Origin of the sequence: Rhizobium sp. BK008 (genome assembly GCF_014197345.1) — a bacterium.
Taxonomy (GTDB): Bacteria; Pseudomonadota; Alphaproteobacteria; order Rhizobiales; family Rhizobiaceae; genus Rhizobium; species Rhizobium anhuiense.
In genome coordinates this window covers 112,959-195,858 of the sequence record NZ_JACIFK010000011.1, presented here as the reverse complement: position 1 = coordinate 195,858, position 82,900 = coordinate 112,959, and the positions used below count along the sequence as shown (strand labels likewise).

At 60.6% G+C, this 82,900-nt stretch carries 90 protein-coding genes, 1 tRNA gene and 2 pseudogenes (1 of these 93 running past the window's edge); 39 read left to right on the top strand and 54 right to left on the bottom strand.

Annotation, left to right across the window (positions count from 1 at the left end):
- The 9 genes and pseudogenes from purU to FHT69_RS31395 all read left to right on the top strand — a co-directional run.
- Positions 1-123: pseudogene (gene purU, locus FHT69_RS31435) on the top strand (formyltetrahydrofolate deformylase); the annotation flags it as partial.
- Positions 124-239: 116 nt separating this feature from the next.
- Positions 240-3,167, top strand: a complete 2,928-nt coding sequence (locus FHT69_RS31430; protein WP_183906439.1) for an aminotransferase — start codon at positions 240-242, stop codon at positions 3,165-3,167.
- 522 nt (positions 3,168-3,689) lie between these two features.
- Positions 3,690-3,884, top strand: coding sequence for a hypothetical protein (locus FHT69_RS31425; RefSeq protein ID WP_003544544.1), 195 nt, complete (start codon positions 3,690-3,692; stop codon positions 3,882-3,884).
- 129 nt (positions 3,885-4,013) lie between these two features.
- Positions 4,014-5,009: a P1 family peptidase gene (locus FHT69_RS31420; RefSeq protein ID WP_183906437.1), complete on the top strand. Its 996-nt coding sequence runs from the start codon at positions 4,014-4,016 to the stop codon at positions 5,007-5,009.
- A 54-nt stretch (positions 5,010-5,063) separates the two neighbouring features.
- Positions 5,064-5,984, top strand: coding sequence for a LysR substrate-binding domain-containing protein (locus FHT69_RS31415; protein ID WP_183906435.1), 921 nt, complete (start codon positions 5,064-5,066; stop codon positions 5,982-5,984).
- Positions 5,985-6,132: 148 nt separating this feature from the next.
- A complete protein-coding gene (locus tag FHT69_RS31410; protein ID WP_183906434.1) occupies positions 6,133-7,659 on the top strand; it encodes an ABC transporter substrate-binding protein in 1,527 nt (508 codons plus the stop codon).
- Positions 7,660-8,052: 393 nt separating this feature from the next.
- Complete coding sequence (locus tag FHT69_RS31405; RefSeq protein WP_183906432.1) at positions 8,053-9,000, top strand: ABC transporter permease; 948 nt, start codon at positions 8,053-8,055, stop codon at positions 8,998-9,000.
- A 2-nt stretch (positions 9,001-9,002) separates the two neighbouring features.
- Positions 9,003-9,863: an ABC transporter permease gene (locus FHT69_RS31400; protein ID WP_183906431.1), complete on the top strand. Its 861-nt coding sequence runs from the start codon at positions 9,003-9,005 to the stop codon at positions 9,861-9,863.
- A 36-nt stretch (positions 9,864-9,899) separates the two neighbouring features.
- Complete coding sequence (locus FHT69_RS31395; protein WP_047617489.1) at positions 9,900-11,291, top strand: amidase; 1,392 nt, start codon at positions 9,900-9,902, stop codon at positions 11,289-11,291.
- Here the strand turns inward: FHT69_RS31395 and FHT69_RS31390 are convergent, their stop codons facing one another.
- The 3 genes from FHT69_RS31390 to FHT69_RS31380 all read right to left on the bottom strand — a co-directional run bounded on the left by FHT69_RS31390 (position 11,292) and on the right by FHT69_RS31380 (position 14,070).
- Entirely contained in the window at positions 11,292-12,149 is an 858-nt protein-coding gene (locus FHT69_RS31390; RefSeq protein ID WP_168332498.1) for an NlpC/P60 family protein, read from the bottom strand.
- A gap of 11 nt (positions 12,150-12,160) precedes the next feature.
- Positions 12,161-12,511 (bottom strand): MarR family transcriptional regulator, encoded by a 351-nt coding sequence (locus FHT69_RS31385; protein ID WP_047617485.1) that lies wholly within the window; start codon positions 12,509-12,511, stop codon positions 12,161-12,163.
- 167 nt (positions 12,512-12,678) lie between these two features.
- Positions 12,679-14,070, bottom strand: coding sequence for a leucyl aminopeptidase family protein (locus FHT69_RS31380; protein WP_063473509.1), 1,392 nt, complete (start codon positions 14,068-14,070; stop codon positions 12,679-12,681).
- 141 nt (positions 14,071-14,211) lie between these two features.
- Between FHT69_RS31380 and FHT69_RS31375 the strand changes: the two genes are divergently transcribed.
- Complete coding sequence (locus FHT69_RS31375; protein ID WP_047617481.1) at positions 14,212-15,039, top strand: tetratricopeptide repeat protein; 828 nt, start codon at positions 14,212-14,214, stop codon at positions 15,037-15,039.
- A 49-nt stretch (positions 15,040-15,088) separates the two neighbouring features.
- Here FHT69_RS31375 and FHT69_RS31370 read toward each other — a convergent pair whose 3' ends face one another.
- The 10 genes from FHT69_RS31370 to FHT69_RS31325 form a co-directional block, all read right to left on the bottom strand.
- The gene (locus tag FHT69_RS31370; protein WP_047617479.1) at positions 15,089-15,721 is read right to left on the bottom strand and encodes a LysE family translocator; all 633 of its coding nucleotides are present in this window, start codon (positions 15,719-15,721) and stop codon (positions 15,089-15,091) included.
- 192 nt (positions 15,722-15,913) lie between these two features.
- Positions 15,914-16,900, bottom strand: a complete 987-nt coding sequence (locus FHT69_RS31365; RefSeq protein WP_047617477.1) for a type II secretion system F family protein — start codon at positions 16,898-16,900, stop codon at positions 15,914-15,916.
- A 15-nt stretch (positions 16,901-16,915) separates the two neighbouring features.
- Positions 16,916-17,923 (bottom strand): type II secretion system F family protein, encoded by a 1,008-nt coding sequence (locus FHT69_RS31360; RefSeq protein ID WP_047617475.1) that lies wholly within the window; start codon positions 17,921-17,923, stop codon positions 16,916-16,918.
- Between the two features lie 7 nt (positions 17,924-17,930).
- Positions 17,931-19,406 carry a CpaF family protein gene (locus tag FHT69_RS31355; protein WP_028756124.1) on the bottom strand — a complete coding sequence of 492 codons (1,476 nt, stop codon included), beginning with the start codon at positions 19,404-19,406 and terminating at the stop codon, positions 17,931-17,933.
- An 82-nt stretch (positions 19,407-19,488) separates the two neighbouring features.
- Positions 19,489-20,766 carry a CpaE family protein gene (locus FHT69_RS31350; protein WP_097544457.1) on the bottom strand — a complete coding sequence of 426 codons (1,278 nt, stop codon included), beginning with the start codon at positions 20,764-20,766 and terminating at the stop codon, positions 19,489-19,491.
- A 14-nt stretch (positions 20,767-20,780) separates the two neighbouring features.
- Positions 20,781-21,539: a CpaD family pilus assembly protein gene (locus tag FHT69_RS31345; protein WP_028757052.1), complete on the bottom strand. Its 759-nt coding sequence runs from the start codon at positions 21,537-21,539 to the stop codon at positions 20,781-20,783.
- Positions 21,536-23,035 (bottom strand): type II and III secretion system protein family protein, encoded by a 1,500-nt coding sequence (locus tag FHT69_RS31340; protein ID WP_028757051.1) that lies wholly within the window; start codon positions 23,033-23,035, stop codon positions 21,536-21,538. Before FHT69_RS31340 ends, FHT69_RS31345 begins: the two co-directional genes overlap by 4 nt.
- A 12-nt stretch (positions 23,036-23,047) precedes the next feature.
- Positions 23,048-23,863 (bottom strand): Flp pilus assembly protein CpaB, encoded by an 816-nt coding sequence (gene cpaB / locus FHT69_RS31335; protein WP_047617469.1) that lies wholly within the window; start codon positions 23,861-23,863, stop codon positions 23,048-23,050.
- A 110-nt stretch (positions 23,864-23,973) separates the two neighbouring features.
- Complete coding sequence (locus tag FHT69_RS31330; RefSeq protein ID WP_183906429.1) at positions 23,974-24,486, bottom strand: prepilin peptidase; 513 nt, start codon at positions 24,484-24,486, stop codon at positions 23,974-23,976.
- A gap of 123 nt (positions 24,487-24,609) precedes the next feature.
- Positions 24,610-24,795, bottom strand: a complete 186-nt coding sequence (locus tag FHT69_RS31325; RefSeq protein WP_047617466.1) for a Flp family type IVb pilin — start codon at positions 24,793-24,795, stop codon at positions 24,610-24,612.
- A 379-nt stretch (positions 24,796-25,174) separates the two neighbouring features.
- Between FHT69_RS31325 and FHT69_RS31320 the strand changes: the two genes are divergently transcribed.
- The 7 genes from FHT69_RS31320 (at position 25,175) to FHT69_RS31290 (ending at position 30,676) form a co-directional block, all read left to right on the top strand.
- Positions 25,175-25,585: a pilus assembly protein N-terminal domain-containing protein gene (locus FHT69_RS31320; protein ID WP_028756117.1), complete on the top strand. Its 411-nt coding sequence runs from the start codon at positions 25,175-25,177 to the stop codon at positions 25,583-25,585.
- Between the two features lie 114 nt (positions 25,586-25,699).
- A complete protein-coding gene (locus tag FHT69_RS31315) occupies positions 25,700-26,335 on the top strand; it encodes a TadE/TadG family type IV pilus assembly protein (protein ID WP_028757047.1) in 636 nt (211 codons plus the stop codon).
- Positions 26,335-26,916, top strand: coding sequence for a TadE/TadG family type IV pilus assembly protein (locus tag FHT69_RS31310; RefSeq protein ID WP_028756115.1), 582 nt, complete (start codon positions 26,335-26,337; stop codon positions 26,914-26,916). Before FHT69_RS31315 ends, FHT69_RS31310 begins: the two co-directional genes overlap by 1 nt.
- Positions 26,917-27,070: 154 nt before the next feature.
- Positions 27,071-28,291 carry a phosphopentomutase gene (locus FHT69_RS31305; protein ID WP_028757045.1) on the top strand — a complete coding sequence of 407 codons (1,221 nt, stop codon included), beginning with the start codon at positions 27,071-27,073 and terminating at the stop codon, positions 28,289-28,291.
- Positions 28,288-29,256 carry an adenosine deaminase gene (locus FHT69_RS31300; RefSeq protein ID WP_183906427.1) on the top strand — a complete coding sequence of 323 codons (969 nt, stop codon included), beginning with the start codon at positions 28,288-28,290 and terminating at the stop codon, positions 29,254-29,256. Before FHT69_RS31305 ends, FHT69_RS31300 begins: the two co-directional genes overlap by 4 nt.
- Before the next feature lie 93 nt (positions 29,257-29,349).
- Positions 29,350-29,979, top strand: a complete 630-nt coding sequence (gene upp / locus FHT69_RS31295) for a uracil phosphoribosyltransferase (protein ID WP_012759721.1) — start codon at positions 29,350-29,352, stop codon at positions 29,977-29,979.
- Between the two features lie 127 nt (positions 29,980-30,106).
- On the top strand, positions 30,107-30,676 hold the full coding sequence (locus FHT69_RS31290; RefSeq protein WP_028756112.1) for a TIGR02281 family clan AA aspartic protease: 570 nt from the start codon (positions 30,107-30,109) through the stop codon (positions 30,674-30,676).
- A 6-nt stretch (positions 30,677-30,682) separates the two neighbouring features.
- Here FHT69_RS31290 and deoA read toward each other — a convergent pair whose 3' ends face one another.
- From deoA to FHT69_RS31245, 9 genes are all read right to left on the bottom strand, one after another.
- On the bottom strand, positions 30,683-31,990 hold the full coding sequence (gene deoA, locus FHT69_RS31285) for a thymidine phosphorylase (protein ID WP_183906426.1): 1,308 nt from the start codon (positions 31,988-31,990) through the stop codon (positions 30,683-30,685).
- A gap of 1 nt (position 31,991) precedes the next feature.
- Positions 31,992-32,768 (bottom strand): deoxyribose-phosphate aldolase, encoded by a 777-nt coding sequence (deoC, locus tag FHT69_RS31280; RefSeq protein WP_127431392.1) that lies wholly within the window; start codon positions 32,766-32,768, stop codon positions 31,992-31,994.
- 114 nt (positions 32,769-32,882) lie between these two features.
- Positions 32,883-33,683, bottom strand: coding sequence for a purine-nucleoside phosphorylase (locus FHT69_RS31275; RefSeq protein WP_097544461.1), 801 nt, complete (start codon positions 33,681-33,683; stop codon positions 32,883-32,885).
- On the bottom strand, positions 33,680-34,069 hold the full coding sequence (locus FHT69_RS31270; protein ID WP_028757711.1) for a cytidine deaminase: 390 nt from the start codon (positions 34,067-34,069) through the stop codon (positions 33,680-33,682). The genes FHT69_RS31275 and FHT69_RS31270 overlap by 4 nt, the downstream gene beginning before the upstream one ends.
- A 1-nt stretch (position 34,070) precedes the next feature.
- Positions 34,071-35,042, bottom strand: a complete 972-nt coding sequence (locus FHT69_RS31265; RefSeq protein ID WP_048338271.1) for an ABC transporter permease — start codon at positions 35,040-35,042, stop codon at positions 34,071-34,073.
- 10 nt (positions 35,043-35,052) lie between these two features.
- Entirely contained in the window at positions 35,053-36,156 is a 1,104-nt protein-coding gene (locus FHT69_RS31260; RefSeq protein ID WP_047617449.1) for an ABC transporter permease, read from the bottom strand.
- Between the two features lie 7 nt (positions 36,157-36,163).
- Positions 36,164-37,675, bottom strand: coding sequence for an ABC transporter ATP-binding protein (locus FHT69_RS31255; protein ID WP_183906425.1), 1,512 nt, complete (start codon positions 37,673-37,675; stop codon positions 36,164-36,166).
- An 88-nt stretch (positions 37,676-37,763) separates the two neighbouring features.
- Positions 37,764-38,756 (bottom strand): BMP family protein, encoded by a 993-nt coding sequence (locus tag FHT69_RS31250; RefSeq protein ID WP_003544460.1) that lies wholly within the window; start codon positions 38,754-38,756, stop codon positions 37,764-37,766.
- A 317-nt stretch (positions 38,757-39,073) separates the two neighbouring features.
- A complete protein-coding gene (locus FHT69_RS31245) occupies positions 39,074-39,391 on the bottom strand; it encodes a hypothetical protein (RefSeq protein ID WP_028759164.1) in 318 nt (105 codons plus the stop codon).
- Positions 39,392-39,619: 228 nt separating this feature from the next.
- On the opposite strand from FHT69_RS31245, the gene FHT69_RS31240 reads away from it, so the two are divergent.
- The 4 genes from FHT69_RS31240 to FHT69_RS31225 all read left to right on the top strand — a co-directional run bounded on the left by FHT69_RS31240 (position 39,620) and on the right by FHT69_RS31225 (position 41,938).
- Positions 39,620-39,709: transfer RNA gene (locus FHT69_RS31240), tRNA-Ser, on the top strand.
- 214 nt (positions 39,710-39,923) lie between these two features.
- The gene (locus tag FHT69_RS34840; protein WP_409527537.1) at positions 39,924-40,745 is read left to right on the top strand and encodes an SH3 domain-containing protein; all 822 of its coding nucleotides are present in this window, start codon (positions 39,924-39,926) and stop codon (positions 40,743-40,745) included.
- Positions 40,746-40,920: 175 nt separating this feature from the next.
- A complete protein-coding gene (locus FHT69_RS31230; protein WP_183906422.1) occupies positions 40,921-41,367 on the top strand; it encodes a helix-turn-helix domain-containing protein in 447 nt (148 codons plus the stop codon).
- A complete protein-coding gene (locus FHT69_RS31225) occupies positions 41,279-41,938 on the top strand; it encodes a PIN domain-containing protein (protein ID WP_183906421.1) in 660 nt (219 codons plus the stop codon). Before FHT69_RS31230 ends, FHT69_RS31225 begins: the two co-directional genes overlap by 89 nt.
- Before the next feature lie 295 nt (positions 41,939-42,233).
- Here FHT69_RS31225 and FHT69_RS31220 read toward each other — a convergent pair whose 3' ends face one another.
- The 3 genes from FHT69_RS31220 to FHT69_RS31210 are packed head-to-tail and all read right to left on the bottom strand — an operon-like array spanning position 42,234 to position 43,857.
- Positions 42,234-42,602 carry a hypothetical protein gene (locus FHT69_RS31220; protein ID WP_183906448.1) on the bottom strand — a complete coding sequence of 123 codons (369 nt, stop codon included), beginning with the start codon at positions 42,600-42,602 and terminating at the stop codon, positions 42,234-42,236.
- Positions 42,599-43,468 (bottom strand): hypothetical protein, encoded by an 870-nt coding sequence (locus FHT69_RS31215; RefSeq protein WP_183906446.1) that lies wholly within the window; start codon positions 43,466-43,468, stop codon positions 42,599-42,601. The genes FHT69_RS31220 and FHT69_RS31215 overlap by 4 nt, the downstream gene beginning before the upstream one ends.
- A gap of 35 nt (positions 43,469-43,503) precedes the next feature.
- Complete coding sequence (locus FHT69_RS31210) at positions 43,504-43,857, bottom strand: hypothetical protein (RefSeq protein ID WP_183906420.1); 354 nt, start codon at positions 43,855-43,857, stop codon at positions 43,504-43,506.
- Between FHT69_RS31210 and FHT69_RS31205 the strand changes: the two genes are divergently transcribed.
- Complete coding sequence (locus FHT69_RS31205; protein ID WP_312865648.1) at positions 43,847-44,206, top strand: helix-turn-helix transcriptional regulator; 360 nt, start codon at positions 43,847-43,849, stop codon at positions 44,204-44,206. The two genes, FHT69_RS31210 and FHT69_RS31205, sit on opposite strands and share 11 nt — an antisense overlap.
- A 127-nt stretch (positions 44,207-44,333) precedes the next feature.
- Positions 44,334-44,888, top strand: coding sequence for a Panacea domain-containing protein (locus tag FHT69_RS31200; RefSeq protein WP_163926170.1), 555 nt, complete (start codon positions 44,334-44,336; stop codon positions 44,886-44,888).
- Between the two features lie 451 nt (positions 44,889-45,339).
- Here FHT69_RS31200 and FHT69_RS31195 read toward each other — a convergent pair whose 3' ends face one another.
- Positions 45,340-46,251 (bottom strand): hypothetical protein, encoded by a 912-nt coding sequence (locus FHT69_RS31195; RefSeq protein WP_183906419.1) that lies wholly within the window; start codon positions 46,249-46,251, stop codon positions 45,340-45,342.
- A gap of 292 nt (positions 46,252-46,543) precedes the next feature.
- Between FHT69_RS31195 and FHT69_RS31190 the strand changes: the two genes are divergently transcribed.
- Together FHT69_RS31190 and FHT69_RS31185 are read left to right on the top strand one after the other, a co-directional pair.
- Entirely contained in the window at positions 46,544-46,966 is a 423-nt protein-coding gene (locus FHT69_RS31190) for a hypothetical protein (RefSeq protein WP_183906442.1), read from the top strand.
- Positions 46,967-48,167: 1,201 nt separating this feature from the next.
- Entirely contained in the window at positions 48,168-48,716 is a 549-nt protein-coding gene (locus FHT69_RS31185) for a hypothetical protein (protein ID WP_183906418.1), read from the top strand.
- A 278-nt stretch (positions 48,717-48,994) separates the two neighbouring features.
- Here the strand turns inward: FHT69_RS31185 and FHT69_RS31180 are convergent, their stop codons facing one another.
- The 20 genes and pseudogenes from FHT69_RS31180 to FHT69_RS31085 all read right to left on the bottom strand — a co-directional run bounded on the left by FHT69_RS31180 (position 48,995) and on the right by FHT69_RS31085 (position 61,861).
- Entirely contained in the window at positions 48,995-49,423 is a 429-nt protein-coding gene (locus tag FHT69_RS31180; protein WP_183906417.1) for a hypothetical protein, read from the bottom strand.
- Positions 49,424-49,476: 53 nt separating this feature from the next.
- The gene (locus FHT69_RS31175) at positions 49,477-49,773 is read right to left on the bottom strand and encodes a hypothetical protein (protein ID WP_183906416.1); all 297 of its coding nucleotides are present in this window, start codon (positions 49,771-49,773) and stop codon (positions 49,477-49,479) included.
- A complete protein-coding gene (locus tag FHT69_RS31170; RefSeq protein ID WP_183906415.1) occupies positions 49,763-50,044 on the bottom strand; it encodes a hypothetical protein in 282 nt (93 codons plus the stop codon). The genes FHT69_RS31175 and FHT69_RS31170 overlap by 11 nt, the downstream gene beginning before the upstream one ends.
- Positions 50,044-50,559: a hypothetical protein gene (locus FHT69_RS31165; protein ID WP_183906414.1), complete on the bottom strand. Its 516-nt coding sequence runs from the start codon at positions 50,557-50,559 to the stop codon at positions 50,044-50,046. Before FHT69_RS31165 ends, FHT69_RS31170 begins: the two co-directional genes overlap by 1 nt.
- Positions 50,556-50,876 (bottom strand): hypothetical protein, encoded by a 321-nt coding sequence (locus tag FHT69_RS31160; RefSeq protein ID WP_183906412.1) that lies wholly within the window; start codon positions 50,874-50,876, stop codon positions 50,556-50,558. The genes FHT69_RS31165 and FHT69_RS31160 overlap by 4 nt, the downstream gene beginning before the upstream one ends.
- Positions 50,873-51,802, bottom strand: a complete 930-nt coding sequence (locus tag FHT69_RS31155; RefSeq protein ID WP_183906411.1) for a hypothetical protein — start codon at positions 51,800-51,802, stop codon at positions 50,873-50,875. The genes FHT69_RS31160 and FHT69_RS31155 overlap by 4 nt, the downstream gene beginning before the upstream one ends.
- Positions 51,803-52,048: 246 nt before the next feature.
- The gene (locus FHT69_RS31150; protein ID WP_183906410.1) at positions 52,049-54,283 is read right to left on the bottom strand and encodes a hypothetical protein; all 2,235 of its coding nucleotides are present in this window, start codon (positions 54,281-54,283) and stop codon (positions 52,049-52,051) included.
- A 1-nt stretch (position 54,284) separates the two neighbouring features.
- Positions 54,285-54,521, bottom strand: coding sequence for a hypothetical protein (locus FHT69_RS31145; RefSeq protein ID WP_183906408.1), 237 nt, complete (start codon positions 54,519-54,521; stop codon positions 54,285-54,287).
- A 524-nt stretch (positions 54,522-55,045) separates the two neighbouring features.
- Complete coding sequence (locus FHT69_RS31140; RefSeq protein WP_183906407.1) at positions 55,046-56,077, bottom strand: IS110 family transposase; 1,032 nt, start codon at positions 56,075-56,077, stop codon at positions 55,046-55,048.
- A 323-nt stretch (positions 56,078-56,400) separates the two neighbouring features.
- On the bottom strand, positions 56,401-56,595 hold the full coding sequence (locus FHT69_RS31135) for a hypothetical protein (protein ID WP_183905179.1): 195 nt from the start codon (positions 56,593-56,595) through the stop codon (positions 56,401-56,403).
- Between the two features lie 53 nt (positions 56,596-56,648).
- Positions 56,649-56,819, bottom strand: a pseudogene (locus FHT69_RS31130) (CopG family transcriptional regulator); the annotation flags it as partial.
- Between the two features lie 89 nt (positions 56,820-56,908).
- Positions 56,909-57,232, bottom strand: coding sequence for a hypothetical protein (locus FHT69_RS31125; protein WP_246780777.1), 324 nt, complete (start codon positions 57,230-57,232; stop codon positions 56,909-56,911).
- Positions 57,229-57,507, bottom strand: a complete 279-nt coding sequence (locus FHT69_RS31120) for a hypothetical protein (RefSeq protein WP_183906405.1) — start codon at positions 57,505-57,507, stop codon at positions 57,229-57,231. Before FHT69_RS31120 ends, FHT69_RS31125 begins: the two co-directional genes overlap by 4 nt.
- Positions 57,504-58,340 carry a hypothetical protein gene (locus FHT69_RS31115; protein WP_183906404.1) on the bottom strand — a complete coding sequence of 279 codons (837 nt, stop codon included), beginning with the start codon at positions 58,338-58,340 and terminating at the stop codon, positions 57,504-57,506. Before FHT69_RS31115 ends, FHT69_RS31120 begins: the two co-directional genes overlap by 4 nt.
- Before the next feature lie 181 nt (positions 58,341-58,521).
- Complete coding sequence (locus FHT69_RS31110) at positions 58,522-58,815, bottom strand: hypothetical protein (protein WP_183906403.1); 294 nt, start codon at positions 58,813-58,815, stop codon at positions 58,522-58,524.
- Positions 58,812-59,018 carry a hypothetical protein gene (locus tag FHT69_RS31105; RefSeq protein ID WP_183906402.1) on the bottom strand — a complete coding sequence of 69 codons (207 nt, stop codon included), beginning with the start codon at positions 59,016-59,018 and terminating at the stop codon, positions 58,812-58,814. Before FHT69_RS31105 ends, FHT69_RS31110 begins: the two co-directional genes overlap by 4 nt.
- Positions 59,019-59,029: 11 nt before the next feature.
- Positions 59,030-59,206 carry a helix-turn-helix domain-containing protein gene (locus tag FHT69_RS31100; RefSeq protein WP_246780776.1) on the bottom strand — a complete coding sequence of 59 codons (177 nt, stop codon included), beginning with the start codon at positions 59,204-59,206 and terminating at the stop codon, positions 59,030-59,032.
- A 93-nt stretch (positions 59,207-59,299) separates the two neighbouring features.
- Entirely contained in the window at positions 59,300-59,926 is a 627-nt protein-coding gene (locus FHT69_RS31095) for a hypothetical protein (protein WP_183906400.1), read from the bottom strand.
- The gene (locus FHT69_RS31090; RefSeq protein ID WP_183906399.1) at positions 59,923-61,134 is read right to left on the bottom strand and encodes a tyrosine-type recombinase/integrase; all 1,212 of its coding nucleotides are present in this window, start codon (positions 61,132-61,134) and stop codon (positions 59,923-59,925) included. Before FHT69_RS31090 ends, FHT69_RS31095 begins: the two co-directional genes overlap by 4 nt.
- 250 nt (positions 61,135-61,384) lie before the next feature.
- Positions 61,385-61,861, bottom strand: coding sequence for an Lrp/AsnC family transcriptional regulator (locus tag FHT69_RS31085; protein WP_028758183.1), 477 nt, complete (start codon positions 61,859-61,861; stop codon positions 61,385-61,387).
- Positions 61,862-61,902: 41 nt separating this feature from the next.
- On the opposite strand from FHT69_RS31085, the gene FHT69_RS31080 reads away from it, so the two are divergent.
- From FHT69_RS31080 to FHT69_RS31070, 3 genes are all read left to right on the top strand, one after another.
- Positions 61,903-62,523: an RBBP9/YdeN family alpha/beta hydrolase gene (locus tag FHT69_RS31080; RefSeq protein ID WP_028758182.1), complete on the top strand. Its 621-nt coding sequence runs from the start codon at positions 61,903-61,905 to the stop codon at positions 62,521-62,523.
- A gap of 246 nt (positions 62,524-62,769) precedes the next feature.
- Positions 62,770-62,979, top strand: a complete 210-nt coding sequence (locus tag FHT69_RS31075; protein ID WP_028758181.1) for a KTSC domain-containing protein — start codon at positions 62,770-62,772, stop codon at positions 62,977-62,979.
- Between the two features lie 393 nt (positions 62,980-63,372).
- A complete protein-coding gene (locus FHT69_RS31070; protein ID WP_028758180.1) occupies positions 63,373-63,612 on the top strand; it encodes a CrpP-related protein in 240 nt (79 codons plus the stop codon).
- On the opposite strand, the gene pncB is transcribed toward FHT69_RS31070, so the two are convergent.
- From pncB to FHT69_RS31035, 7 genes are all read right to left on the bottom strand, one after another.
- Positions 63,594-64,898 carry a nicotinate phosphoribosyltransferase gene (gene pncB, locus FHT69_RS31065; protein WP_028758179.1) on the bottom strand — a complete coding sequence of 435 codons (1,305 nt, stop codon included), beginning with the start codon at positions 64,896-64,898 and terminating at the stop codon, positions 63,594-63,596. The two genes, FHT69_RS31070 and pncB, sit on opposite strands and share 19 nt — an antisense overlap.
- 186 nt (positions 64,899-65,084) lie before the next feature.
- A complete protein-coding gene (locus tag FHT69_RS31060; protein ID WP_183906398.1) occupies positions 65,085-65,447 on the bottom strand; it encodes a hypothetical protein in 363 nt (120 codons plus the stop codon).
- Positions 65,448-65,539: 92 nt separating this feature from the next.
- Positions 65,540-66,499, bottom strand: a complete 960-nt coding sequence (locus FHT69_RS31055; RefSeq protein ID WP_183906397.1) for a glyoxylate/hydroxypyruvate reductase A — start codon at positions 66,497-66,499, stop codon at positions 65,540-65,542.
- An 8-nt stretch (positions 66,500-66,507) separates the two neighbouring features.
- Entirely contained in the window at positions 66,508-68,145 is a 1,638-nt protein-coding gene (locus tag FHT69_RS31050; protein ID WP_028758176.1) for an ABC transporter ATP-binding protein, read from the bottom strand.
- A complete protein-coding gene (locus FHT69_RS31045) occupies positions 68,142-69,290 on the bottom strand; it encodes an ABC transporter permease (protein WP_028758175.1) in 1,149 nt (382 codons plus the stop codon). Before FHT69_RS31045 ends, FHT69_RS31050 begins: the two co-directional genes overlap by 4 nt.
- Positions 69,290-70,378: a microcin C ABC transporter permease YejB gene (locus tag FHT69_RS31040; protein WP_047617429.1), complete on the bottom strand. Its 1,089-nt coding sequence runs from the start codon at positions 70,376-70,378 to the stop codon at positions 69,290-69,292. The genes FHT69_RS31045 and FHT69_RS31040 overlap by 1 nt, the downstream gene beginning before the upstream one ends.
- A gap of 150 nt (positions 70,379-70,528) precedes the next feature.
- Complete coding sequence (locus tag FHT69_RS31035) at positions 70,529-72,358, bottom strand: extracellular solute-binding protein (protein WP_132573881.1); 1,830 nt, start codon at positions 72,356-72,358, stop codon at positions 70,529-70,531.
- Between the two features lie 261 nt (positions 72,359-72,619).
- Here FHT69_RS31035 and mepA point away from each other — a divergent pair, with 261 nt between their 5' ends.
- The 6 genes from mepA to FHT69_RS31005 all read left to right on the top strand — a co-directional run bounded on the left by mepA (position 72,620) and on the right by FHT69_RS31005 (position 78,623).
- The gene (gene mepA / locus FHT69_RS31030; RefSeq protein ID WP_183906396.1) at positions 72,620-73,696 is read left to right on the top strand and encodes a penicillin-insensitive murein endopeptidase; all 1,077 of its coding nucleotides are present in this window, start codon (positions 72,620-72,622) and stop codon (positions 73,694-73,696) included.
- A gap of 88 nt (positions 73,697-73,784) precedes the next feature.
- Positions 73,785-74,165, top strand: coding sequence for a methylglyoxal synthase (locus FHT69_RS31025; RefSeq protein WP_028756082.1), 381 nt, complete (start codon positions 73,785-73,787; stop codon positions 74,163-74,165).
- Between the two features lie 17 nt (positions 74,166-74,182).
- Positions 74,183-75,208, top strand: coding sequence for a glucokinase (locus tag FHT69_RS31020; protein WP_028756083.1), 1,026 nt, complete (start codon positions 74,183-74,185; stop codon positions 75,206-75,208).
- A 130-nt stretch (positions 75,209-75,338) separates the two neighbouring features.
- The gene (locus tag FHT69_RS31015; protein WP_047617422.1) at positions 75,339-77,126 is read left to right on the top strand and encodes an ABC transporter ATP-binding protein; all 1,788 of its coding nucleotides are present in this window, start codon (positions 75,339-75,341) and stop codon (positions 77,124-77,126) included.
- A 15-nt stretch (positions 77,127-77,141) separates the two neighbouring features.
- Complete coding sequence (gene dapB / locus FHT69_RS31010; protein WP_097544468.1) at positions 77,142-77,966, top strand: 4-hydroxy-tetrahydrodipicolinate reductase; 825 nt, start codon at positions 77,142-77,144, stop codon at positions 77,964-77,966.
- Between the two features lie 21 nt (positions 77,967-77,987).
- A complete protein-coding gene (locus FHT69_RS31005; RefSeq protein ID WP_063473516.1) occupies positions 77,988-78,623 on the top strand; it encodes a 2,3-bisphosphoglycerate-dependent phosphoglycerate mutase in 636 nt (211 codons plus the stop codon).
- A gap of 56 nt (positions 78,624-78,679) precedes the next feature.
- Here the strand turns inward: FHT69_RS31005 and phnF are convergent, their stop codons facing one another.
- Positions 78,680-79,417, bottom strand: a complete 738-nt coding sequence (gene phnF / locus FHT69_RS31000) for a phosphonate metabolism transcriptional regulator PhnF (RefSeq protein WP_097544469.1) — start codon at positions 79,415-79,417, stop codon at positions 78,680-78,682.
- A gap of 112 nt (positions 79,418-79,529) precedes the next feature.
- Between phnF and phnG the strand changes: the two genes are divergently transcribed.
- The 5 genes in view from phnG to phnK are tightly spaced (at most 4 nt apart) and all read left to right on the top strand, a layout consistent with a single transcriptional unit that may run on beyond the window.
- On the top strand, positions 79,530-80,006 hold the full coding sequence (phnG, locus tag FHT69_RS30995; RefSeq protein ID WP_097544470.1) for a phosphonate C-P lyase system protein PhnG: 477 nt from the start codon (positions 79,530-79,532) through the stop codon (positions 80,004-80,006).
- Positions 80,006-80,614 carry a phosphonate C-P lyase system protein PhnH gene (phnH, locus tag FHT69_RS30990; RefSeq protein WP_047617419.1) on the top strand — a complete coding sequence of 203 codons (609 nt, stop codon included), beginning with the start codon at positions 80,006-80,008 and terminating at the stop codon, positions 80,612-80,614. The genes phnG and phnH overlap by 1 nt, the downstream gene beginning before the upstream one ends.
- A gap of 4 nt (positions 80,615-80,618) precedes the next feature.
- Positions 80,619-81,725: a carbon-phosphorus lyase complex subunit PhnI gene (locus FHT69_RS30985; protein WP_063473518.1), complete on the top strand. Its 1,107-nt coding sequence runs from the start codon at positions 80,619-80,621 to the stop codon at positions 81,723-81,725.
- Positions 81,722-82,597, top strand: a complete 876-nt coding sequence (locus FHT69_RS30980) for an alpha-D-ribose 1-methylphosphonate 5-phosphate C-P-lyase PhnJ (RefSeq protein WP_028758164.1) — start codon at positions 81,722-81,724, stop codon at positions 82,595-82,597. Before FHT69_RS30985 ends, FHT69_RS30980 begins: the two co-directional genes overlap by 4 nt.
- Positions 82,594-82,900 carry the start of a phosphonate C-P lyase system protein PhnK gene (phnK, locus tag FHT69_RS30975; protein WP_028756929.1) on the top strand. Its footprint extends 470 nt past the window's final position, so only the first 307 of its 777 coding nucleotides appear in the window; the start codon lies at positions 82,594-82,596; its stop codon lies off the right edge, out of view. The genes FHT69_RS30980 and phnK overlap by 4 nt, the downstream gene beginning before the upstream one ends.

Below are 82,900 nucleotides of genomic sequence, written 5' to 3'. Positions count from 1 at the left end.
GAAAGCCAGGTGCTGGCGCGCGCCATCCACGCCCATATCCATCACCGCACCTTCATCAACGGCAACCGCACCGTGGTCTTCCCGGCAAGCCCCGGCAGCTACGCCTCCGAACGCATGGGTTGAGCGCAGGCAAAGAGCTACATCTCTTCTGCTGGCAAACGACAATCTCCCGTTGCCTGCCAGCAGCAAGTATTTGATTATCGCGTGAGGTAATCGAATCATGCTGCGGGAGGGGTGTCATGACCGACGAGGTGCTGGTTGACCGCATGGCGCTGCCGCGTCCCGACGTTACCGTTGCGGATGCGGAAGAGATCCTTCTTGCCCATTACAGCCTGTCCGGCACGCTGACCGAACTCGGCAGCCAGCAGGATCGGAATTACCGCGTCGATAGCGATCGCGGTCGCTACGTCCTGAAGATCTGCCATGCTGCCTACGAGACCCGCGAGCTCGAAGCGCAGAACGCGGCGATCCATCATCTCAAAAGCAGGCAAGATGCGCCGCGCGTTCCGAACGTGATCTCCACGAATGACGGGCGGGAGATCGTCGTCCTGACCGTGCGCGGGCAGGGCTACCAGGTGCGGCTGCTCGAATATCTGGAAGGCCAGGGGCTGACGGAGCTGACCTATCTGGCGCCGGCTTCGGTCGCAGCACTTGGTGCGCTCTGCGCGAGGCTGGCCCAGGCGCTTGCCGATTTCAACCACCCTGGTCTTGATCGCAGCCTGCAATGGGATCTCCGGCGCGCCGGACCGGTCGCGGTGCAACTGCTGTCCGCGATCACCGACAGTGCGGCGCGCGACCGGATCGCCAAGACCATGGTGATGGCCATTCGTCGCATCCAGCCGTTGGCGCCATCGCTCCGGCTGCAGGCCGTGCATCACGACGTCACCGGCGACAATGTCGTCGGTCACCGCAATGCCCGTGGTCACATAGTCCCTGACGGGGTGATCGATTTCGGCGACATCATCCGCGGCTGGCTGGTCGGCGACCTCGCCGTCACCTGCGCTTCGCTGCTGCATCAGACGGATGGCGACCCTTTTCATGTCCTGCCCGCCGTCACCGCCTATCAGGCGATCTATCCGTTGACCGAGGAGGAGCTGAAGGCGCTCTGGCCATTAGTCGTCGCACGCGCCGTCATTCTCGTCGCCAGTGGCGAGCAGCAGATTTCGGTCGATCCCGATAATGACTATGTCCGCGGCAATCTCGCGCACGAGTGGGCGATCTTCGATGCGGCGATGTCCGTTCCCTTCGAACTCATGGAAGCGGCGATCCTCAAAGCGGCCGGCGTCGACACCGCCGCCCCGGAAGCATCGGGATGGCTGCCGTTGCTGCCCGACATCGATCCCGCCGAGATCGCCTATGTCGATCTTGGGGTGCGCAGCCCGCATTTTTCCGCCGGCAACTGGTTGAATGCCGACATGGACTGGCGGCTGCTTGCCCGCGCCGCGACCGAAAACGGCACGGCGGCAACGCGCTACGGCGAATATCGGCTTTCCCGCGCGAGCCTGGGAAATGCGAAGGAACAAGCGACCTGCGCGCTGCATATCGATATCTGCCTTGCTGCAGGCAGCGCGGTTGCGGCCCCCTTTGCCGGCCGGATCGGCTGGAAGGACCAGCATCTGACGCTCGCCGGCGACAGCATCACCTTGCATCTCGATGGGCTTGACCTCTCGGTCGAGGATGGCGCCGAGGTTGCCGGCGGTGATCCGCTCGGCACGGTTTTCGGAGAGGCTTCGTCGCTCGGCGGGCTGCGTGTCCAGTTTTGCAGTGTCGCCGGTCTCGAACCGCCGCTCTTTGCCACACCGCGCGAGGCGACGGCTTGGTCGGTGCTCTGCCCTTCGCCGTCACTCCTTCTCAGCCCCGGAGCGGATGCGCCGAAACCTGATACTGCAGGACTGCGCGCCAGGCGGCAGGCGCATCTCGCAAGGCCGCAGAAGAATTATTACGCGGCACCGCCGCAGATCGAGCGCGGCTGGCGGGAACACCTGTTCGATGTCGAGGGCCGCGCCTATCTCGACATGGTCAACAACGTCACCATTCTCGGCCATGGCCATCCCAAGTTCGCGGCGGCGATCAGCGCGCAATGGCTGCGGCTCAACACCAATTCCCGCTTTCACTATGCCGCGATCACGGAATTTTCCGAACGCCTCGCCGCCCTTTCGCCGGATGGACTCGACGCGGTCTTCCTGGTCAACAGCGGTTCGGAGGCGAACGATCTGGCGCTTCGGCTGGCGCAAGCCCATAGCGGCGCGCGCAATATGCTGTGCCTGCTCGAAGCCTATCATGGCTGGTCGGCAGCGAGCGATGCCGTCTCCACCTCGATCGCCGACAACCCGCAGGCTCTCACCACTCGGCCGGACTGGGTGCATGCCGTGGTGTCGCCGAATATCTATCGCGGCGCATTCCGCGGTGCCGATACGGCAGCGCACTATCTCAGCGCCGTAACCCCGGTGCTGGAGGCGATCGACGCCAGCGGCGACGGGCTTGCGGGCTTCATCTGCGAATCGGTCTACGGCAATGCCGGCGGTATTCCGCTGCCGGACGGTTATCTCAGGGACATCTATGCGCAGGTACGCGCCCGCGGCGGCGTCTGCATCGCCGACGAGGTGCAGGTCGGTTATTCCAGGCTGGGGCATTATTTCTGGGGCTTCGAGCAGCAAGGGGTCGTGCCCGACATCATCACCATCGCCAAGGGCATGGGCAACGGCCATCCGCTCGGCGCCGTCATTACCACGCGGGAGATCGCCCAATCGCTGGAGAAAGAAGGCGCGTTCTTTTCCTCCACCGGCGGCAGCCCCGTCAGCTGCGTCGCCGGCATGACGGTGCTCGACATCATGGCCGAGGAAAAACTGCAGGAAAACGCCAGGACGGTCGGCGATCATCTGAAGGCGCGGCTCGCCGCGCTGATCGACCGCCATCCGATCGCGGGCGCCGTGCACGGCATGGGGCTCTATCTCGGCCTCGAATTCGTCCGCGACAGAACGACGCTGGAGCCGGCGATGGAAGAGACCGCTGCCATCTGCGACCGGCTTCTCGAACTCGGCGTCATCATGCAGCCGACCGGCGATCACCAGAATGTGCTGAAGATCAAACCGCCGCTCTGCCTCGCCATCGAAAGCGCGGATTTCTTCGCCGACATGCTGGAGAAGGTGCTCGCCGAAGGCTGGTGACACAGCGCTTCCGGCGTTAACCAAATCGGTCATTTCGAGGCGTTTCGATTTTTGATGAAATGGGCCATTGCCTGATACGGCAAGGCTTCCTATGTCTGCCGCGGTGATCGATCAAACTCTGATTCTGTCATGCGAATTTTACGAAGAGCTGATATGTTTCTTTCTGTAAGTTCGGGTTACGACGGAATGAATTTTTTCGGATCGTCGATATTTTGACACGTTTCGGAATATGTTTCTGACAGGCTATCGGGTAATCTCTACCAAGTTAGTGGATTATTGAAGACAGCCATCACCGGCCCCGGGCTCTTCCGGGACCACTCAAGTGCAACGCCAACGCAAGGAACGAGACATGATAGACATCGATATTCTCGCCGATCTGCCTGGGCGATTTGTGCTTGGCAATGACCGTCCGGGCGCCCTCTCCCGCCCGAGCTGTCGAATGTGACGTTCGTCCTCCTTTCAACGGTACCAGACAAGTCAATTCGCCATGGCTGCGCATGTCGCGCGGCAGGAGTTCTATCTATGAAGAAGCAAGTTATCGAATATGCAGGCGTTCCCGTCGGGATCGTCATTCCCGATGAAGACCGGCTGAAGTTCATCGCCGTGAAATTTCATGTCCACGACCTCGACGAGCAGCGTTTCGGCTCGCCCGACGAGGTGCGGCTGGCCATTCATGACCTGATGACCCGCCGTCATCCGAAGCCGCTTCATGCCTGAGGGCATGAGGCCACGATTGACATTCACGGCTTTTCCCGATGTCCGACCGGTCCCGCCAAATGGGGCCGGTCTTGTTTTTTGAGGGCAATTGCAGTCCTATCGGCGGCCTTTCTGCATAAGGATCCGCCCTTGCCCGATCTTCTCAACCTCATCACCGACATCGAAGGCGTTTCCGTCGGCCACGCGACCGACCTTGCGCTCGGTTCCGGCGTCACCGTCATCGTCTTCGACGAACCGGCCGTCGCCTCCGGTACCGTGCTCGGCGGGGCGCCTGGCGGGCGCGACACCGGCCTGCTCGATCCGTCGATGACCGTCAATGCCGTGGATGCCTTCGTGCTCTCCGGCGGTTCCGCCTTCGGGCTGGATGCGGCCGGCGGCGTGCAGGCGGGCCTGCGCGAACTCGGCCGCGGATTTGCCGTCGGGTCGGTGCGCATACCGATCGTGCCGCAGGCAATCCTGATGGATCTGCTGAACGGCGGCGACAAGGATTGGGGGCTCCACTCGCCCTATCGCGACATGGGCTATGCGGCATTGAAGGCAGCGGCCAAAGGCGCCTTCGCGCTCGGCACGACAGGGGCCGGCACAGGGGCGACGACCGCCACCTTCAAAGGTGGGCTCGGCTCGGCCAGCGCCGTCAGCAGCGCCGGACACCGCGTTGCAGCTGTTGTCGCGGTCAACGCGCTCGGCTCGGCAACGATCGGCGACGGGCCACATTTCTGGGCCGCACCTTTCGAAAAGGACGGCGAATTCGGCGGACTCGGCATGCCTGCGGTGGCCGACCACCGGATGCGGCTCAAGGGCATGAACACGACCGCGACGACGATCGGCGCTGTCGTGACCGACGCGCAGCTGACCAAGGCCGAGGCGCATCGGCTTTCGCTTGCCGGCCATGACGGGTTTGCCCGGGCACTGCTGCCGGTGCACCTGCCGCTCGACGGCGACACCGTCTTTGCCGCATCGACGGCCAGGCATCGAAGAGACGACATGGCGAGCCTGATGGAGCTTTGCCATCTCGCCACCATCGTCATGGCGCGGGCGATCGCCCGTGGCGTCTACGCGGCGACCGCACTGCCGGTCGAAGGCGCGCAAAAGGCTTGGTGCGACCGCTATCCGAATGGTCATTGATTGAATAGGGTCCGAACCGGCAGACCGAATATGCCGAATGGCGGAGAGACGTGAATGCAGATCCGGGCGCTGATGTATTTCGACGAGCTGGTCAGGACCAATTCCATGCGCCAGGCGGCCGAGAACCTCAATGTCGCGCCGACGGCGATCAGCCGGCAGATCGAGAACCTCGAATATCACTTCGGCGCGCCGCTCGTCGAGCGCAGCGCCCGCGGCGTCAAGCTGACGGCAGCCGGCGAGCTGCTTGCCGCCCGCGCCGGCCGGACGCTGCGCGAACTCGATCACGTGCAGCAGCTGATCGAAGACCTGAAGGGCCTGCAGCGCGGCCGTGTCAGCATCTATGCCAATGGCGCCACCGTCGCCAATCTGCTAGCGCCGGCGCTTGCCGAATTCAGCCTGAAATATCCGAAGCTGCGTTTTACCGTGACGATCACCAGTGCGCGGCAGGCCGTCGATGCCGTCAACAGCGCCGAGGCGGATATTGCGGTGACGTTGTTTGCACCTCCCATGTCCGGCGCCAAGGTGCGGCTGCGCTCCGAGATCGCCTATGATCTCATCGTCACGCCGCAGCATCCGGCCGCCGCGCATACCGAGATCGCGGTGCGGGAGCTCGCCGATCATGCGCTGGCGTTGCCCGACCAATCTTTTGGTTTCCGCCAGGCCTTCGATACTTTGTTCGAGAAGGAGGGGTTGAGCCTCGATCCCGTCTTCGTCACCAGCTCGCTCGAAATGCTGAAGGAACTCGTGCTCAGCGGGGCTGCGGCGACGCTGCTGCCGGCGCTCACCGTCCGTCGCGAGATCGAAGCGGGTCAGCTTCTCGCCATTCCGCTTGCCGGCAAAACCGGCATCCGCACCCATGTCGATCTCTGTGTCGCGCCGGACCGGCAGCTGTCCTTTGCCGCGACGAAACTGCTCGACTTCATCGAAAGGTTCATGCGGGAGCGCACGAACCGCCGAGGCGAGACGAAAGACTGACGCTCCAAGCTTGCATTGCCCGCGAATTTCAGGTGTAGCTTTTTCGGCTACACTGAGCACACAAAATCGTCATTGTGTGTGCACTGGCATAATGCCACTTTATTCGCAAAAGGCCTTCGCCACCGAGCATGGCCAGACAGGGGACATGATGATCAAGCTTTCGTTTGCGCCTTCGCGTTTCATCAGGCGGCTTTCCCTCGGTGCTGCGCTTTCGGCCGGCCTCGTGATGACGGCGATGACGCCAGCGGAAGCGGCGAAGACCACCCTCAATCTCGGCATGAGCGTCGAGCCGACCGGCCTCGATCCGACGATCGCGGCACCCGTCGCAATCGGTCAGGTAACCTGGCAGAACGTATTCGAGGGGCTGGTGACGATCGACCAAGCCGGCAAGGTCCAGCCGCAGCTGGCGAAAAGCTGGGAGATTTCTGCCGATGGCCTGACCTATACGTTCAAGCTGCAGACCGGCGTCAAATTCCATGACGGCGAGGCCTTCGATGCCGCGAGCGCCAAGTTTTCGCTCGACCGCGCCCGCGGCGCGGATTCGGTCAATCCGCAAAAGCGCTTCTTCGCTTCGATCGCCTCGATCGATACGCCCGATGCCGAAACGCTGGTGCTGCATCTCTCGGCGCCGACCGGCAGCCTGATCTACTGGCTCGGCTGGCCGGCCTCGGTAATGGTCGCCCCGAAGACGGCGGCCGACGACAAGACGACGCCGATCGGCACCGGTCCCTTCAAATTCGCAAGCTGGGCGAAGGGCGACAAGGTCGAACTCGCCAGGAATACCGATTACTGGAACAAGGATGCGACCGCCAAGCTCGACAAGGTGACCTTCCGCTTCATCGCCGATCCGCAGGCGCAGGCGGCTGCGCTGAAATCCGGCGATCTCGACGCCTTTCCGGAATTTGCCGCGCCCGAGCTGATGAGCTCCTTCGACGGCGATGCGAGGCTCGTTACCAGGATCGGCAATACTGAGCTGAAGGTCGTTGCCGGCATGAACAATGCCAAGAAGCCGTTCGACGACAAACGCGTGCGCCAGGCGCTGATGATGGCGATCGACCGCAAGACGGTGATCGACGGCGCATGGTCCGGCCTCGGCACGCCGATCGGCAGCCACTACACGCCGAACGATCCGGGCTATCAGGACATGACCAATGTGCTGCCCTATGACGTCGAGAAAGCGAAGGCGCTGCTCGCCGAAGCCGGCTATCCCAACGGTTTCACCTTCACGATCAAATCGCCGCAGATGGTCTATGCGCCGCGCAGCGCCCAGGTGATGCAGGCGATGTTTGCCGAGATCGGCGTGACGATGAATATCGAACCGACGGAATTTCCGGCGAAATGGGTCCAGGACATCATGAAGGACCGCAACTTCGACATGACGATCGTCGCCCATGCCGAACCGCTCGACATCGACATCTATGCCCGCGATCCCTATTATTTCAATTATAAGAACCCTGCCTTCAACGCGCTGATGAAGAAGGTGCAGGAGACGACCGATCCCGCCGCGCAGAATGCGATCTACGGCGAGGCGCAGAAGATCCTCGCCGAGGACGTGCCGGCGCTCTATCTCTTCGTCATGCCGAAACTCGGCGTCTGGGACAAAAAGCTGAAAGGGCTGTGGGAGAACGAGCCGATCCCCTCCAACGTACTCTCGGGCGTGTCCTGGGACGAGTGAGAGCGGTAGGTTAGGGGCGGGATGTGATGAGGTGAAGGCCTTGGAGAGATCCGACATACATTTGGTCGATATGGCGCGCAGCTCTCTCCCTCCCTCGCCAAGTGAGGTCAATCTGGGCCGGGATTGTCTGGTTTCGCTGGTGGATGGCATTTCTGACACGGGGATCTGCGCCCTGATTGGCTCCTCCCGCCAACTCCAAACTCCGTCTTGCTCGGGCTTGACCCGAGCATCCACACCACATCCATCAACAGCAGTGGCATGGATCCCAGGCTCAAGGCCTGGGATGACGAGTGGAGTTGGCGTTCTCGCCAAACTCGCCGCCGGCGCGTCGGGGGCTCCGCGTGAGGGCGGAGGGGGCGTGCCGCGTTCGATTGCCGCGGTGCTCGATCCGATATGATCACCCTCCTCGCCCGCCGCTTCGCCGGTCTCCTCGTCACGCTCGTCGTCGTCTCGCTGCTGATCTTCGCCGTCATGGACCTTCTGCCCGGCGATCCCGCCTCGATTATGCTTGGCACCTCGGCAACGCCTGAAACGCTTGCGGCACTGCGCCACGATCTCGGGCTCGACCAACCGCTGCTGCTGCGTTACGGGCAGTGGCTGACCGGCGTGATCTCCGGCAATCTCGGCAATTCCCTAACCTATGGCGTGCCGGTCGCGGGTTTGATTCTCGAGCGGCTAACGGTGACGCTGCCGCTGGCGCTGATGGCGATCGCGCTTTCGGTGGCGATTGCCTTGCCGCTCGGCGTGCTGGCCGCTTCGCGCCGCGGCGGTCTCTTCGATATCATCGCAACATTGTTTTCGCAGATCAGCATCGCCGTGCCCGCCTTCTGGGTGGCGCTGCTCCTGATCATCCTGTTTTCGACGATGCTCGGGCTGATGCCGGCCGGCGGCTTCCCCGGCTGGAGCGCCGGTATCCTACAGGCATTGCAGGCGCTCGTTATGCCCGCCGTCGCGCTGGCGATGCCACAGGCGGGCGTGCTGACGCGGGTGGCGCGCTCAGCTGTGCTCGACACCATGCATGAGGATTTTGCCCGCACCGCCGTCGCGAAAGGGCTCTCTCGTCATGCGGTGCTGTGGCGTCATATCGTGCCGAACGCGCTGATCCCGATCCTCACCATGATCGGGCTGCAATTCACCTTTCTCGTTGCCGGCGCGGTGCTGGTGGAAAACGTCTTCAACCTGCCCGGCCTCGGTCGGCTCGCCCTGCAGGCGCTTTCCCAGCGCGACATCATCGTCATGCAGGATGTCGTGCTGTTCTTCGCAGGCCTCGTCATCGTGATGAATTTCGTCGTCGATCTCTCCTATCTGGCGATTGATCCCAGGATGAGAAAGGCGGCCTGACGATGGCGATCGTATCCACCGCCATCACCAGCCGCGGCCGGACCTTTAGACTTAGCCGGCGAATGAACCTGATTTCAGGGGCTGTCATCATCGGCCTGCTGGTTGCCGTGGCGCTGTTGTCGCTTGTGTGGACGCCGCTGCCGCCGGCGAAAATGCAGATCATCCACAAACTGCAGCCGCCGCTTGCCTTCGGCCTGCTCGGCACCGACCAGTTCGGCCGCGACGTGCTGTCGATGCTGATGGCAGGCTGCTGGAATTCACTGTCGATCGCCATTACCGCGGTTATGATCGGCGGGACGCTGGGTTCGATCGCCGGCGTTTCGGCGGCGGCGATCCGCGGTCCGTTCGAAGCGCTGCTGATGCGGATCTGCGACGTCATCTTTGCCCTGCCGCCGATCCTGTCGGCCATGGTGCTCGGCGCCTTTCTCGGGCCGGGACGGTTCACCGCAATCACCGCGATCGCCGTCTTCATGATCCCGGTCTTTGCCCGGGTGACGCTTGCGACCTCGCTACAGGCCTGGAGCCGCGACTATGTGACGGCGGCGCGCGCGATCGGCAATACGCGCCTGACCATTTCGCTGCGCCATGTGCTGCCGAATATCATGAGCCAGATCATCGTCCATGGCGCCATCCAGCTGGGGCTGGCGATCCTGACCGAAGCGGGTCTCAGCTTCCTCGGTCTCGGCATGGCGCCGCCGGCGCCGACCTGGGGCCGTATGCTTGCCGATGCACAAACCTATCTGGCGCTCGCCCCCTGGCTGGCGATCCTGCCCGGTCTTGCCATCGCGCTCACCGTCTTCGGCTTCAACATGCTCGGCGACGGTTTGCGTGATTTGCTCGACCCGCGCGAGGCGAGCCGCTGATGTCCTCCCAAGACGAAAAGCCCGAAAGACCATGCCATGACCGAAACCGACCTTACCATCCGCGAACTCAGGCAGCGCTTCGCCGATAAGAGCCTCTCTCCCCTCGATTATTGGCTCGCCCTGGAAGACCATATCGCCGCTTGGGAGCCTTCGATTTCGGCACTCTACCTCTACGATCCGGAATCGGCGCGCGCGCAGGCGAAAGCTTCGACCGAGCGCTGGTCGAAGGGCGAAATGCTTGGCGCCCTCGACGGCATCCCGGTGACGCTGAAAGAGCTGATCGCCACCAAGGGCCAACCGGTGCCGCTCGGAACGAAGGCGATGGAACTGATCCCGGCTGACGCCGATGCGCCGGCCGCCGCCCGGCTGCGGGAAGATGGCGCAGTGATCTTCGCCAAGACCACCTGCCCGGATTACGGCATGCTGTCCTCCGGGCTTTCGAGCTTTCATCCTCTCAGCCGCAATCCCTGGGACACTACACAGAATCCCGGCGGATCGAGCGCCGGGGCCGCAGCGGCCGCAGCGGCCGGCTACGGGCCGCTGCATATCGGCACCGATATCGGCGGCTCAGTGCGCCTTCCCGCCGGCTGGACCGGCATCTTCGGCTTCAAGCCGAGCCATGGGCGCATTCCGGCCGATCCCTATTATGTCGGGCGCTGCGTCGGGCCGATGGCGCGCACGGTCGAGGATGCGGCCTTTTCGATGGCAACGCTGTCGCGGCCGGACTGGCGCGACGGCACCAGCCTGCCGCCGAACGATTTCAACTGGATGGATCTCGACATCGACATGTCGGGCATGACGATCGGGTTGATGCTCGATGCCGGCTGCGGGCTTGCGGTGGAGGACGAGATCAGGGTCTCGGTCGAAGCGGCGGCGAGATGCTTCGAGAAGGCCGGCGCGACCATTGTATCAGTCCAGCCGGTGCTGACACGCACGATGCTGGATGGGCTCGACAATTTCTGGCGGTCCCGGCTTTGGGGCGATATCGCCGATCTCGACGAAGAACGCCGCGACAGCATCCTGCCCTATATCAGGGATTGGGCGAAGGGCGGCGCCGACATCCGCGGCGTCGATGCGGTCAAGGGTTTCAACCAGACGATCGAAATGCGCAAGAGCTGCGGACGGCTGTTCACCGAGATCGACGCCCTGCTTTCGCCGACCAATCCGATTATCTCCTATCCGGCCGAATGGGCATCGCCGACCAATGATCCGGCCCTGCCCTTCGAGCATATTGCTTTCACAGTGCCGTGGAACATGTCGGAGCAGCCGGCCGCCTCGATCAATTGTGGTTTCTCTCGCTCGGGCATGCCGATCGGCCTGCAGATCGTCGGGCCGCGCTTCGACGACATGCTGGTGCTGAGACTGTCGAAAGCCTTCGAGGATTGGACGGGCGGGGTGAGATCCTGGCCGCAGCCGCCGGATATCTGATCAGCTGATCGGCCGGCGATAGCCGGTCGGCTGTTCGTAGAGCCAGCCGATGCGTTCGACGGCAGCCTCGAAATTCTCGCGCGCCACCGTCATGCTATGGCCGTTGGCGTGGAGGATGGTTTCCGGATCCTCGAAGACGGCGACATGGCCCTTCCAGAATACCAGGTCGCCGCGGCGGATGTCGGAGCGGTCGATCGGCTCGCCGAGGCCCGCCGCCTGCATGTCGGTATCGCGCGGTGCGGCTCTGCCTGTCATCAGCATCGCCAGCTGGACGAGACCGGAGCAATCGATGCCGAGGCCGGACCGTCCGCCCCAGAGATAGGGCGTTTCCAGGAAACGGGCTGCGATGCCGACATAATCGGCGCCGTCGAGCGCGCCGATCGGCTGGACATGCTTGGCGAAGATCGCCGTCCCGTTCTCGAGCACGACATAGCGATTGCCGCGCGCTTCCGCCTCGCCGGCAACATGGACGCGGCTTCCCATCGACAGGATGGCCTGGTGGGGCTTGCGCAGTTCCGGTTCCGGATAGAGGAAGCTGCGCTGCACGGTGACGATATGGGTCGGCGCCGGCCTGCCTTCCACGAGCGCGTCTGCCTCGATATAACCGACATAGCCGTCCGAGGCGGCTTTGACCCAGCACCAGCCGTCGGCGCGATCGAAAACCGTCACCTCTTCGCCGAGGAGCAGCTCGGTATCGATGCCGCGCGTAAGATCCGGTGCGGGCCGCAATGCCGCCACCGGAACGGCGACGCGCGCCGCCGCACCTTCCACGAAGCGCAAAGCCTCTACCTTGCCTTCGAGCCCCGCTTCCGCGAGATCCGGCCGGTAGGCATGCAGGCGGCGGTCGAGCATCGTCATTGGCATTCCTTTCAGAGCGGCAGTCGGCGGCCCTGATCCCGCACGAGATCGCCGAGCTTTTCCAAATAAAGCGCGCCGCCGACGGTGCGCTTGATGATCACGTTGCGCCGGTCGGCATCGTCGCGCACGCGATCGACCAGACCCATCTCGCCCATCGTATCCAAGGCGCGGGTGATAACCGGCTTGGTGACCTCAAGCGTGGCGGCAAGCCCACGCACCGTGTGCGGCGGCGGCACCAGATAAATATGCAGCAGGATCGCCATTTGGCGCAACGTCAAATCGCGGTCGTCGTGGCGGACCTGATCGAGCGCCACGCCATGCCAGAGCCCCAGCGCCTGCGAGGCGGTCAGTTCGATCGGCACGGCCCCTCCGGAAGATCGTTACGCTAACGTTCCATTTTCCGGCAGTTGCCATACACATGCAAGGGCGGCCGGGAACTGCCGCATGGCAAGGTGAATAAAATTTTAATGATCGGCGGCGAGGCGCAGCGCGTGAACACGCGACGCCTCAGCGCCTTTTGCGTATGGCCTCAGCGCAGGCTCTGACGAATATGGTGAAAGAGTGCGCGGATCGCCTGTGCCTCGCCACCGCCCGGCGAATGCGGCCGTTCGGACTGGGCCCAGCCGTAAATGTCGAAATGCGCCCAGCTCTTCGTCTTGCTGACGAAACGCTTGAGGAAAAGGGCCGCGGTAATTGCCCCCGCCATGCCACCGGCCGGGGCATTGGTGAGGTCGGCGAACTTGGCGCGGATATCCTTTTCGTAGCCGGAATAGAGCGGCAGTCGCCAGATCGGATCATCGGTTTCCAGGCTCGCTTCGGTCAGGTCATGCGCCAGATTGGCGTCATCGGTGAAGAACGGCGGGAGATCCGGGCCCAACGCAACGCGGGCTGCACCTGTCAGCGTCGCCATGTCGATCAGCAGTTCGGGCTCTTCCTCATCGGCATAGGCCAGCGCATCGGCAAGGATCAGACGGCCTTCGGCGTCGGTATTGTCGATCTGGACGGTCAGACCCTTGCGGCTCCGGTAGATGTCGCCGGGGCGGAAGGCATTGGACGAGATGGCATTTTCGACGACGGGCACGATGACGCGCAGGTCGACCTTCAGCTTGGCGTCCATGATCATCAGGGCAAGCCCCATGACATTCGCCGCGCCGCCCATATCCTTCTTCATCAAGAGCATGGAGGCCGCAGGCTTGATGTCGAGACCGCCGGTATCGAAGCAGACGCCTTTGCCGACCAGCGTCACCTTGCGATGACCCTTCTTGCCCCAGCGCAGCTCGAGAAGGCGCGGCGCGTCGGCACTGGCGCGGCCGACAGTATGGACCAGCGGAAAGTTCTGCGTGAGCAGGTCGTCGCCCGATATGACCGATACCTCCGCCTTGTAATGTGCGGCCAGGCCACGGAAAACGGCCTCGAGCTGGTTCGGCCCCATGTCGTTCGTCGGCGTATTGATGAGGTCGCGGGCGAGAAAGACGCCGGCAAGCTGGCGCTTGATGTCGGCGCCATCGGCATCGCGGGGGATCATCAGCGTCGCCGCTGGTGATTTTTCGGATTTGTAACGATCGAAACGGTAGCTGCCGAGCCCGAAGCCGAGAGCGAGGCGATTGGCCGTCAGCGGCGCGGTTTCGATGTGCCAGTCGCCGGCCGGCAGCGTGCGGGCGAGCCTGCCGGTGATGTAAGGCTGCTCGGAGGGATTGGTGCCGAGACCGTAAAGCGCGCCGCCGAGATGGCCTTCGGCCGTCGGGATCAACAGCAGCGACCCGCTTTCGGCCTTATAGCCCGCCCTGCGCGCCCAATCGAGCGCGATCGGATCGATCGTGCCGGTTTCGATATGGGCAGGCGTGACGGCAAAGATCGGCAGCGTCGAACCGCCCTTCGTGTTGAATGGGGTCGGTCTTTCGATGAACTGATAGGGGGCCATGATTGTCCTTCGGCGGTCGTAAGGAATCGTTCCTTAACGGTCTGTTAGGGTTAACAGACTATTGCTGGAGCGAAGATTGCGTCAAACCTTTCCCTGTTCCGCTTCGAGGTCAGGCGCCGATTTCGGAATCAGGAACGCGTCATGCCTGCCTCACTCGCCACCACATTCACGAATCGTATCCTGCAGGGTGCGGCGGCATCGCTGCTCGTCCTGGCCCTTGCCGGCTGTTCGACGACCAAGGACCGGATGACCACAGGCTCGGTGCCGAAGCTCACCAAGCCGGTTGAAGAGATGGACGCGACAGAACTGCGCTCGGCGACGGACCGGCTCGGCCAGGCCTATGAAAAAAATCCGCGCGATCCCATCACCGGCGTCAGCTATGCCAATCTGCTGCGGATGAACGGCCGCGACACGCAGGCGCTCGCCGTCATGCAGCAGGTGGCGATCGCCAACCCGGGCGACCGTACCGTGCTGGCCGCCTATGGCAAGGCACAGGCAGCGGCCGGTCAGTTCCAGCAGGCACTCGACACGATCGGCCGCGCCCAGACGCCGGACCGTCCGGACTGGAGACTGATCTCGGCCGAAGGCGCGATCCTCGATCAGATGGGCCGGGCAAGCGATGCCCGGCAGCGCTACCGCGACGCGCTCGACATCCAGCCGAACGAGCCTTCCATTCTGTCCAACCTCGGCATGTCTTACGTGCTGACCGGCGATCTGCGCACGGCCGAAACCTACCTGCGCTCCGCCGCCGGCCAACCCACGGCCGACAGCCGCGTCCGGCAGAACCTTGCCCTCGTCGTCGGCCTGCAGGGACGCTTCCCGGAAGCCGAGCAGATCGCGCGGCGCGAACTTTCGCCGCAGCAGGCCGATGCCAACGTCGCCTATCTCAGAGGGATGCTGTCGCAGCAGAATTCCTGGCAGAAGCTCGCCGCCAAGGACAAGACGCCGGGCGACAGCAATACGAACTGACCGGATCTCCTCCAAGCTTGAGAGCACCCGAAGTCAATCGCGCGACATCCTACCGATCACTCACGCCCGCAAGAATGAGCCGTAGGCCGAGGCCGGCCATGACGGCACCTGCCGTGCGGTCGATCCAGTGCTTGGCGGCAAGATAGAGCCGCCGCGGGTGGCGTGCCGAAAAGGCAAGGGCGACGATCGAATACCAGCCCGCCTCCACGGCGAAGACACCGAGTGGCAGCGCCACAATGAGACTGAACGGAACCGTCCTCGGCAGAAGTGCGGCAAAGATGCTGGCATAGACGATAATGGTCTTCGGGTTGCTGATCTGGGTCAGCAGCGCGGTCACGAAGCTGCGCATGGGCGCGCGATTGCCGTTGGCGGCATCGGAGATCTCGAGCGGCTGACCGGCACTCCTCCAGATATTGACGGCGATATAGACGAGATAGGCGCCGCCAGCGACCTTCAGCAGGACATAGAGCCATTCGAATTGCGACAGCAGCGCCGTCAGGCCGGCAAGCGCCAGGACCGCAAAAACGACGCCGCCGGCGCCCATGCCGAGTGCCGCCGCGAGACCATCCAGCCGTGAGCGCGAGATGGCAATCCTGGAAACGACGACGAAGCTCGGGCCGGGGCTCATCGCACCGACCACCAAGGCTGCCATGATGCTGATGAAAATGCCTGCAGAAGACATCGGAGAACCTCCCTTTGGATTGAATGAGCGCCAGGGGGCCTGCGGTTGCATCCGCGCCTGCGATAGTCTCTCATCCCGTTTACCAGCTATGCCGGCGCCGGTCACGCGCGTTGGCTGACTGCGGATCAGACCAATAGTCCTTGATGCACATCGCCTTCTGCCGAAAGCGGTAGCCTGTTTCCAGCTCAACCGTCAGAACTTGTCTGCCACCTGGATGCCAGCCGGACCGAGAATGACGGCGATCAGCACCGGCAGGAAGAACAGGATCATTGGCACCGTCAGTTTCGGCGGCAGGGCGGCCGCCTTCTTTTCCGCTTCGTTCATGCGCTCATCGCGTCCTTCCTGGGCGAGAACGCGCAGCGCCTGCGCGACCGGCGTGCCGTAGCGATCGGCCTGGATCAGCGCCTGAGTTACCGAGCGTACCAGCTCGATCTGGGTGCGGGTGGCAAGATTTTCGAGCGCCACGCGGCGATCCGGCAGGAAGGAGAGCTCGGCCGTGGTCAGCACCATCTCCTCGGCGAGCGCCGGCGACTGCTCGCCGAGTTCTTCCGACACGCGCCGCATCGCGGCCTCGATCGAGATGCCGGATTCGACGCAGATCAGCATCAGGTCCAGCGCATCCGGCCAAGCGCGCTTGATCGAGTGCTGGCGCTTGCCCATGCGGTTCGAGATATAGATGTTGGGCGCGTAGAAACCGAGATAACCGATGCCGATGACGGCAAAGAGGCGGATGGGCATGCCCCGTCCGGCGAGATTGCCGAGGCCGAAGACCCAGACGGCGGCAAGCGTCGAGAAGAGGAAGGGCAGCAGGAAACGCGCCACGAGGAAGGTATTCAGCGCATTCTCCGAACGGAGACCGGCGGCGCGCAGCTTGTTGACCGTATTCTCGTCGACGAGCGCCTTACGCAGATTGAAACGCTCGACGATCTGGCGGACCGAGCGGTTGTTCTGGCTCCTGAGTGAGGCTTTGCCAGCGCCGGTTTCCATGTTCATGCGGGCGCGTTCGCGGGCGCGGATCTGCTCGCGCTCGGTCGAAACGGCCTTCATGCGCTTGTTGAGATCGCCGCGCTCGAAAAATGGAATGGCGATCGTGTAAAAGGTGGCGAAGACGGCGATCGCGACGAAGAGCGCAATCAGCATGCTCGGATTGGTCAGCGTTGCGGCAAGATCCTGCGACATGGTGCTTCCTTCCGGCTAGATGTCAAAATTGACCATGTTACGCATGACGAAGATACCGATCGACATCCAGATCGCAGAGACGCCCATGATGAAATGGCCACGCGGATCGGTGAAAAGGATCATCATGTAGTTCGGCGAGGTGAGGTAGACGAGAGTCGCGACGATGAAGGGCAGAGCGCCGATGATGACGGCAGACGCCTTGGCTTCCATCGAGAGCGCCGAGACCTTGGCTTTCATCTTCCTGCGCTCACGCAGCACCTTGGAGAGGTTGCCGATCGCTTCCGACAGATTGCCGCCAGCCTGCGACTGGATGGCGATGACGATGGCGAAGAAGTTGACTTCCTGGAGCGGCATGTGGGTCGTCATACGGGCGCAGGCGTCGGGGATGCTGAGTCCCACCTGCTGCGCCTCGATCACCCGCAGGAACTCGCTCTTGACCGGTTCTGTGCCTTCGGTTGCGATGAGACGGATCGCATCGTTGAGCGGCAGCCCCGATTTGATCGAGCGGGTGATGACGTCAAGCGCATTGGGGAGCTCGTTGAGAAACTTGTTCTGGCGGCGCTTGATCAGGAAACCGAGGATCCAGCGCGGCAGGCCGAGACCGGCGACAACGGCGATACCGACCATGACCATCAAGGAAGCACCGACGACCAGAGCCACGAGCAGCAACACGCAGGCGAAGATGGCGCTGAAGAGATAGAATTTCGCCACCGAGATCGACAGGCCGGCCTGCACCAGCCGGGATTTCAGCGACAGGGTTTTCTTGGTCTTTTCGTGCTGGCGCTTTTCCAGATCCTTCAGATTGTCCTGCACCGATTTGCGGCGCTTCGACAGCTCCTGTACCCGATCGCGGGCAGCCTTGACCTTGACCCGGTCGCTTTCGGCCGATTTGACGCGGTTGATACGGCTTGCCGATTTCTTGTCGGCCTCGATCCGGGAAAACATCAGGGTATAGGCGACCGCCGCCGCGGAGACGGCGGCGAGGACGACGATTGCCAGCACTATCGGATCGAACCCGAACATATCTCGCCTATTCCTTCGTTTTCGCTTCCATCGCGTCGAGGGCGGCGGCAAGGCGCTTTTCCTCGTTGAAGTAGCGGGCGCGATCCCAGAAATGCGGCTTACCGACGCCGGTCGACATGTGCCGGCCGATCAGGCGGCCGCCCGCATCCTCGCCTTCGATCTCGTAGCGCATAAGGTCCTGAGTGATGATGACGTCGCCTTCCATGCCGATCACCTCGGTGATCTGGGTGATGCGGCGCGAACCGTCGCGGAGGCGCGCCGCCTGGATGACGACGTCGACCGAGGTGGAGATGATCTCGCGCACCGTCTTTGCCGGCAGGGTGAAGCCGCCCATGGCGATCATCGATTCGATACGGCTCAGGCATTCGCGTGGCGTATTGGCGTGGATGGTGCCCATCGAGCCGTCGTGACCGGTGTTCATCGCCTGCAAGAGGTCGAAAACTTCAGGTCCACGCACTTCGCCGACGATGATACGCTCGGGACGCATGCGCAGGCAGTTCTTGACGAGATCGCGCATGGTGATCTCGCCCTCGCCTTCGATATTTGGCGGGCGCGTTTCGAGACGGACGACATGCGGCTGCTGCAGCTGCAGTTCAGCCGTATCCTCGCATGTGATGACGCGCTCGTCCCTGTCGATATAATTGGTGAGGCAGTTCAGAAGCGTCGTCTTGCCCGAGCCGGTGCCGCCCGAAATGACGACGTTGCAGCGCACGCGCCCGATGATCTGCAACACGGTCGCGCCTTCCGGCGTGATCGCGCCGAAACGGACGAGCTGATCGAGCGTCAGCTTGTCCTTCTTGAACTTGCGGATGGTGAGCGCCGGTCCGTCGATCGACAGCGGCGGCGCGATGACGTTGACGCGCGAACCGTCAGGCAGGCGTGCGTCGCAGATCGGGCTCGATTCGTCGACGCGCCGGCCGACCTGGCTGACAATGCGCTGGCAGATGGAGAGAAGCTGCGCATTGTCGCGGAAGCGGATTTCCGATTCGATCGTCTTGCCGCCGACTTCGATGAAGGTCTGGCCGGCGCCGTTGACCATGATATCGGCGATATCGTCGCGCGCCAGCAACGGCTCCAGCGGGCCGTAGCCGAGCACGTCGTTGCAGATATCCTCGAGCAGCTCTTCCTGCTCGGAGATCGACATCGCGAAATTCTTGATGGTGATGATGTCGTTGACGATGTCGCGGATTTCCTCGCGCGCGCTTTCGCCGTCGAGCTTGGAAAGCTGCGAGAGATCGATCGTATCGATCAGCGCGGAAAAGACCTGCGCCTTGGTGTCGTAATATTCATCGGTGCGGACGGGGCGCTTGCGCTGCGGCGTCTGCATCGGCGGCGGCGTCACCTGCTGGCGAGCGGGCTCGCGCGACGGTTCGACCAAAACGGAGGGTGAAGAGGCCGCGGGGACGGCGGCCGGAGCCGGCGGCGGGGGAGCAATCGCCCCTCCGGCCTTTCCGAAACCTTCGTTTCCGCGTTTTCCAAACATACCGCTCGATCCAATCTGCTCTATCTTTTTGTCTTCACGCAATTCCGGACGCAAAACCGCTGTTGCTGGAATTGCTCTTTGTCTACTTGCGTTTCAGGAGGCCCAGCAGGCCGCCCTTCTTCGCCTTCTTGATCGCGACACGGCCGGTGACGATGTGCGATATCTGCGAAAAGGTTTCCGCCGTCGGCGATTTCGGGTCGACTTCCGAGATCATCCGGCCGCTATTGGCGGCATTGCCGAAAAGATTGATGTCGAAGGGGATGATCGCGATCGGATCGATCTCCAGCGGTTCACAGAAATCCGACGGCGAAATCTCCGGACGTTTCGGCATGCCGACCTGATTGAGGATGAGATGCGGCGGCTTGTCGTTCGGCCGCATCTTGCGCAGCGCATCCAGCATGTTCTTGGCGTTGCGCAGGTTGGCGAGATCGGGAACCGCTGTGATGACCACCTCGTCGACGCTCGACAGTACCGACCGCGTCCATTCCGACCACGCATGCGGCACATCGAGCACGGTAACGGGCGCACTGCGCTGCAGGACATCGAGCACCGGCTGGAAGGCCTGGCCGTCAAAATCGTAGGCGCGGTCGAGCAGCGAGGGTGCAGCAAGCAGGGAAAGATGCTGGGAACACTTCGTCAGCAGGCGATCGAGGAAGACCTCGTCGAGACGATCAGGCGCGAAGACCGCTTCCGCGATGCCCTGCGCCGGATCCTGGTCGAAGTCGATGTTGGCCGTGCCATAGGGCAGATCGAGATCAGCGAGGATCGTCTCGGTGGAGAAGAGATTGGAAATGCCGAAAGCGCAATTATGCGCGATGGTCGAAGCGCCGGTGCCACCCTTCGAACCAATGAAGGCGATGCTGCGGCCGAGAGGCTCGGCTTCCGGATCGACGAAGATCGAGGCCATCGCCGCCAGGATATCAGGCATGGCGACGGGCTGGACCATGTATTCGGAAATGCCGTTGCGGATCAGCTCGCGATAAAGCCCGATATCGTTGTAATAACCGATAATGACGACTTTGGTCGTCGGATCGCAGACGGCAGCGAGCGGCGCGAGTTCGCCGAGCAGGTTTGCGGCATTGGCCTTGCTCTCGAGGATGATGAGGTTCGGGGTCGGGGCGCCGGAAAACATATTGGCGGCAGCGGCAATACCGCCGCTGGTGATGCGCATGCTGACCTTCGCCACGCGCCGATCATTGGCGCAGCGTTCCATGACCTGCTGCAGGGCCTCGCTCTCACAGAAGGCGTGGACGGAGATACGCGGCAGCGGCCGCATATTTTCCAGATCCGCCATGCGCACCGCCTCATCGGCGATGCGAAGCTCGCTGGGATTCCTGATTTCGTATTCGATCGCGCTCATCGTCCCGTTCCGCCTCAGAAGCCGCTGTTGCTGTCGGCGATATCTTCGATCGTCGACGTCGTCGTCCGGTATTCCTGGATGGCATTGTTGCGCCGCTGCGCATCGATCGGGGTCATGCCGCGGGGCGCCACCAGATCCTCCGGATTGGCGATCTGGGCGGCAAGGTTGTTCTGCGAGGCGCAGCCGAAATTATAGTAATTCTGGTTGGTCAGATCGCTCGAGATGTCCTTCGGCCACTGGCCGCATTGCGTGGTGACCGCCGTGGTGCCGGTAAAACTCAGCCGGATCGGCGCCGCATCGCCTGAACCGGCAGCGGCATAGGAGGTGTTGACGATTTTCGAGCTTGCGATCCCCCTCGAGGCCAGTTCGGCGCGGACCTGGTTGCGCAGCTGGTAGGCCGCCGCCGAATTGGGCGAACCTTGCGGCGACAGCACGTAAACCGGGCCTGAGGCGCGCATGCGGTAGTTTGCTGCAAAACCGCGGATGAGGTCGCGCTGCGCGATGGTCAGGCGGCGATCGGTCGAGGCGACGGGTATATCCACCGTCTGCTCCGCTTCCGTCACGATGATCGGGTGACGGGCGCGGTAATCGTCGGGGATGCCGCCTGTTGTCAGCTGGTCATGGGGGCCGGCGCATCCGGAAAGGATCGCCACCGAAACGCCGGCTGCCGCCAGAAGTGCCTTCGAGAGTCCGAGGCGGGGTGTCGTCGAATTCATATGGGCCATCGCCTGATCTCTGTTTTGTGCCATTGCTGCCGATCGTGCCCCGCTCATTTGTAGATGAACCCGATCGAGCCGTGGAACTGCGCGTCGGCGACGGGCGCCTCGCGGCGGCCATAGACCTTGTTGACACGGTTGAGGAAGAAGGTCGCACCGTCATTCTCAGGGCTGAAATTGTCGTCCGGCCGGTTGAGCTGATTGCGTGCCACCGGACGCACCAGATAGGGCGTTGCGATGATGACGAGTTCGGTTTCCTGACGCTCGAAACCCTTCTGGCGGAAGAGCGTCCCGAGCAGCGGGATCTTCGAGACGCCGGGCGTGCCGCCCATCGTCTGAGAAACATTGTCGCGGATCAGGCCGGCCAGCGCGATCGAACCGCCCGACGGCAGTTCCACCGAAGTCTCCGCCGAACGGCGCTGGTAAGTGGCGTTGCCGCTGCCGGCCACCGGTTCGGAGACATTGGTCTTAATCTGCAGGCTGATTCGTCCCGAGGACAGCACGACCGGCTTGAAGGCCAGGTTGATACCGTAGTTGAACGGCGTGACGGTGACATTGCCGTCGCTGTCGGTCGTCGAATAAAGCTGCTGGCCACCGGAATTGAAGGTCGCGGCCTGGCCCGATATCGCCGTCAGCGTCGGCTCGGCGAGCGTCTTGACGACTTTGGCCTGCTCCAGCGCGTTGAGGTAGGTCGAAATGTCGTATTTGCCGATAGAGCTCTTGAAGAGCGCCGCCAGGCCGCCTCCAACCGTCGATGTCGCGACGTCGGCGCTCGGACTGCCGAGTTGGGCGACGGTCATTCCAGAAGAACTGGAAACCAGATTGTCGAAGCCGAGTTGCTTCAGCACCTCGCGGCGAACCTCGGCGATCGTCACCTTGAGGGTGACCTGATCCTCACCCTCGATCTGCAAGAGATTGACGACCTGCGAGGTCTGACGGCCTTCGGCAAAGAGCGCCACCGAGCTGTCGCCGCCGGTGCCGGATGCCGTCTCGGTTCTGGTCGTCGCCTCGCCGCCTTTCAGGAAGACCTGCGCCAGATCGGCTGCCTGCGTGGCATCCTGCGGCGTGCGCACGGTGCCGGTCAGCACGATATTGTCGGAGACGATTTCGACGTTGATGCGGGAGTCGGGAATGAAGCGGCGGAGATTGACTTCGAGACCGGAGACGTCGCGCTCGATCTCGATGTCGAGATTGACGATCTCCTGCCCGCCGGCGCCGAAGACAAAGATATTGGTTTGGCCGACCTTCTTGCCGAACAAGTAGATTCGCCGCGAGGTGCGGGTCACGGCATCGGCCATGGTCGGATCGGATACGAGGATATCGTGCGCATCCTCCGGCAGATCGACGACGACGGCCTTGTTCAGCCCGAGCTTCAGCCGACGATGGGCATCAGGGCCGGTCTGCGAGATGCGGATCAGACTTTCGGAATCGGCACGCGCCTCGCCTGCCCCGAGAACTGGAACGAACGAGGCCGGCACTATACCGGAGACGCCGATTACCAGCGAGAGGCAACCTGTCAGGAGAAGTCCGCCGCGCCGCGTTGAATTGCCCATTTGCACGTCCTTTTACTCCGCCTTCGGTGCTGCGCTGGCATCCGTGACGATGGCGCCTGATTTGATGACCTGAATGATCGCACTGCCGTTGTCGCCGCTCAGGAGATAGTCGGCTGCACTGGTATCCTGCTCCTGCGCATCGGCGACCGAGCGCAGCGCCAGCGACAGCCGGTCCGCCATCTGCTGGGCGACGGCGAGAACCTTCGTCTGGTCGGGCGTGAGCTCGAGTGTCGCGGTCGTGCCGACCACCGATTTCGAGCCGTCGTCCTTTTCCTGGATCTGCTGGTCGATGGCGAGAACGCGGACATTGCTCAGCACGGTTTCGGTGATGAGCTTGTCGGCCTCAGCGCCCTTGCGGACCATGATGACGTCGACACGGTCGTTCGGCAGGATGAAACCGCCGGCGCCTGTTGCCACCGATATCTCGGTCGCGACGGCGCGCTTGCCGGCCGGCAACAGTGAGGAGAGGATGCGGCTGTTGGAATCGGCAACCTTTTCCGGCCGGATCGGTTCGCCTTCGAAGATCGGAAGACGCACGACGGCGCCCTGCAGATCCTTGATCGCATCCGGCTTGTCGGCTTCGGTGATGAGGCCCGGGACGACACCGCCTTGCGGCCAGGCCATCCAGTGTATCGACTTTTCATCCAGCCTTGCGCCGACCGGCAGATTGGCGCTCGAGACGAGGATGTTGACGGTCGGTTCCTTCTCGATGACCGACTGGACCTGGGTGACGACACCACCACGGCCTGCCATCTGCATCGCCAAGAGGCCGGCAAGGCCGGCCGCCACCACGGCGACAGCTAGGATTATAAGGCGGGCCGGTTTCATCGATCATTCCTCAGGGCACGATATGTTCGCCCTGCAGAATGCTCAGCAATTGGTATAATTATGGTTAATGGAACGCTTACATTTTAAGTTAACGAGCATTTAAAATGCCGTTATTTCAGGCTTTCCAACGCGGCGAGGAACAGCGGCGACGAAGGAAAGGCCATGAAGCCGCCGATCGCGATCGCGATGCCGTAGGGGATCTTCTTGGCGAGAAGGACCGAATTCGGAACCGGCAGGCCGATGGCCAGGATGGTGTTCGATTGCGCTCTCACCAGCAAGATCAGCAAGGTGATCAGGCCGCCGATGGCGGCGACATCAAGCATCAGGAAGGCGAGGGATTGGTTCAGGCCGAACCAGAGAGCGGTGGCGCTCAACAGTTTGGCGTCGCCGCCGCCCATCACATTGAATGCAAAAAGAGCGAAGCAGGCGCAAAACACGATGGCAGCGGCCGCAAGATGCATGCCGATCGCACCCAAGGCCAGGCCAGAGAGCGGTGCAAGGAGGAAGAAGGAAACAATGAGGATCAGAGATACGCGGTTCGGGATCGTCATGGTGAACAGATCCGAGAACGCGGCCATAGCGAGGCAGAATGGCAGTATCACGAAGACTGCAGTTGCGATCATGCGTATACCCCGATCGTGACTTGATGCGAAAAGGCTCACGGCCGTTCAGCCTGTGAGCCCACTCGATAGATCGGTCAGAGCGAATCCGGCCGTATTATTGGTCGCCGCCCGACGGCCTTTGTCTTAGTTCGACGCGGTAACGCCGGTATTCATCTTGGTGCTGAGATTGTTGAACGTGGTGCTGATGCTGTTGCCCAGGCTCGTTGCGCCGGTGATGAGCGCTACGGAAATGAGAGCGGCGATCAGGCCGTATTCGATTGCGGTCGCGCCGGATTCGTCCTTCAGAAAACGGCTAAAAAGCTTGGTCATGGTAACTCCTAACTCCAGTTGATGTTCAGCACGTCCGCCAACTGTTGCCGTTGATCGGATGACTGCAACCTAGCGAATGGCCGTTTCCATCGGCTTAAGGAAAAGAGTTAACGAGATGCGAATGAGGCAACAGGCCTTTGTAGAGTCAGTATTTTCTTGCACACTTACCTCAATATTTAATGATATTCCTGGAATAACAGGTGCGTTCATCCGGAAATAGCGCAGATTCCACCTCCAACCGAGACGTGTATCACTCTAAACCCGTGCCAAATCGGATCATTGCGCTTCATCTCGGAACAGGATGCCAGGCTTAAGGCTTCGTTCACCATTTTTTTCCATTCTATGCGGATATTGCGCTGTGATCGTGAAAGAGGACCAAATGTCATCGAGCGGCAAAACCATTTTCTTTGCCGGCATGATCGCCGTTTTCGGTGTTTCGGGAGTTTCCGCGGCCGCAGACGATGACATGCTGCGTGTTTATATGGATCACGCGCGCGTATTGAAACTCGACCGCCCCGTCAGCAAGGTCATCGTCGGCAACGCCAAGGTCGCCGATGCGACCGTCGCCGACGCCAAGACCATCGTGCTGACGGGACGCAGCTTCGGCACCACCAATCTGGTCCTTCTCGATGCCGACGGCAATGCGATCCTCGACGAACGCATCCTGGTGTCGATTGACGAAGGCAATACGGTGCGCGTCTATCGGCAGACCGAGCGCTCCGTGCTGTCGTGCACGCCGAATTGCGAGCAGCACGCACAGCAAGCGACCACCGCCGCCGCCTCGCCCTGATCGGTTTACTTCAGTTCTTCGACCATTCGTTAAAATCGTCGTGTCAGGTTGAAACGGAAAATCAACGAACGGCTCCTAGTGTGGCGGACGGAGAATGTCGCTCGGATCCAGGTAATGACGGTAATTGATCAGAAAACGGATAAAGCGCGCGTCTCCGCGCCAATCCGTTTCTCATGGTTTCGCGGTCTCGCCCGTTCGCGCGATGGCGCAGCGGCGATCGAATTCGCCCTGCTCGCCATTCCCTATTTTCTGGTGATTTTCGCAATCCTCGAAACCTTCGTCGCCTTCGCCGCCGAGGAACTCGTGTCCAACGCCGTCGATACGATGAGCCGCCGGATGCGGACCGGGCAGATCACCTACAATCTCGGCCGCACGACCGATATGAACCAGGCGCAATTCCGCCAGGCTTTCTGCGATGAAATCTCGATCCTGATCAGCTGCTCGGCGAGCGAGGTCGCCACGCCGAGCAAGCTGTATCTGGATGTACAGACGTTCAGCACTTTCTCGGCCATTCCGACGACGATCCCCAAGCTTTCCACCGACAGATATGCCGACATCAACCCGGCTGCCTTCAAATACGCGCCAGGTGGCGCCGGCACCATCAACATGGTGCGCGCCTACTACCGCTGGGAAATCATCACGGATCTGGTCAGGCCCTATATCACCACGATACGTCCCTCCGACGGTTCGATGCCCAGCCAATATCTGATCGTCGCGACCGCGGCCTTCCAGAACGAGCAGTATCCATAATGGCGCTGCGCAACCCATTCACCAGACTCGTACTGACGGCGCGGCGACTCATCCGAGACCGCAAAGGTGCCGGAGCGATCGAATTTGCGATCCTCTTTCCCGTACTCGTCATGCTCTATATCGGTGCTTTCGAAATCACGATCGGCCTCAGCGTCAGCAAGCGTGTGACGCGCGCCGCGGGGTCAGTGGCCGACCTCATCACCCAGCAGCAGTCTGTTACCAAGAGCGCGCTCGCGCAGATGCCATCGGTCGCAACCGCGATCTTCGTGCCCTACAGCGCGACGACGCTGACGATGAAGATCACCGGGATTACCATCGACGCCGGCGCCAATGCGAAAGTGCTCTGGTCCTGGGCCCAGGACGGGACTGTGCCCTATGCCAAGAACGCCACAGTGAGCAACGTGCCGTCTGACATGAAGACGGCAAACAGCTTCCTGGTCCGCACCGAGGTTAGCATTCCCTATACGATGTTCCTGTTCGCGCCGAACTTCATGCCGGACGGCATGCGCACGATCACCATCAGCCGCAGCTATTACTATCGCCAGCGGCAAGGCGACTCGATCCCCTGCGGCGACTGCTGACCGCCCTTCCCTTCTTCTCTGCGAAGTGTTGAAGCGTCCTTTGCGCGTCTGAAACAGATGCGCGGCGCTGCAATTTGCCAAGCCGGCCCCAGCATTATATGGCTGGATCTCAACCGCCTTCGATATTGCGGCGATCGGCTCTTTCGGGTGTAAAATGGCGCGTGCCTTTCTTTTCGTTCTGGATTCCTTCGGCGTCGGCGGGGCGCCGGATGCGGCGGCCTATGGTGACGAGGGCGCCGATACGCTCGGCCATATCGCCGAGTTCTGCGCCGCCGGAGCCGGAGACCGCGCTGGTTTGCGCGAAGGACCGCTTTCCCTGCCCAATATGTCGGAACTCGGGCTCATGCAGATCGCGCGATCCGCCTCAGGCCGTTTTCCGGCCGGCATGCCTATCCCGGAGAAGGTCTACGGCATTTATGGCGCCGCCACCGAAATCTCCCGCGGCAAGGATACGCCGTCAGGCCATTGGGAGATCGCGGGAACACCTGTCAGTTTCGATTGGGGTTATTTCCCGATGGAGGGCGACGCCTTTCCTGCCGAATTCATCGAGGCGCTGTGCATGGCGGCCGATGTGCCCGGCATTCTCGGTAATTGCCATGCCTCGGGAACGGAGATCATCGCCCGGCTCGGCGAGGACCATATCCGCACCGGCAAGCCGATCTGCTACACGTCCTCGGATTCCGTCTTCCAGGTCGCGGCGCACGAGGAGCATTTCGGCCTCGATCGCCTGCTGGCGTTTTGCCGTTTGGCCCGGGGGCTGCTCGATTCCCACAATATCGGCCGCGTCATCGCCCGACCCTTTATCGGTCAGTCCGCCTCTACCTTCCAGCGTACCGGAAACCGGCGTGACTTCTCCGTGCTGCCGCCCGAGCCGACACTGCTCGACCGGCTGATCGAACACGGCCGGCATGTGCATGCTGTGGGAAAGATCGGTGACATCTTCGCACATCAGGGCATTTCCAGGGTCATCAAGGCAAACGGCAATGAGGCGCTGATGGATGCGTCGCTCGCGGCCATCGACGAGGCTGAGGACGGCGATCTCGTCTTCACCAATTTCGTCGATTTCGACATGATCTACGGCCATCGCCGCGATGTGCCGGGCTATGCCGCGGCACTCGAAGCTTTCGACGCGCGCTTGCCCGAAGTCCATAAGAAACTGAAGCCTGGCGATCTCGTCGTGCTCACCGCCGATCATGGCTGCGATCCGACCTGGCGTGGCACGGACCATACGCGCGAGCGCGTGCCTGTCATCGCCTACGGCCCCGGCATCCGGTCGCGCTCGATCGGCGTGCGCCGCAGCTATGCCGATATTGGCGAGAGTATCGCACGGCATCTGGGCATTCCAACCGGACCGCACGGAAGGAGTTTTCTGTGACATCGCATTTGAAGAAGGTCGAACTGCACTGCCATCTGGAGGGTGCGGCGCCGCCAGCTCTGACCGCGGCGCAGGCACGGAAATACGGCGTCGACATCAGCGCGGAGCTTCGCGACGGGGCCTATGTCTGGCATGATTTCGCAAGCTTCCTCGTATGTTATGACAAGATTTCCGAGGTCTACAGAACCGAAGAGGACTATGCGCTTCTAACCGAGACCTATCTCGACGAACTCGCCGGCATCAATACGATCTACAGCGAACTCATCGTTTCGCCCGACCACGGCAAGCGCATCGGACTGGGGGCCGACGCCTATATGTCAGGTATCTGCGAAGGCATCCGGCGGGCCAGGGAAAAGAGCGGCATCGAGGCTCGGCTGATCGTCACCGGCGAGCGGCATTTCGGCCCGGAGAGCGTGATAGGTGCTGCCGAATATGCTGTTAAGGCCGGCAATCCTCTGATAACAGGCTTCAACCTTGCCGGCGAGGAGCGCATGGGGCGCGTCGCCGACTACGCCCGTGCCTTCGATATCGCCCGGGATGCCGGCCTGGGGCTGACCATCCATGCCGGTGAGGTCTGCGGCGCGTTCAGCGTTACCGACGCGCTCGATGCGGTGCGTCCTTCGCGCATCGGCCATGGCGTGCGCGCCGTTGAGGATATCGATCTGGTGAAGCGGCTTGCCGATCTCGGCACCGTGCTCGAGGTCTGCCCGGGCTCCAATATCGCGCTCGGAGTCTTTCCCGATTTCGCCTCCCATCCGCTGCGCCGGCTGAAGGAAGCAGGCGTCAGGGTGACGATCAGCTCGGACGATCCGCCCTTCTTCCATACCGCGCTGGAGCGGGAATACGAACTTGCCGCCGGAGCCTTCGGCTTCAGCGACGCCGAGATCAACGGCATGACACAAACGGCGATCGAAGCGGCCTTCGTCGACGAGGAGACACGCAAGGCCCTGCTTGCCCGGATTTAAGGACGAGAGGCTGGGGAAGATTGGCCTCCACTCTTGCAGTCGGGCCGATTTCCGTGAAAGAAACAGTCGATAGAAAGAATGAAAGGCTTCCCCATGGACGGCGTCACGGTCATCGATCACCCGCTGGTGCAGCACAAGCTCACCATCATGCGACGCAAGGAGACATCGACGGGGAGTTTCCGGCGGTTGTTGCGCGAAATCTCGACGCTGCTCTGTTACGAGGTGACCCGCGATCTCGAACTGACGATGGAAACGATCGAAACGCCGCTGCAGACGATGGAGTCGCCGATCCTCGAGGGCAAGAAGCTGGTCTTCGCCTCGATCCTGCGCGCCGGCAACGGACTGCTCGAAGGCATGCTCGATCTCGTGCCTTCCGCCCGCGTTTCGCATATCGGCGTTTACCGCGACCACGAGACGCTGCAGCCGGTCGAATATTACTTCAAGGCGCCGGAGGACGTGGCCGAGCGCCTGATCATCGTCGTCGACCCGATGCTTGCAACCGGCAATTCCTCGATCGCGGCAATCGACAAGCTCAAGGAGCGCGGCGCCCACAATATCCGCTTCCTCTGCCTGCTTGCCGCCCCGGAAGGCATCCGCAACTTCCGCGCCGCCCATCCCGATGTTCCGGTCTTCACCGCATCGATCGACAGTCATCTCAACGAGAAGGGCTACATCGTGCCCGGCCTCGGCGATGCCGGCGACCGCATGTACGGCACCAAATAGTTTCAGCCTTTCTTTACCAAATCGAAAGACTTTACGGCCCGGCTGGTTCATTCCGGGCCTTTTCATTATCGATATTAGCAACTTGTCAGCACTTGAGGCTTAGCAAGCTTGGAGCATGAGGCCCTGCATGAAGCCGGGTTTATACAGGAAGGATTTCTGTTTCATGCTCGTGCGTACCGTCCTTTTCGCCAGCATCGCCGCGGTGCTCGCCACACAAGTGCCTTCCTTCCTCGAAGGCTCCAGCCAGCAGCCTGCTGATGCATTGTCTGCCAATTACCTATCGACCGAGAGCGACAAGCCCGCAACATCCGCGCCGGTCTCCGGCAGCAATGCGATCCGCCTGCAGGCCGATGCGCAGGGCCACTATACCGGCAGCTTCAAGATGAACGGCAAACCGGTGCAGGGCCTGATCGATACCGGTGCGACCTATGTGGCGCTCAACGAGACGCTCGCCCGCCGATTGGGCTTCACCGCCAGCCAGCTCGATTTCCGCTATGGGGTGAACACTGCGAACGGCCAGACGAAAGCCGCGCATGTGACGCTCGACCGGATCGAAATCGGCGGTATTCGTGTGCGCGATGTCGAAGCCTTCGTCCTCAAGGACGATGCGCTGACGACGACGCTGGTCGGCATGAGCTTCCTGCAGAAGCTCGCCTCCTATTCCGTCGCCGACGGTTCGCTCAGCCTCAAGCAGTAAATCGCATCAGATCAGGCCGGCAATCACCGGCGTCAACTCCGGTCTGTCCTCGGTGATGCGGTAGTGCGCGGCAAGTGCTGCAGCTGCCCTCTCCGCCGCGGCTTCGTCGGCGGCATGAACGAGAGCGATCGGTTCGCCGGCGGTCACGCGGGTTCCGAGCGGCAGGAGGTCGGAGAAGCCGACGCGATGATCGATCCGGTCAGCCGGATGGCGTCTACCACCGCCGAGATCGATGACACTGACACCGATACCACGCGCATCGCAGGCAGCAAGCCAGCCGGACCGGGCGGCCGGGACAGGTTTTTCCACAGGCGCTTTGGCCAAGTACCGGTCGGGGTTTTCGATGAGATCGGCCGGGCCGCCAAGCATGGACACCATGCGCGCGAAGACCTCGGCCGCCTTGCCCGATGACAGGGACTGACGCGCCATCCTCTCGGCTTCATCAGACGAAGCGGCAATGCCGGATTTCACCAGCATTTCGCCGGCGAAGGCAAGAACGACGGTCGCAAGTCGTGTGTCGCTTTTTCGGCCCGCCAGGAAATCCAGGCAGTTGCGCATTTCGACCGTATTGCCGGCACTATCGGCAAGCGGCTGGTTCATATCGGTGATCAGGGCCGAGGTTTTCACGCCTGCGCCATTGGCCACCTCCACCAGCGAATGCGCCAGGATCTCCGCCTGGTCGCGCTCGACCATGAAGGCGCCGTTGCCCACCTTGACGTCGAGCACCAGCGTCTCGAGCCCGGCCGCAAGTTTCTTCGAGAGGATCGAGGCGGTGATGAGGGGAATGGAATCGACGGTGGCAGTCACGTCGCGCACGGCATAGAGCCTGCCGTCGGCCGGCGCCAAGGCGCCGGTCTGGCCTATGATGGCGCATCCCGCCTCCTTCACGACCTTGTGGAACAGGTCCGCATCGGGGGTGATCATATAGCCGGGAATGGATTCGAGCTTATCCAGCGTGCCGCCGGTATGGCCGAGGCCACGCCCGGAGATCATCGGAACAGCCAGGCCGCAGGCGGCGGCGATCGGCGCCAGCATCAGCGAAACATTGTCGCCGACGCCGCCGGTCGAATGTTTGTCGGCGATCGGGCGATCGATATCGGCCCATTGCAGCCTGTCGCCGGAGTCGGCCATCGCCAGCGTCAAAGCCACGGTTTCGGCCCGCGACATGCCCTTGAACCAGACGGCCATGGCGAATGCGCCGACCTGGCCTTCCGACAGTCGGCCGGCGGCGAGCGCCGCGATGAAGGCGCTGATATCGGCGGCGTCGAGTTCGTCGCCATTGCGCTTACGCCGGATGATTTCCTGCGGAATCATTTCAATAGCTCGACGCCGCAACAGAGGCCGACGGGATTCCGCTCAGAACCGCCAGGATATCGTCGAGCAGATCGGAAGCGCCGAAGCGGAATGTCGACTGCATCGCCCAATCCGGTGTCATGATGGTTTCGGCAAGGCTCAGATAGAGTGCGGCATCGGCCACCGAGCCGATGCCGCCGGCCGGCTTGAAGCCGACCTTGCGGCCGCTTTCGCGAATAGTGCGGATCATGATGTCGGCGGCTTCGAGCGTCGCGTTGACGGCAACCTTGCCGGTGGATGTCTTGATGAAATCGGCGCCGGCTTCGATGGCGAGTTCGGAGGCGCGGCGGATCAATGCCGCATCCTTCAGCTCGCCGGTCTCGATGATGACCTTCAGCAGAACGGGGTTGGCGCATTCGGCGCGCACGGCCTTGACCATGTCGGTCACCGCCTTCTCGTTGCCGGCGAGCAGCTTGCGGTAGGGAATGACCAGATCGATCTCATCGGCGCCATCGGCAATCGCCTCGCGTGCTTCGGCGGCGACATCGGCCACTTCCATATCGCCGAAGGGGAGGTTGACGGCGGTCGCGATACGCACGGCATGCCCGGTGCCGAGGATATTGCGGGCCTGGGCGACAAACCGCGGCCAGATACAGATTGCAGCGCTGTTGCCGTAGGGCGTCTGCGCGCGGGCGCAGAGCGCGTCGATCTGCGCCTCGGTGCAATCATCCTTCAAATTGGTGAGATCGAGGAGAGAAAGGGCGACCGCCGCCGTTTCCCGGTTGGAATGGCTATTCATCTTCGCTTCCTCTCGAGCATGATGCCGAAAAGTGTGAGCGGTTTTCTCATGACATCATGCTCTAACTCTATAATGTAGAACAGGATTCAGATTTTAGGCCGACCCGGCCTAAAATCATCCTGTTCCAGCCGCAATCATGTCTTTCAGTATGGCGGCGAGACGGGCGCCGCCAACGGGCGCCATGTCCTTGGTTTCCTCATGGCTGAGCTCATTGCCGGTCATGCCTGCCCCATAGTTGGTGATGACGGAGGCGGCGGCAACCCTCAGGCCCAGCATTCTTGCGATGATCACCTCGGGCACCGTCGACATGCCGACGGCATCGGCACCGAGGATGCGCGCCATGCGGATTTCGGCCGGCGTTTCGAAGCTGGGACCGGAGAACCACATGTAGACACCCTGCGCCAGGTCGATTTTAAGCTTTGCCGCCGCCCTTTGCATCGCCGCGGCAAGGCCGGCATCATAGGCATTGGTCATGCCGACGAAACGCTGATCGCTTTCCTCACCGATCAGCGGGTTCATGCCGGAATAGTTGATATGGTCGGTGATCTGCATCACCGAACCGGGCGGCAGGTCGTCACGCAACGATCCGGCCGAATTGGTCAGGATCAGCACTTCGACGCCGAGCGCCTTCAGCACCTCGATCGGCACGCGCATGGCGTTGGCATCGCCCTTCTCGTAATAATGTACGCGGCCGGAGAGCATGACGACAGGCACACCGCCGAGGCGGCCGGCGACGACTTCGCCTGCGTGGCCGGAGACGGCGCTGACGGGAAAGCCCGGCAGGTCACGATAGGGAACACGCACGGCGCCGTCGAGCTCACCGACGAGAGAGCCGAGACCGGAGCCGAGCACGATGCCGTGGCGCGGCTTGATCCCACCAAGCAATGCGGCGAGCAGGCTGACCGTCGCCTTCATCCGAGTTCGGTCTCGAAGCTGAAGGGAAGAAGCTCTTCCATCGTCATCGTCTTCTTCACGCCCGCCTCATCGCAGAGGTAGATCCTCGTCTCCTTCGAGGCAAATTCCGAGATCTTCTGGCGGCAGCCGCCACAGGGCGGGCAGAGCGGCAGTTTTTCGGCTATGACCGCCATTTCGACGATCTTCTTCGCGCCGCCCATGATCATGGCGCCGATCGCCGTCGGCTCGGCGCACCATCCTTGCGGAAAGGAGAGGTTTTCGATGTTGGCGCCGGTATAGACCTTGCCGTCCTCGGCGCGGATCGCCGCACCGACCGGGAATTTCGAATAGGGCGCATGGGCAAAGGCCATGGCGCCGCGGGCGGCTTCGAACAGATCGTGAGACATATCAACGCTCCTTCGTATAGGGCACGCCACCTGCCTTCGGCGGGGTCGCGACGCCGATAAAGCCGGCAAGCAGGACGCAGGTCAGGACATAGGGCAGCGCCTGGAAGACCTGAACCGGCACCTCCCCGATCAGCGGCACCTGCTTTCCCTGCATGAAATTTGCCAGCGCATCGAGGAAGCCGAAAAGCAGGCAGGCAAACATGACCGGCACCGGCTTCCACTTGGCGAAGACCAGAGCAGCGAGCGCAATGTAGCCCTTGCCGGCCGACATGTCCTTGATGAAGGCGGCGGACTGGGCGATTGCCAGATAGGTGCCGGCAAAGCCGCAGAGAATGCCGGCACACATGACGGCGCGGTACCGCAGCCAGGCGACCGAGATACCAGCCGTATCGACCGCACCCGGGTTTTCGCCGACGGCGCGGAGCCTGAGGCCGAAACGCGTGCGGTAAAGCACCCACCAGGAGAAGGGCACGGCAAGAAAGGCGAGGTAGGTGAGGATATTGTTGCCCGAAATGACATTGGCATAGATCGGACCGATGATCGGTATGTCGCGCGCGGCATCGGCGCCCGGCAGGATGATCGGCGCGAAGCGTGAATCCGGCGACAGCTGCGGCGTGCGGCCGCCCTGGCCGAACCAGGCCTGGCCGAGCACGATGGTGATGCCGGCGATGAAGAAGTTGATCGCGACACCGGAGACGATCTGGTTGCCGCGGTTGGTGATCGAGGCAAAGCCATGCACCAGGCTCAGCGCCACCGAGCAGATAACGCCGGCGCCAAGCCCAAGCCAGGCCGAATCGGTGAGATAGGCAACGCAGGCGGCGGCAAAGGCCGAGCCCAACATCTTGCCCTCGAGGCCGATATCGAAGATACCGGCGCGCTCCGAAAACAGACCGGCAAGAGCGGTGAAGATCAGTGGGATCGACAGGCGGATGGTCGAGCTCAGGACGCTGATGAAGATGTCGTAATAATCCATCGCCCGCTCCTTAACCGCGCTTGAACTGTTGGTAGAGACGCACCATCGCCGGCCGGAACATATATTCCAGCGCGCCGGCGAAAAGGATCACCAGACCCTGGATGACGAGGATCATCTCGCGGGTGATATTCGGCATTTCGAAGGAGATCCAGTCACCGCCCTGGTAGAGGATGCCGAAGAGAATCGCTGCCATGATGATGCCGAGCGGATGGTTGCGGCCCATCAGCGAGACCGCAATGCCGACGAAGCCGGCACCGCCGACGAATTCCACCTGCAGGCGGGCCGACGAGCCCATGACGGGGTTCAACGCCATCATGCCGGCGAGCGCGCCGGACAGCAGCATGGCGATGATGACCGTGCGGGCATAGGGGATACCCGCATAGGCCGCAGCCGTCGGGCTGACGCCCAGCGTGCGCATCTCGAAACCGAGCTTGGTGCGCCAGACGAGCAGCCAGACGAGATAGCTGACGACGAGCGCAATGATGAAGGAGACATTGAACGGGGCAGCCCCCAGCTTGGCGCCGAACAGCTGCATGACCCAGCCGAGCTTCGGCAACTGGCCGCCGTCGAGGAAGGTCCGGGTTTCCGGCGCCATTTTGCCCGGCACGATCAGCACATGCACCAGGAGGTACACCATCAGTGCGGCGCCGATATAGTTGAACATGATCGTCGTGATGACGATGTGGCTGCCGCGTTTTGCCTGCAGGAAGGCCGGAATGAAGGCCCAGGCTGCGCCGAACAGGCCGGCGCCGACGACCGCGATCGGCATCGTCACATACCACGGCACGTAACGATCGAGCGAAAGCGCCACCAGCGCGCAGCCGAGGCCACCGATATAGGCCTGGCCTTCGGAACCGATGTTGAAAAGGCCGGCGTGGATCGCCACCGCGACGGAGAGGCCGGTGAAGATGAAGCTGGTCGCATAATACAGCGTGAAGCCGATGCCTTCGCCATTGCCGAGCGCGCCCTGGATCAGCAGCGACAGCGCATCGAGCGGGCTCTCGCCGATCAGCCAGACGACGAAGCCGGAGATCAGGAAGGCGACGATAAGGTTCAAAAGCGGGATGAGGCCGTAGTTGATCCAGTTTGGTAGCGGAACGGAAGCTGTGCTCATAAAGGCCTCACGCGGCAATGCCGGCCATCATCAGGCCGAGGGTCTGTTCACCGGCATCGGGCGTCTTCTCGCCGACGACATGGCCGGCAAACATGACAAGGATACGGTCCGAAAGGGCGCGGATTTCATCAAGTTCGACGGAGACGAGCAGGATCGCCTTGCCCGCGTCGCGCATTTCGATGATCCGGCGGTGGATGAATTCGATGGCGCCGATATCGACGCCGCGGGTCGGCTGGCCGATGATCAGCATCTTCGGATCGCGTTCGATCTCACGGGCAACAACGATCTTCTGCTGGTTGCCGCCGGAGAAATTCGCCGTCTTCAGACGCGGGTTCGGCGGGCGGATGTCGTATTTCTCGATCTTCTCCATCGCATCCTTGCGGATCGCTTCGAGATCGAGCAGCGGACCTTTGCTGTAGCCCGGGCGGCGATGGTAGCCGAGTACGGAATTTTCGTACTCCTCGAATTTCAGCACCAGGCCCATATGGTGGCGGTCCTCGGGGATATGAGCGAGGCCGAGATCGCGCAGGCGGGCGGGATCGGCCTTGTCGATCGTCTTGCCGTCGTGAAGAATTTCGCCGGAGGTCGGCTTGCGGATGCCGGCAATCGCCTCCAGCAGTTCGGACTGGCCATTGCCGGCGACACCGGCGATGCCGACGATTTCGCCGGCGCGCACATCGAAGGAGACGTTGTCGACCATGGTGACGCCGCGATTGTCCTTGACCGTCAGGTTGCGGACGGACAGGACGGCGGCTCCCGGGTTCGCCTCGCCCTTCTGCACGCGCAGCAGCACGCGGCGGCCGACCATCAGCTCGGCGAGTTCCTCCACCGTCGTCTCCGCCGTCTTGCGGGTGGCGACCATTTCGCCGCGGCGCATGACCGAGACCGTGTCGGTGATCGCCATGATCTCGCGCAGCTTGTGGGTGATGAGGATGATCGTCTTGCCCTGGTCGCGCAGCACTTTGAGGATGCGGAAAAGATGATCGGCTTCCGCCGGCGTCAGCACGCCGGTGGGCTCGTCGAGGATCAGGATCTCGGCGCCGCGATACATGGCTTTCAGGATTTCGACACGCTGCTGCAGGCCGACCGGAAGCTCTTCGATCAGCGCATCGGGATCGACCTCCAGGCCATATTCCGTTTCCAGCCGCTTGAGCTCGGCCCGGGCCGACGCGACGCCTCTGGCCAGCAGCATGCCGCCTTCGGCGCCGAGCATGATGTTTTCGAGCACCGTAAAATTATCGACCAGCATGAAATGCTGGTGCACCATGCCGATGCCGGTGGCGATCGCCGCCTGGCTGTCGCGGATGGTGACGGGATTGCCGTTGACGCGGATCTCGCCGCTGTCGGCATGGTAGAAACCGTAGATGATCGACATCAGGGTCGATTTGCCGGCGCCGTTTTCGCCGATAATGCCGTGGATCGTCCCCTTGGCAACGGTGAGGTTGATGTCCTTGTTGGCGTGGACGGCACCGAACTTCTTGTCGATGCCGACAAGCTCGATAGCGGGCTTATCTGTCACTGCAGGCTCCAAATAAGAAAAGGGCGTATGGCGAAAATCCCCTCCGCCATACGCCCGATCTCAATCGTCGATCACATTCGGGCGCGGATCACTTCGGGCAAGCGTTGTCCGAGGTGTAATCGTGAACCTTGACGGTTCCCGCGATGATGTCGGCCTTGGCCTTGTCGACGGCAGCCTGCATTTCCGGCGTGATCAGCGACTTGTTATGCTCGTCGATCGCAGCGCCGACACCGTCTTCCTTGACGCCGAGCGCCTGAACGCCGCCGGTGAACTTGTCGTTCTTGGTGTCGTTGTAGGCATTGTAGACGGCGAGGTCGACACGCTTGACCATCGAGGTCAGGACCGAGCCCGGATGCAGGTAGTTCTGGTTGGAGTCGACGCCGATCGACAGCTTCTTGTTGTCGGCCGCAGTCTGCAGAACGCCGAGACCGGTGGCACCGGCTGCCGCATAGACGACGTCAGCGCCCTGGTCGATCTGGTTCTTGGTGAGTTCGCCGCCGCGGACCGGGTCGTTCCAGGCAGCGCCCGTCGTGCCGGTCATGTTCTGGAAGACTTCGATATCGGCCTTGACGGAGCGTGCGCCCTGCTCGTAGCCGCATTCGAACTTGCGGATCAGCGGAATATCCATGCCGCCGACGAAGCCGACCTTGCCTGACTTCGACGCCATGCCGGCGAGAACGCCGACGAGGTAGGAGCCTTCTTCTTCCTTGTAGACAACCGAGCGGACGTTCGGCTTGTCGACGACGGAGTCAACGATGATGAACTTGGTGTCCGGGAATTCGGCTGCAACCTTCTCGATGGCCGACGTCCAGGCGAAGGAAACGGCAACCACCGGATTGAAGCCGCGGCTTGCGAAGTTGCGGATGGCCTGCTCGCCCTGGGTGTCGCCCGTCGGCTCGAAATCGCGATAGGCAATGCCGGTCTCGGCCTTGAACTTCTCGGCACCGTTGTAGGCCGCCTCGTTGAAGGACTTATCGAACTTCCCGCCGGTGCCGTAAACCAGCGCCGGCTTGACATCGGCGGCAAGCGCCGTCGTCGACATGGCAGCCACGGCAAAGAGAGTGAGAAGGGATTTTTTCATTGTGCAGCCCTGTTGTTGCTATTCGTTAGGGGTCCTCCCGCAAGCCCTTTCCGGGCATGTCTGCGGAACCACCGACCTCCCCCCGGAGGCCTGGCTGCGCGCATCCTTGCATGGCTCACGGAAAAATTCACCAGAAATTTTTCAGCTGGTAAAGATTTGCAACAATTGCCGAAAATCCGCTCTTCGGGGCTGATTTTTGGACATTCTTTCCGTCAGGATGCAGATTTTCTAGCCAATCCGGTGACAAATATCGAGGCTGTAGAGGGCCGATGCCCATGCGGATTTCTCGCCGGATGGTGCGGGCGAAACCGCCTTTTCTATGCGGTGAAGCGACCGGCGATGGGCGGCTTCTTGTAGCCGATCATCCACAGAAGCAGTGCGATTACCAGGAAAACGGCAAAGGCCGGCTGGAGCATCAGCCACTGGAAGATGAAGGTATAGAAACGCGGGTGGACGTAATAGGAAAGGGCCGCTTGCAGCGAGGTCAGTGTGGTCGGGCTCACATCCTCCCAGGCATCGGAGATCGGCGTCATCACCACGGAGGAGGCCGCAACCGATTGGATCGAATCGATGGTCCCGGCAATAACGGCCGCCGCAAGCGCGACAAGACTCGCCAGACGCAACAGGAAACGCATCAATTCCTCCGACGCTCGATATGCCGGACAATTCCGGCCGGCCGCGCCATTCTCCACCTCGGAGAATTACATAGTCATCGATGAGGTGAAGCACAATGGACGGGCCGCGGCGAGTTTTATCGAAAGAAGTCAAAAAACTGTTAGATTTCGGTTGATCGGCGAAAATTCATCGGTATATATCGCGCCGTTCCGACGATTTGCTCCTATCCGGGCGCGAACGCCAAAAAAGGACAGGTGGCCGAGTGGTTTAAGGCGCACGCCTGGAACGCGTGTGTACGTGAAAGCGTACCGTGGGTTCGAATCCCACCCTGTCCGCCATATATTATCCCTAACTCTTTGTTTTATCATCGCAATTATGCACGGGTTCCGTCCCACCCCCACATCCTTCCCCATTTAGTGTTGTGGTCGTCTGTGAAAAATGCCGTACGTGGGCGGACTTGCTGTTTGAAAAACCCATATTGCGTGCGCGCGAATTTCGAGTCACCGTTCAACCCAAAGGTAGGGTGATGCCCGTTGGGTGGGGAACAAGACCATGCCGCGACGCCGCGGTTCTTCCAAGACTCCTAAATTTGGCGGGGCCGTAGTCTGGCTAGTGCTCGTTGCTGGTGTGTTGGGATCGCTTTTCAGCGAGAAAGCGACGCAGCCGACTTCGGCACCACCAATTGACCAATCGCCTCCATTAGCCGGCGGCGTTGCTCAGCCCAGAGATCTAAGGTCGACGAGCTTGGAAGAGAAAGCTGACCTGCCGTCTGCTACATCAGCAAGCTCTCTACTTCCTCAAAAAGACCGAACAGGCAAAGTGTCCGACGCCACGCTCGCAAAAATAAAGGAGCCGGCAAAAGTTGAAAAGGCGGCGCGCGCTAAGCCAACATCCGCTGGCCAAGACACTGAGGTTTCGCGGTTCATCAAAGGACGGAGAGTTGCTTTACGAGATGGCCCAGGGAAACAGTTTGGCATTCTGGATCGGTACGATGCGCGGCGTGAAGTCACTTTGCTCGGCTCAGACGGTGAATGGTCTCAGATCAAGGATAAGCTTACACAACGCGAGGGTTGGGTATTCACGAACTTCCTGAGCGAACAGGAACCAGCGCAACAATCCGCCCCAGAGGATAGTCAGCCTAAAATGCCAACCATTTCAAATCCGCAGATCTCGGACGCGACGATAGTTCAACGCATTATTGCTCAATCCCTCTCCCTGTATCCTGGATCTTGCCCATGCCCTTATAATACCGATCGAGCAGGCAGGAGTTGCGGCAAGCGAAGCGCATATAATCGAGGAGGTGGATACGCACCACTCTGTTTCGCTGGTGACGTTTCGCGCGATATGATTACTGCTTTTCGGTCCAGACACTAAAAAGCTTTTGAACATTCATATCGCGCCAGAGGTCAGCGCGATACCGGTTCGTCCGCTGGAACCTAATGCATCATAAAAAGTTTACATATTGCGGATATTGCAGTTGTTGCGGATATTGCGGATAGTGATTCGCACTGCTATATCCTCATAAAAATTATAAAGAAGGATGTCACCAATGTCGCAACTGCTAGAACGCCCAATCCTGCCATCGGCGGACGATACTGAATTGGCCGCTGAGGCCAGTCGCTACATATCTCGTGCGAAGCACGAGGGTGCGGAACTCCGAGTTCAAGTGGACGGCGGGGAGCTTCTAAAGCTTCCTAAGGCTGTCAGCGAATTGCTGTATCATCTCCTGACCGAAATGGCTCAGGGTAATGCTGTAACTTTGATTCCCGTACATGCGGAACTGACAACTCAGGAGGCGGCGGATCATCTCAATGTGTCGCGACCTTACTTGATTAAGCTGTTGGAAGAGGGGAAAATTCCCTTCCATATGGTCGGTAGCCATCGCCGCATTAAATTCAGCGACCTCGATGGATTCCGCCGAAAGGCTGAGGACGAAAGAAAGCGGCTCATGGACGAACTGGCCAGCCAAGCCCAGGATCTGGGGATGGGCTATTAAGAAGTCTAGCTACACAGTGGTCCTGGACGCCTGCGTCCTGTACCCCGCACCGCTGCGAGATTTCCTTATGGAACTCGCAGCGGCAGGGCTTTTTCGTGCCAAGTGGTCAGAGCAGATCCACGATGAATGGATCCGCAACGTCCTTAAAAACCGACAGGATCTAACGGAAGCGCAACTCGGTCGTACTAAAGACCTCATGAACGCCGCCGTGCCAGACAGCATAGTAGAAGGCTATCAGGATCTTGTGCCAGCGCTCGCGCTCCCGGATGCCGACGACCGACATGTTCTCGCGGCGGCAATAGTCTCGTCGAGTGATGCCATCGTTACGTTCAATCTCACCGATTTTCCTAAGAAAATTGTTTCTCAATACGACATCGAGGTTTTGCACCCCGATGATTTTATATTCTACCAATTTGGTCTGAACAACGCGGGCGTGATAATCGCTGCGCAACGTTGTCGAGCCCGGCTAAAAAATCCACCAAAGTCTGCGGCGGAATATTTGGAAACACTGGAGAGGCAAGGCCTTCCTAAAACAGTCGCCGAGCTGAGGGAGTATCTCTTTGCTATCTAGTGCGACTGGATTCCCTTTGCGTACCGGCCGCCCTGGCCGCTGTCCATAAAAAGATCTGTTTCGTGCTCCTTGCCTCGCTACCTCAGCGCTGACCACCCCACAGAGGTCGGACTTCAGTCCGATTGTCGACGGCAACCTCTCTCCTAAATTCCGTATCGCTGAGACTGTAGAACTCAGCGTGAAAAGGGTGTCTGCCCCTGATCCGGAGCACCCTTTTCAACCTTTTAAGTCCGCCCTTGCCCCTCGGCACCGGATCGTTCGCGGGCGGCGAACCTCCCCCAATTGATCATAGGGTCTAGGCAATCTGTCGGAGCGCCATCCTTGCGATGGTGTTACCGGATCCATCGAATCTGAGTGGCCCATCGTCATAATCGAAGTGGGTGATTTGCGCAGCTTCCTCTGGTATGTGGACGCGCAAGCCATCGGGGTTTGACCATCCCATCGTCGGTTCGTCGTCGCCGCAGTCTTCATCATCCGCCGTATCCATTTCCAGATCGTCAAAGCGCTCGTTGCCGAAGCATTGGGCTGTGCTGGCGATCGAAGGTTCAAAGTCTCCATTGTCTTCCAGGTCTGGATCCCCGTCGAGGAGATCCAGAAGCGCAATCAGCTGCTCCACGTAAGCTTCAATGGTTTCGCGGCGCAGCTCCTGAACCACCTTGCTCATGCTAAGGCCCTCCCGGCGACTTCTGCCACGGACTCGATGAACCGGGCGATCTGTCCAAGCGGGCTTTCGTCAAACTTCGCGATTTTTGTAAGCGCGCCTGCCGTGACGGTGAGAGCATCCGCCTTCATTGCCAGGCCAGCTACAGTGCAGGCCTGGCATTTAGAGACCTCATCGGCAGCCTTCCGAAGCAGAATGTCAGCCTCCCTTACCCGCAGACGAGCAGCATCAGCCCCGGACACTCCCCGAAGACGGGTAGTCTCAGCTTCGTACCGGTCGGCCAACTGGATGCGAAACTCGCACTCCCTGATGGACTTGATTCTATAGGCGCGATTTCGCGCGAGAGCCTTTTCAGTTCGGCCCGTTGGCGTGGAGCGGGTCCACCTTTTTAGGAGTTCCCTCTCTTCGTCGGCCGTTCGAATGACGAAGCACGTCTTCCGGTTCTCCCGGCGGAATTTTGCCGCCAGCCTTTTTGTTAGGCCACTTGTATCCCTGACTAGATAGCGGCCGATGATGTCACGCTCGGCTGGCATGGTATATCGACCGTCCTGCGCGTTCGCCCCAAGAAGCAGCTCCTCGGGTGCCAAAGGCCACTGATGCCGCCATTCATCGGCCAACCACTGCAACGCGTCCTGCACTTCTTCCAACTGGGCGCAGGCGTCATTGAACTTTTGGTATGCAGCGATCAGTTCGGGGTTCTCTGCCTGATCGCCGGAAATGCCGGGCGCTTGGCCTACAGCGGCGCCGAGTGCATCCGGCGCGATGGTAACCGCAGCGGCCGCCGAGGCGGCGCCCAAACCAAGCAAGAGCTTGCGGCGAGACATGGACGGCAATTCAATGGCCATAGCTTCGCCGGCCGATTGGTTCATCGGTTTCACTCTGATCTCCTCAATGTTGGGTCTGATTACTGCAGTGTCGTCATGCGAAGCGCTTGGATCTCGGCCTGGATGGCGCGACGATCAGTGAAGGTTGTCATTTTCCACGGCCGGGCATCTATCCGCATCAGTTCTCGCGCCAGATCCTCGACCCGGTCGGCCGCCCGCTGCTCAATTGTTTTGCGCGCCTCGGCAGCTTCAAACTTTGCGGTCATCCATGCGGACTTGAGGCAGCGGGAAAATGATTTATGGCGGGCCTCAACAGTAGCCGGACGGGCGTTTGCCCAATCCCTTCGGTAGAGGCGCCAGGCCGTGCTCATGATCGCGGCGCGGTCGAATTTGGGCATGCCTTCGGCGCTGGCCGGAACAACGGTGTTCGACATCGTAGACATTTCCCTATGGCGCTTAACGTTAACAACAACGATAATCGTTACACATTGCGAAGTCAAACGATTTTCGTTATGGTGGCTGAAAATTGTTATGGAGCCGCTCTTGATAACCCCGTCCCAATGCCGCGCTGCCAGAGGCCTCGTGAGTATGTCCCAAGACGAACTGGCGGTGGCCGCCAAAGTAGGAAATTCGACCGTCCGCAATTTTGAAGCGGGCCGATCGGTTCCTGTCCAAAATAACCTAGAAGCAATCGCCAGAGCCCTTGAGGCGGCAGGCGTGGTATTCATTCCCGAGAACGGTGGCGGCGCTGGCGTGCGGCTGGCTAAGACCAAAGGAGCGTGATGGACGCGCACCCATCGTGTCGGAGAGCTACCTAGTGGGCGAAAGCACGCGAAGACGATCGGGGAACTTGCGGTCTAGCTCATTAAGTCCATGTTTTTAAGACAGAAAACTAAGTAATTGAATCTTAGTGGAAATCACCTATATTCGCGCCATGACGATCCAGTTTAAATTTGCTGCAGGAAAAGCGTATGCGGCCATTCATTGGATGGTATCGCGGCATCCCGGTATTGATTTGCACGCTGCTCTAAAAGCTTTCTACTTCGCCGACAAATCTCATTTGAATGAGCAGCGCAGACCGATTTTTGGCGCGAACTATAAGGCGATGAAATTCGGGCCGGTTCCCCTCGAAATTTATGAGATGATGAAGGGTGAAGCTCTTTGGAAAGCTGAATTAGGCAGGGAAGAGTTTCCGTGGGAACTGGCTGGCTACCACCTGCGCTCAATGACTAACTCCGAGCCTGATATGGATAGCTTTTCGGAAAGCGACGTAGAGCATCTAGAGCGAGGCCTCTCGCAATCTTTGGAGATGAGCTTTACAGAGCGCACAGCAGCAACGCATGGTCCTGACTGGCAGCACGCCAATCTCGGCCGGATGCGTTACGAAGACATGCTCGACGACGGACCACACAAAGGTGAGATTGTCGCTTATCTGGAAGCAAACGCCCGGTATATGCGCCTTTGATGAGACCACTGGAGGTAACCTGGATCGCGGACAGCGAGATAGAGCCACCTGGCCCTAAGATGGTAGTTTGTGTTGAGCCGTATCTTGGCTTTTATTTCAGGATTAACTCACACGACAATTGGCATCCATGTGTTCCGATCGCCAAGGAGCCTGACCATACGTTCCTTCGGTGGGACAGCTTTATTGAGTGCACCATACTCGATCTCGATGACTACGTAATCCAGCAGGCTCTTAAGAAAAGCGGGGTTATCGGCAGAGTTTCCTTGGCCCTTCGTGATCAACTACTCCAAAACCTTGGTGCGGGCTCGCGACATGACCGAAATGCCATTAGAGCCGTACTCGAAGGGCTGAAGTAACCGGCAAGGCGGCTGCGAACAATCTTGGCGCCCTTCAGGGTGCATCCTGCTGACTTGGCGCAGCTGGTAGGCTTGTACCAGCTGGCCAGTTCATATCAGGCCACCACCCACCGTGTAGGTCCGTCGAAAATCCCCGCGGTCTCGCGTAGCTTGGCGAGGTTGGTGCACAATACGCGCTGAAGACCCACCACCCGGTCAAGTTCGGCGTTACGGCTTCCATCGCCACGCGTATAGTCCATTTCGCGCAGGATATCTAAGGTAGCCTCCGCGAGTTCGACGAGATTAATCAGCTCGTAAAAAAGCTCGCTGAAATCCTGCCCCTCTTCAGTGCCTCGGATGTCAGGAGTCGCGTTCAGGGTCTTTGTTGAAGGATGGTAGTCGAGGTGGCCGAACAACACCGTTGGCGTCCCAGAGGCTTCGGGCGCGATGTAGGCGAATTGCTCCTCTCCGGTGGATTTTAGCGCTTCAGCCAATTCGAGGCCCAGCCGGCGGCATTTTTTCCAAGGTTGCTCAGGCTCATCACTGTTCGAGTGAAGAAGGTAGGCAGCGCCCATCGCGTACTTGTTGATCGTATTCAGGAAGCTGATCTTGTGGCCACGGCTGGCGCCATTCTTCTCCATGTCGATCACGATTGGACCGAGGAGCGCCCCATTGCCGTTGTTGTGGTATTTCCCGATGAAGGTGAGGAATTCTTCCGCTAAACGCCCGCCAATCTCGCATTCGTCGGCGTAGGATGAAGCCGCCGGAACATTGGCCCAATAGTTGTAGCCCCCTTCACTCTGGCGCCTCTCGACAAACGAAAGTGTGTCCAAGGGTGGGCTGGCAATCCTCCCGACTACATCGGCCTCTGCGTCTTCGGGTGCGGCCTCATCGGGCGTTGCACGGGCGGATGTTGCTTCGGTCAAGGCGAGCGCTGCCTGAACGTCACCGCTGCGCAGTAAGGACGCGAGCTGCGCCAGCACGTGGGTCGAAGCTGCATCTTCTTTCGCGTGTGCATTTGCTGTCAATTTTTCATCTCCTGGAGTGGTTCGAGCAGGTCGCGTTTATGAAGCCACTCTGGTAGCGAACAGCGATCGGGATTCCGAAGCCCGCCTCTTCGAAGGGTTTCGTGATGCCTAAGATCCACAAGAGGGTGATCAGCAATGGCGCAAACAGTGGAAAACGGCTTATCTGATGGCCAACGCGGCGTATTTGAGGCGTGCACCCTAAAGCTGCGTTAACGATACATTAACATGCAATTTGACGTGGTGAAGAATTCTGCGATGCTTCCCTCGGGCAACTGAGGGGTTATCCGTGAAAATGTACATTATGGCTCGGCGCTTGGGCGCCGTGGCGATTTCGCTCGTGCTTGCTAGCTGCACGACAACGCAAGCAGACTTTTACAAGAAGCCGGAGGCCGTCAGCAAAGCGGCGTTGTGCCGTGCTCTGGTGGAGACACAAGATCCGGCCTTCTACCAGGGCCTGTTGGGGGAGGTAGCCCGACGAGGAATCGCTCCGCAGGAGTGCTACCAGATGGTCCACCAACAAAATCAGGCGGCTGTAGCGCTCGCGGCTATTGCTCTCGTCGGTACAGCAGTTGCGGTCTGCGCCAACAACAACTGTGGCGGCGGCTATGCGCCTTCTCGTCGCTACCCAGGGAACTGCTATTCCTACTATGACCGGGCCGCCGATGGCAGCCAGTGTGGCAATCGCAGCGCGATGTCGCGTCCAGGAGGCTGGTGAATGCGAATCGGGCGGCTTTTTCTGATCCTCGGACTGTCTCTCGCGAGCTGCGATGACAAGCCACCCCACTACCTAGTGCTCTGCGATGCGCGCGATGCAAACGGCTGGTCGCTGATCAATACCGAAAAGTCCAACGGGTATATCATGGCCTGTACATACCAATCACAGGATCTGAGCCGCACCTACACCCGGCGGTGCAACAGCAGTGGCTGCGATGTTCAGTGATCGGCATCAACCGCGGCCCGAAATGAGAGCTTATCGTGCGCGATGGCACTTACACCAATGCCGGATGATCCAGAGTGAGTTGAGGACGACAAATGAAGCCGGTCTACACCGCGGTTTTCGCGCTAGCCTGCCTATCATCCCCCGCCGCGTCTCGAACCGGCATCAGTATAGAGGGGACCTTGAATTGCGCTCAGTGGGCGGAAGCGAGAAAGATGAGAAGCTCGAACGTCTACGAGGCGTACTTGCTAGGCCTATTAAACGGGATGTCTGTTGGCTCCCGGACTGAATTCTGGTTTGCAAAGGGCGCCGAACTGAAGCGCGAGCAAGTGTTTTATTGGATGGACGTCTATTGTCAGGTGCATCCTCTCGCTGACGTTTTCACTGGCTCTGTCGCCTTGATGAATGAAAACACGGACAATGAATATTATCGAAGAGTGAGCGCTCAGCCGGAATGAGCGGCATCAGAAACACAGTGACGAACGCTCTAAGAGTGGTAGGCGGAATATGGAGGACGTCCTGTGAGACGACTTTTATCGGCTGTATTCGTGGTCCTGGCATGGTCCTCATCGAATGGAATGGCCCAGCAAAGCTTTTCTTGTCCGATCGGAAGGGAGCCGGCATGTTTGGAATATGGCGCTAAGGTCTGCTCCAGCCTTGGCAAGTGCGTCGACGAAAGCGCCTCATGCTTCCGCTCCAGCACTTGCGACTACAATGGCTTCATGTGTGTTTCAGATCATGACGATTACGTAAAAAAGGCTAAGGCTATGGCGTCTGCGTATGATTACTTCAAGAACTGTGTTGCACGGTCGTCGGACATGGACGGCGTGCAATCGTGTATTCGATCTGACAACCTTCGCCTTCCGTAGCAAGGAATATTCCATATCGCTTTCTCTCTATTGTTAAGACTCGACAAATCCGGTAGGTGCGCGCAGTATTTGTGGAGGTGCAACAATGCAACCCTCGTCGGGAGGCGTACATGGGTTACTATTTATCTTCATTGGCGGAACTTCCGCGAGATGATGACGTGAAGATTTATATCTTCGTATTAACTGATGGAGTGCGGTCGGACCTACACGACGCCCTGCAGAGAAATTTTCTAGCTATTGCCAAAGGCATTGGAACTGAAGCGGTTATTGCCACTGGTTTTGACGAGCACCTATGGACCGAGGATCTTATGAAGAGGTATTTGGGCGACGCCTCCATTGCGCAGTTTTATCGGTATCTGCCCGGCGTTCTGATTACCGATTCACACCCCGACGAAATCACTGAGCAAAGCCTAAAGATAGTTGTTCCACTCGAAGTTGCGCAGAAGAAGTTTGGAAGCGTCGACGCTTTCTTCAGCGCCTTGATAGCCTTTGCGAAGGGGAGAAACCAAGAGTTCCTGGGCACAATAACAAGTGACCAATCCGCGATGCTGAATATCATCGCACATCTCAACGATATCGTTGATCTCAAACCGAACTTTGCGGGCTTGGGGATAAATTTGAATGCCGCGGTGAATAAATGGCTTAATCGAGCAGCTTAGATTGTGGTTGTTCCCAATGTTGCAAGTTAGACAGAATTGTTCGGCCAAGGCGCTGGGCAAAGGCCGTTAGCTGCTCGATCGCCAGGTGCCGGCAATATCCCACCAACCTATCCTCGCCCTGCTTGTCTTCGCCGAGCCGAAGTTACTTTGTTCGGCGAACCAGTTGGGTGGTCGGTTTCGCAATTCCCCTATTCGGGCCTATTTTAGGCTATTCCGTTTCGCAATCCCCTCAAATTATCAATGGCTTGTTGATCTAACTTGTCCCATGATCACGGTCACTATCGCGTGATGCGCCCTTCGAGCGCTTCGATACGCTCCAGCAGATCCGTAGTTTCAACCGCCTTGCGTTGCGCCTCAATAATCGCGACGACACTCTGTGCCTCAGACGGTGATATCTCTCCTTCGGCTACCGCCTTCAAGACGCCGGCAATCGCGCCTGGCATATCCTTGGCCGTGTCGATCGTCGGAAGCTGGAACTGGACCGTTCGAGGTGTAGGCGCCGGCCGAGGATGGATGAATGCGGCCGCCTTCTCGGCAGCCCAGTCCCGGCGCTTTTGGTCGGTGCTCTCGTCCATCATCACCTCCAGCAAGTATTCGAGGGGGGATTTTCCGGATCCGAGGACGTTAGCAGCCATTTCGACCGAACGCTGGTTGAGCGTTCCTGGCTTCCGGCCTGCGCCTGGTCGAGCTCCGCCTACTTTCGACATTTCCTGGTATTTCCTGATTGTTTTCTAAAGGTGTCTCGTTCGCAGTTGCTCGATCACTTGCTGCGAGTCTTCCCGTTGACGGCCGCTAGAAGGGCGGAGACATGCTCCCTCGCAATTGCGGCAATTGCCGGGTCTGTACTCGCTTCCCGATGGGGTGATGCGCCGATGAGGCGGATGATGAGGATATCCTTGCTCTCAGGGCTCGTATCCAAGCCCATCTCCGCAGCCTGCCTATAGGCGTCCTGCTCCTCGCCCTCGTTGACGACGAGACGAACGACCTTCGGGTATTCCTTCTTGGGGCCAGCGATCAGCTCCAGTTTGTTCAGGCGGGGGACAAGGTTACTGGGCATGGTGGCTCCTCGTGCTGGCTACATTGCGAAATGATGCGATCAGACTCTGAATATCCATCTTCGTCATCCCTTCCGGCAAAGGTTCATCTGCGCTCACAGCACGGGCCAGTGCTTCCACATAATCAGCCATTTTCACACCCGCTTCGGCCTCGATCCTCACGGCAATCGCCGCAAGCCGTGCGTCCAATTCCTGGTCGGTCAGGTGCTCATAAGGTCTGGCGGGATTGCGACCTTCCAGCTTCACAATACGGTCGAGGATATTTCGTGCCATTACTGTCTCCGCTTAGGTCCGATCTGGAACGCGTAGTGGTGGTTCCGGCCGTCGTAGGACTTGTTAACCCAGCCAAGCCAGATCTTAAGGTAGTAGCCGCCGAATAGAGGCTGGTCGCGCTTGAAGCAGAAGAAGCGAACTCCCCTCGCCGTATCCATGACGTACCACTCATTTTTAGGGGTATCGCTGATGACCTGGCGGACGATGACGCTGCCATCCGCCGGCATGCCGAGGAGTTCGGATTGCCAGCCGTGGGAAGGGTTTCGGCAGGTCCAGCACACCCTTTGCCACCAGAGCCGCCAACCGCTCAGGTCAGCCTTGTAGCCTATGATGCCCTGCGCAATGCCTCCGTCGAGATCGGCGTCGAGTGTGGAAAACCACTGAAGCACCCCCGGGAGCGTCGGACCCGTCACCAGCGATATCGCGGCCAGCAGCGGCGACAGCAGGTAGGCCAGGGCCACGAAGAAAAGATTGGCGGGGAGATAGACGAGATAGAGAGCGACAGGCTTGATCACAGATGATCCGCCGCTTCGAAGAAGGAGTCGATCTGCTCTTCCGTGAACCCCATGGCAGCGAATCCGGCCGCCATCATCGGTTCCGTCCGAACGAAGGAGCCGGAATATTCATAGGCGATCTGCACAGCCTTCGACTGTGTGGCAATCCAGGCATCGACGGCATCAAGAAGGCCGGCCGCCAAAAGCTGAAGCTTGAACTGACGAGCGGAAACGCTTGTGACCGGCTGAGGCTCGTTCAAACCAGCCACGCTGGCTTCAAACGCAGCGATTTCCTCTTCGGTCATTTCGTATTCAACGCCATCGACGGTCTTTTTCATCCGCGCAATCCTTCCAAGAGAACCAAGCCGCTCGTAAAATTCCCGGACGAAACAAGAAGCTGCAAAGCATTTCTGGCAGTCGTCCCGCTATGCCCTCCATAGATAAAATCTATTCGAGGGTTTGTGTTTGAGTATTCCGAGATAGCCTTGTAGGAAGCGCCCGCGTTTTTGTTGAAATTTGAAATGTCTATGGTCGAAAGGAACCCGGTGTTTGCATCGGACCCGGTACTTGAAACGATCATAGCAGTCGAAGCAGCGCCGGCCGCTCCTGTAACGGTTGCCCCAGTTTGGACAAGAGACGCGGACGAATAGGTAGATGTCGAAATGTAGGACGAGCCATTATCGGTGCTCACCCTCAAAAGGACGTTTCCAGATCCGGGGGATGGGATATACCCTAGGGTCAGCCTGAGATGACGATATACATCCAGATTGGTCCAGGATACGGAAGTCTGGCCGGCAAGCGTTACTTGGGAACCAACAGGTTCCCATGATAGCGGCTGCGTCCGCAAGCTCGTGAAGAAATTGGACCCGTTGCAAATGACTTCGGCCGTCGACCCATTCTTGACGATAAGGGTCGTTGCGCCGTTGATGGTCTCCGAGGCGTTCGGATCAATCGTCACATCCCCGCCATCGGCAATGATGGTTGCGTGCCAGTCGGTGGCGAGCGTGGCGGCTGCCGTAAGGCTTGCCGTTGCGGCCGCGGTGAACCTGAAAACGCCGTTGTTGTCGTCGGCAACCAATGTATAGTTGCCGCTCTTTGCCGTATAGACGACCTTGCCGTCGATATCTCGGCGAAGCTGCGCCATGAGGGTTCGCAAAGCATCGTCGAAGTTTTTGACTGCATTCGACCCGAGGATGCCGATCCCATCAATGTCGGTGTTGTTCGCGGCCGTTTGCGACCAAGAGAGAAAATTGGTCTTTGCCATTTCAGGCTACTCCCGAGATAGAGGGGCCGGCTTCCAATATCGCGCACGGCGTGTATGGTGAGTTCATGAGGTCACGCCGCATCACCGCCGAATTTGCCATGTCAGCCCTAGCCGTCGCTATCGGCGGTCTGTGGGCGAGGGGACGCATCGTTCCAGAGGCAACCGTGGACTTCGCGATGTTCTGCGGATTTGTCGTCCTGCTCGCTTGGCTGATATGGCCGTCGTCGAAGGGCGAGAACGAATAAGTCATCGTGCATTCTCCGCAGTTGCCATACTGCCGCCGATGGCCAAGGCGCGGGAGAGAAAGGCTTGAACCGCTTGTCTCTTCTGCTCCGCGTTCGCCTGCATCTGCTCGATGCGTTGGATGTTTGAAAGCACGCTCCGCGCTGCCCCTGGCTCACTCGCCATGAGCTGCTTTGCGACACTGTTCGCCACTTCCGGTGTGAAACCGCCGAGCATCTTCAGGCGTGAGCCTACCCACTGCAGCGTTGCGTTTATCGGCCGACCCGTAGCGACGCCTTTGGCGAATTCGAGTCCATCCTGGAGGGCTCCAGCTTCAGCCATATCCGCGGCCTGCCTGACGGTTGTGGAGTTGCCTTTGACGGCCTGATAGGTCGCGCGCTTCCGGGCCTCGGCGAAGATAGTCTTCCGAAACTCGGCAAACTTCTCTGGCGTCTCGAATAGGGCTTGTAGGTTCCGGACCTGTTGCGGTTTCGAGAAGATCCGCAAGACAGCGTTGTTGGTAGCGCCAGTCGCGTCTATCTGCGCGCGCAGCGTCTCGGCAGCTCCGACTCGTGCTGATGCCTTCTGGGCGTCCGTCATGCCCGCTACGGTGCGCTTGAACGCTTCCGGAGAGGCTTTGAACACATCCCTACCAGCTTCCAGCGCGTCGTCGAGCTGGGCCTGGCCAGCGAAGGCCTGACGGGCAGCTTTGTAATCGGGGTTGAGCCGATCGACCTCGCCGAGCATCTTGTTCTTCAGGACCGCGAGGATGCGGCCTTCGTTCGTCACCTTTTTGGTGATCGAATCCGTCTGACCGTCGATCATGTCATCCATGGCGCGCTTTATGTAGTCCCAGCCACGTGTGTCAGGCACACGCTTGACCGCTGCGCTTCCGTTGTCTGCGACATTGACGAAGAGCTGCTGGAACGGCACCTGTTCGTTTGCGGCAAGCTGCTCGGCATGCCGAAGTGCCTGCTTGCCTGCTGGGGTGTTCAAGATGCCTTCCAGCGTTTCCGAGAAGTGGACAGGATTGGCGTAGGCTTTGCGATAGAGGGGCGCGGCGATCTGCTTCGCGGCTTCTGCAATGCTGTCCTTGGCGGCAATGTAGCCGTCCGGATCTGCGAACGTCTGGGCAATGGCGCTCTTGAGACGCTCGCCCTGGCCGAACTGGCGCATGGTAAGACGAGCGCCCACGGCATTGCGCGCGGGGCCGGGAATGTTCGTGGCGGTGCGCAATAGGCCCTGGACGGACTCGCCACCGACGTCGGCAAGATTAGTGCCGGGATTGTTGCGGAGTTTCGTGGCAGCCTGTTCGGGCGTCATGGTCGCTGACAGGCGCTCACCGATTTTCCGGGAGGCGTAAGCTTCCGGATTGATCCTCGCGCCAATGGCGTCGGCGAGGGGCTTGATGGCCGCTCTACCGGCTCCAGCGACAACCGGGATGGCTCCCCCGAATGCGCCTCCGACCAGAGCACCAGTGCCGATATCACCGTCATTGCCCGCAGCGGAAAGAGCGCCGTAGCCTGCACCCTCAGCCGCGCCCAGGCCTGCGCGAGCCGCGATGCCTTTGGCTCCCGTCATGGCGCCCGTACCGAAGCGGCCGGCGAGCGTTACTCCCCGGCCAGCCAGGGCCATGGGGGTCAGCAGCGCACCACCCAGCTCTGCCGCCGTCCCTGCATTGCCAGCGCGGTCGCGCGAGGCTTGTGTGCCAGCGCGATTGGCAGCGAGTTCGTCCTCATAGCTCTTTCCGGTCAGCATTGACCGAGCGTAGGCCGCAGCCTTATCGCCGAAGCCGAAGGTGACCGCATCTCCCATAATATTGCCGACATCCTGGGCTGCAATGATCGGCTTGGCCCACGCCGGAAGATTGGCGAACCTGGCCTTGGCTTCGGTTTCTCGCTGGGCATCGATCGCCTTTGCGGGGTTTTGCGTCAATGCAGAAAACTCGGATCGAAGGTCCTGAGATGCCTTTCCTTCTGGAACCGCACCCTGTTTCCCGATACTCAGATGACGGCGGATCGCGCCTTCCATGACATCGTTCGGAGTACCTTCTGGGAATTCCGCAATCGATCCATCCGGCAATTCAACCCGTATGGGGTTTTCGAAGCCCGCTGTGGCGCCAGTTCCTTTGGTTGGTTGTGGCGTTACGCCAATCTGTGCGGCAATCTCGTCAACCGTGCGGTTCTGCTCTTCCGGCGAAAGTTGAAGGAAGGAATCATCCACCTTCACGCGCTTGCCCTGGATATTGAGTGTCGGCATGTCAGGCACCCCGCGCGATGTCGAGGTCACCGGGGCAGAATATCCCCGAGAAGCGCCGGCCGGATGCTGTGAGCTTTTCGGCCGCAGCCTGAAGGCAATATTCGTTCGGCGTCATTCCAGCGCGGTTTGCGGCGTCGAAGAGGCTTTCGCGAAAACTGGTCATCACCATCGCGCCGCGAAGCATGATGAAGCCCTTCGTCTCACGCGAGGCGGAATTCCGTGATGCATCGCTGATCATGAGAATCTCCACTGAATTTCAATGCAGATTCCCACAGCTGCGGAGAGAGTGGGATTGGAAATAGTCGGCAATGTTCGGCAGCAGTGGGCCGAGTTGCATCAACTGACAATGGATGTGACAGCGGTGGGCCGCACAGAGTATCGAAGTGCATGGCTGTTCTAATACACACCTCCGCACGGCCCAATGCTATTACGATCGGCGGCATCTTTTGTTCCCGAAGGCGGTGACGGAGCGGTGCAATCTCCCGCCGGCAGGGGAGCGGGCCGCTCAGTGGAAAACTGAACGACCCGCGATGCAGGATTTGGATCGAGCGGCCATAGCAGTGACCCAATCGTACGCACGGCCTAGCGCCTTGTTCTGCAAAGCGCTGGTCCAAGTCCCTTGCGGGAAGTCGGTGGCGAAGTGGCTCCTCGCACTTAGTCAGTGCGGATTTTATCCCGGCCTGTCCTACTTCATAATTATCACGCGTGCCGCTTATTCCGTCCTGCACCTATTGGTATTGTTTAAGAAAAGCTTGGTGGAGATTATGCTCCCGCTCGTTCACTGGGAGCTTCGTAGCTTCCACCTTTGGTGAGCAACGCCCAGATGACCCTTGCGGTCTTGTTCGCTAGTGCCACTGCCACCACCTTCAGGGGACGTCCGTCCAAAAGCCTCCGCAGCCACGGCGATGGAGTTCCACGCCGGCGAGCGGCAATGAGCACCGACATCGCTCCCATGTAAAGAAGGGAACGCAGTTCTACGTTCCCCATCTTGGAAATGCGGCCAGATCGCAACCTTTCGCCACTCGCGTTGAGCTTCGGCGTGAGACCGAGCCACGATGAAAAGTGTCGAGCTGTTTTGAAATACGCAGCATCAGGCACATACGCCTTTATAGTGGATGCTGTCACAGGTCCAACACCAGGAATAGCTGTGAGCCGGCGAATATCCTCGTCCTCCTTTGCCACGGACGCGACTTGTCTATCAATGCGTTCAATTCGTGATGTGAGCGCCTCAATCTCAGCGAGGATCTCCTCAAGCACGGTACGCGCGCTCGGGGGAACGCGAGCGTCACCTTCCTCTGGAAGTGCGGCGGCCAATTTGCCGATGTTCGGGATGCCGCGATCTGCAATAAGGCCGAGTTCGGTCATGTGGCCGCGCAATGCGTTCATTGCATTCGCCCTCTGGCGCACAAACAAGACCCGTGTCCGCAAAACCATTGCTGCCGCCTGCTCTGTTGCCGTCTTCAGCCGAACCGACCGGATATCGGGCCGCCTCATGGCTTGGCTGATGGCTATCGCGTCGCCGGCATCCGTTTTTCCGCGGGTGACAAACGGCTTCACATACTGCGCCGGCAAAATTTGTACCTCATGCCCCAACGCGCTAATCTCGCGACCCCAGTGGTACGCGCTTCCGCAGGCTTCCATCGCCACGACGCAAGGCGGAAGCTTCTCGAAGAAAGGCCGAACCTCGCTCCGTCGTAATTTTCGATTGAATAACGTAGCGCCCTGTGCGTCCGCGCCGTGGACCTGAAATACCTGCTTGGCTATGTCCAACCCGATTGTTGCAACGGTGTTCATGCTCCGATCCTCTTGTTGAAGTTGCGGGAGCAATCTTTTGCGCGGAGCATGTAAGCTGTGTGACCGAGGAGCGAAGTTATTGTGATGAAGGCTTGGTCGCCATTCCTGCAATGCTGTAAATGCTGTAAATGCTGTGAATGCTGTAAATGCTGTGAATGCTGTGAATGCTGTGAATGCTGTGAATGCTGTGAATGCTGTGAATGCTGTGAATGCTGTGAATGCTGTGAATCAAGATCCAACCTCGGATGACATTGGATTTCATCCATCCATGAGATGGGGTGGAAACCGAGGCAAACAGCGCGGCCTCAAGGATTGGACCAAGCCTACTCTTCGTATTCCAGCTCGGCTATTTCATCTGTCAAGGCGACCACGTGCTCGCTTAGAACCTCAGCCACGTTGTCGAGAAGCTGGGCCAATTCGGGGTCGCTGTCGAAAAGTTGCTCCTGCTTGGCCTTCAACTTTCCGATATAGAAATTGTGGATATGCAGTGAACCAGTCATCTGCGCGAGGCTTGGCATGCTGATACTCCATTTCGTGTTTGCGCTTCGGCGCCCACCAAGAATAGCGCGGCTCAGGCACTCCCATCAACATCGCCATCTTCGTCGAGCTCGTGCACCGGCAGATAGGTGTTCTTCTCCATCCACTCCCTGACGATAAATCTGATCGTGTCGTTGCGCGTCATGCCGAGCCCGCCGGCCAGGTCGCGCAAAGCTTCCTCGACGTCATCCTCCATTGAGACGGCGAGGAGGGCGACAGTGTCCGTGGCGGTCATGGCGCCGAAGGTGACATGGAGTGCGATGAAGTCAAGACCGCCGGCAGCGTGCTCCGAGCCTACACCGATAGGCCAAGGTGATCGAAGAACCTGCGCACCCTCGGATGGTGCCTGTTACCGCTCCTGAGCAGCTCCAGGGCTTCCATGTCCCCGTGTATGACCATCTCAAGCGCCGGGGCGGAAATCTCGATCGGCGCGCCGCTATTCGTCTGCCGGCTGATACCGAAAAGTTTGCACCAGGTCCGCAGTGTTCTATCCGTCTTGCCAGTGCGGTGAACTGCTTCCTTCAGGGTTATGATATCGCTCCGCTGCATGAGGATAGGCCATGCGCCGGTCGCCACTGCAGGAAGGCTTTCAGAATTCTCTATAGGTGCGTTCATCATGCGGCGCTCCTGCTGCTTTCGCGCCGATCGGCAAGCCGGATCACTAAGGTATCGCGAAACGGTGGCGTGTAGCCGCGCACCAGGGCGCCGAAGAAAGCCGCGGCCTTCCGCTCGAAGCGTAGGCGACCATCAAGGATTTGCGCGCCGGTGGCGGAGTCGCCGCAGGGCGCGTTACGGTAACGACCATGTAACGTTACATCGCGTGACGTCACGTGAGGGCTATCCTCAGGCTGCCGACTGGCTGCCCATTCCAGCAAATCAAGCTGCTCGCTCATGCTGCAGCCTCCCCAGGAGCCAGGATATTCGAAGCCATCCGCGGAGTTAGGACTCCGGCCTGCAGCATGCTCAGCAGCCGGCGCTGGACGATGTCAGGTACATCCCGACCCTCGCAAATGGCCTCCATCATCGCCCGAGCTTCGTCTTTATCGCTTGGCACGGGAATGGGCTCATCAGAACCGTCCCCGCGAGACATTGCCGCATAGCCGGCGGCCTCCGAAGGGTCGGGTTGCCCCGTCGGGTGGCTTTCGTAGGTGTTGTCTGTGAATTCGAGATCAGCTGTTAAGAAATCTATCCCTTCAGAGAATATACCTCTAGGGTATTCGTCTAGGGAATTGGGTATCGTTTCGTTACGAACGGGGGTATCGTTTCGTTCCTGATAAGCATTTTCGGGGAGTATCGTTTCGTTACCCCCCTCGATGAGTTCACGAGTTCGTTGCCGCCGTTTCCGATCTCGTTTCGCTGCTGCCAGCGCCTCCCTGGCAATCCTGAGATGGTCATCGATAATCTGCTTGCGGGCATTAGTGAGGCGATACATGGTTGCGCCCTCATCCGTCACATACATCGGGACGAGATAGCCGAGTCTTTCTAGCGAGGCCTTCGCTCGGAGCACGCGCGGCTTGCTACCGCCCGTACGCAACATCAACTCGGGCAGTGAGCAGAATGCCTGCGGTCGCACTTCACTGGCGAAGTGGAGATAGGCCTTGATGACCGCCAGGCAGGCGCCACCAGCTTTTGGATCGGCGTTGACGGTGTCGAGGAAATCGAATTTCCAGGTCGCGTTCGCACGCACCGCTGCCTCGTCATTGTTCGTTAGTGCGGAAGCCATCATCCAAAGGCCCTCCGCAAGGTCCGGAATTTCTGCGCCAGACCACAGGCTTGCGCCGCCTCAAGTGCGCTCAGCGAGAACATCGCGCGGATAGTTGGAACCACCCTTTCGGGTGGCTCCTTCTCATAAGCGAGCCATTGGGCGGCTGCAATAACCCGTGGGTTATGTGTTTCGCCGGGGTCGCTCATGCCGCGTCCCTTCCGTTGTCCAGAATTTCGACTTCCGAGCGCAGGACGTATCGAGCGTGCGAACCAGGAAACGGGCCGCCGTGGGTTTCGTCGAGCGTCTGTATGGTGAAGCCGAAACGCCGCAGCTTGAACACATAGTGACTCCACCGCGGGCCGGGATGATCGATCGGAGTGCAACCCCCTTCGCCGGCCTTGACGAGGTTCTGAAGCGCCCAGGCGTCCCGCCCAACAACTTTGGTAGGCGTTCCATCGGGGAGAATACGGGCGGTGATGATAAGACGCTTTGTCATGCCACACCTCCCAGGCCGGAAAGCTCGCAGATGACGCGGGCATGGTGAACCGTAACGCCGCACCGCCGCATGACGGCGCGTGTTGCTTGAATTTCAGAGGGGGTTGCGATAGGGTCCTGAATATCAAAGGCACTTGCAAAAGCTTTGATTTCCAGAACCCGGTTAGCGCCTGGCCGCGCTGCCGGGTTTTCCATATGGATCATGGCCGCACCTCTTAAGCTGCGACCGGAAGAGACTTGAGGTAGGTCTCAAGTTCCTCGACCAGGATCAACGTTCGTTTCCCGCTCTTGCGGGGCTTAAGGCTGCCGTCCTTGAACAGCTTGTAGAGATTGGTTCGGCCGATGCCGCTGATCTGAACCGCTTCAGGAACTGTGACTGCGAGCTTGGTCATTGGATTGTGTCCTTGTCTGTTCATTTGAACAAGGACACCATGTCAGGCTCGTCACCGGCGAAATACCACAGTTAAATCGGCAGGCTTTTAAAGTTACATTCTTGTAGCGTTCTTCGTCCGTCCTGCCTTGCGGCGCTCACCTCGATCGGCATTGTGGGCTGATACTCGGTTTTCAATCTGCTTGGCTTTGCTCTCAAGCAGGAGGCCGGAGTGATTGGGGAAAAGTTCCGTCGCCAGACGGTGGCAAGCTTGACGTTGCGAGATGCCTTCAATTTTCATGATATCGCGGACCATAACAGAGTAAGCTGCTGCGTCTTTATGCGGGCGCTTTCTGTCCAGCGGGTCTCCCAACAGGCCAATCCCGCCACGGGCGCTAGGCCTGCCGCGCTTAGCTTGAGGCGCCAAGTCTTTGTGCTCTTTCGCTACGACCAACAGTGCCGGCAATCGCCAATCGGAGGAATGGAGCAACGAGATACCGTGGCGTACCGCGAAGTCCAGCAGTCGTCGCTCAAACCGAATTTCTTCGAGAGCGCCACTATTGCCTAAAAACCTATTCCGATTTAACGCGCGCTCTCGCTGATCAAGGCTACTTCGGATGACCAGAGCTTTGATGCGTTCCCGCATCGCCAGAACTTCGGGATCGATTAACTCAATACCGGCCAGGAGCCCAAAGGTCGCCACTTCTTGAGTTTTTGCCTCACGCTCATCCTTATTCGTCATTGCCTTCGGCGACCCGCGAGTTGGACAATTTCAATGCTCTTAGATCCAGATGATGCCAGATATCTTTCCCAGGCCTCCATTAACTTCCTACGCTTGGCCAAGGCGTCACTTCGGCGATACGCGCGTTCGGTCTCGTCACCAACCGCGTGGGCTAGGGCCGCCTCGGCAATTTCCCGCGGAAAAGAAGTCCGATCGCCCGCCCAGTCTCGAAACGCCGATCGGAACCCGTGAACAGTGTAGGGGGCGAACTTCAGCCGGCGCATGAGCATAGCCATTGCCATCCCAGAAAGGGGCTTATCTTTCTTCTGCCCAAGAAAAATGAGTTCTCCGGCGCGAATGGCGTGAAGCGATTCCAGGATGCGAACGGCGGTATCCGTCAAAGGTACGCGATGTTCCCTGCCCGCCTTCATGCGCTCCTTGGGGACCACCCACACCCTATGTTGAAAATCGATTTCCTTCCAGGTGGCGCCGAGAACCTCGCCGGAGCGCGCCGCGGTCAGAATTAGGAAGTCGAGCGCGCGAGCCGCCATTGCGTCCGAGGCTCGAAGTTCAGCCACGAAGCCTGGCACCGCTTCGAATGCCATAGCGGCATGGTGGCCACGCGTCAGCTTCTGTCGAGGAGGTAAAATGCTCTTGAGGTGTCCCCGCCAAAGAGCCGGGTTTTCTCCTGAACGCCAGCCTTTAACCTTCGCGTAGTCAAGCACGCGTTCGATACGGCCGCGGAGCCGGGACGCGGTTTCACTCTTAGTCATCCAGATCGGCTTAAGAACCTTCAGTACGTCATCCGTGCCTATCGTGGAAACCTTCCTCGATTGAATGGCCCTACAATACTCGGTGAGAGTCATTCGCCATTGGCCGCGATGCTTCTCGTTTCGCCACTGCACGTCCATAGAGGCCAGAAACTTATCGACACATTCGCTGAATGTCGGCTCGGCCTCCTTAGCTTTCTCCGCAATCGGGTCCCTTCCCTCGGCCACGACTTCCCTGCAATCCGAAGCCTTGGCGCGGGCCTTCGCTAAAGAGACCTCCGGATAGGCACCCATGCCCATCTCCCGGCGCTTCCCGTCCCGAGCCCACATAAACACCCAGGATTTTGTGCCGTTCGGCGTTACGTTTAGATAGAGCCCACCACCGTCGCTGTGTCGGCCGGGAGGCAACTTGCTCGACTTTATCGAAACGTCCGTAAGCTTTTGAAGGGTGCGCGCCATTGTGTCCCCACTTCTGTCCCCACTTCGGAGTGGGGATGGCTATGAACCGTGGCGAACAATATAGAACGAGCGCTTACAAAAATACAGCGATTCCCGTTATTTCCCGGATAATCCCGGACGGCCCCGGACGATGGTTAGACGGACACCCTGTCCGCCATATCCCCGTTTCTCAATATAGATTTCAAACCGTATCGCGAGCGGGACGCGGAAGCGTTTTTGGCGGCGCGCTTCACTGGTCGTCCGCATATTCTCAAACGCGCTGCAGCAGGGCGCGTCCAATCGGCTTCGGATTCTCGCCGCGCAACACCAGGGATGTCGTCACGGCCCCAAAACGCGCGATCGTGTCAACGATCGTTTCCAGCTCTCCAGGCGACGGAACCAGCACCTTCAAGAGAAAGCAGTCCTCTCCGGTCAGGCGCAATACTTCCATGACTTGCGGCATCTCGGCGAACTGTTTCAGACAGGGTTTGATATGCTCATGCGTCGTGCGCAGGCGAAGCACAGCCGTCATTCCAATTCCCAGAGCGGCAGGGTCGATACGAGCGGAGTAACCGGTAATGATGCCGCGGTCTTCCAGTCGTTTGACCCGTTCCGATGCCGCCGGCTGAGAGAGCCCGACCCGTCGGCCGAGTTCGGAAATCGCAATGCGGCCGTTTTCCTGCATCGCTTCAATAATGGCGATATCGGTTGGATCGAGCAAAACCCGATTGTTTTCCTGAAAAGCCATGGGATCACCTTGAAATCATCGGAGAGCGGCGCGGTTTTCCGATGATCATTCATTCCGAAGCAAATGAAAATGCATCATTTTCACCTGCACGGATGATCAGAGGAAAAGACATGAGGGACATCATTATATTGCCGGGGATTGGCGGTTCGGGCGAGGCTCATTGGCAAACGCGCTGGGAAAGGTCGAACCCCAAAATGCGGCGTTTTCAACCGGCCGATTGGGAAAAGCCCGACTTGGCGGACTGGATTTCAGCCCTGGAGCGCGCCGTCGGCGCATCGGCAACCCCTCCCCTGCTCGTCGCTCATAGCCTTGCCTGTCTGCTGGTCGCTCATTGGCAGCAGATTTCCTCACTTGCCGTTGCCGGAGCGTTTCTTGTAGCGGTCCCCGATCCGCAGTCCGTGTCATTCCCTGAGGAGGCCGCCGGATTCGCAGATCCGCCATTGCAACGAATGCGCTTTCCCACGCTGATTATCGCAAGCGCCGATGATCCCTTCGGCACGCCAGGCTATGCCCGTGCACGAGCCGATCTGTGGGGCAGCGGCCTTGTCGAGATCGGCCCTTTCGGCCATATCAACGGGCAAAGCGGCCTTGAGGATTGGGGCCCGGGAAGGGCTCTGCTGACGGCGTTCTCCGCCGGATTGGCAAAATCTGATCGGGCTTGATCTTGTTTCCGGCTTCACGGATCAAATGACTGACACAGGCCTTTGCGTGTGCGGGACGCGTGCGAGAGAGGGCAACGAAATACACCGCTCACAAGCGTGCGTTCGAGGCTTTCGAACCCGGCGCTGCGATGGTGCTGCGGGTTTCAAACGTCGAAAGATTCCTGATTTTTTACCATGCGAGTTCACCGCGTCTTTGCACGTTTGGGTTTACCGTCTGCCAAATTTAAAAAAACAGAGGTAAAACAGGTGGAAGAACTTTCGGTAAAGTCGAAGATCATCAAATCCGTCTATTTCAGCCAGGATGACGGGCGGCTCAGGATTTGTTTCAAGAATGGCGAGGAACGTCTGTTCGAAGGCGTGCCCTCCTCCGAAGCCCATGCGATGACGGCAGCGCCGTCTCCCGGCCACTACTATCTCGACCGGATCAGAACCCGGTTTCGCAGATTGGCGGCCTGAAACCCCGAGGAATGCCGCGAGCCTACGTTGCAGGATTGCGTAGGATCGGGACGAGGCCGGTGGATATTAACCTGTCGTTAGCCATTGATGTCATCTGGGTTGGATCACGCCTGCCGGAAAGCGGCAGTTTGTCGGCGCTGCCGGCTGGTTCAAGGTCGGCAAGCCGGGAGGCTCGGCGGCGGACCCCAGCCAGGAAGCCGAGCCTCCCCGTCACTAGGCGTTCATGGAGCGCAAGCCGAGCGTTGTCACGCTCGGCCAGTTCGGGCTCCGCCATCCCTGGATTAGCGCATTGGGGCTAATCCTGTGAAAAACCCAAATCATCGCATCAGGACTCGACAATGCTTTATTAGCATGATTGCATAAATGCATCGGATGAAGACCCGGGGGGTAATGATGTTCGAGAATCTGCTTGAGATGCAGGAGCGTGGCGCACGGGACCGTGCACGTGGCCGCAGCCTGGCCGACAATCCGATGTCGAAGCCGGATATCCTGCCGATCACCGATTTTCAGGAATGGTACTCGATGTTCGACGCCTGGCGCTTCGGTTGGTCGATCGAGGATGCGATGTCGGGGCATACCAATGCGCCTCGGGATGGCGGCACCTCGTCCCGGAGCTATACGAGAACGGTCTGATCGACCCTGTCTTCGGCGCCGAAGAATTTCAGGTAGCGTTCGACCTCTGCCGGTTCGCCCGTCGCCTTCTGCGGGTTGTCGGAGAGCTTCACCGCCGGACGGCCATTGGCGTCACTGACCTTGCAGACGACGGAGATCGGGTTGAGGCCGGAGATTTCGATCGGCGCGCAGCCGGAAAAATCGTTCGTCAGATTCGTGCCCCAGCCGAAGCTCATGCGCACACGGCCTTCGAAATGCCGGTAGGTATCGATGATGGCATCGACATCGAGGCCATCGGAGAAGATCAGCAGCTTCTGGCGTGGATCACGGCCCATCTTCTTCCACCAGTCGATGATCTTCTCGCCGCCTTCGATCGGCGGAGCACTGTCCGGGCGGAAGCCGGTCCAATCGGCGACCCATTCCGGCGCGTCGCGCAGGAAGGCGGCAGTGCCGAAGGCATCCGGCAGGACGATCAGAAGATTGCCGCCATAGAGCTTGTTCCAGTCGCGCAGGATCTTGTAGGGCGCGTTGCGCAGTTGCTCATCGGTTTGGGCAAGGGCGGCGGCCACCATCGGCAGCTCGTGGGCATTGGTGCCGACGGCCTCGAGATCGGAATCCATAGCCAGCAATACGTTGCTGGTGCCGGCAAAGGCCGGGCCGATGCCTTCCTTCAGCGCTTCGACGCACCAGCGCTGCCAGAGGAAACTGTGACGGCGGCGGGTGCCGAAATCGGAGATGCGTAGGCCCGGCAGTTCCTTCAACCGCTCGACCTTCGACCACATCTTCGCTTTGGCCCGGGCATAGAGCACATCAAGGGTGAAGGGGCCGAGCGCCTTCATCGCGGAGCGTGAGCGCAGTTCGTTGACGATGGCGAGCGCCGGGATCTCCCACATGGTGGTTTCCTTCCACGGCCCGTGGAAATCCAGAACATATTGCCCGTCCTTCTTCGACAGCTCGTATTCGGGAAGCTGGAAATTGGAAAGCCAGGCAAGGAATTCCGGCTCGAAGATCTGGGCGCGGCCGTAGAAGCTGTTACCCGCAAGCCAGATCATCTCCTTTTTCGAGAGCCGCAACGTGCGGGCGTGATCGAGCTGTTCGCGCAATTCACCCTCGTCGATCTCCTCGGCAAGATGCACGCGCTTGGTGCGGTTGATGAGGGTGAAGGAGGCGTTCACGTCCGGATAGAGCTTCCAGATCATCTGCAGCATCAGCAGCTTATAGAAATCGGTATCGATCAGGCTGCGGATGATCGGATCAAGTTTCCAAGCGTGATTGTAAACGCGTCTTGCGATATCCGTCTTGGCCATGAAATTCCCGCCCCTGTCCACTCCGGTCAGGCGCTGCCAAATTCCCGGGTCGTGCCACGTTCCCGGCCGGCGCACGAAACCGGCTCGTGCGCCTTCTTATCGAAAAATCGGCAGACAAAGTCCAGATAAAACAATACGCACCCCGCGGCCTGCACGGCGGCGGGATGCGAGCGCGCATCCTCACGCTTATTGGGCCGGTGCGGCGGGTTGGGCTGGCGCTGCAGGCGCGACACCAGGGGCGGCCGGCGTCGTGTTCTGAGTCTCGGTCGGAACCGCAGTGCCGTTCTGAAGGCTCGGCGCTGGCGCGGTGCCTGACTGTTGCGACTGCAACTGCTGGCCGGGCTGCTGCGGCGCCACGTCGTTTGCCTCACGCTGGCCCCAGATCTCGACCGGTATCCAGACCACGAAAGCGAGCACCAGAGCCGCGAGCAGCACCAGTAGGATGCGATAGCCCGTGCGGCCCTGCCTGGCCTTTACAGGCGGGATCTGCTCTTCCTTGTGAAGCTTGCCATCGGACTTTTCCCAGCGTGTTTCCGTCTGATGCGCCATGATCGTCTCCTTCGGCTGTCTTGACGGACCGATCCGGCCGTCAAGAACTCGAAGGAGAAAACGGGTTGCCGTCTGGAAGGTTCCGTGCGGCTCTAATAGCCGACGGCGCGGTCGACCACGAATTGCAGCCGCTCGCCGCGCTCGAAACGGGCGATCTGGGTCTCGACATGGCGAAACAGCGCATTTTCTTCGGAGACGGCCGCGTCATGCGGCGTGATGAAGACGTTCTGCAATTCCCATAAGGGGTTGTCGGCGGCGAGCGGCTCCACCTCGAAGACATCCAGCGAAGCGCCGCCGAGGGTACCGTCACGAATGGCGGAAACGATATCGGCCTCGACATGACTCTTGCCGCGGCCGGCATTGATGAAAACCGGCTGCCCGAGCGCGCCGTTGCGGCGCAGCTTGGCAAACAGCCCTGCGTTATAGAAGCCGGAGGTTTCGGGCGTCAGCGGCAACAGACCGACGAGGATATCCGTCCTTGCGAGAAAACTGTCCAATCCGCCGGCATCGAAGGTTTCGACGCCATCGATCTGTTTGCGGCTGCGCGACCAGCCGATGACGTTGAAACCCATCACTCTCAGCTTGGCGACCGCATCCTGCCCGAGAATACCGAGGCCCATGACGCCGACCGTCACCTCAGCCGCCTCAGGCGCGATCAGCTTGGCCCATTCACGCTGCCGCTGATGGCTGTCATGGGCGTATTGCCCGCGCAGATGCATCAGGCACTGCATGACCACCCATTCGCTCATACGGGTCGTTAGACTGCGGTCGACGAAGCGGACGATCGGGATCTCGGGCAGGCCGGCCATGCCGATGATGTGGTCGACGCCGGCGCCGCCCGAGAAGATGACCTTGAGATTCGGCGCCCGCGCGAAAAGGTCGGCATCCGGCTTCCAGAGAAGGGCGTATTCGACCGCGCGGAGATCGCGTGCCTGATTGGCCGGATCGGCGAGATTGATGCTGCCGCGATCGGCAAAGGCCGTCTTCAGCACGCGGACGACGCCTTCGGCATTGAACTTGATATCGACGAGAACAGGAGGACTTGCGGACATGATCTTCTTTATTGCTGCACAGCGGGCGTCGGCACCGCCTCGATGTTGAAAGCGGCGGCCATCAGCGCCCGGGTATAATCGTCCTTCGGCGCGCGGAAGATTTCCGCTGACGGCCCCTGTTCCACCACCTTGCCGAAACGCATGACGATGACATCGTTGGCGAGCGCCTTCACCACCTTGAGGTCGTGGCTGATGAAGAGATAGGCGAGATCGTGTTTCTTCTGCAGGTCGCGCAGGAGATCGACCACCTGGGCCTGGACACTCATATCGAGCGCTGAAGTCGGCTCGTCGAGCATGACGAAACGGGGCTTCAGCACCATGGCCCGGGCGATGGCGATGCGCTGGCGCTGGCCGCCGGAGAATTCGTGCGGATAACGCCAGCGGGTCAGGGGATCGAGACCCACCTCCTCCAGCGCCCAGCAGACACGCTGGTCGCGCTCCTCCGCGGTCAAGGAGCGCTCGTGCACCTTCAGCCCCTCGGCGACGATGTCGCCGACCGACATGCGGGGGCTGAGCGAGCCATAGGGATCCTGGAAGACGACCTGCAACTGGTTGCGCAGCGGCCGCATCTCGCTGAATGAATAGCCGGCTATATCCGTGCCGACAAAGGCGATCCGTCCTTGCGAGGAAATCAGCCGGGTGAGCGCCAGGCCGAGCGTGGTCTTGCCGGAACCGGACTCACCGACGACGCCGAGCGTCTGGCCGGCGCGCAGCGACAGATCGATGCCGTCGACCGCCTTCACATGATCGACGACGCGACGCATCAGCCCTGCTTTGATCGGGAACCAGACGCGGATATCGGACCCTTCCATCACCACCGGCTTCGACGGATCGGCCAGCGGCGGCTCGCCGCGCGGTTCGGAAGCGAGAAGATGGCGGGTATATTCGTGCTTCGGGTTGGCGAAAACCTCCTCGACGGTTCCGGTTTCGACGATCCTGCCCTTGGTCATGACACAGACGCGATCGGCGAATTTGCGGACAATGCCGAGATCATGGGTGATGAACAGCATCGACATGCCATGTACGGCCTTCAACTGCCGGAGCAATTCGAGGATCTGCGCCTGTACGGTGACGTCGAGCGCCGTGGTCGGTTCGTCGGCGATCAGCAGCTCCGGCCGGTTGGCGAGCGCCATGGCAATCATGACGCGCTGGCGCTGGCCGCCGGAGAGCTCGTGCGGATAGGCTTTCAACCGCTTCTCCGGTTCGCGGATTCCGACCTGGTTCAGCAATTCCAGCACACGCTGGCGCGCCGGCTCACCGGTGAGTCCCTGGTGCAGGGCAAGGATCTCGGCGATCTGCTTCTCGATCGTATGAAGCGGATTGAGCGAGGTCATCGGCTCCTGGAAGATCATGGTGATGTCGTTGCCGCGCACTTCCCGCAGCGCCCGCTCCGACGCCTTCAGAAGGTCCTTGCCCTTGAACAGGATTTCGCCGGAGGGATGGCTTGCCGAGGGATAGGGCAAAAGCCGCAGGATCGAGTTGGCCGAGACCGACTTGCCGGAGCCGGATTCGCCGACCAGCGCCACGACCTCGCCTTTGGCGATATCGAAGGAGATGTGATCGACGGCCAGCGAGGTTTCGCCGCCTTGATGAAAGGCAACCGAGAGATCGCGGACGGAAAGCAGCGGTTCTTTCATGTCACTCATTGGAACGTCTTCCTCGGGTCGAAGGCATCGCGCACGGCTTCGCCGATGAAGATCAGCAGGGACAGCATGATCGACATGGCGAAGAAAGCCGTCAGCCCGAGCCACGGGGCCTGAAGGTTGGTCTTGCCCTGGGCGATCATCTCGCCGAGCGAGGGGGAGCCCGGCGGCATGCCGAAGCCGAGGAAATCGAGCGAGGTCAGCGTGGTGATCGAGCCGGAGAGGATGAAAGGCAGGAAGGTCAGCGTCGCCACCATGGCGTTGGGCAGCAGGTGACGCCACATGATGGTGCGATTGTTGACGCCGAGGGCGCGGGCGGCGCGGACATATTCGAAATTGCGAGCCCGCAGGAATTCGGCGCGCACGATGCCGACGAAGCCGACCCAGGAGAAGAGCAGCATGATGCCGAGCAGCACGAAGAAGCCGGGCGGCAGGAGTGCCGCGATGATCAGCAGGATGTAAAGCACCGGCATCGACGACCAGATCTCGATGAAGCGCTGCAGCAGCAGATCGGTCCAGCCGCCGAAATAGCCCTGCACCGCACCCGCCGTCACGCCGATGATCGCCGAGCAGATGGTCAGCATCAGGCCAAAGAGCACCGATATGCGGAAACCGTAGATGACCCGCGCCAGCACGTCGCGCGCCTGATCGTCGGTGCCGAGCCAGTTGAGATTGCCGAAGGTGCAATCGGGATCGTTCACGCCTTGCGGATAACCGGCGCAGCGCTCCTCCTTGGTCATCAGCCAGAACGGGGCGGTGGGTGCCGAATGGGGAATGTTGGAATTGACCGAGCGGTAGGAATAGCGGATCGGCGGCCAGATCATCCAGCCATTGGCATCGATCTCATCCGCAATCACCGAGGAACGGTAATCGGTTTCGGCGAGGAAGCCGCCGAACTTCTCCTCGGGATAGTCGACCAGCACGGGAAACAGGATCTCGCCCTTGTAGGAGGCGATGATCGGCCGGTCGTTGGCAATGAACTCGGCAAACAGGCTGAGGACGAACAGCACCAGGAACAGCCACAGCGACCAGTAGCCGCGGCCGTTTGCCCGGAAATTCTGCCAGCGGCGGATGTTGGTCGGCGACAGCAGGCCCTTGCGCGGCGGCTTGACGGGCGTGGCGACGGCAGGATTTGCGGCGGCGTCCATCAGACATCCCTCCGCTCGAAATCGATGCGCGGATCGATCCAGGTGTAGATCAGGTCGGAAACCAGGCTGACGAAGAGGCCGAGCAGCGAGAAGATATAGAGGGTGGCGAAGACGATCGGGTAATCCCGGTTGATGACCGAGAGATAGCCGAGACGGCCGAGGCCATCCAGCGAGAAGATGTTTTCGATCAGCAGCGAGCCGGTGAAGAAAGCGGAAATGAAGGCGCCGGGAAAACCGGCAATGATGATCAGCATGGCGTTGCGGAAGACATGGCCGTAGAGCACTTGGCGCTGGTTCAGGCCCTTGGCGCGGGCGGTGACGACATATTGCTTCTTGATCTCCTCGATGAAGGAATTCTTGGTCAGCAGCGTCGTCGTGGCAAAGGCGGACAGGGAAAGCGAGATCAACGGCAGGGTCAGGTGCCAGAAATAGTCGAGCGGCTTCTGCCACCAGGCCAGCTGGTCGAAATTATCGGAGACCAGGCCGCGCAGCGGAAACCAGTCGTAGAAGGAGCCGCCGGCAAAAAGCACGATCAGGAGAATGCCGAAGAGGAAGCTCGGCACGGCGTAGCCGACGACGATGACGCCCGATGTCCAGACATCGAAGGTCGATCCATCCTTGACCGCCTTGCGGATGCCGAGCGGAATGGAGATGGCATAGGAGAAGATCAGGATCCAGATGCCGAGCGAGATCGACACCGGCAGCTTCTCCTTGATGAGCTCGAGCACCGAGGTGTTGCGGAAGAAGCTCTCGCCAAAATCGAAGCGGATGTAGTTCCACATCATCTCGCCAAAACGGGTCAGCGGCGGCTTGTCGAAGCCGAACTGTTTTTCGAGCTTGGCGATCAGTTCCGGATCAAGCCCCTGGGCGCCGCGATATTTCGAGCCTTCATCGCTGCCGGTGCCGCCGAGAAGATCGCCGCCGCCGGACAGTCGCTGGTCGGCACTATCGGCCTGACCGGTCAGTTGGGCGATCACCTGCTCGACGGGACCGCCGGGGGCGAACTGAATGACGATGAAGGAAATCGCCATGATGCCGACAATGGTTGGAACCATCAAAAGCAGGCGGCGAAGGATATAGGCGCCCATCAGCCTTCAGCCTCCGGGAATGTTTTTCCTGTCTGCCCGCCGTCCAGTCTAATGCCGCTCAATCCGCCAGCCTTCCCTTGCCGGCCCTGCCGGCTTGTCGTGATTCGCTCGTGCCATTTGGAGCCGAGGGCCCCTTCATTGCAAGCCCGCTCATTTTGCCGAGGTCGACCACCAGGCTTCCGGGAAGCCAAGGCTGTAGGCCGGGAATTCGGCCGGATGCGTGACCGTGTTCCAATAGGCGATGTTATAGGTATCACGGTAGAACAGCGGGATGACGTAGTGATTTGCCAGCAATACGCGGTCCATGGCTTTGATCGCAGCAACCTGTTCATCGCGGTTCGGCGCGAAGATAATCATGCGAATGAGCTCATCGACCGCCGGGTTAGCAATACCGGCGTAGTTGCGAGAGCCCTGCTGGTTGACAGAGCCGGATCCCCAATAGTCGGCTTGCTCGTTGCCCGGGTTCATGGTCTCAGCCCAGACATTCCAGATCATATCATAGTCGAAGCTGCGTTCGCGGTTGACAGCTTGCGAGGCATCGACCGTCCGAACCCGCGCATCTATGCCGATTTTCTTGAGATTGCTGGCATAAGGCACCGCCCAGCGCTCCAACATCGGGCTCGACAACAGGATCTCGAAACTCATCGGCTGGCCGGTCTTGCTGTTGACCATGCGATTGCCCTTCAGCTCCCAGCCAGCGTCTTTCAGTAGCGCGATTGCCTTGCGGAGGTTGTCACGGCTCTTCTGCGGATCGCCGCCGACCGGATTGGTATAGGGCGTGGTGAAGATTTCTGCCGGCACCTTGTCCTTCATGCCCTGCAGAATTTCCAGTTCCCTGCCCTGCGGCAGGCCGGAAGAGGCAAGCTCGGTGTTCCAGAAATAGCTGTCGATGCGTTTGTAACTGTTGAAGGCGACAGTGCGGTTCAGTTCCTCGAAGTCGAACCCGTAGTTCAAGGCTTCGCGGACTCTGATGTCCTTGAAGAGGTCACGCCGCATATTGGGCACCAGCGCTTGCAGGATGCCGGTGGAGCGCAGCGGGTTTGCAACCTCCTCCTTCTTGACCCGTCCTTCCTTCACTGCGGGAAAATCATATCCCGTCGCCCAACGGGCAGCGGTGGTTTCCTGCCAATAGTCGCTGTTGCCGGCGCGAAAAGCTTCGAACTCGACGTCCCGATCACCGAAATAGGTGTAGATGACGTTGCGGAAATTGTTCTGGCCGACATTCACATTGAGGTCCTTGCCCCAATAGTCGCCACGCAGTTCATAACGGATTGTGGCGCCGGGCGAGAAGGAAGCGATCTTGTAAGGTCCGGACCCCATCACGGGCTCCAACGTCGTCCTGGTAATGTCGCGCGGTTTGCCGTCCGGTCCGGGCGCCTCCCACCAATGTTTCGGGACGACCATCAACTGGCCGAGAATGTTCGGCAGTTCGCGATTGTTCTTCTCATCGAAGATGAAGGTGACGTCACGCTCGCCGGTTTTTTCCGCTTTGACAACGTGCTGGTAGTAATTGCCGGCGAGCGGGTTCAAATCCTTGGTCTTGTCCAGACTAAAGATGACGTCTTCGGGCGTTACCGGCTGACCATCGGCCCATTTCGCTTCCTTCCGCAGCCGAAAGGTCGCGCTCGACACGTCATCGGGAACGGAGAGGCCTTCGGCAAGCAGGCCGTAGGAGACGAGAAGTTCGTCATCGGCCGGCTTCAGCAACGTGTCGTAAACAAGCGACAGACCTACGGCTGTCTGGCCCTTTGCAAGCAGAGGATTGAAAGTGTCGAAGGCGCCGCTTGCGGAAAGACGGAGATCTCCACCTTTCGGCGCATCGGGATTGACGTAGTCGAAGTGCGCAAAGCCCGGTTTGTACTTCATCTGGCTGACGACCGAGCTTCCGATCTGAAACGGCTGGTCCTGGGCCGTTGCCGTCAGTGGCGCCACAGCAGCAAGCGACAGAAACAGACCGATCTTCGACCATAGAGCCGTCATTCACACTTTCCCCTGTTTTTTCATTGATTCGACAATACGAAAAATAGGGGCGAAAAACAGGAGAGAGTTTGGTTTTTGCCGGGCTCGCGAAATTTTGAGCCATCGTCTCGCCTCGATGCGTCGCCTTCGCAATATGCGGCGCAACTCTGCGGCGATCCGTCACCGCCGCTTCCCACCACCAGCCAAAACATCGATTCACCAAAATCGCTTTTCACGATAGATTTGACGCAAATCACTTCGGCAGCGGTTCAAGGAAATAGCATGGCTTTCGGCTTCGCTCAGGCTTTCAGGACATTCGGCAAACTGACGCTTGCCGGCGCAATCGGCGCAAGCCTTGCCGCCGGCGATGTCGGAGCTCAGCAGAAGACACCGAGCCCGGGCAGCGCCAAGGGGCAGTTCGGCGCCGTCAGCCTGCCGACGCAGGGACCGGCGCAACCGATCGGCTTTTACGCAAAGGGCTGCATGACAGGTGCGGTGGCGCTGCCGGCCGACGGGCCGACCTGGGAAGCGATGCGGCTTTCGCGCAATCGCCGCTGGGGCAATCCGGCGATGATCGCGCTGCTCGAACGTCTTTCTGAGGATGGGGTCAAATATGCCGGCTGGCCGGGCCTTCTCGTCGGCGACATTGCGCAGCCGCGCGGCGGGCCGATGTTCAACGGCCATGCCTCCCATCAGATCGGCCTCGATGCCGATGTCTGGTTTACGCCGATGCCGGCGCGCCGCTTGACGGCCGAGGAGCGCGAGGATCTGCCCTTCACCACCATGCTGCAGAAGGACAAGTTCCTGACCGTCGACCCGAAGGTCTGGACGCAATCGCGGGCGCGTCTGTTGATGCTGGCGGCAAGCTACCCCGAGGTGGAGCGTATCTTCGTCAACCCGGCGATCAAGAAGAAGATGTGCGACACCTGGACGGGCGACCGCACCAATCTCGGCAAGCTCCGGCCGGAATATGGCCATGACTCGCATTTCCACATCCGCATCAAATGCCCGCCCGGTGCTGCCGGATGCACGCCTCAGGCTTCTGTTCCTGCCGGCGACGGCTGCGACAAATCGCTCGCCTGGTGGTTCACGCCGGCGCCCTGGGCGCCGCCGAAACCGCCGAAGCCCGGCGCCAAGCCCCCGAAGCCGCCGCGCGAGATGATGGTCTCCGACCTGCCGAAGGCCTGCGCCGCCGTGCTCGATGGTGCTTCCGTCGCCTCGATGCAGGCCGCCACCTATGGCGGACCTTCCGCTGCAAGCGCGCTCACTGCCGCGCCGGCCGCGGAACCCGCCGCCGGCACGGACGGCGCTTTGCCCGATGTCGGTCCGGTTCCGAACGACAAGCCGGCGATCCAATGAAACAGGCCTGGGGTGCGTTGTCTTTCAAATCGCAAACTCTTGGTATAGAAGCCATCAAATCGATTGAATTGTTCGGGCGGAGGGGTTGATGGCCGGCGGCAAATGCCTTGCATTGATTGCGCATGACCAGAAGAAGGACGACATGGCGGAATTCGCCCGCACCAACCGGGACATTCTCTCCCGCTGGAAGATCGTCGCCACCGGTACGACCGGCGGACGTGTGCTCGATGCCGCCCCCGACCTCGACGTTGTCAGGCTGAAAAGCGGGCCGCTCGGCGGCGACCAGCAGATCGGCGCACTGATTTCGACCGGCGAGGTGGATGCCCTGATCTTCTTCGTCGACCCCTTGACGCCGATGCCGCACGATGTCGACGTAAAGGCGCTGATGCGGCTTGCGATCGTCTATGATATTCCGATGGCGCTCAACCACGCGACCGCTATAAAACTTCTTCCCACACTCGAAGCCTGATCAGCACGGGACCGGCCATGCCAAAACCGAATAACAGCACCGCTCCGCTGCCTTTCCCGATCCTGATCGGCGATATCGGTGGCACCAATGCCCGCTTCTCCATCCTGACCGATGCCTATGCCGAGCCGAAGCAGTTTCCGAACGTACGCACGGCTGACTTCGCCACGATCGACGAAGCGATCCAGAAAGGCGTGCTCGACAAGACGGCCGTACAGCCGCGCTCGGCGATCCTCGCCGTCGCCGGCCCGATCAACGACGACGAGATCCCGCTGACCAATTGCGACTGGGTGGTGCGGCCAAAGACGATGATCGAAGGCCTCGGCATGGAGGACGTGCTGGTCGTCAACGATTTCGAGGCGCAGGCGCTGGCGATCGCCGCCCTGTCGGATGAAAACCGCGAACGCATCGGCGATGCCACCGGCGACATGATCGCCTCGCGCGTCGTGCTCGGCCCGGGCACCGGCCTCGGCGTCGGCGGGCTCGTGCATGCCCAGCACAGCTGGATCCCGGTTCCCGGCGAAGGCGGCCATGTCGATCTCGGACCGCGCAGCAAGCGCGACTATGAGATCTTCCCGCATATCGAGACGATCGAGGGCCGCGTCTCGGCCGAGCAAATCCTCTGCGGCCGCGGCCTCGTCAATCTCTACAATGCCATCTGCATCGTCGATGGCATCCAGCCGACGATGAAGGATCCCGCCGATATCACCTCGCACGCGCTTGCCGGCACCGACAAGGCGGCTATCGAGACCGTCTCGCTGTTTGCCACCTATCTCGGCCGCGTGGCGGGCGACATGGCGATGGTGTTCATGGCGCGCGGTGGCGTCTATCTCTCCGGCGGCATCTCGCAGAAGATCATCCCGGCGCTGAAGAAGCCGGAATTCCGCATTGCCTTCGAGGACAAGGCGCCGCATACCGCGCTGCTTCGCACCATCCCGACTTATGTGGTGACGCATCCGCTGGCAGCACTTGCCGGGCTTTCCTCCTACGCACGGATGCCGGCGAACTTCGGCGTCTCGACGGAAGGCCGCCGCTGGCGGCGCTAGAGCGTCCTTGGCGCGTCCTCTGCGGGGACGCGCGGCGCTCTAGCCAAACCGGTCCCAACTCTTTATAGACCCCGGCAAAAGTGCGCGTCGCCTTCGCGGGGCGCTTGGTCCGAGACAGGAAACCTCATTTTTGGAAGCGGCGGAAAGCAGAGCGCAGAGCGTCAGCAGCGATACCGTAACCGGCATCCTGAAACGCATCATTGCTGAAAACGGCCGCGACCATCTCTGGGGTTATGTCTTTGCGATCGTCTGTCTCATCGTGGTAGCGCTTTCGACCGCGTTTACCGCCTGGATCATGCGGGCGATCATCGACGAGGCCTTCGCCAACCGCCGCGCCGACGTCGTCTGGATCATCTGTCTTTCTATCTTCATCGCCTTCGTGCTGCGCGGTTTTGCGAGCTACGGCCAGGCGGTGGCGCTTTCCAAGGTCGGCAACAATATCGTCGCGCGTTACCAGCGCCGGCTCTATTCGCATCTGATGACGCTTTCGGTCGGCTTCTTTAGCGAGGCGCGCTCTGCCCATATCGCCGCGCAGGTGAGCCAGAACGTCAGCGGTATCCGCGACGTGCTCAACCTGACGATCACCTCGACAGTGCGCGACCTGCTGACCTTCATCTCGCTGCTCGGCGTGATGATCCTGCAGGATCCGCTGCTCAGCCTTGCCGTATTCATCATGGCGCCGCCGCTGCTGTATGCCCTACGCTATGTGTCCAAGCGGCTGCGCTCGGCCACCCGCGAGGCCGTGCATTTGAACAGCCACGTTCTCGGCGCCATGCAGGAGACGATCCAGGGCATCGCCATCGTGAAGGCCTTCACGATGGAGGACGAACTGGAGCGCAAGGTCAACAAACTCATCGAGGGCGCCGAAAGCCGGGCGAACCGGATTGCCCGGCTTTCCGAACGCACGTCTCCGCTGACGGAAAGCTTCGCGGGCTTTGCCGTCGCCAGCGTGCTTGCCTACGCCGCCTACCGTTCGATCTACTTCAATGTGCCGCCCGGCGCCTTCTTCTCCTTCGTCACCGCGCTGCTGCTTGCCTATGACCCGGCCCGCCGGCTTGCGCGCCTGCAGGTGCAGATGGAGCGTGCCGTCGTCAATGCGCGGATGATCTACGAATTGCTCGACATGGAACCGCGCCAGCGCGACCTGCCGGATGCCCAGCCGCTGACGGTGACGCAGGCGAGGATCGAATTCCGCAATGTGTCCTTCGCCTACGGCAATGAGAGCGTGCTCAGCGGGGTGAGCTTCATTGCCGAGGGTGGCGCGACCACAGCACTGGTCGGCCCATCGGGCGCCGGCAAATCCACCGTCATCAGCCTCATTCCGCGCTTCTACGATCCGCGCGAGGGAGAAATCCTGATCGACGGCCAGGACATCGCCCACATCACCAAGAAGTCGCTGCGCCAGCAGCTCGCCTATGTCTCGCAGCAGCCCTACCTGTTTGAAGGCACGATCCGCGACAATATCCGCTACGGTCGGCCGGAAGCGACCGATGCCGAGGTGGAAGAGGCGGCGCGGCTTGCCTATGCGCATGATTTCATTTCGGCGCAACCGCAGGGTTACGAGACGCCGGTCGGCGAAAACGGCGTGACGCTATCGGGCGGCCAGCGCCAGCGGCTGTCGATTGCGCGCGCCCTGGTGCGCAATGCGCCGATCCTGCTTCTCGACGAGGCGACCTCCGCCCTCGACACCGAATCCGAGGCGGCCGTGCAGAAGGCGCTCGACGAAGCGATGACCGGACGCACCGTCGTCGTCATCGCCCATCGGCTTTCGACCGTGGTGCGCGCCAACAAGATCGTCGTCATGCAGCAGGGCCGCGTCGTCGAGGAAGGCAATCACGAGACGCTTGCGAAGGTCAGCGACGGTCTTTACGCTCGCCTCAACAATCTGCAGAGGCCTTCGGCCTCCGATTCAAACTGACCTGGTGAGACTGAGATGAACGATGCTGCGATGAAACTGGTGGTGGTTGGCGCAGCAGGGCGCATGGGCCAGACGCTGATCCGGCTCATCCATTCGATCGAGGGCGTGAGGCTGCACGCCGCAGTCGAGCGCGTCGGCTCGCCCTTCGTCGGCAAGGATGCCGGCGAGATCGCCGGTCTCGGCCCGACAGGCGTCATCATCGGCGACGATCCGCTCAATGCCTTTCTCGATGCCGAAGGCGTGCTCGACTTCACCTCGCCTGCCGCAACAGTGGAATTCTCGGGCCTCGCCGCACAGGCGCGCATCGTTCATGTCATCGGCACGACGGGCTGTTCAGCCGACGACAATACCAGGATCGCCGCAGCCGCTCGCCATGCCCGCATCGTCAAATCGGGCAATATGAGCCTCGGGGTCAATCTGCTCAGCGTGCTCGCAGAGCAGGCAGCGCGGGCGCTCGACCCGGCCGACTGGGATATTGAGATCCTGGAAATGCACCACAAGCACAAGGTGGATGCGCCCTCAGGCACCGCCCTTCTCTTCGGTGAGGCGGCGGCCAAGGGGCGCGGCATCGATCTCGCCTCGAAATCGGTCCGGGTGCGCGACGGCCATACCGGTGCCCGCGAGGTAGGCACGATCGGCTTTGCGACGCTGCGCGGCGGCTCCGTCATCGGCGAGCATTCCGTGCTTTTTGCCGGCGAAGGCGAAATCGTCACCTTGTCGCACAGTGCGGCCGACCGGTCGATTTTCGCGCGCGGCGCCATCAAGGCAGCGCTTTGGGCGCGCGACAAGAAGCCGGGTCTCTATTCCATGCTCGACGTGCTCGGGCTTTCTTCCTCATAACGATACTACGGAGGCATATTCATGAGCGGTACCCTCGTCCTCGTTCGCCATGGCCAGAGTGACTGGAACCTGAAGAATCTCTTCACCGGCTGGAAGGATCCCGATCTGACCGAGCTCGGCATCCAGGAAGCCAAAACAGGCGGTGAAGCGCTCGCCGAATACGGGATCAAATTCGACATCGCCTACACCTCGGCGCTGGTGCGCGCGCAGCACACGCTGAAGCTCATCCTCGACAAGGTCGGCCAGCCCGATCTCCAGACGATCCGCGACCAGGCGCTGAACGAGCGCGACTATGGCGATCTCTCCGGCCTCAACAAGGACGATGCCCGCGCCAAATGGGGCGAGGAACAGGTGCATATCTGGCGCCGTTCCTATGACGTGCCGCCGCCCGGCGGCGAAAGCCTGCGCGACACCGGCGCCCGCGTCTGGCCCTATTACCTCACAGAAATCCTGCCGCGCGTGCTCAGGGGCGAAAAGGTGCTGGTCGCCGCACACGGCAATTCGCTGCGTTCGCTTGTCATGGTGCTCGATAAGCTGAGCAAAGAAGGCGTGCTCGCGCTCAACCTCGCGACCGGCGTTCCGATAGTCTACACGCTGAAGGCGGATTCCACCGTCGCCTCCAAGGAAGTGCTCGGCGACATGTCCGGCGCACACTGAATTCGGTACGGCGTGCCGCCGAAACAGGTCGGCACGCCTTTCCTCAATTTCCGGCCTCAGTTCTCGATCGTGAACTGCACCCGGTCGGCCGCAAAGCGGCTGATCGAATATTGCACCGGGACACCCTCAAGATCGGTATTCATCGCCTTGGTGATCAGCAGGATCGCGCCGGGGGTGAGTTCGAGGTCGGCCATGTCGGCGGCACCTGCATGCGCGGCCGTCACTTCGGTGGTCGCGCGGACATAATCCGACAGGCCGAGTTCGGCGAAAGCCTTGGTGATCGATTCCCCCCTCCGATAGGCCGCACCGATACCGGCGAAGCGCTCGGCGGGAAACCAGCTCGTTGCCCTTGAAACCGGCCGCTTGTCCGCCTGACGCAAGGTTTCCAGGCGGATCACCTGGTCTCCCGGTTTCAGGTGCAGCCAACGGGCGATCTCGGCACTCGCTTCTTCCCTCGCCTCATCAAGCAGAAGGCCGCGCATCTCACGCGCCTGGTCGCCGATACCGGCGCTGAAGCGCGTGCGCTTGGTGATCGGGAAATTCAGACGCTCCTTGCGCTCGATCAGCGTGCCGCGGCCTTGTACCGCACGCACGATTCCTTCCTGCGCCAGTGCGGCAAGCGCGCTGCGCACCGTATGCCGGTTGACGCCGAATTGCAGCGCCAGGACAGTTTCCGGCGGCACCATACCCGTTTCATCATAGGCTCCGCTGCTGATCGCCTCGCGAATCCGATCGGCGATCTGACGCCAGAGCGCCACGCCGGTCTGTCTTTGCACCTGCTTCAATCCCGCCATTCCGCCCCGCCATTTACACTCACGATGTCACACGCTTGTCACGACATCGATTTAAGCGTAATTGTATCTTGTATGGTTGTCTATATCAATAGACATTTGAAGGGAAGCGGCGATGATCTCAGCGGACAGAAACGACGCTGCGTCACAGACGGCATCCGGGCGCAAACGCGCCGCCGATCTGCTGGCGCGGGCGGAACGCAGCGAACTTCAGGCGGTCTGGGACGCATTGCCGGAAAAGCCCGTAGCACATCAGGTGCGCGGACCTGAGACCGGGCTGGTGATGGTGCGCGGACGCATCGGCGGCGGCGGCGCTCCCTTCAATCTTGGCGAGGTGACGGTGACGCGGGCCACGGTCCGGCTCGATTCCGGCGCGGTCGGCCATGCCCAGGCGCTCGGCACCGACCGTAAAAAGGCCCGGTTGGCGGCGATCTTCGACGCGCTCTGGCAGGAAGACGCGACCATGGATTTCGTCGAACAGGCGCTGCTTTTGCCGATCACTGAGCGGATCGCCGATGCCGAACGCCGCAAGGCGGACGAGACGGCGGCCACCCGCGTCGATTTCTTCACCATGGTGCGGGGAGACAACTGATGGGTTTGAAGACAGAAGCTCTCACCGGCGGCTTTGCCGAGCCGGTCTTCCACGCCCAGAGCGTCTTCAAGATGCTGATGGACGGCATGGCCCGCCCCGGCGCGATCCAGACCGTTCAGCCCGATGCCGCGCCGCCGACGCCACTCGGCATCGCCGCCGGCGCGATCGCGCTGACGCTTTGCGACCACGACACGCCGGTCTGGCTTTCGCAGGGACTGGCGAAATCCGCCGTGCCGGAATGGCTTGGCTTCCACGCCGGCGCGCCGTTGACCACCGAAAAGGCCGAGGCGCGCTTTGCCTTCACCGAGGCCGGCATCGCCCTATCCTCCTTCGGCCTGTTTGCCTCCGGCACGCAGGAATATCCCGACCGCTCGACGACCGTCGTCATCGAGCTCGCCGAACTCGAAGGCGGCCGCAGGCTGGCGCTGATGGGTCCGGGCATTCAGAGCATGACGGAGATCGCCCCCGTTGGTCTGCCGGAGACCTTCCTGCGGCTCTGGACCGAGAACCGCGCGCTCTTTCCGCGCGGCATCGACATCGTGCTGACGGCGGGCAAACGTTTCCTCTGCCTGCCGCGCACCACCAAGATCACAGCAACGGAGATCTGAGCTCATGTATGTTGCCGTCAAGGGTGGCGAGGCCGCCATCGCCAATGCCCACCGGCTGCTCGCCGACCGCCGCCGCGGCGACCGTTCGCTGCCGGCGATCGGCATCGACCAGATCGTGGCGCAACTGGCGCTCGCCGTCGACCGCGTCATGGCCGAGGCCTCGCTTTTCGACCGCACGCTCGCAGCGCTCGCCGTGCGCCAATCGCGCGGCGATATGATCGAAGCGATCTTCCTGCTGCGCGCCTACCGTACGACGCTGCCGCGTTTTGGCTATTCCGAGCCGCTCGACACGGCTGATATGACGATCGAGCGCCGCATATCGGCGACCTACAAGGATCTGCCGGGCGGCCAGCTTCTAGGACCTACCTTCGACTATACCCACCGCCTGCTCGATCCCTCGCTGCTTTCGGACGAGGCGATCGAAGAGCCCGCGCTGCGCCCAGCCGAGACCGGCCGCGTCATGCGCGTCTCCGAAATCCTCGGCGAGGAGGGCCTGATCGAGGCCGACGGCGACATGCCTGAAGATCACGAGATCGGCGACCTGACTCGCGAGCCGATGGAATTCCCGATGACCCGCGATCTGCGCCTGCAGGCGCTTGCCCGCGGCGACGAGGGCTTCCTGCTGGCGCTCGGTTATTCCACCCAGCGCGGCTATGGCCGCAACCACCCCTTCACCGGCGAAATCCGCATCGGCGATGTCGAGGTGGAATTCGACGTGCCGGAACTCGGTTTCGCCGTCTCGCTTGGCGTAATCCAGGTCACCGAATGCCAGATGGTCAACCAGTTCAAGGGTTCGGCTAAGGCGCCGCCGCAATTCACCCGCGGCTACGGCCTGGTCTTCGGCCAGAGCGAACGCAAGGCGATGGCGATGTCGCTGGTCGACCGGGCGCTGCGCGCCGAAGAGCTCGGCGAGGATATCACCGCGCCGGCCCAAGACGAGGAATTCGTCATTTCGCATTCCGACAACGTCCAGGCGACGGGCTTCGTCGAGCATCTGAAGCTTCCGCATTATGTGGACTTCCAGGCTGAACTCGATCTCGTCCGCCGCATGCGCCGCGAATTCGAAGCCGCCCGCAACGGCGGCGAAGACATGAAGGAAGCCGCCGAATGAGCGATCTGGCCAGCTACAACTTCGCCTATCTCGACGAACAGACCAAGCGGATGATCCGCCGCGCCATCCTGAAGGCGATCGCCATTCCCGGCTATCAGGTGCCCTTCGCCTCGCGCGAAATGCCGATGCCCTATGGCTGGGGCACCGGCGGCGTGCAGGTGACGGCCTCGATCATCGGACCGGATGACGTGCTGAAGGTCATCGACCAGGGTGCCGACGACACGACCAACGCCGTGTCCATCCGCGCCTTCTTCCAGAAGGTCGCCAATGTCGCGGTGACGACCCATACCAAGGATGCGACGATCATCCAGACGCGCCACCGCATTCCGGAAGAAAAGCTCGCTGCCGGGCAGGTGCTGGTCTACCAGGTGCCGATCCCCGAGCCGCTGCGTTTCCTCGAACCGCGCGAGACCGAAACCCGCAAGATGCACGCGCTCGAAGAATACGGGCTCATGCATGTGAAACTCTATGAGGACATCGCCCATAATGGCCGGATCTCACGGACCTACGCCTATCCGGTGAAGGTCCACGGCCGCTATGTCATGGATCCCTCGCCGACGCCGAAATTCGACAATCCGAAGATGCACATGTCGGATGCGCTGCAGCTCTTCGGCGCCGGGCGCGAGAAGCGCATCTATGCGGTTCCGCCCTATACCGACGTCGTCAGCCTGGATTTCGAGGATTATCCCTTCGATATCCAGCGCTTCGACAAGCCCTGCGCCCTTTGCGGCGCCGAGGATGTCTATCTCGACGAAGTGGTTCTCGACGACAAGGGCGGGCGCATGTTCGTCTGCTCCGACACCGATCATTGCGAAGACCGCCGGGCGCAGGGACATGCCGGCGAGATGCTGGCCCGGGAGGCTGCAGAATGAGCGATATTCCGCTTCTCAAAGTCCATGACGTTTCGAAATTCTACGGCAACCGCATCGGCTGCCGCGACGTCTCCTTCGAGCTCTGGCCCGGCGAAGTGCTCGCCATCGTCGGCGAGTCCGGCTCCGGCAAGACGACGCTGCTCAACTGCCTCTCCACCCGGCTGCTGCCGAGCACCGGCAGCGTCGAGTATCACATGCGCGACGGCAGCTACCGTGATCTCTACCGGATGAACGAGGCCGAGCGGCGCTTCCTGATGCGGACCGACTGGGGCTTCGTGCACCAGAATCCGGCCGACGGCCTGC

What these genes read in the sequence shown, in the direction of transcription:
- FHT69_RS31430 (WP_183906439.1), top strand. Translation starts at nt 240, where the DNA reads ATGACCGACGAGGTGCTGGTTGACCGCATGGCGCTGCCGCGTCCCGAC.
- FHT69_RS31425 (WP_003544544.1), top strand. Translation starts at nt 3,690, where the DNA reads ATGAAGAAGCAAGTTATCGAATATGCAGGCGTTCCCGTCGGGATCGTC.
- FHT69_RS31415 (WP_183906435.1), top strand. Translation starts at nt 5,064, where the DNA reads ATGCAGATCCGGGCGCTGATGTATTTCGACGAGCTGGTCAGGACCAAT.
- FHT69_RS31410 (WP_183906434.1), top strand. Translation starts at nt 6,133, where the DNA reads ATGATCAAGCTTTCGTTTGCGCCTTCGCGTTTCATCAGGCGGCTTTCC.
- FHT69_RS31405 (WP_183906432.1), top strand. Translation starts at nt 8,053, where the DNA reads ATGATCACCCTCCTCGCCCGCCGCTTCGCCGGTCTCCTCGTCACGCTC.
- FHT69_RS31400 (WP_183906431.1), top strand. Translation starts at nt 9,003, where the DNA reads ATGGCGATCGTATCCACCGCCATCACCAGCCGCGGCCGGACCTTTAGA.
- FHT69_RS31395 (WP_047617489.1), top strand. Translation starts at nt 9,900, where the DNA reads ATGACCGAAACCGACCTTACCATCCGCGAACTCAGGCAGCGCTTCGCC.
- FHT69_RS31390 (WP_168332498.1), bottom strand. Translation starts at nt 12,149, where the DNA reads ATGACGATGCTCGACCGCCGCCTGCATGCCTACCGGCCGGATCTCGCG.
- FHT69_RS31380 (WP_063473509.1), bottom strand. Translation starts at nt 14,070, where the DNA reads ATGGCCCCCTATCAGTTCATCGAAAGACCGACCCCATTCAACACGAAG.
- FHT69_RS31375 (WP_047617481.1), top strand. Translation starts at nt 14,212, where the DNA reads ATGCCTGCCTCACTCGCCACCACATTCACGAATCGTATCCTGCAGGGT.
- FHT69_RS31370 (WP_047617479.1), bottom strand. Translation starts at nt 15,721, where the DNA reads ATGTCTTCTGCAGGCATTTTCATCAGCATCATGGCAGCCTTGGTGGTC.
- FHT69_RS31365 (WP_047617477.1), bottom strand. Translation starts at nt 16,900, where the DNA reads ATGTCGCAGGATCTTGCCGCAACGCTGACCAATCCGAGCATGCTGATT.
- FHT69_RS31360 (WP_047617475.1), bottom strand. Translation starts at nt 17,923, where the DNA reads ATGTTCGGGTTCGATCCGATAGTGCTGGCAATCGTCGTCCTCGCCGCC.
- FHT69_RS31355 (WP_028756124.1), bottom strand. Translation starts at nt 19,406, where the DNA reads ATGTTTGGAAAACGCGGAAACGAAGGTTTCGGAAAGGCCGGAGGGGCG.
- FHT69_RS31350 (WP_097544457.1), bottom strand. Translation starts at nt 20,766, where the DNA reads ATGAGCGCGATCGAATACGAAATCAGGAATCCCAGCGAGCTTCGCATC.
- FHT69_RS31345 (WP_028757052.1), bottom strand. Translation starts at nt 21,539, where the DNA reads ATGAGCGGGGCACGATCGGCAGCAATGGCACAAAACAGAGATCAGGCG.
- FHT69_RS31340 (WP_028757051.1), bottom strand. Translation starts at nt 23,035, where the DNA reads ATGGGCAATTCAACGCGGCGCGGCGGACTTCTCCTGACAGGTTGCCTC.
- cpaB (WP_047617469.1), bottom strand. Translation starts at nt 23,863, where the DNA reads ATGAAACCGGCCCGCCTTATAATCCTAGCTGTCGCCGTGGTGGCGGCC.
- FHT69_RS31330 (WP_183906429.1), bottom strand. Translation starts at nt 24,486, where the DNA reads ATGATCGCAACTGCAGTCTTCGTGATACTGCCATTCTGCCTCGCTATG.
- FHT69_RS31325 (WP_047617466.1), bottom strand. Translation starts at nt 24,795, where the DNA reads ATGACCAAGCTTTTTAGCCGTTTTCTGAAGGACGAATCCGGCGCGACC.
- FHT69_RS31320 (WP_028756117.1), top strand. Translation starts at nt 25,175, where the DNA reads ATGTCATCGAGCGGCAAAACCATTTTCTTTGCCGGCATGATCGCCGTT.
- FHT69_RS31315 (WP_028757047.1), top strand. Translation starts at nt 25,700, where the DNA reads ATGACGGTAATTGATCAGAAAACGGATAAAGCGCGCGTCTCCGCGCCA.
- FHT69_RS31310 (WP_028756115.1), top strand. Translation starts at nt 26,335, where the DNA reads ATGGCGCTGCGCAACCCATTCACCAGACTCGTACTGACGGCGCGGCGA.
- FHT69_RS31305 (WP_028757045.1), top strand. Translation starts at nt 27,071, where the DNA reads ATGGCGCGTGCCTTTCTTTTCGTTCTGGATTCCTTCGGCGTCGGCGGG.
- upp (WP_012759721.1), top strand. Translation starts at nt 29,350, where the DNA reads ATGGACGGCGTCACGGTCATCGATCACCCGCTGGTGCAGCACAAGCTC.
- FHT69_RS31290 (WP_028756112.1), top strand. Translation starts at nt 30,107, where the DNA reads ATGAAGCCGGGTTTATACAGGAAGGATTTCTGTTTCATGCTCGTGCGT.
- deoA (WP_183906426.1), bottom strand. Translation starts at nt 31,990, where the DNA reads ATGATTCCGCAGGAAATCATCCGGCGTAAGCGCAATGGCGACGAACTC.
- deoC (WP_127431392.1), bottom strand. Translation starts at nt 32,768, where the DNA reads ATGAATAGCCATTCCAACCGGGAAACGGCGGCGGTCGCCCTTTCTCTC.
- FHT69_RS31275 (WP_097544461.1), bottom strand. Translation starts at nt 33,683, where the DNA reads ATGAAGGCGACGGTCAGCCTGCTCGCCGCATTGCTTGGTGGGATCAAG.
- FHT69_RS31270 (WP_028757711.1), bottom strand. Translation starts at nt 34,069, where the DNA reads ATGTCTCACGATCTGTTCGAAGCCGCCCGCGGCGCCATGGCCTTTGCC.
- FHT69_RS31265 (WP_048338271.1), bottom strand. Translation starts at nt 35,042, where the DNA reads ATGGATTATTACGACATCTTCATCAGCGTCCTGAGCTCGACCATCCGC.
- FHT69_RS31260 (WP_047617449.1), bottom strand. Translation starts at nt 36,156, where the DNA reads ATGAGCACAGCTTCCGTTCCGCTACCAAACTGGATCAACTACGGCCTC.
- FHT69_RS31250 (WP_003544460.1), bottom strand. Translation starts at nt 38,756, where the DNA reads ATGAAAAAATCCCTTCTCACTCTCTTTGCCGTGGCTGCCATGTCGACG.
- FHT69_RS31245 (WP_028759164.1), bottom strand. Translation starts at nt 39,391, where the DNA reads ATGCGTTTCCTGTTGCGTCTGGCGAGTCTTGTCGCGCTTGCGGCGGCC.
- FHT69_RS34840 (WP_409527537.1), top strand. Translation starts at nt 39,924, where the DNA reads ATGCCGCGACGCCGCGGTTCTTCCAAGACTCCTAAATTTGGCGGGGCC.
- FHT69_RS31230 (WP_183906422.1), top strand. Translation starts at nt 40,921, where the DNA reads ATGTCGCAACTGCTAGAACGCCCAATCCTGCCATCGGCGGACGATACT.
- FHT69_RS31225 (WP_183906421.1), top strand. Translation starts at nt 41,279, where the DNA reads ATGGATTCCGCCGAAAGGCTGAGGACGAAAGAAAGCGGCTCATGGACG.
- FHT69_RS31220 (WP_183906448.1), bottom strand. Translation starts at nt 42,602, where the DNA reads ATGAGCAAGGTGGTTCAGGAGCTGCGCCGCGAAACCATTGAAGCTTAC.
- FHT69_RS31215 (WP_183906446.1), bottom strand. Translation starts at nt 43,468, where the DNA reads ATGAACCAATCGGCCGGCGAAGCTATGGCCATTGAATTGCCGTCCATG.
- FHT69_RS31210 (WP_183906420.1), bottom strand. Translation starts at nt 43,857, where the DNA reads ATGTCGAACACCGTTGTTCCGGCCAGCGCCGAAGGCATGCCCAAATTC.
- FHT69_RS31190 (WP_183906442.1), top strand. Translation starts at nt 46,544, where the DNA reads ATGTACATTATGGCTCGGCGCTTGGGCGCCGTGGCGATTTCGCTCGTG.
- FHT69_RS31185 (WP_183906418.1), top strand. Translation starts at nt 48,168, where the DNA reads ATGGGTTACTATTTATCTTCATTGGCGGAACTTCCGCGAGATGATGAC.
- FHT69_RS31180 (WP_183906417.1), bottom strand. Translation starts at nt 49,423, where the DNA reads ATGTCGAAAGTAGGCGGAGCTCGACCAGGCGCAGGCCGGAAGCCAGGA.
- FHT69_RS31175 (WP_183906416.1), bottom strand. Translation starts at nt 49,773, where the DNA reads ATGCCCAGTAACCTTGTCCCCCGCCTGAACAAACTGGAGCTGATCGCT.
- FHT69_RS31170 (WP_183906415.1), bottom strand. Translation starts at nt 50,044, where the DNA reads ATGGCACGAAATATCCTCGACCGTATTGTGAAGCTGGAAGGTCGCAAT.
- FHT69_RS31160 (WP_183906412.1), bottom strand. Translation starts at nt 50,876, where the DNA reads ATGAAAAAGACCGTCGATGGCGTTGAATACGAAATGACCGAAGAGGAA.
- FHT69_RS31155 (WP_183906411.1), bottom strand. Translation starts at nt 51,802, where the DNA reads ATGGCAAAGACCAATTTTCTCTCTTGGTCGCAAACGGCCGCGAACAAC.
- FHT69_RS31150 (WP_183906410.1), bottom strand. Translation starts at nt 54,283, where the DNA reads ATGCCGACACTCAATATCCAGGGCAAGCGCGTGAAGGTGGATGATTCC.
- FHT69_RS31145 (WP_183906408.1), bottom strand. Translation starts at nt 54,521, where the DNA reads ATGATCAGCGATGCATCACGGAATTCCGCCTCGCGTGAGACGAAGGGC.
- FHT69_RS31140 (WP_183906407.1), bottom strand. Translation starts at nt 56,077, where the DNA reads ATGAACACCGTTGCAACAATCGGGTTGGACATAGCCAAGCAGGTATTT.
- FHT69_RS31135 (WP_183905179.1), bottom strand. Translation starts at nt 56,595, where the DNA reads ATGCCAAGCCTCGCGCAGATGACTGGTTCACTGCATATCCACAATTTC.
- FHT69_RS31125 (WP_246780777.1), bottom strand. Translation starts at nt 57,232, where the DNA reads ATGATGAACGCACCTATAGAGAATTCTGAAAGCCTTCCTGCAGTGGCG.
- FHT69_RS31120 (WP_183906405.1), bottom strand. Translation starts at nt 57,507, where the DNA reads ATGAGCGAGCAGCTTGATTTGCTGGAATGGGCAGCCAGTCGGCAGCCT.
- FHT69_RS31115 (WP_183906404.1), bottom strand. Translation starts at nt 58,340, where the DNA reads ATGATGGCTTCCGCACTAACGAACAATGACGAGGCAGCGGTGCGTGCG.
- FHT69_RS31110 (WP_183906403.1), bottom strand. Translation starts at nt 58,815, where the DNA reads ATGACAAAGCGTCTTATCATCACCGCCCGTATTCTCCCCGATGGAACG.
- FHT69_RS31105 (WP_183906402.1), bottom strand. Translation starts at nt 59,018, where the DNA reads ATGATCCATATGGAAAACCCGGCAGCGCGGCCAGGCGCTAACCGGGTT.
- FHT69_RS31100 (WP_246780776.1), bottom strand. Translation starts at nt 59,206, where the DNA reads ATGACCAAGCTCGCAGTCACAGTTCCTGAAGCGGTTCAGATCAGCGGC.
- FHT69_RS31095 (WP_183906400.1), bottom strand. Translation starts at nt 59,926, where the DNA reads ATGACGAATAAGGATGAGCGTGAGGCAAAAACTCAAGAAGTGGCGACC.
- FHT69_RS31090 (WP_183906399.1), bottom strand. Translation starts at nt 61,134, where the DNA reads ATGGCGCGCACCCTTCAAAAGCTTACGGACGTTTCGATAAAGTCGAGC.
- FHT69_RS31085 (WP_028758183.1), bottom strand. Translation starts at nt 61,861, where the DNA reads ATGGCTTTTCAGGAAAACAATCGGGTTTTGCTCGATCCAACCGATATC.
- FHT69_RS31080 (WP_028758182.1), top strand. Translation starts at nt 61,903, where the DNA reads ATGATCATTCATTCCGAAGCAAATGAAAATGCATCATTTTCACCTGCA.
- FHT69_RS31070 (WP_028758180.1), top strand. Translation starts at nt 63,373, where the DNA reads ATGTTCGAGAATCTGCTTGAGATGCAGGAGCGTGGCGCACGGGACCGT.
- pncB (WP_028758179.1), bottom strand. Translation starts at nt 64,898, where the DNA reads ATGGCCAAGACGGATATCGCAAGACGCGTTTACAATCACGCTTGGAAA.
- FHT69_RS31060 (WP_183906398.1), bottom strand. Translation starts at nt 65,447, where the DNA reads ATGGCGCATCAGACGGAAACACGCTGGGAAAAGTCCGATGGCAAGCTT.
- FHT69_RS31055 (WP_183906397.1), bottom strand. Translation starts at nt 66,499, where the DNA reads ATGTCCGCAAGTCCTCCTGTTCTCGTCGATATCAAGTTCAATGCCGAA.
- FHT69_RS31050 (WP_028758176.1), bottom strand. Translation starts at nt 68,145, where the DNA reads ATGAGTGACATGAAAGAACCGCTGCTTTCCGTCCGCGATCTCTCGGTT.
- FHT69_RS31045 (WP_028758175.1), bottom strand. Translation starts at nt 69,290, where the DNA reads ATGGACGCCGCCGCAAATCCTGCCGTCGCCACGCCCGTCAAGCCGCCG.
- FHT69_RS31040 (WP_047617429.1), bottom strand. Translation starts at nt 70,378, where the DNA reads ATGGGCGCCTATATCCTTCGCCGCCTGCTTTTGATGGTTCCAACCATT.
- FHT69_RS31035 (WP_132573881.1), bottom strand. Translation starts at nt 72,358, where the DNA reads ATGACGGCTCTATGGTCGAAGATCGGTCTGTTTCTGTCGCTTGCTGCT.
- mepA (WP_183906396.1), top strand. Translation starts at nt 72,620, where the DNA reads ATGGCTTTCGGCTTCGCTCAGGCTTTCAGGACATTCGGCAAACTGACG.
- FHT69_RS31025 (WP_028756082.1), top strand. Translation starts at nt 73,785, where the DNA reads ATGGCCGGCGGCAAATGCCTTGCATTGATTGCGCATGACCAGAAGAAG.
- FHT69_RS31020 (WP_028756083.1), top strand. Translation starts at nt 74,183, where the DNA reads ATGCCAAAACCGAATAACAGCACCGCTCCGCTGCCTTTCCCGATCCTG.
- dapB (WP_097544468.1), top strand. Translation starts at nt 77,142, where the DNA reads ATGAACGATGCTGCGATGAAACTGGTGGTGGTTGGCGCAGCAGGGCGC.
- FHT69_RS31005 (WP_063473516.1), top strand. Translation starts at nt 77,988, where the DNA reads ATGAGCGGTACCCTCGTCCTCGTTCGCCATGGCCAGAGTGACTGGAAC.
- phnF (WP_097544469.1), bottom strand. Translation starts at nt 79,417, where the DNA reads ATGGCGGGATTGAAGCAGGTGCAAAGACAGACCGGCGTGGCGCTCTGG.
- phnG (WP_097544470.1), top strand. Translation starts at nt 79,530, where the DNA reads ATGATCTCAGCGGACAGAAACGACGCTGCGTCACAGACGGCATCCGGG.
- phnH (WP_047617419.1), top strand. Translation starts at nt 80,006, where the DNA reads ATGGGTTTGAAGACAGAAGCTCTCACCGGCGGCTTTGCCGAGCCGGTC.
- FHT69_RS30985 (WP_063473518.1), top strand. Translation starts at nt 80,619, where the DNA reads ATGTATGTTGCCGTCAAGGGTGGCGAGGCCGCCATCGCCAATGCCCAC.
- FHT69_RS30980 (WP_028758164.1), top strand. Translation starts at nt 81,722, where the DNA reads ATGAGCGATCTGGCCAGCTACAACTTCGCCTATCTCGACGAACAGACC.